The sequence below is a fragment of the Leucogemmata humicola genome (assembly GCF_055379415.1).
On the sequence record NZ_AP040875.1, the window covers coordinates 3622508 to 3735878 of the forward strand.

The 113371-nt window shown below is 62.6% G+C and carries 103 protein-coding genes, 3 tRNA genes, 1 pseudogene and 1 riboswitch (2 of these 108 cut by a window edge); of the genes and pseudogenes, 59 read left to right on the plus strand and 48 right to left on the minus strand.

The window, feature by feature from the left end; translation table 11 throughout:
• Positions 1-40, minus strand: partial view of a threonine--tRNA ligase gene (gene thrS / locus AC6H4Z_RS15330; RefSeq protein ID WP_497542830.1) — the 5' end (the start) only. The gene continues 1934 nt to the left of window position 1, outside the view; only the first 40 of its 1974 coding nucleotides appear in the window; its start codon is at positions 38-40; the stop codon falls past the left edge of the window.
• 108 nt (positions 41-148) lie between these two features.
• Here thrS and AC6H4Z_RS15335 point away from each other — a divergent pair, with 108 nt between their 5' ends.
• From AC6H4Z_RS15335 to AC6H4Z_RS15370, 8 genes are all read left to right on the plus strand, one after another.
• A complete protein-coding gene (locus AC6H4Z_RS15335; protein ID WP_497542831.1) occupies positions 149-955 on the plus strand; it encodes a BON domain-containing protein in 807 nt (268 codons plus the stop codon).
• A 78-nt stretch (positions 956-1033) separates the two neighbouring features.
• The gene (locus AC6H4Z_RS15340) at positions 1034-3820 is read left to right on the plus strand and encodes a valine--tRNA ligase (protein ID WP_497542832.1); all 2787 of its coding nucleotides are present in this window, start codon (positions 1034-1036) and stop codon (positions 3818-3820) included.
• The gene (locus tag AC6H4Z_RS15345; protein WP_497542833.1) at positions 3808-5124 is read left to right on the plus strand and encodes an Ig-like domain-containing domain; all 1317 of its coding nucleotides are present in this window, start codon (positions 3808-3810) and stop codon (positions 5122-5124) included. The genes AC6H4Z_RS15340 and AC6H4Z_RS15345 overlap by 13 nt, the downstream gene beginning before the upstream one ends.
• Before the next feature lie 4 nt (positions 5125-5128).
• A complete protein-coding gene (selA, locus tag AC6H4Z_RS15350) occupies positions 5129-6487 on the plus strand; it encodes an L-seryl-tRNA(Sec) selenium transferase (protein ID WP_497542834.1) in 1359 nt (452 codons plus the stop codon).
• Complete coding sequence (locus AC6H4Z_RS15355) at positions 6484-7056, plus strand: D-glycero-alpha-D-manno-heptose-1,7-bisphosphate 7-phosphatase (RefSeq protein WP_497542835.1); 573 nt, start codon at positions 6484-6486, stop codon at positions 7054-7056. The genes selA and AC6H4Z_RS15355 overlap by 4 nt, the downstream gene beginning before the upstream one ends.
• A 10-nt stretch (positions 7057-7066) precedes the next feature.
• Entirely contained in the window at positions 7067-7771 is a 705-nt protein-coding gene (gene purN / locus AC6H4Z_RS15360) for a phosphoribosylglycinamide formyltransferase (RefSeq protein WP_497542836.1), read from the plus strand.
• A 46-nt stretch (positions 7772-7817) separates the two neighbouring features.
• Positions 7818-9362 carry a bifunctional phosphoribosylaminoimidazolecarboxamide formyltransferase/IMP cyclohydrolase gene (purH, locus tag AC6H4Z_RS15365; RefSeq protein WP_497542837.1) on the plus strand — a complete coding sequence of 515 codons (1545 nt, stop codon included), beginning with the start codon at positions 7818-7820 and terminating at the stop codon, positions 9360-9362.
• A gap of 117 nt (positions 9363-9479) precedes the next feature.
• Entirely contained in the window at positions 9480-11843 is a 2364-nt protein-coding gene (locus AC6H4Z_RS15370; RefSeq protein WP_497542838.1) for a glycosyltransferase family 117 protein, read from the plus strand.
• 97 nt (positions 11844-11940) lie between these two features.
• Here the strand turns inward: AC6H4Z_RS15370 and AC6H4Z_RS15375 are convergent, their stop codons facing one another.
• The 3 genes from AC6H4Z_RS15375 to AC6H4Z_RS15385 form a co-directional block, all read right to left on the minus strand.
• The gene (locus tag AC6H4Z_RS15375) at positions 11941-12606 is read right to left on the minus strand and encodes a hypothetical protein (RefSeq protein WP_497542839.1); all 666 of its coding nucleotides are present in this window, start codon (positions 12604-12606) and stop codon (positions 11941-11943) included.
• Positions 12607-12749: 143 nt separating this feature from the next.
• The gene (locus AC6H4Z_RS15380) at positions 12750-15503 is read right to left on the minus strand and encodes a protein kinase domain-containing protein (protein WP_497542840.1); all 2754 of its coding nucleotides are present in this window, start codon (positions 15501-15503) and stop codon (positions 12750-12752) included.
• Positions 15466-16059 (minus strand): sigma-70 family RNA polymerase sigma factor, encoded by a 594-nt coding sequence (locus AC6H4Z_RS15385; protein WP_497542841.1) that lies wholly within the window; start codon positions 16057-16059, stop codon positions 15466-15468. The genes AC6H4Z_RS15380 and AC6H4Z_RS15385 overlap by 38 nt, the downstream gene beginning before the upstream one ends.
• A 96-nt stretch (positions 16060-16155) precedes the next feature.
• Between AC6H4Z_RS15385 and AC6H4Z_RS15390 the strand changes: the two genes are divergently transcribed.
• Positions 16156-17760, plus strand: a complete 1605-nt coding sequence (locus AC6H4Z_RS15390; protein WP_497542842.1) for a tetratricopeptide repeat protein — start codon at positions 16156-16158, stop codon at positions 17758-17760.
• Between the two features lie 14 nt (positions 17761-17774).
• Here AC6H4Z_RS15390 and AC6H4Z_RS15395 read toward each other — a convergent pair whose 3' ends face one another.
• The 6 genes from AC6H4Z_RS15395 to AC6H4Z_RS15420 form a co-directional block, all read right to left on the minus strand.
• Positions 17775-19214, minus strand: coding sequence for a hypothetical protein (locus AC6H4Z_RS15395; protein ID WP_497542843.1), 1440 nt, complete (start codon positions 19212-19214; stop codon positions 17775-17777).
• Positions 19215-19328: 114 nt separating this feature from the next.
• Positions 19329-19700 (minus strand): hypothetical protein, encoded by a 372-nt coding sequence (locus AC6H4Z_RS15400; protein ID WP_497542844.1) that lies wholly within the window; start codon positions 19698-19700, stop codon positions 19329-19331.
• Entirely contained in the window at positions 19670-20350 is a 681-nt protein-coding gene (locus tag AC6H4Z_RS15405) for an MIP/aquaporin family protein (protein WP_497542845.1), read from the minus strand. Before AC6H4Z_RS15405 ends, AC6H4Z_RS15400 begins: the two co-directional genes overlap by 31 nt.
• The gene (locus AC6H4Z_RS15410; protein WP_497542846.1) at positions 20347-21108 is read right to left on the minus strand and encodes a metallophosphoesterase family protein; all 762 of its coding nucleotides are present in this window, start codon (positions 21106-21108) and stop codon (positions 20347-20349) included. Before AC6H4Z_RS15410 ends, AC6H4Z_RS15405 begins: the two co-directional genes overlap by 4 nt.
• A gap of 2 nt (positions 21109-21110) precedes the next feature.
• Positions 21111-21977, minus strand: coding sequence for an arsenite methyltransferase (locus AC6H4Z_RS15415; RefSeq protein ID WP_497542847.1), 867 nt, complete (start codon positions 21975-21977; stop codon positions 21111-21113).
• A gap of 48 nt (positions 21978-22025) precedes the next feature.
• The gene (locus AC6H4Z_RS15420; RefSeq protein ID WP_497542848.1) at positions 22026-22352 is read right to left on the minus strand and encodes an ArsR/SmtB family transcription factor; all 327 of its coding nucleotides are present in this window, start codon (positions 22350-22352) and stop codon (positions 22026-22028) included.
• A gap of 90 nt (positions 22353-22442) precedes the next feature.
• Between AC6H4Z_RS15420 and AC6H4Z_RS15425 the strand changes: the two genes are divergently transcribed.
• Positions 22443-22901: a hypothetical protein gene (locus AC6H4Z_RS15425; protein WP_497542849.1), complete on the plus strand. Its 459-nt coding sequence runs from the start codon at positions 22443-22445 to the stop codon at positions 22899-22901.
• Positions 22902-23053: 152 nt separating this feature from the next.
• Here AC6H4Z_RS15425 and AC6H4Z_RS15430 read toward each other — a convergent pair whose 3' ends face one another.
• Together AC6H4Z_RS15430 and AC6H4Z_RS15435 are read right to left on the minus strand one after the other, a co-directional pair.
• Positions 23054-24013: a CopD family protein gene (locus AC6H4Z_RS15430; protein ID WP_497542850.1), complete on the minus strand. Its 960-nt coding sequence runs from the start codon at positions 24011-24013 to the stop codon at positions 23054-23056.
• A gap of 6 nt (positions 24014-24019) precedes the next feature.
• Complete coding sequence (locus AC6H4Z_RS15435; protein WP_497542851.1) at positions 24020-24433, minus strand: copper resistance CopC family protein; 414 nt, start codon at positions 24431-24433, stop codon at positions 24020-24022.
• Between the two features lie 20 nt (positions 24434-24453).
• Between AC6H4Z_RS15435 and AC6H4Z_RS15440 the strand changes: the two genes are divergently transcribed.
• Both AC6H4Z_RS15440 and AC6H4Z_RS15445 read left to right on the plus strand, forming a co-directional pair.
• Complete coding sequence (locus AC6H4Z_RS15440; RefSeq protein WP_497542852.1) at positions 24454-24660, plus strand: hypothetical protein; 207 nt, start codon at positions 24454-24456, stop codon at positions 24658-24660.
• 363 nt (positions 24661-25023) lie between these two features.
• Complete coding sequence (locus AC6H4Z_RS15445) at positions 25024-25824, plus strand: SGNH/GDSL hydrolase family protein (protein ID WP_497542853.1); 801 nt, start codon at positions 25024-25026, stop codon at positions 25822-25824.
• Between the two features lie 87 nt (positions 25825-25911).
• On the opposite strand, the gene AC6H4Z_RS15450 is transcribed toward AC6H4Z_RS15445, so the two are convergent.
• Positions 25912-26991 (minus strand): HmuY family protein, encoded by a 1080-nt coding sequence (locus AC6H4Z_RS15450; RefSeq protein WP_497542854.1) that lies wholly within the window; start codon positions 26989-26991, stop codon positions 25912-25914.
• A 161-nt stretch (positions 26992-27152) separates the two neighbouring features.
• Positions 27153-27289, plus strand: a riboswitch (cobalamin riboswitch).
• Positions 27290-27415: 126 nt separating this feature from the next.
• On the opposite strand from AC6H4Z_RS15450, the gene AC6H4Z_RS15455 reads away from it, so the two are divergent.
• The 3 genes from AC6H4Z_RS15455 to AC6H4Z_RS15465 all read left to right on the plus strand — a co-directional run bounded on the left by AC6H4Z_RS15455 (position 27416) and on the right by AC6H4Z_RS15465 (position 31816).
• Positions 27416-30271 (plus strand): ribonucleoside-diphosphate reductase subunit alpha, encoded by a 2856-nt coding sequence (locus AC6H4Z_RS15455; RefSeq protein WP_497542855.1) that lies wholly within the window; start codon positions 27416-27418, stop codon positions 30269-30271.
• Positions 30268-31281, plus strand: coding sequence for a ribonucleotide-diphosphate reductase subunit beta (locus tag AC6H4Z_RS15460; RefSeq protein WP_497542856.1), 1014 nt, complete (start codon positions 30268-30270; stop codon positions 31279-31281). Before AC6H4Z_RS15455 ends, AC6H4Z_RS15460 begins: the two co-directional genes overlap by 4 nt.
• 106 nt (positions 31282-31387) lie before the next feature.
• Positions 31388-31816: a DUF983 domain-containing protein gene (locus tag AC6H4Z_RS15465; protein ID WP_497542857.1), complete on the plus strand. Its 429-nt coding sequence runs from the start codon at positions 31388-31390 to the stop codon at positions 31814-31816.
• Between the two features lie 11 nt (positions 31817-31827).
• Here AC6H4Z_RS15465 and AC6H4Z_RS15470 read toward each other — a convergent pair whose 3' ends face one another.
• The 4 genes from AC6H4Z_RS15470 to AC6H4Z_RS15485 form a co-directional block, all read right to left on the minus strand.
• Positions 31828-32160 (minus strand): metal-sensitive transcriptional regulator, encoded by a 333-nt coding sequence (locus AC6H4Z_RS15470; protein WP_497542858.1) that lies wholly within the window; start codon positions 32158-32160, stop codon positions 31828-31830.
• 54 nt (positions 32161-32214) lie between these two features.
• Positions 32215-34596 carry a heavy metal translocating P-type ATPase gene (locus AC6H4Z_RS15475; RefSeq protein WP_497542859.1) on the minus strand — a complete coding sequence of 794 codons (2382 nt, stop codon included), beginning with the start codon at positions 34594-34596 and terminating at the stop codon, positions 32215-32217.
• Positions 34597-34606: 10 nt separating this feature from the next.
• Complete coding sequence (locus tag AC6H4Z_RS15480) at positions 34607-34993, minus strand: cupredoxin domain-containing protein (protein ID WP_497542860.1); 387 nt, start codon at positions 34991-34993, stop codon at positions 34607-34609.
• 117 nt (positions 34994-35110) lie between these two features.
• Positions 35111-37036, minus strand: coding sequence for a potassium transporter Kup (locus AC6H4Z_RS15485; protein WP_497542861.1), 1926 nt, complete (start codon positions 37034-37036; stop codon positions 35111-35113).
• Positions 37037-37213: 177 nt separating this feature from the next.
• Between AC6H4Z_RS15485 and AC6H4Z_RS15490 the strand changes: the two genes are divergently transcribed.
• The 8 genes from AC6H4Z_RS15490 (at position 37214) to AC6H4Z_RS15525 (ending at position 48780) form a co-directional block, all read left to right on the plus strand.
• Positions 37214-37296 (plus strand) — tRNA-Ser (locus AC6H4Z_RS15490).
• Between the two features lie 50 nt (positions 37297-37346).
• On the plus strand, positions 37347-37832 hold the full coding sequence (locus AC6H4Z_RS15495; RefSeq protein ID WP_497542862.1) for a hypothetical protein: 486 nt from the start codon (positions 37347-37349) through the stop codon (positions 37830-37832).
• Positions 37833-37898: 66 nt separating this feature from the next.
• The gene (locus AC6H4Z_RS15500) at positions 37899-38270 is read left to right on the plus strand and encodes a hypothetical protein (protein ID WP_497542863.1); all 372 of its coding nucleotides are present in this window, start codon (positions 37899-37901) and stop codon (positions 38268-38270) included.
• Positions 38270-39817 (plus strand): phage terminase large subunit, encoded by a 1548-nt coding sequence (locus AC6H4Z_RS15505; protein WP_497542864.1) that lies wholly within the window; start codon positions 38270-38272, stop codon positions 39815-39817. Before AC6H4Z_RS15500 ends, AC6H4Z_RS15505 begins: the two co-directional genes overlap by 1 nt.
• A 10-nt stretch (positions 39818-39827) precedes the next feature.
• Positions 39828-41411 (plus strand): hypothetical protein, encoded by a 1584-nt coding sequence (locus AC6H4Z_RS15510; protein WP_497542865.1) that lies wholly within the window; start codon positions 39828-39830, stop codon positions 41409-41411.
• Positions 41408-41722 (plus strand): hypothetical protein, encoded by a 315-nt coding sequence (locus AC6H4Z_RS15515; protein ID WP_497542866.1) that lies wholly within the window; start codon positions 41408-41410, stop codon positions 41720-41722. Before AC6H4Z_RS15510 ends, AC6H4Z_RS15515 begins: the two co-directional genes overlap by 4 nt.
• A gap of 8 nt (positions 41723-41730) precedes the next feature.
• Positions 41731-42915, plus strand: a complete 1185-nt coding sequence (locus AC6H4Z_RS15520; protein ID WP_497542867.1) for a hypothetical protein — start codon at positions 41731-41733, stop codon at positions 42913-42915.
• Between the two features lie 6 nt (positions 42916-42921).
• Positions 42922-48780, plus strand: coding sequence for a hypothetical protein (locus AC6H4Z_RS15525; RefSeq protein WP_497542868.1), 5859 nt, complete (start codon positions 42922-42924; stop codon positions 48778-48780).
• Between the two features lie 140 nt (positions 48781-48920).
• Here AC6H4Z_RS15525 and AC6H4Z_RS15530 read toward each other — a convergent pair whose 3' ends face one another.
• From AC6H4Z_RS15530 to AC6H4Z_RS15545, 4 genes are all read right to left on the minus strand, one after another.
• Positions 48921-49535, minus strand: a complete 615-nt coding sequence (locus AC6H4Z_RS15530) for an ATP-dependent Clp protease proteolytic subunit (protein WP_497542869.1) — start codon at positions 49533-49535, stop codon at positions 48921-48923.
• 164 nt (positions 49536-49699) lie between these two features.
• The gene (locus AC6H4Z_RS15535; RefSeq protein ID WP_497542870.1) at positions 49700-50167 is read right to left on the minus strand and encodes a protein-export chaperone SecB; all 468 of its coding nucleotides are present in this window, start codon (positions 50165-50167) and stop codon (positions 49700-49702) included.
• Positions 50164-50649 (minus strand): helix-turn-helix domain-containing protein, encoded by a 486-nt coding sequence (locus AC6H4Z_RS15540; RefSeq protein ID WP_497542871.1) that lies wholly within the window; start codon positions 50647-50649, stop codon positions 50164-50166. The genes AC6H4Z_RS15535 and AC6H4Z_RS15540 overlap by 4 nt, the downstream gene beginning before the upstream one ends.
• A complete protein-coding gene (locus AC6H4Z_RS15545; protein WP_497542872.1) occupies positions 50639-50791 on the minus strand; it encodes a hypothetical protein in 153 nt (50 codons plus the stop codon). The genes AC6H4Z_RS15540 and AC6H4Z_RS15545 overlap by 11 nt, the downstream gene beginning before the upstream one ends.
• A 470-nt stretch (positions 50792-51261) precedes the next feature.
• Between AC6H4Z_RS15545 and AC6H4Z_RS15550 the strand changes: the two genes are divergently transcribed.
• Positions 51262-51921, plus strand: coding sequence for a hypothetical protein (locus AC6H4Z_RS15550; protein WP_497542873.1), 660 nt, complete (start codon positions 51262-51264; stop codon positions 51919-51921).
• Here the strand turns inward: AC6H4Z_RS15550 and AC6H4Z_RS15555 are convergent.
• Complete coding sequence (locus AC6H4Z_RS15555; protein ID WP_497542874.1) at positions 51918-52220, minus strand: hypothetical protein; 303 nt, start codon at positions 52218-52220, stop codon at positions 51918-51920. The genes AC6H4Z_RS15550 and AC6H4Z_RS15555 overlap by 4 nt on opposite strands.
• A 268-nt stretch (positions 52221-52488) precedes the next feature.
• Positions 52489-53046, minus strand: a complete 558-nt coding sequence (locus AC6H4Z_RS15560; RefSeq protein WP_497542875.1) for a hypothetical protein — start codon at positions 53044-53046, stop codon at positions 52489-52491.
• A gap of 162 nt (positions 53047-53208) precedes the next feature.
• On the opposite strand from AC6H4Z_RS15560, the gene AC6H4Z_RS15565 reads away from it, so the two are divergent.
• Positions 53209-53853 carry a YciE/YciF ferroxidase family protein gene (locus AC6H4Z_RS15565; RefSeq protein ID WP_497542876.1) on the plus strand — a complete coding sequence of 215 codons (645 nt, stop codon included), beginning with the start codon at positions 53209-53211 and terminating at the stop codon, positions 53851-53853.
• A gap of 78 nt (positions 53854-53931) precedes the next feature.
• Here AC6H4Z_RS15565 and AC6H4Z_RS15570 read toward each other — a convergent pair whose 3' ends face one another.
• Complete coding sequence (locus tag AC6H4Z_RS15570; protein ID WP_497542877.1) at positions 53932-54192, minus strand: hypothetical protein; 261 nt, start codon at positions 54190-54192, stop codon at positions 53932-53934.
• A 216-nt stretch (positions 54193-54408) separates the two neighbouring features.
• On the opposite strand from AC6H4Z_RS15570, the gene AC6H4Z_RS15575 reads away from it, so the two are divergent.
• The 3 genes from AC6H4Z_RS15575 to AC6H4Z_RS15585 all read left to right on the plus strand — a co-directional run bounded on the left by AC6H4Z_RS15575 (position 54409) and on the right by AC6H4Z_RS15585 (position 56816).
• Positions 54409-54657 (plus strand): hypothetical protein, encoded by a 249-nt coding sequence (locus AC6H4Z_RS15575; RefSeq protein ID WP_497542878.1) that lies wholly within the window; start codon positions 54409-54411, stop codon positions 54655-54657.
• A 35-nt stretch (positions 54658-54692) separates the two neighbouring features.
• Positions 54693-55181 (plus strand): DUF6328 family protein, encoded by a 489-nt coding sequence (locus tag AC6H4Z_RS15580; protein ID WP_497542879.1) that lies wholly within the window; start codon positions 54693-54695, stop codon positions 55179-55181.
• A 369-nt stretch (positions 55182-55550) separates the two neighbouring features.
• The gene (locus AC6H4Z_RS15585; protein ID WP_497542880.1) at positions 55551-56816 is read left to right on the plus strand and encodes an IS110 family RNA-guided transposase; all 1266 of its coding nucleotides are present in this window, start codon (positions 55551-55553) and stop codon (positions 56814-56816) included.
• Positions 56817-57328: 512 nt separating this feature from the next.
• Here the strand turns inward: AC6H4Z_RS15585 and AC6H4Z_RS15590 are convergent.
• Positions 57329-57466 carry a hypothetical protein gene (locus tag AC6H4Z_RS15590; protein ID WP_497542881.1) on the minus strand — a complete coding sequence of 46 codons (138 nt, stop codon included), beginning with the start codon at positions 57464-57466 and terminating at the stop codon, positions 57329-57331.
• 177 nt (positions 57467-57643) lie between these two features.
• On the opposite strand from AC6H4Z_RS15590, the gene AC6H4Z_RS15595 reads away from it, so the two are divergent.
• From AC6H4Z_RS15595 to AC6H4Z_RS15605, 3 genes are all read left to right on the plus strand, one after another.
• Positions 57644-58849, plus strand: coding sequence for a sialidase family protein (locus tag AC6H4Z_RS15595; protein ID WP_497542882.1), 1206 nt, complete (start codon positions 57644-57646; stop codon positions 58847-58849).
• Between the two features lie 145 nt (positions 58850-58994).
• The gene (locus AC6H4Z_RS15600; RefSeq protein WP_497542883.1) at positions 58995-60077 is read left to right on the plus strand and encodes an Ig-like domain-containing protein; all 1083 of its coding nucleotides are present in this window, start codon (positions 58995-58997) and stop codon (positions 60075-60077) included.
• A 437-nt stretch (positions 60078-60514) separates the two neighbouring features.
• The gene (locus AC6H4Z_RS15605; protein ID WP_497542884.1) at positions 60515-60736 is read left to right on the plus strand and encodes a hypothetical protein; all 222 of its coding nucleotides are present in this window, start codon (positions 60515-60517) and stop codon (positions 60734-60736) included.
• A 458-nt stretch (positions 60737-61194) separates the two neighbouring features.
• Here AC6H4Z_RS15605 and AC6H4Z_RS15610 read toward each other — a convergent pair whose 3' ends face one another.
• The 4 genes from AC6H4Z_RS15610 to AC6H4Z_RS15625 all read right to left on the minus strand — a co-directional run bounded on the left by AC6H4Z_RS15610 (position 61195) and on the right by AC6H4Z_RS15625 (position 64869).
• On the minus strand, positions 61195-61956 hold the full coding sequence (locus AC6H4Z_RS15610) for a carboxypeptidase-like regulatory domain-containing protein (protein ID WP_497542885.1): 762 nt from the start codon (positions 61954-61956) through the stop codon (positions 61195-61197).
• 704 nt (positions 61957-62660) lie between these two features.
• Positions 62661-63122 carry an endonuclease domain-containing protein gene (locus tag AC6H4Z_RS15615; protein WP_497542886.1) on the minus strand — a complete coding sequence of 154 codons (462 nt, stop codon included), beginning with the start codon at positions 63120-63122 and terminating at the stop codon, positions 62661-62663.
• 190 nt (positions 63123-63312) lie between these two features.
• Complete coding sequence (locus tag AC6H4Z_RS15620; RefSeq protein WP_497542887.1) at positions 63313-63987, minus strand: hypothetical protein; 675 nt, start codon at positions 63985-63987, stop codon at positions 63313-63315.
• A gap of 393 nt (positions 63988-64380) precedes the next feature.
• A complete protein-coding gene (locus AC6H4Z_RS15625) occupies positions 64381-64869 on the minus strand; it encodes a hypothetical protein (protein ID WP_497542888.1) in 489 nt (162 codons plus the stop codon).
• Positions 64870-65166: 297 nt separating this feature from the next.
• Here AC6H4Z_RS15625 and AC6H4Z_RS15630 point away from each other — a divergent pair, with 297 nt between their 5' ends.
• The 5 genes from AC6H4Z_RS15630 (at position 65167) to AC6H4Z_RS15650 (ending at position 69936) form a co-directional block, all read left to right on the plus strand.
• Positions 65167-65391, plus strand: a complete 225-nt coding sequence (locus AC6H4Z_RS15630) for a helix-turn-helix domain-containing protein (RefSeq protein ID WP_497542889.1) — start codon at positions 65167-65169, stop codon at positions 65389-65391.
• A 300-nt stretch (positions 65392-65691) separates the two neighbouring features.
• On the plus strand, positions 65692-67662 hold the full coding sequence (locus AC6H4Z_RS15635) for a hypothetical protein (RefSeq protein ID WP_497542890.1): 1971 nt from the start codon (positions 65692-65694) through the stop codon (positions 67660-67662).
• 29 nt (positions 67663-67691) lie between these two features.
• Complete coding sequence (locus tag AC6H4Z_RS15640; protein WP_497542891.1) at positions 67692-68645, plus strand: AlbA family DNA-binding domain-containing protein; 954 nt, start codon at positions 67692-67694, stop codon at positions 68643-68645.
• Between the two features lie 125 nt (positions 68646-68770).
• Complete coding sequence (locus tag AC6H4Z_RS15645; protein ID WP_497542892.1) at positions 68771-69193, plus strand: hypothetical protein; 423 nt, start codon at positions 68771-68773, stop codon at positions 69191-69193.
• A gap of 53 nt (positions 69194-69246) precedes the next feature.
• Positions 69247-69936, plus strand: a complete 690-nt coding sequence (locus AC6H4Z_RS15650) for a hypothetical protein (protein ID WP_497542893.1) — start codon at positions 69247-69249, stop codon at positions 69934-69936.
• A gap of 127 nt (positions 69937-70063) precedes the next feature.
• Here the strand turns inward: AC6H4Z_RS15650 and AC6H4Z_RS15655 are convergent, their stop codons facing one another.
• Complete coding sequence (locus AC6H4Z_RS15655) at positions 70064-70471, minus strand: hypothetical protein (protein WP_497542894.1); 408 nt, start codon at positions 70469-70471, stop codon at positions 70064-70066.
• Positions 70472-70480: 9 nt separating this feature from the next.
• Here AC6H4Z_RS15655 and AC6H4Z_RS15660 point away from each other — a divergent pair, with 9 nt between their 5' ends.
• From AC6H4Z_RS15660 to AC6H4Z_RS15690, 7 genes are all read left to right on the plus strand, one after another.
• Positions 70481-70714, plus strand: a complete 234-nt coding sequence (locus AC6H4Z_RS15660; RefSeq protein WP_497542895.1) for a cupredoxin domain-containing protein — start codon at positions 70481-70483, stop codon at positions 70712-70714.
• Positions 70715-71392: 678 nt separating this feature from the next.
• Positions 71393-72634, plus strand: coding sequence for a hypothetical protein (locus AC6H4Z_RS15665; RefSeq protein WP_497542896.1), 1242 nt, complete (start codon positions 71393-71395; stop codon positions 72632-72634).
• Positions 72635-72864: 230 nt separating this feature from the next.
• On the plus strand, positions 72865-73101 hold the full coding sequence (locus AC6H4Z_RS15670; RefSeq protein WP_497542897.1) for a hypothetical protein: 237 nt from the start codon (positions 72865-72867) through the stop codon (positions 73099-73101).
• Positions 73102-73584: 483 nt separating this feature from the next.
• Positions 73585-74346: a hypothetical protein gene (locus AC6H4Z_RS15675; protein WP_497542898.1), complete on the plus strand. Its 762-nt coding sequence runs from the start codon at positions 73585-73587 to the stop codon at positions 74344-74346.
• Positions 74343-75386 carry a DnaB-like helicase C-terminal domain-containing protein gene (locus AC6H4Z_RS15680; RefSeq protein ID WP_497542899.1) on the plus strand — a complete coding sequence of 348 codons (1044 nt, stop codon included), beginning with the start codon at positions 74343-74345 and terminating at the stop codon, positions 75384-75386. Before AC6H4Z_RS15675 ends, AC6H4Z_RS15680 begins: the two co-directional genes overlap by 4 nt.
• A gap of 1 nt (position 75387) precedes the next feature.
• Positions 75388-75846 (plus strand): hypothetical protein, encoded by a 459-nt coding sequence (locus AC6H4Z_RS15685; RefSeq protein ID WP_497542900.1) that lies wholly within the window; start codon positions 75388-75390, stop codon positions 75844-75846.
• Positions 75843-77105 (plus strand): tyrosine-type recombinase/integrase, encoded by a 1263-nt coding sequence (locus AC6H4Z_RS15690; protein ID WP_497542901.1) that lies wholly within the window; start codon positions 75843-75845, stop codon positions 77103-77105. The genes AC6H4Z_RS15685 and AC6H4Z_RS15690 overlap by 4 nt, the downstream gene beginning before the upstream one ends.
• Positions 77106-77339: 234 nt before the next feature.
• On the opposite strand, the gene AC6H4Z_RS15695 is transcribed toward AC6H4Z_RS15690, so the two are convergent.
• The 3 genes from AC6H4Z_RS15695 to AC6H4Z_RS15705 all read right to left on the minus strand — a co-directional run bounded on the left by AC6H4Z_RS15695 (position 77340) and on the right by AC6H4Z_RS15705 (position 79158).
• Positions 77340-77726, minus strand: coding sequence for a type IV pilin protein (locus tag AC6H4Z_RS15695; protein WP_497542902.1), 387 nt, complete (start codon positions 77724-77726; stop codon positions 77340-77342).
• A 227-nt stretch (positions 77727-77953) separates the two neighbouring features.
• Positions 77954-78310, minus strand: a complete 357-nt coding sequence (locus AC6H4Z_RS15700; protein ID WP_497542903.1) for a hypothetical protein — start codon at positions 78308-78310, stop codon at positions 77954-77956.
• Positions 78311-78369: 59 nt separating this feature from the next.
• On the minus strand, positions 78370-79158 hold the full coding sequence (locus AC6H4Z_RS15705; protein WP_497542904.1) for an alpha/beta fold hydrolase: 789 nt from the start codon (positions 79156-79158) through the stop codon (positions 78370-78372).
• 131 nt (positions 79159-79289) lie between these two features.
• Between AC6H4Z_RS15705 and AC6H4Z_RS15710 the strand changes: the two genes are divergently transcribed.
• Positions 79290-79847: a hypothetical protein gene (locus tag AC6H4Z_RS15710; RefSeq protein WP_497542905.1), complete on the plus strand. Its 558-nt coding sequence runs from the start codon at positions 79290-79292 to the stop codon at positions 79845-79847.
• Positions 79848-79868: 21 nt separating this feature from the next.
• Here the strand turns inward: AC6H4Z_RS15710 and AC6H4Z_RS15715 are convergent, their stop codons facing one another.
• Together AC6H4Z_RS15715 and AC6H4Z_RS15720 are read right to left on the minus strand one after the other, a co-directional pair.
• On the minus strand, positions 79869-81782 hold the full coding sequence (locus AC6H4Z_RS15715; RefSeq protein WP_497542906.1) for an ABC transporter ATP-binding protein: 1914 nt from the start codon (positions 81780-81782) through the stop codon (positions 79869-79871).
• Positions 81783-81853: 71 nt separating this feature from the next.
• Positions 81854-84880, minus strand: a complete 3027-nt coding sequence (locus AC6H4Z_RS15720) for a fused MFS/spermidine synthase (protein ID WP_497542907.1) — start codon at positions 84878-84880, stop codon at positions 81854-81856.
• Between the two features lie 133 nt (positions 84881-85013).
• Here AC6H4Z_RS15720 and AC6H4Z_RS15725 point away from each other — a divergent pair.
• The 3 genes from AC6H4Z_RS15725 to lexA all read left to right on the plus strand — a co-directional run bounded on the left by AC6H4Z_RS15725 (position 85014) and on the right by lexA (position 87380).
• Positions 85014-85103: transfer RNA gene (locus tag AC6H4Z_RS15725), tRNA-Ser, on the plus strand.
• A 56-nt stretch (positions 85104-85159) separates the two neighbouring features.
• On the plus strand, positions 85160-86605 hold the full coding sequence (gene gltX, locus AC6H4Z_RS15730) for a glutamate--tRNA ligase (protein ID WP_497542908.1): 1446 nt from the start codon (positions 85160-85162) through the stop codon (positions 86603-86605).
• Positions 86606-86717: 112 nt separating this feature from the next.
• The gene (gene lexA / locus AC6H4Z_RS15735) at positions 86718-87380 is read left to right on the plus strand and encodes a transcriptional repressor LexA (RefSeq protein WP_497542909.1); all 663 of its coding nucleotides are present in this window, start codon (positions 86718-86720) and stop codon (positions 87378-87380) included.
• 3 nt (positions 87381-87383) lie between these two features.
• Here the strand turns inward: lexA and AC6H4Z_RS15740 are convergent, their stop codons facing one another.
• The 11 genes from AC6H4Z_RS15740 to trxA form a co-directional block, all read right to left on the minus strand.
• Entirely contained in the window at positions 87384-88238 is an 855-nt protein-coding gene (locus tag AC6H4Z_RS15740) for a hypothetical protein (RefSeq protein WP_497542910.1), read from the minus strand.
• On the minus strand, positions 88238-89419 hold the full coding sequence (locus tag AC6H4Z_RS15745; RefSeq protein ID WP_497542911.1) for an aminotransferase class I/II-fold pyridoxal phosphate-dependent enzyme: 1182 nt from the start codon (positions 89417-89419) through the stop codon (positions 88238-88240). Before AC6H4Z_RS15745 ends, AC6H4Z_RS15740 begins: the two co-directional genes overlap by 1 nt.
• Positions 89419-90033 carry a fumarylacetoacetate hydrolase family protein gene (locus AC6H4Z_RS15750; RefSeq protein WP_497542912.1) on the minus strand — a complete coding sequence of 205 codons (615 nt, stop codon included), beginning with the start codon at positions 90031-90033 and terminating at the stop codon, positions 89419-89421. The genes AC6H4Z_RS15745 and AC6H4Z_RS15750 overlap by 1 nt, the downstream gene beginning before the upstream one ends.
• A gap of 17 nt (positions 90034-90050) precedes the next feature.
• Positions 90051-92567 (minus strand): helicase C-terminal domain-containing protein, encoded by a 2517-nt coding sequence (locus AC6H4Z_RS15755; protein WP_497542913.1) that lies wholly within the window; start codon positions 92565-92567, stop codon positions 90051-90053.
• A gap of 124 nt (positions 92568-92691) precedes the next feature.
• Positions 92692-93969, minus strand: coding sequence for an asparagine synthetase B (locus AC6H4Z_RS15760; protein ID WP_497542914.1), 1278 nt, complete (start codon positions 93967-93969; stop codon positions 92692-92694).
• A gap of 5 nt (positions 93970-93974) precedes the next feature.
• Complete coding sequence (locus AC6H4Z_RS15765) at positions 93975-95699, minus strand: tetratricopeptide repeat protein (RefSeq protein ID WP_497542915.1); 1725 nt, start codon at positions 95697-95699, stop codon at positions 93975-93977.
• A 31-nt stretch (positions 95700-95730) separates the two neighbouring features.
• On the minus strand, positions 95731-99336 hold the full coding sequence (locus AC6H4Z_RS15770) for a hypothetical protein (RefSeq protein WP_497542916.1): 3606 nt from the start codon (positions 99334-99336) through the stop codon (positions 95731-95733).
• The gene (locus tag AC6H4Z_RS15775; protein WP_497542917.1) at positions 99333-100019 is read right to left on the minus strand and encodes a DUF4159 domain-containing protein; all 687 of its coding nucleotides are present in this window, start codon (positions 100017-100019) and stop codon (positions 99333-99335) included. Before AC6H4Z_RS15775 ends, AC6H4Z_RS15770 begins: the two co-directional genes overlap by 4 nt.
• Entirely contained in the window at positions 100016-100891 is an 876-nt protein-coding gene (rsmI, locus tag AC6H4Z_RS15780) for a 16S rRNA (cytidine(1402)-2'-O)-methyltransferase (protein ID WP_497542918.1), read from the minus strand. Before rsmI ends, AC6H4Z_RS15775 begins: the two co-directional genes overlap by 4 nt.
• Positions 100876-101853 (minus strand): hypothetical protein, encoded by a 978-nt coding sequence (locus tag AC6H4Z_RS15785; RefSeq protein WP_497542919.1) that lies wholly within the window; start codon positions 101851-101853, stop codon positions 100876-100878. The genes rsmI and AC6H4Z_RS15785 overlap by 16 nt, the downstream gene beginning before the upstream one ends.
• 80 nt (positions 101854-101933) lie before the next feature.
• Positions 101934-102269 carry a thioredoxin gene (gene trxA / locus AC6H4Z_RS15790; protein WP_497542920.1) on the minus strand — a complete coding sequence of 112 codons (336 nt, stop codon included), beginning with the start codon at positions 102267-102269 and terminating at the stop codon, positions 101934-101936.
• Positions 102270-102320: 51 nt separating this feature from the next.
• Between trxA and mce the strand changes: the two genes are divergently transcribed.
• A complete protein-coding gene (mce, locus tag AC6H4Z_RS15795; RefSeq protein ID WP_497542921.1) occupies positions 102321-102740 on the plus strand; it encodes a methylmalonyl-CoA epimerase in 420 nt (139 codons plus the stop codon).
• 1 nt (position 102741) lies between these two features.
• Here the strand turns inward: mce and AC6H4Z_RS15800 are convergent, their stop codons facing one another.
• Entirely contained in the window at positions 102742-103218 is a 477-nt protein-coding gene (locus AC6H4Z_RS15800; protein WP_497542922.1) for a hypothetical protein, read from the minus strand.
• Positions 103219-103302: 84 nt separating this feature from the next.
• On the opposite strand from AC6H4Z_RS15800, the gene AC6H4Z_RS15805 reads away from it, so the two are divergent.
• From AC6H4Z_RS15805 to AC6H4Z_RS15855, 11 genes and pseudogenes are all read left to right on the plus strand, one after another.
• Positions 103303-104031 (plus strand): pyridoxine 5'-phosphate synthase, encoded by a 729-nt coding sequence (locus AC6H4Z_RS15805; RefSeq protein ID WP_497542923.1) that lies wholly within the window; start codon positions 103303-103305, stop codon positions 104029-104031.
• A 30-nt stretch (positions 104032-104061) separates the two neighbouring features.
• Positions 104062-105738 (plus strand): Hpt domain-containing protein, encoded by a 1677-nt coding sequence (locus AC6H4Z_RS15810; RefSeq protein WP_497542924.1) that lies wholly within the window; start codon positions 104062-104064, stop codon positions 105736-105738.
• A gap of 6 nt (positions 105739-105744) precedes the next feature.
• Positions 105745-106761 (plus strand): lysylphosphatidylglycerol synthase transmembrane domain-containing protein, encoded by a 1017-nt coding sequence (locus tag AC6H4Z_RS15815; RefSeq protein ID WP_497542925.1) that lies wholly within the window; start codon positions 105745-105747, stop codon positions 106759-106761.
• The gene (gene ispE, locus AC6H4Z_RS15820; RefSeq protein ID WP_497542926.1) at positions 106758-107645 is read left to right on the plus strand and encodes a 4-(cytidine 5'-diphospho)-2-C-methyl-D-erythritol kinase; all 888 of its coding nucleotides are present in this window, start codon (positions 106758-106760) and stop codon (positions 107643-107645) included. Before AC6H4Z_RS15815 ends, ispE begins: the two co-directional genes overlap by 4 nt.
• An 85-nt stretch (positions 107646-107730) precedes the next feature.
• A tRNA-Gln gene (locus AC6H4Z_RS15825) sits at positions 107731-107801 on the plus strand.
• A gap of 91 nt (positions 107802-107892) precedes the next feature.
• Entirely contained in the window at positions 107893-108846 is a 954-nt protein-coding gene (locus tag AC6H4Z_RS15830) for a ribose-phosphate diphosphokinase (RefSeq protein ID WP_497542927.1), read from the plus strand.
• Positions 108847-108985: 139 nt separating this feature from the next.
• Entirely contained in the window at positions 108986-109642 is a 657-nt protein-coding gene (locus AC6H4Z_RS15835) for a 50S ribosomal protein L25/general stress protein Ctc (RefSeq protein ID WP_497542928.1), read from the plus strand.
• Positions 109643-109719: 77 nt separating this feature from the next.
• Positions 109720-110301 carry an aminoacyl-tRNA hydrolase gene (gene pth, locus AC6H4Z_RS15840; RefSeq protein ID WP_497542929.1) on the plus strand — a complete coding sequence of 194 codons (582 nt, stop codon included), beginning with the start codon at positions 109720-109722 and terminating at the stop codon, positions 110299-110301.
• 143 nt (positions 110302-110444) lie between these two features.
• Entirely contained in the window at positions 110445-111545 is a 1101-nt protein-coding gene (ychF, locus tag AC6H4Z_RS15845) for a redox-regulated ATPase YchF (RefSeq protein WP_497542930.1), read from the plus strand.
• 336 nt (positions 111546-111881) lie between these two features.
• Positions 111882-112214 (plus strand): annotated as a pseudogene (locus AC6H4Z_RS15850) (carboxypeptidase-like regulatory domain-containing protein); the annotation flags it as partial.
• A gap of 81 nt (positions 112215-112295) precedes the next feature.
• Positions 112296-112739: a TonB-dependent receptor plug domain-containing protein gene (locus AC6H4Z_RS15855; RefSeq protein WP_497547054.1), complete on the plus strand. Its 444-nt coding sequence runs from the start codon at positions 112296-112298 to the stop codon at positions 112737-112739.
• A 102-nt stretch (positions 112740-112841) separates the two neighbouring features.
• On the opposite strand, the gene AC6H4Z_RS15860 is transcribed toward AC6H4Z_RS15855, so the two are convergent.
• Positions 112842-113371 carry the final stretch of a SulP family inorganic anion transporter gene (locus tag AC6H4Z_RS15860; RefSeq protein WP_497542931.1) on the minus strand. The gene runs 1102 nt beyond the window's last position, so 530 of the gene's 1632 nt are visible here — the last part of the coding sequence; its start codon lies beyond the right edge, outside the window; the stop codon is at positions 112842-112844.

The window sequence follows — 113371 nt, forward strand, 5'->3', positions numbered from 1 at the left end:
GCGTCAGCGTGAGCGTCGCTTCAGATGGACGGTCAATCATGTCTTGTAGGTGGCCTTTTTCTTGCACCGCGAGCGAAGGCGACACTCGCGCGCTGGATCAGCGTAACTTATCATTCTGCAACAACCTCCGCCACAGGGCTCACCCGCTATGTCACCGTTCCGTTATCGCGACGAAGAGTCGTCATCCACCGGTACGGTCCTTGGAATTCTCGCTGGAGCCGTGGCCGGCTTCGCGGTTGGAATGTTCGTCGCGCAGCGCGTCGGAGGTCTCGACGGTCTGACGTCGAAGCTTCGCCGCCGCGGCGCGCGACCGGCCGACGACACGCTTCGCGGCGCCCATGCGGCCGACGAGGATGTGGAAGAATTCGAGGACATCGAGGAAGACGAATTCGAAGGTGAAGACTACGACGAGTCGCTCGAGGAGCGTGTGCTCGAAGCGTTCCGCAACGACCCGATTCTCTCCGAACGCGCAGTGGACATTGGGTCAATCGGCGACGGCGTCATCGAGTTGGCCGGTTGGGTCGAGGACGAGGGCGAGTCGAAGCACGCGGTGACCATCGCGCGCGGCGTACCGGGCGTGGATACGGTCGTGAATCGCATTGCGATCGGCGACGAAGAACGTCGCTTCGAGGAAGCTGCGCAGCGCGTCCGCGACGGCGACCCGTCGTTGACCGAGACCGGCTGGCAGGGTGGCACCGTCGGAACGGGTCGCCGGCGTCAGGGTACGTCGGACGAAGCCGATCGTCATGCCGACCCGCGCGTCCCCCTCGAGAATCGGTGGCAGAGCGCCGACGAGGCCATTCGCAACGCAGCCGACGACATCGACGGAACCGCCGAACGTCGGACGCGTAGCAAGAGCGTCTTGCGCGGTGATCGCGCGAGCGGCGGACCCGTCGCACCAACTGGCGTACCAAAAGCAGACCACGTCGCGAACCCGCTCGACGCCGAAATCTGATCGGCGTCACTTCCGCAAAAGACACGGGCCGCGAATACTCGCGGCCCGTTTTTTCTTTTTTTGCTATCTTTCTCGACTATGACAGACCTGCCCGATCGTTTCGACTTCGCTGCGACGGAATCCGAGATCTACCAAGCGTGGATGGATGCTGGGTGCTTCAACGCGCACACCGAAGCCTCCGTCCATGTCGGCGGAGCGCGCGAGCCCTACACGATCGTCATGCCGCCACCAAACGTGACGGCAATCCTGCACGTCGGGCACGGCCTGAACAACTCGATTCAGGACGTGATCATTCGCTGGGCGCGCATGCGTGGCGCGGAAGCACTGTGGGTGCCCGGCACCGACCACGCCGGAATCGCCACGCAGAACGTCGTCGAAAAGATCGTCGCATCTGAAGGCAAGACGCGCTTCGATCTCGGTCGAGAAGCGTTCGTAAAACGCACCGAAGCGTTCGTCGAGGAAACCGGCGGCGTGATTCTCCAGCAGCTGCGCGCCATCGGCGCGTCGGCCGACTGGACACGCACAGCGTACACCCTGTCGCCCGAGTTGTCGGTGGCGGTGCGCGAAGCATTCGTGCGCCTGTACGAGCGCGGACTGGTGTATCGCGGACATCGTGTAATTCACTGGTGTCCCCGCTGTCTCACGTCATTGAGCGATGAGGAAGCGGAGTTCCAGGACGAGACGGGCAAGCTGTACCACATTGCCTATCCGGTGGATGGCAATCCGTCGCGCACGGTCGTGGTGGCAACGACGCGCCCTGAAACGATGCTCGGCGACGTGGCGGTGGCGGTGAATCCGGAAGACGATCGGTATCGCGATCTCGTGGGCAAGTTCGTGCGCCTACCGATCGTGGATCGACCGATTCCGGTAATCGCCGACGCCTACGCCGATCCCGCCTTCGGCACCGGCGTGGTGAAGATCACGCCCGCGCACGACGCGAACGACTTCGAAGTGGGTCGTCGCCACTCGCTGCCTATGCCGGTGGTGATCGACGAGCACGGCATGATGGCCGAGGGAGAAGACGCTAGTGGTCGCGTGCCGTCGTCGATCGCTGGGCTCGACCGATTCCAAGCTCGCGACGCGATCGTCAAGCTGCTCGGCGAATCAGGCGCGCTACAGAAAGTGGAAGTGCATCAACACGCGGTGCGCCATTGCTACCGGTGTGACACGGTGGTCGAGCCGCGTCTTTCTGATCAATGGTTCGTGAAGATGGAGCCGCTCGCCCGCCCTGCCCTTCAGGGCGTGCGCGACGGCACCATTCGCGTGCTGCCCGAACGCTGGGAAGCCGTGTACGTGAATTGGCTCACCAACATTCGCGACTGGAACATCTCGCGCCAGTTGTGGTGGGGACATCGCGTGCCGGTGTGGTACTGCGACGCGTGTGAGTCACCGAACAACATCATCGTGAGCCGCGATGACGTGACCGAGTGTCCGCATTGCGGCGGCGCGGTGCGTCAGGACGAGGACGTGCTCGACACGTGGTTCTCGTCGTGGCTCTGGCCGATTTCCACGCTCGGCTGGCCGAACGAACAGTCGCCCGACCTCGCAGCGTTCTATCCGACTGACACGCTCGTGACCGCCCCGGAGATTCTGTTCTTCTGGGTGGCGCGCATGATCATGGCCGGATACGAGTTCATGGGACGCGCGCCGTACCATACGGTGTATCTGCATGGCACCGCGCGCGACACCCAGCATCGCAAGATGTCGAAGTCCCTCGGCAACGGCATCGATCCGATGGACGTGGTGAAGCTGTATGGTGCCGACGCGCTGCGCTGGACGCTCATTGCGGGCATGGGCATGGGCGCCGACGTGATTCTCGATCCGAGCGATATCGATAAATCGTTCGCGACAGGCCGCAACTTCGGCACGAAGCTGTGGAACATCGGGCGCTTTCTGCTCGACAAGGTGGGCACGGAACCAGTCAAGGCCGTCGACGCCCTCGATCGGTCGTCGCTGACGCTCGCCGATCAGTGGATTCTGTCGCGGCTCGACGCGGCGATCGACGAGTGTGATCGTGCGCTTGGTCCGCTCTGGCCAACGGAGCCGCACGCATCGCCCGATGAGCGCGCGTGGCGCGAGAGCGAGCGATTCGCCGGACTCCGGCTCAACGAATACGCCGAGTCGGCACGACGCTTCGTGTGGAACGAACTGGCGGATTGGTATTTGGAATCTGTGAAGGCGCGTCTCGACGCCCCGGGGGCAGATCGCGAGGTGGCGCGCGCGGTGCTCGTGCACGCGTTCGACAGTGCACTGCGGCTGTTGCATCCGGTGGTGCCATTCGTGACCGAGGCGCTCTGGCAGAAGCTGCCCACGCACCAGGATGGAGAATTTCTGGCGCGGGCATCGTGGCCCACGCGTCGTGACGCCGGACCATCGGCCGCCGCGCAGGACTTCGAACTGGTGCGCGAGGCGATTCTTGCCGTGCGCCAGGCTCGCGCCGACAATGGTGTGGCGCCCGGAAAACCAATCGAAGTGCAGATTCGACCGGCGACTTCGGATCAGAATCGCCTTCGCGGCGTATTCGAGAGTGAGGGTCCGACCGTTGGGCGACTGACGCGGTCGGACGTGCGCGTCGTTGACGAGGCGCCGGCAGGTGCGGCGGCGCATGCGGTCATCAGCGGCGGAACGGAGATCATCATTCCGCTCGCTGGGCTGATCGACATCGACAAGGAGTGCGCACGACTCCGCGGCGAGGTGGCCGAGCTGGAAAAGCAGATCGTGTCGAGAGAAGGACGTCTGAACAATCCGAAATACGTCGAACGCGCCCCGGAACAAGTGGTGGCGAATGACCGAGCGATTTTGAACGAGATGAAGTCCAAGCGGGAACAACTCGTCGAGAAGGTCCGGTCGCTGTGCGGCGCTTAGCCGCCGGCGGCCTCGCGCTGTTCGCAGCGCTCGTCTCGGGCTGCGCGTCAGCGGGAGCACCGCCGGGCGGACCGGAGGACCATTCACCACCGAAGATCGTCGCGATCTCGCCCGATTCGGGCGAGACGAACGTGAAGGTGCGGTCGGTCCAGTTTTCGTTCGACGAAGTTGTGAGCGACCGGCCGGCCAGCGCCGCGGGCGGCCTCGACGGGATTTTTCTCATCTCTCCGCGAAACGGCGCGGCGCAGGTTTCGTGGCGCCGCAGCAAAATCACCGTGCGGCCGCGAAATGGGTTCCGACCCAACACGGCGTACCGCGTCACGATGCTCCCTGGGCTGGTCGATCTTCGCGGCAACATTCGCAAAGAAACAACGACCATTCTTTTCTCCACGGGCGCAGGCTTCCCACCGTTTGCCATTCGCGGAACGCTGTTCGACTGGGCCGCACAACGCGGCGTCAACGGTGCGTACGTCGAAGCCATCTCGCAGAAAGACACGTCGCTCGTGTACATCACGGCAACAGACAGTGTCGGAGTCTTCGACGTCGGTCCGATGGAAGCGGGCACCTACCTCGTGCGCGGGCTGATCGATCAGAACGCCAATCGCGCGGTCGATCGCGGCGAGAAGTGGGACACCCTTCGCGTCGAGATCTCAACGGTGAGCAAGAGCATCGAGCTCGATGCAATCGAACGCGATTCGATGCCGCCGAACATCGACAACGTCATGATGATCGATAGCGTCACGCTGCGCGTGACCTTCGACAAGCCAATCGATCCGGCGATGCCGCTCCAACCAGCGATCGTCACGCTTCAGCGCGCGGATTCGTCGCAGCTCGACGTCACGCGCGTCGAATGGCAGGCGGCCTACGACCGCACGAAAGCTGCCGCCGATTCGCTCCGTCGCGCCGACTCGACTCGAGCTCGCGCGCGAGCCGACTCCATTCGCGCCGACTCGGCGCGGGCGCGCGGAGACACGACTCAGCGCCGGCCAGCAGCCACCGTCCCGCCGCCGCCGACACCGAGCCCGACGCGTGGGGCTCCGCCGCCGCCCAAGCCAAGAAGCCCGCCGCCCGATCGAGGTTTCATCATCACGCTTTCACCCACGACGCCCGTACATCCGAATTCGGCATATCGGATCACGACGCGCGGGGTTCGAAATCTCGTGGGGAACGCACAAACGGTGTCGCGGCAGTTCACGACGCCGAAACCTCCGCCACCGCCTGATTCCACCGCAAAACGCACCCCGGCCGATTCTACACGTCGACCGCCCGGCGCAGCTCCGCCTCCCGCTCGTCCACCGCGATAGTCGAATGACCGATCAACGACGCGCGCTCCCGAGCGTGAGTTCGCTCCTCGAGAGCCGCGCCGTGCAACCGCTGCTTGCGCAAGCGCCGCGCGCGGTAGTCGTAGATGCGATCCGGCGGGCGATCGAACAAGCACGCGCTTCATCGATCGTTCCGCCGCTCGACGAAGCCGCATGGGCCGACGCGGTCGGACGCCTCGTCCAGGCAACAACGCAGTCGTCGCTTCGGCGTGTCATCAACGGTACCGGCGTGGTGCTGCACACCAACCTGGGGCGCGCTCCCCTCGCCCAGGTTGCCGTCGACGCCGTGACCAGAGTTGCGTCGGGATTCACGAATCTCGAATACGACATCGAACAGGGCGAACGCGGTTCGCGGTACGTGCATTGCGCGGCGTTGCTTCGTGAATTGACCGGTGCCGACGATGCGCTCGTCGTGAACAACTGCGCGGCGGCGCTCGTCCTCGTGCTCAACACGTTCTCGAACGGCCGCGAGGCACTCGTGTCGCGCGGCGAACTCATCGAGATCGGTGGAAGCTTTCGGATTCCCGATATCATGGCCAAGAGCGGCGCGCGGCTCGTGGAAGTCGGGACGACGAACCGCACGCACCTCGACGACTACCGCCATGCCTTGAGCGCGGACACCGGCGTCGTGGTCAAGGTGCATCGAAGCAACTTTGCGGTGTCCGGGTTTGTCGCCGAGGCATCGCCGGCTGAAATCGGAGCGCTCGCTACAGAGCGACGAATCCCGTCGCTGCACGATCTCGGCAGCGGGCTAATGGTACCGCTCGACGAGTTTGGCCTGCGCGGCGAACCTACTGCGCCCGATGCGGTTCGCGCGGGGGGAACGCTCGGACTCGTCACCATGAGCGGCGATAAACTGCTTGGCGGTCCGCAAGCTGGCATCATCCTCGGCGCACGCGACGCCATCGACCGAATCAAGAAAAACCCACTCACGCGATCATATCGCGTCGACAAGCTCACGCTCGCCGCACTCGAAGCGACGCTGGCACTGTACCGAGAACCCGCGCGCGCCATTCGAGAAATCCCGGCGCTCGCGCAACTCACTGTTGGCCTCGAGCCACTCCGTTCGAGAGCAGAGCAGATTCGCGCTCGATTGAATTCCGATGCGGTAGAGATCGTCGACAGCGACGCAAGCGTCGGCGGTGGCGCGTTTCCCACTGCGCGCATTCCGTCTGTCGCACTGGCTATCGCAGGAGATGCGACTGGCATCGAGAAGCGCCTTCGCGCTGGCGCCACTCCCGTGATCGGCCGCGTTGCCAACAATCGCGTGATCGTCGATCTGCGAACGATCTTTCCATCCGAGGACGAAGAGTTGATGAACGCACTTCGCGTGGCTATGCAATGAGCGGACGCCCCGCAGCATTTCTCGATCGCGATGGGACGATCATTCGCGATGCGGCCTACGTGCGCGATCCGCGCGACGTCGAGCTGTTGCCTGGCGCGGCGGACGCCGTTCGCCGGCTCAATGCGCGCGACATTCCGGTCATCGTCGTGACCAACCAGTCGGGGATCGCGCGGGGCTACCTCGGTCCCGACGACTACGAGCTCGTTCGCCAGCGTCTCGACGAACTGCTCCACGCGAGCGGCGCGCGAATCGACGCCACGTACATGTGCCCGCACTACCCCGACATTACCGGCCCGTGCGACTGCCGAAAGCCGGGGCTCGAGCTGTATCGTCGCGCCATCGCCGACCACGATCTCGACCCAGCGCGATCGCTGTTCACAGGCGATCGCTGGCGCGATGTCGTGCCCGGAACCGCCCTTGGCGGAATGGCGATCTTACTCGACGTCGACTCTACCCCGGACGAGGACAAGCGCCGAGCGCAAGACGCCTCCGCCATGACGGCAGCGTCGGTCGGAGAAGCGGTCGATCGATTTCTCGCAACGCTTCCCGCGTCGGACCAGCGGCAATAGACTCCGCGCAATGAGATCTCGTATCGCGGTGCTCGCGTCCGGCGGTGGCTCCAACCTTCAGGCGATCCTCGACTATTTCGACCAGTGTGGCGAGCGCCGAGGCGGTGACGTCGTCGTGGTGGCGAGCGATCGCGCGGACGCGGGCGCGCTCGAGCGGGCAATGCGCCGCGACATCGCGCTCAGCGCCCTCGCGACCAAGGCGAATCCGGACGGCGCATCAATGGAAGCGCTTCTCGACGAGCACCGCGTCGATCTCATCGTGCTCGCGGGCTACCTGCGGCTCATTCCTGAGATCATCGTACAGCGGTTCGAAGGACGGATCATCAACGTGCACCCCGCGCTGCTTCCGTCGTTCGGCGGACCAGGCATGTACGGACAGCGCGTGCATCGCGCGGTCATCGAATCCGGCGTGCGTGTCACGGGCGTCACCGTCCATTTCGTGGATCGTGAGTATGATCGCGGACGAATCATTGCGCAGTGGCCGGTACCTGTATTCCCGAGCGACGACGCCGGCACACTCGCATCGCGCGTCCTTCGCGTCGAACATCTGCTCTTTCCGCGCGTGGTCGATGCCGTTGCCGCGGGGCGAATCACGCTGGCCAACTGCATGGAATCGACGACGGACGCGATTGTCGATGCGCGTCCGTCGTTCACGCTGTTACCGCATGAGGAATCTCGTCTCGCCGAGAATATCGACCTCACCTTGGGTTTCTGAGCTCCAACCGCCACGCCCGTAACGCACCCCGCTCCCTCTCGCTGCTATGCCTCGCGCACTACTCTCTGTTTCCGATAAATCAGGACTGATCGACTTCGCTCGTGGACTCACCGAGCTTGGGTGGGACTTGGTGTCGACTGGCGGCACTGCGCGTTCGCTTCGCGCCGCTGGATTGACTGTCGCCGACGTCAGCGATGTCACCGGCTTTCCCGAAATGATGGACGGCCGTGTGAAGACGCTGCACCCAGCGGTTCACGGCGGGTTGCTGGCGCGCCGCGACGTGCCCGAGCACATGGCCGCGATCGCGGAGCATCATATCGAACCGATCGATCTCGTCGCCGTGAATCTCTATCCCTTCCGTGAGACCGTCGCGCGAAAGGGCGTGACACCCGAGCAGGCCATCGAGAATATCGACATTGGCGGTCCGAGCATGCTGCGCTCGGCGGCCAAGAACTTCGAGTCGGTCTGGGTTGTCGTCGATCCGACCGATTATTCGCGAGTTCTCGCCGCTCTCAGTGCGAAGGACGACGATCTAGATCTACGCCGGTTGTTGGCCGGAAAGGTGTACGCGCACACGGGCGCGTACGACGGTGCGATCGCGTCGTGGTTCGCCATCCAGCGCGAAGAGAAATTTCCCGAGACGATCGTCGTCTCGTTTGGCCGGGCGCAGTCGCTGCGTTACGGCGAAAATCCGGATCAGGCCGCGGCGTTCTACACGGAGCGCCCAGGCGTTGGACTCGCGGCGCTGCAACAGCGCGGCGGTAAGGAACTGTCGTTCAACAATCTCCTCGATCTCGAAGGCGCGTTGCTCGCCATCGATCCGTTCGACGGAAGCACTGCGTGCGCGATCGTGAAGCACACCACGCCGTGCGGTCTCGCGGTTGGGACCTCCGCGATCGACGCGTATCGAAAGGCGCTCGCCTGCGATCCCGTGTCTGCGTTCGGTTCGGTCGTCGCCTTCACGGTTCCGGTGGATGATGCGACGGCGGACGCTGTATCGAGCCTGTTCGTGGAGTGCATCGTCGCCCCGAAATTCAGCGACGGCGCAGTCGAGATTCTCGGTCGAAAGAAGAACCTCCGAGTGCTCGAAGGTCGCGCGACGTGGGGCAGCGACGGCGGCACCTCGAATCTCGACTACAAGCGTGTTCGCGGCGGCGTGCTCGTCCAGGAGCGCGCCCCGGTCGTGATCGACGACACGGAGTGGAACGTGGTGACCCAGCGCGCCCCAACGGACGCCGAGTACGCTGATCTGTTGTTTGCCTGGAGGGCGGTCGCGTCGGTTAAATCGAATGCGATCGTGCTGGTCCGCGACGGCGCAACGATCGGCATCGGCGCCGGCCAGATGTCGCGCGTCGACGCGGCGTTTCTCTCGGTCCACAAGGCTGAAACCGCAGGGCACCTGACCGAAGGAGCAGTTCTCGGGTCGGACGCCTTTTTCCCGTTCCGCGACGGCGTGGATCAGGCCGCGAATGCCGGAGTCAAGGCGATAGTGCAGCCGGGCGGCTCGGTACGCGACGCCGAAGTGATTGCGGCGGCGAACGAAAGAGGCATTGCGATGGTATTCACCAAGAAGCGGCAATTTCGTCACTAGAAGTACGCCCCAATGGGCGACTTGCCAGTGGCGTAACCTCTTCCGCTCCATCATTTTTCAGGATTCCCGCCCCGCACCTTTTGCGGGGCGCTTGCTGTCGCACACATACCGATCGACATGGCGACCTCAACGACCCTCGAGCTGGACTACCGACCGTCGTACCGCGCGGCATTCATCGTGTCGCTCGCGACGCTGGTGCTCTACCTCGTCACGCTCGCGCCCTCCACAGCAATGTGGGACACGAGCGAATACATCGCCGCCGCTTACACGCTCGGACTTCCCCACCCTCCGGGCAATCCGCTCTTCGTCATCATCGGCCGCGTGTTTTCGATTCTGCCGATTGCCACGACGGTCGCGGTGCGAATCAACATCCTCGCCGCGATCTGTAGCGCGATATCGGCGGGAATGTGGTTCTTGATCACGGAGCGCGTGCTCGTGAGTTGGTTCCCGCAACGCTGGCAGCGCATCCTCGGCGGCGTGGTCGCGGCGCTGATCGGAGCGACCGCGTTCACCGTGTGGAACCAGTCGGTCGTGAATGAAAAGGTCTACACGGTGTCACTCGTTGGCATCGCGATCATTTCGTGGTTGATGATCCGTTGGTCCGACGATCCCGATGGTCGCAGAGCCGATCGGATTCTCGTGCTGGTCGCGTATCTGCTCGGACTTGGATACGCGAACCACATGGCCGGCATGCTCGCCGCACCAGCGGTTGGTCTCGCGGTGCTGATCGTCCGTCCGCGCACGATCTTCCGCTGGAAGCTGTTGCTTGCCTGCGTCGGCATGCTGCTGTTCGGTCTCACGCCCTTCGCCACGCAGCCGATTCGCGCAGCGTACTTCCCGGCGATCAACGAAGGCGAACCCACAGCCTGTCGCACCAAGCTCGAGTTCTCGTGCACCTTCTCCAAGGGCACGATGGACGCGTTCAGCTACAACTTCAATCGTGGCCAGTACGGTAAGCCGGAACTCTCCGAGCGTCAGGCAACGTTCGGCGAACAGCTCGGCATGTACTGGATGTACTTCAAGTGGCAGTGGATCCGCGACGCGCATGGCGAGAACCCGTTCGTTCAAGCGCTGTTCGCCGCAGCCTTCCTCGTGCTAGGCTTGTTCGGCGGTTGGGTACACTTCCAAAGGGACAGGCGAAGTTTCTGGTATTTCGGCTCGCTCATGTTCACCATGACGCTGGTGCTGATCTACTACCTGAACTTCAAGCTTGGCGCGTCGCAGGATCAGGCGTCGCAAGCGCCGCACGAGGTGCGTGACCGAGACTACTTCTTCCTGTGGAGCTTCTCGGCGTGGGGTGTTTGGGCTGCGCTCGGACTTCTGTACGTGTGGGAGTCGATCGCGTCGCTCGTCAAGACGGAAACGGTGAAGGTCGGACGCGAGAGCCAATCAGTGCCGACGCTGCGTGCGTGGCGGATGACGTCTCCGATCCTGCTGCTCGCCGCCGTACCGCTATTCGCAAACTGGCATTGGGCGTCGCGGGCTGGTCATCGTGACACAGCCGACTTTGCCGCCGACTTGCTGAATTCCGTCGAGCCATACGGCGTGCTCGTCACTGTCGGCGACAACGATACCTTCCCCCTGTGGTACGCTCAGGAAGTCGAAGGCATTCGCCGAGACGTGATCGTGGCGAATACGTCTCTGCTCAACACCGACTGGTATGTTCGCCAGATCATTCGTCGTCCGGCGTACGATTACGATGCGGCGAAGGGCCCGGCCATCTATCGCAACCAGCAGTGGGTCAAGCCGACCACGCCGCCGATTCACATGACGATGGCGGACGCTGATTCAGTGCCGGCGTACTATCAGCTGAACGCGCCGATGCAGTTCAGCTCCGGTCCAATTCACGCGACGATCAATCCGCAGAATCTCGATCATGGTGTGCTCCAGCGCGCCGACCTGTTCGTGCTGCGCATGATTCAGGACGGTTGGCCGCAGCGCCCGATCTACTTCGCGCGCACCTCCGGCGGCTATGCGCGTTCCCTTGGTCTCGGCGACAACGTGCTCACGCAAGGCTTGGCCTCCAAGCTCTTTGTGTCGCCCACGCCGGCCACGGCCAAGGACACCGTGTACGTGCAGGGTGACGGATGGCTGGATCTGCCGCGCAGCGTCGACCTGTGGAAGAACGTGTTCAAGGGTCCGCAGTCGGTGCTCAACACCGGCGACTGGATCGATCGTCCGTCGGTGGGCATTCCTTATCTGTACGTCGCGACGGGAATGGAACTGGCCGAAGCGCTCAAGATGCGCGGCAGACTTCCGGAAGCGCAGGCCGTCTTCAATCAGTCGAAGCAGGTCGCAAAGACCGTTCGCCTGGACGACCTGGTTCGCGGGGCCGAGTCCGAGTTCTCACAGCCGATCGGAGATACGGCTGCGGCGCAGTTGCTGCCCAAGCCGCCCGCCGCGGCGCAAACCACGCCGACGGCGCCAGGCGGAAAGGCTCCCGCCGCTCCAGCAGCTCCGCCGAAGACAAAGAAACCTTAGTAAACTCGTAACTGAATCGAGGCCGAAAATGCAAATGCGAACGGCCGCCTTTCCCCCCCGGGAACGACCATTCGCACGTGCATCCTGCGATTCGAGTTTACTGACGATGGTACGCGATACCGCGTCCCTGCGCCTTCTCGATCGCGACGACCATCCCCGGAACGAGCGTGACGCCCGGAAGAATGTTCGCCTTCAAATCGGCATACACCGCATCGGCAGGTAAGTTGCGCGCCTGAGCGAGCATGCCTGAAAAGATGGTGAGCGCGTTGTTGCAGAGGATGAAGGTTGCGCCACGTTTCTGCATCGATTCGATGCTCGCCTGCGGCAGGGTCAGCCCCAGCGCAACCGGCGCAACACGCCACGGATTCGACGTCGCCGGCTTTCCGGTCGTCGCATCGTTGCTCTCGAGGAATTCGCCGAGACGGTACTTCGCCCACACGGCGTCATTGAGACCGTAGAACGTCGTGCCGCCGTAGAACGTGAGAATGCCGTTGATGTCGTGGTCCTTGGTGGCGTACGCCTTGTTGTACGTGTCGTAGTAATTCATCAAATGCACGAGCGGAACGCCGCCGACAGGAGCCGGCGTGTCGAACAGCTCGCGATGCTTACCGTTGAGCTTGTCGAGCCATGCGTCGTTCAGTGATGTCGGCGAGGACACGGCGGCATGAGCGGGCGCCGCGGCGGTCGCGGCGGCGATTGCCAGGGCAACCACGGCGGCAACAGTAAGGCCGGCAAAGAGCCGCCGGGCATACGTGGGTCGCATGAGAGTTTTCTCCTGAGGATGTGCGCGATGCGTTCTGAGCCACCAATGCCGCGCGCAGTCGGCGGGTGGTTGTCAGATACTGCGCGCATTCATCGCACAACCCGACACGCGACTTTCACACGCGTGGTGTGTGTCGCGCACAATCATTTGCTCGCGCGTTTCTCCACGGGCAAGATCCCCAACCGACGGAAGCGTTCGTCGTTGGCAACCGATGCAAGCTCGCGCCGCGCCGTCGCGTGCATCCAAACGCCGCCCTCGAAGCCGCGCCCAATGGCTTCACTCCACAGCGCGATTGCACGCTCGTGATCGCCCGCAATACCGGCGTACCGCGCGAGAAATGCGAGGTAGTCACCGCGTCGATACGCGGGTGCTTCACCGAGGTGCTGACGCGCGAGTGCGGTGTCGCCACTGAATGCCGCTGAAACTCCCCAGAGCCCGCGGAACCGAATGTCGTTTGGAAAATCGTGGACGAGAGACTCGAAATACGGCGCGGCGTCGTCTGGCGCGCCACGATCGAGGTGAACTCGACCCATCCAATAGCGATGTGCGCGATTCGTCGGATCGCGCGCCAGCTGATTCGCCAACCAGGTGATTGCTCGGTCGTAGTACCGCGGCCCACCGGGATAGCCGTGAGCTTCGAGCTCCTCGCCAATGACGGCGAGCATCGCACCCTGACTCCAATACGTGTCCGGCGGCAGCGCGCTCGCACTCTCGACGACCGAATCCGCGGCTTTCGAATTTCCCATCGCCGCGAGCGCCCGCACATGATGCACCCATGCGGCGCGAGCATCTGGATACCGTCGGCGCATCTCTTCGGTGGTCTTTAATTCGACAGCGAAGTCTCCCTTGAGATGCTGCGCGTGCGTGAGCACGTACCAGTACGGCGCCCATCCCTTCATCACGCCCTTGTCGGGATCGATGCCGCGCAGCGTCGTGAGCGCGTCGTCGACCTGACCGAGGTTGAGCGCCATCGTCGCAAGCGTGTATTGCGCACGTCCGCCCGGCGCGACGGCCGCTGCCTGCCGCGCCATCGCGAGCGCACGCGCCCCGTCGCCGGCGAGCATGGCTTCGGTGTACCGCAGCGTGAGCTCGTGATACGGATTGAGTCGGGCCGAGCGCGTTCGCAGCGCCTTCACCAGCGAATCGGCGCGTTCGTAGTCGCTTCGATTCATGTACGCCGTCGTCGCATAGACGAGCGGAACCGTGAACGTGGTGTCGCTCCGCCACGCGTCGATGAACGCATCCGTCGCCGATACGTAGTCCAGTGCGTTGAAGCGGTCGATGCCGCGCTCGAAGAGCCGATACGCTTCGTAGGTCGGCGGTTCGTCGATGAGACCAGGAACGCTCGACAATCGCTGATCCGTGCGAATCGCGAATACGGCCATCACACGATCGCGCAGCTGTTGGATGCCGGCACGGATCGAATCGCGATTGACTTCGATCGGCGGCAGCGCCGCGAACACTGTTCCACTGCGAGCGTCAGTGATCTGCACCTGGAATCGGACCGTCTTTCCGTTCAGGTAGTACGCGCCGGTTACGAGCGTTTGTGCATCTGCCTCGCCGGCGAGCGCGCGAACCGGATCGGTTCCACCGTGAGCAGCCGCCGCAACGGATGCTTGTAACGCCACCGGCCACGGTACAACTGCAACGCGGCCCGTCTGATGAAGTCCCTGCGTTAGCCAGTCGCCCGCCATCCTTCCCCACACCGCAAGCGATGTGTCGCCCGTTTCGTTGGTGAGAGGCGCAACCATCACCGGGCCACTCGCAAGCGAAGGCGAGTGCGGTCCAATCGCCTTGAACAGGACCAGGCTCACGAGAGCGAGCGCTGCAGCGATCGCTGGCCAAATCCATCGCGCCCGTCGGCCAACGCGGATGCGTATGGCACGTTCGTCGATCGTGTCGATACTCGTAAGCAGTTCGGCGCCGTCAACCGGCCGCTTGGCTGGATCCGTTTCGAGACAGCGTTCGATCAGCTCACGAAGGGCGCGCGGAAGAGACTTGGACAAATCGCCAGCGCGCTTGCCCCGGCCAGCGAGAGTCTCAGTCGCGACGATTGCCCACGAATAAAGATCGGCGCGTACGTCCACGCCCATACCCGCGGCCTGCTCCGGCGCCATATACGCCGGGGTGCCGACGACGAAGCCTTCCGCGGTCTCACCAGTGCTGCGGAGTTCGAGACTCAGCTTCGCGATTCCAAAGTCCATCAGAAACGCGTGGCCGGCGACGAGGAGAATGTTGTCGGGCTTGAGATCACGATGCACGAGTCGCTGCTCATGCGCATGCGCTAGCGCCGCGGCAATGTCACGCAGCAAGGGAAGCGCTTCGTCCGGTGAGATCGGCCCGCGTGCAAGGCGCTCGCGCAGCGTCTCTCCACCGACATACGGCATTACATAGTAGAGAAGCCCGTCCGCGTTACCAGAGTCGATCAGCGCGAGAATGTGCGGATGCGACAGCCGTGCGAGAATTTGAATCTCGGAGAGAAAGCGATCTGCGCCGATCCACCGTGCGACATCGGGCCGCAGCACTTTGAGCACAACGAGCCGGTCGTGCTTGCGTTCGTGCGCGAGGAATACGGTCGCCGCCCCGCCCTGGCCAAGCACCGCATCGATGCGGTAGCGGCCGTCGAGCGCGGCGGCGAGACGAAACCTGATCTCGTCAGGAGTCTCGGGCGCGAGGAGATGCGTCGGAAGCGCTTCATCGAGTACGCCGCGCCGATCGGCAGACGCCAGCAGACCGATGACCTCGAGGGCGATCGCTTCGCTCGGCGCATTCGCGCGCACCCAATCCGCCCTCGCCGCCGGCGCTTGATCCAGCGCACCGTCGAGCAGGGCGTCGACGGCCTCCCATTCGCGCGCCCCTTCAGGACCCTCCGACGTTCGGCCCCCCTTTGTCTCCATAGACCTCTCGGTAGAGCCAGGCACGCGCCCTGACCCAATCCCGCTGCACAGTGCGAGTCGTGACCCCCAACGTCTCGGCGATCTCGTCTTCGTTGAGCCCTCCGAAAAACCGGAGCTCGACTACACTGCGTAATCTCGGGCTCTGAGCCGACAACCGATCGAGCGCATCATCGAGCGCGACGAGTTCGTCGACCGCCATGCCGTCGGCCGCCACTGGAAAATCGAGCGGAAGCGGCGTTTCCCCTTGGCCACGCTTTCTCGCCCCCCTCCGGCGAGCGTGGTCGACCAAGATCTGTCGCATCGCCCTCGCGGCGATGGACATGAAATGCCCGCGATCACGCGCCGGAATGCCACCGCTTCCGACCAGCTTCAGATACGCCTCGTGCACCAGAGCCGTAGGCTGCAGCGTGTGGCCGGGGCGCTCGAAACGCAGCACACCTTCCGCGGCGTGTCGGAGCTGCTGGTAAACGAGCGGAAAGAGCCGGTCGACGGCGTCGTCGTCCCCAGCGCTCAGGCGCGCCAACAGGTTCGTGACCGGACCTGGCGTATCCGTCATCGGATGTCCTGTCGGGTTCCGCCAGCTGTTTGCGCAGCTAGAGAAGGCCCGTCGCGTGGAGCGGCGTTCATGAAACCATACGCCTGAGAGGGACTCATGCGGACCATCTATTTGCCTTTGCTCCTGGCAATCCAGGGCGGGGCGCACGTGTCGCAAGTGTCGCGTCAGGCGCAAGCTCCGGCGATCCAAGAAAACCTCGGCACCCATCACTACGCCGTCAATGCCTCGCCCGAGGCGCAGCGGTATTTCGACCAGGGCCTCCGGCTTCTATGGGGTTTCAACCATGCCGAGGCAATCCGCTCCTTTCGAGAGGGCGAACAGCTCGATTCCACGTGCGCGATGTGCGCATTCGGCATCGCGCTCGCGCTCGGACCGAACATCAATGCGGCCATGCGGCCCGCAGACGCGGAGAGTGCGCTGGCGGCTGCCCAGCGCGCCCAATCTCGAGCGCGCGACTCGTCGGAAGTCGCACTGATCGACGCGTTGGTCGAACGATACACGTCAACCGATCCAGCTCTTCGCCCTCGGCTCGACACGGCGTATGCGAGAGCTATGCGCAAAGTCGTTCTTGCTGCGCCACGAAATCTCGAGGCGCGCGCGTGGTACGTCGACGCATTGATGAATCTGAGTCCCTGGAATTACTGGAACGCTGATGGTTCAGCTCGGCCCGGCACGCGTGCGATTCTCGCGCAGCTCGACACGATTCTGAAAGCCAACCCGGATCATCCCGGCGGCTGTCACCTCTTTATCCATGCAGTCGAAGCCAGGTTCCCAACTCGTGCCGTTCGTTGTGCAGAAAGATTGGCGAAGCTGATGCCCGGTGCTGGCCACCTCGTCCATATGCCGGCACACATCTACATCCGTGTCGGACGATATGCGGATGCCGTCGACGCGAATCGTCACGCGGTGCACGCCGACCAGACGTCGCTCGACACTCCTGGCGCCCGGAAGCGCGGCACCTACGCGTCGAGCTACTATCCGCACAATCATCATTTTCTAAGTTTCGCCGCGTCAATGATGGGCGCGAGTCAACTTGCGATCGATCACGCATTCCAAGCGGCCGCGAATGTCGACCCCGGCGTCGCCGCCGAGCTGCCGTGGGTCGAGGCAATCACGCCAGCGGGCTATTGGACACTCGTGACCTTCGGTCAGTGGGACCGCATTCTCACCGAGAACGCGCCGCCGCCCGAACATCGTTTCGCCACCGGCATGGCCTTCTATGCACGTGGCGTCGCATTCGCCGCCAAGCATCGATGGGCTGAAGCCAACGCCGCGTTGGATTCCGTCGGTCGAATTGCGTTCACGTTTCCGACGAGCGACAACGGCACCTCACTATTGATCGCCGAGCGCGCGCTGGCTGGCGAAATCGATTTGCGCCGCGGCGCATTGAGTGCGGCGGTCCGTTCATTTCAGTCCGCGGTGCTGCTCGAGGACGCGATGCTCTACAGCGAACCACCAGTATGGTACTACCCAATGCGTCACTCGCTCGGCAAGGCGCTCATCCTCGCCGAGCGATATCGCGAGGCCGAAGCGGTGTATCGCCGCGACCTCACTCGTTTTCCTGAGAATGGATGGTCGCTCTTCGGCCTCGCCCAAGCTCTGAATGGGCAACACCGGCCGACCGAAGCGCAGGCGGTGCTCAAGCGCTTCGATCGCGCATGGGCAAAGGCCGATGTCAAGCTCACCGCGTCGCGCTTCTGACTTTTCTATATCGGCTACATCCGATGGTTCATGTGGTCCATCGAGGGTTGGTCACCCATTGCGCGCATGCCGATTCCCGCCGGTCGCAACCGAAGGAACACCAGACCACCAACCGGCGTGCGAGAACCGTAAACACTACTCAGGGAAGACGGGACGATATTGAGAGTTCCCATACCGCCAACGCCAACCGTCGCTCCTCGAAGCCCAAATATCTCGCGAATATATCCGAGCGACACCTGGCCGACGTCGAATTGCCTCCCCGAAGCAAAGTTGAATGGAGGCACGTCGACGACGAGGTCCTCTGAACTCTTTCGCGCATATTCGGCGCGACCGAATACGGTATTCGAACGATCGAGAATCGCTTCTGACTCCAGTAACACGCTGCTAGACGACGCGTTGATCGACCAATCCGAGTTTGTGCCGTACAGCAAAGTCGTCGCCCACTGGCCGTCGGCACCGACTGGTCGTCCATAGATCGCCGACACCGTGGTGCGATGGATCGTCTCATCAGGCATCGCGGCTTCTGGACTCTTTATCGAACCGTACCCCGCCGCGAAGCTCCAGCGAGCACTCGGATTCACGGTGATCCGCCCGGAGTACGAATCGAGTCTCATCGGCTCGAAGTTCCAGCGACTGTCATCTGGCTCGCGCCCGTTGAACGCCGATCCTTCGACCTTCCACGTGTGCGTGAAGATGCCCGCGGTCACGACGCCGAACGAAATGTGCGTGGCATCTTGCCAGTGATGGCCAATCGGCGCCAGTGGGTTGTCCATCGCCGATGGCCGGTGCATGAACGCCACTGGCCCGAGCGCCGGTTCACCCGCTGGCGCCGCGTATAGTTCGATGCCTGCGTCTTTCGAGATTGCCCGCTCATACATCGCCCCGAGTTCCATCCAGAAATCATGCGGGTGCTGTCGATCATGCAGCGGCGACCCTCGATAGCTCTCGCCAGTCTGAAGCAGTAGCGGATAGCCGCGCGCCGTCACGGTCGCGGGATCCAGACTGAGCATGGTGCGCGCCTGAAAGCGGCCGCCAGCCAACTCGTGGCTCGCCATGAACATCCCCCAATTCAGCGACCCAAACTGTGAATCGCCGCGTGGACCACCCTGCTTGTCGTACTCACCGAAAGCGAACCCGTGGAGCATCATGTCCCAGTTGCCCGCCGTAAAGTGACGCGATGGAAGCGGGACGGCATCTGGGATCCAAGTGGTCCCCGAACCCATCCGATCCATCGAAACGCCTAACGGCTCTGGCACTGCAGCGGGCTTCATGGACGAATCCGACATTCCCGGCATGCCAGCCATGTCGTGCTGTGCGCTATCGACGCGCGCGACGCTATCGCGCGGTGGTTTTGTTGGACGTTGTGCCCCGAGCGCGACTGCGCTCGCGGCGAAAAGGAAACTGCCGAGGCCTATACATAGAATAGGTCGCCGGCCGCCAATCAGTTTGAACATTGATTCCCGAGATGAATTGCCCTGGCGCGCCGTCAGCAACGACACAACGCGTCTTCTCCGCGCGCGCGTGCAACGGCACGGGCGCGGCTCACGAACACCGAATTGTGAGAAGGGCTATGCCTTGGGAGGCGGCGTCTCGGGCGCGATGAAGCGCGTCAGCAACCTCTCGGCCGGGCGATCAATGAGAGAACCCTGAATGATGCGCGCGTGTGTCTGGTACGCCGTCGACCCGACACCGATCGTCGAGCACGTGGCCATCGCTTCGCAGCAGTGCGGCTGCGTCGGCGTTTGGCAGGGTTCGCCGACTTGTTCAACCGCTTCTCCGCTCGCGGCCGCCATGTGATGTCCCATAGTCGACTCGTGATGCGACACGCCGGCTGTCATCATCGTGCCGCCGTGCGCGGAACACGCGGTATCAGCGGCAAGAGCGTTCAGATTCAAACTGAACGCTGCGGTCAGCAGGCCAACGAGCCGTCGTAGGAACATGCGTCAAAGATAGTCTCATACATCCACATCGCGACAACCATTCCAAGGATCGGCGCCGCCCAGTAGAGCCAGTGCGCCGTCCACGTGCCCGACGCGACCGCAGGTCCCAGCGAGCGCGCCGGGTTGAAACTGCCCCCCGTGAACGGTCCGGTGACGAGCGCGCCAACGAATACAGTCGCTCCAATCGCGATCGGAGCGATCGCCTCAGGTACTCGTACGTCCGTCGATACCCAAACAACGACGAGGGCGAGGAGCGCCGAGTAGCCAGCCTCGATTGCGAACACTTGCGGCACAGGCAACATCGGCAACGTTGCGCCCAGATTCGCGATCGGTCCCAGCAGCCAACCGAGCAGATACGACGCGGTTACCGCCCCGACCGACTGCGCGCAGACGTAGGGCACGACATCTCGCGATGAAGCACGCCCTATCGACCAGAAACCAATTGTCACCGCAGGGTTGATATGAACTCCGCCCAAGCGGCGACTCATCGCAACGATCGTCGCGACGGCGAGACCAAAGGCAAGTGAAATCCCGATCTGGCCAAACGCGTGCGTCCGCGCCGCAATCATCACAGCGCCGGGCCCGATCATCACAAGGCCGAACGTCCCGAGTGCTTCAGCGGCGCAACGGCGCATCAGTGACGCTTTCATGCGCTGCGCGTCGCGACGCCACCCGACCGCAGAAACTCGGCGAAGTCATTTGGCAGCGTACTCGCGATGATTCCACCCGCCGCCTTTTCGAGGTCGTAGTCGACACGGCGAAAGTCGACATCGACGCGCGATCCATCGACATCGATCACGACGTAACCGGCTCGCCAATCACCGTCTTTGGGTCGCCCGACAGTGCCCGTGTTGACGAATCGGACGTCGTCAACGATGCGCTGCCACGCCTTGTGCGTGTGGCCGAACGCAACGATGTCTCCGGCCCGTGCGCCAACCCCGCGGGCGAGTGACGACAGGAAATCGTCTGAACGATCCTCAGTCACATACACCGTGTTCAAGGCATGATTGCCGTGAACGAGCATCAGCGTCGGACCTGCGCAATGCCCACCCAGTGGCCGAAGATCGATTCGAAACGGCAATGCGCCGAGCCACTCCTTGTTCGCCATCGAGACCTGTGCTCGCGTCCACTCGTACGACAGATGCGACAGTGCTTCCTGGCGCTCGTCTTCGTATCGACAGCCGCAATGCTTGTAGTTCGTTGCGACAGTCGAATCGTAGTTGCCGGCCACACCGGCAATTCCGGCCTTGGCGATTCGATCGATGACTTCGTTTGGCCACGGCGCGTACCCGACCAAATCACCGAGGTGATAAGTCACGTCGGTGTCCCCGCGACGCTGAATGTCCGCGAGCACGGCATCCAGCGCGGGAAGGTTCGCGTGGATGTCCGAGATGAGCGCGTACCGCATCGCTATTCGACTCGCCCAAGCAACGTTGTCGCGGGATCACCGTCGGGCTTCGTCGCGCGAACGAATGCGCTGATGAACTTTCCATCGATCTGCTTTGCGAATGTCTCGGGATCGAGTCCAGAGCCGATCAGGAACGCCGCCGCATCTTCGGCTTTGTACACGCGAGTCGGTTCGATCTCAACACGACGGAAACCGGCGTCGGCAAGAAGGTTCCGATACTCGAGCTCTTCGAGCGCGCCCGCTACGCATCCGATCCACAGTTCCATGCTGCGTCGCACTTCGGCGGGTGCCTCGCCGCGAACGACGACGTCAGATACCGCGAATCTTCCGCCTGGCCTGAGAACACGAAATGCTTCGCGGAGGACACGTCCCTTGTCCGCCGACAAATTGATCACACAATTCGAGATGATGACGTCGACCGACGCATCAGGAAGCGGAATGCTTTCGATCTCGCCTTTCAGGAACTCGACGTTCGTCGCACCGGCCTTTCGCTTGTTCTCATTCGCCAGCGCCAGCATCTCGTCAGTCATATCGAGGCCGTAAACCCTGCCAGTCGGACCAACGCGCTTTGCCGAAAGCAGTACATCGATCCCGCCGCCTGAACCGAGGTCGAGTACGACCTCGCCTTCGTTGAGCTGAGCGAGCGCGGTCGGATTGCCGCAGCCGAGAGATGCGAGGAGTGCTTCCGCGGGAATCCCCGCCTTTTGCCCGTCGTCGTAGAGATTGGACGTGATTGGGTCCCAGGCGTCGGTCGTCGCCCCGCAGCAGGCGCTCGATCCGCAACACTCGGCATCCGTTGCGCCTTGTGTGACACGAAGCGCCGCCTGTCCGTATTTCTCGCGGACGGAATCTTTCAAGTCGTCTGACATCGGCACCTCCATCGATTTTTCTTGATGGATTAAGGAAATGAAAAACACTCAATCACAGCACACCGTTCGCGTCGCCAATCGACGCGTGCTCGGCTTCATCGCATCCAGTATCCCGCGCGCGTCGGCAATCGCTTCGGCGTTCAACGAGTAGTAGATCCAGCGACCTTCGCGTCGGCCCGAGATGATTCCGGCGTCACTCAACGTTTTGAGGTGCCACGAGAGCTTCGACTGCGCCATCTCGAGCTCATCCATCAGCTCGCACACGCAACGCTCCCCATTGAGCAGGAGCCCGATCACCTCGAGCCGGATTTCATCCGACAGCGCGTGAAAGAGCGCGGCGGCGCGTGCAGTATCGATCGTGGCGGTAGCGACCATGCCGTTAACGTAACGAGTTTTCTTGATTGGTCAAGCCAACGTATCTTCCGACATGATCCTCGCTATGCGCCACACTTCGTTGAGCGTCCAATGCTGAGACGCGACCGCGTCTCCGCGATCGCCGCACTGCTCATCACCTTCGCGTGCGGCCGGACGCACGCGACAGCGGTGTCGCCGAGTTCGGCTCAACCGCCTGCGTTCATGATGGGAGAGTTCGAGGATGATTACGGCGAACGTCATTCGATCGCGGCCGCGACATGGTTCCAGCGTCCGCGCAATCACTACGACATCGTTCGTTGGGCCACGACACAGCGCTTTCTCATCGCACGAAATGATTCGACGAATCCCGGCCCGCGCGGACGCTGGTCACGCATCGATTGGGTGAAGCTCGACGGGATGTCGCCGTACCAATGGGCGTTTTGCTTTAGCGCGTTTGACGCCCGTTCGGCCGCCGCGGCGGAATCGGTGACGGTCGCGCATCCCGAGACACCGAGAACTGGGTGTAACGGTCACCCCTACACTCGCATGCGATTGATCTCGCCGCACTGAGTAGTGCGGCGCGGCATCGTACGATCGCTCGCACGCGTGCTGAAGTTCTATCCCGGATGCGTCGATCGTGTTGCGGCGTACCGCAACCGATTGGCCGACTCGCCAAGTTCTCTCGTTGCGCCGCCGCTCGCGAAAACGTTCCCGATGGTCGATCAGTGGTGCATCGGCGCCGGCGTGATCACGAGCGCAGCGGTGACACCAATCACGACCAGTGCAAGCACGAGTTCTCCGGCGATTGAACGCTCGAGCATCGCCGGTCCGGCATCCCGAACTCTCGGCGTAACGAACTTCCAGTTGCGCCATCCAAACCCAGCGACGGCGAGCACGAGCAGCACTTTGATGATGAGGAGCCGGCCGTAGGTCGTTCCGCTGAGTTCATCGATCGACTGCAGGTGCGTCAACGACGACACGACGCCACTGGCGACAACCGTTGCGGTGCTGATCAAGGCAATGGGTGAAAAACGGGCGAGCAGCGCCACGACGGCCGTGCCATCGAGTAATTCGCCGTCGTTGCTTGAACGCCCGATGGGCCCGAGCGCGCGACGCTCCGCAACGATCGCAACGAACAGCACCGCGAGCGTGCCCAACCACGCGCTCGCACCGACGACATGCAGCACATCAGCGGGCAACGTGACGAACCGACTCGAATGCCCGGACATTGCGTGGCTCGCCAGCGATGGCGTCACCGCCAAACACGCTGCGAGCGGAAGGGCGACACGCCACCAGGCGGCCGAGTCGGCGCGGGATGCACGCCGAAGCGAAACGGCGAGACAGAGCGCAACCACGACTTGCCCGGTCCAAACCACTCCCCACGACGAGCGCACAATCAGCTTCGCCGCGACTCCTCCCCATGCTTCGTCGGGAAAGCGCATCGTGGCGGTCTGGAAATAGAGACGTGCGATCGCTCCCAATACGACTGCGCCCGCGGCAAGAGCGCCGAACCTCGCCGCGTGGCGCCATAAGCGTTCTCTGATCGAACGCGAAAGTCCCGATCGCTCCACCACGAATCCGCGAAACACAACGGAACCAACGGCGCCCAGAACTCCGGCGAACGTCAACCAGCGACCTACAAAGCCGACAGCGGTGACGAGTCCAAACGATGACTCATCCACGACAGATTACCGGACGGTGAACATGAATTTTCCGGTCGCAGGATGTCCGTCGTCAGCCATCGCGCGCCACATGACGGTGTACGTTCCCGCCGCGAGCGTCTCCGAAACGCTGACAACCGCCGGCGACAATGGGGCCGATTCAACCGACACGACGCCGATCTTAGCCGCTTCGCCGTGCGGGTCCACGAGTCGGACAGACGTGGTCGCGGCCGAGACGGACTCGGTGAACCACAACTTGAGGCTCTTCGGACTTGCCGCGACAGTGTCGCTCACGCCGGGCTCGGCGCGCTTCAGCGCGAGATGGAACGACCGAGGCGTCGCAACGCGCGCCGCGTCGGACGATGACGCCGCCGAAAACACCGCCGCGAGGACGAGCGCGACGACCGGGAGAACGAGACGAACTGATCGTGATGCAGACATTCAAATCTCCTAACGGATGAATGCGAGCGACAAAGAATCGCGGCATCGCGCGAACACCGCACGGCACCGCAGGCCAGATTGGAAGTAGCGAGAAGAGAATCGCGCCGCGCTATGCGCGCGGCGGCCCGGTCGTATATGGTCGCGCGTATTCCGGAGACGGACGCGAACGCGCAGGCGCGGTGGCCGAGAACCTCGCGGTCTCGAAAGCCACGACGGTGGCGACATGAACTCCCGGAAGAGAGATCGTCGCCATGCTCGCGGAGCAGCCGCCGATGCACGAGCAGCAGTGCTCAGTGTCCCCCGGTGGCATGCCGTGCTGCGCCGCGTCGGATGACGCCGCGGCACTCGTGCCGCCATGTGCGGGGTGCGACGCGGAACCGTGTGCCGTCACTGCCAGGCCATGGGCCGTGCACAGCCTCAGCGCCGCTGGCTCCCCCAACGTGAGTGGAAGCCAGACGCCAAGCACGGTCGCCAATAGACGGAACAGCCCGGAACGTCGCAGCACGCTGTAAGATGAAACAGTCCCGTAGGTCCCGCTATCCCTCGAGGTGAGCCTCGGGTCAAACAGGCGGACGAATTAGCTTTCCCGAGTGCCGCAAGAAACGTCGTCCACTCGTCCGCGCGTGTTTACGCGTTACGTGGCGATCGGTGATAGCTCGACCGAAGGACTCGACGATCCTGATGGACGCGGCGGGTACCGTGGCTGGGCAAACCGACTCGCTGCGCGCGTCGCCTCGGCGCAATCATCTCCCCTGCTCTACGCGAATCTCGCGATTCGCGGCCGTAACACGCGGCAAATCTGCGACGAGCAACTCGAGCCCGCGCTCGCGATGCGCCCGGATCTCGTGACGCTCTTCACCGGCGTGAATGATGTGACATCGCGCCGCTTCGACGCCGATGCAGTGGGTCGCGATGCCGAGCACATGCAGCGCACACTCACTGAGCACGGCGCAACGGTCATCGGGTTCACGCTACCCGATCTCTCGCTCGTCATGCCGATCACTCGGCTGTTCTCCGGACGCGTGCGCGCGCTGAATGATGCGCTCCGTCGTGCAGCGGCATCGAGCGGAGCGATTCTCGTCGACGTCGCAAAGCATTCCATCGGATCAGATCCGCGGCTCTGGAGCGTCGATCGTCTCCACGCCAACTCGCTCGGACATGAGCGAATTGCGGCTGCGCTTGCGTGGGGGCTTGGTCTCCCTGGTACGGATGATTCCTGGTCGCACCCGCTGCCGACGCCATGGTCGCGATCGTGGGTCGCGAGCATAGTCGCCGAGTTCCGGTGGCAGCGCGACTACTTCCTGCCGTGGCTTTGGCGACACGCGCGCGGGCGCTCGTCAGGCGACAATCGCGGACCCAAGCTGCCCGGCCTCACGAAAGTCGAGGTCTGAGGTCTGCGTCGGTCAGAGCCGGCACCTTCGGGCGGGTCACCGCGAGGTCATTTCGACTTCGCGGTGGTCTGAGAATGGCCGGCGGGATCAGCCAGCAATCTTCGCGTAGCGCAGCGTGATGGTTCCGAACGCACCGGCGCTGTTGTAATAGCCCGTGACTTGGACCTTGTACACCGCCGAGCCGCGCTTGACCAAGTAAACGTCATAGGTGGGATACACTTGGTGCGACGTGGCGTCATAGCGGTAGGGCGCGGATGCGAGGAATGCCCCGCCCGCTCCATCGCTCGTGAATGCCGTCGACGGAATTCCGGTCGCACCGACGGGAATCGCAGTGATTGCGGCGTACGACGTGTAGAATGTCGACGGCACGAGCAACACCGCACCAACGTTCCCCGTTCCGCTCGCTCCACCGTTGACCGTGATCGTGTAACCCTGCAACGCAACGTCCCACGCCGCCGATGACGACGTGGACGTCGCTCCGGTTGTGAGGTTCACGTAGACTTTGCCGCCGCTGGTGAGATCGACCGTCGCCTGTTGATTTGCGGCCAACGCGCCGGTTGCCGACGGCTGAACCGCCCATTCGATCGTCACGGGACCCGCGTTCGACTGGCCGGGTGCCGACAGCGTCTTCACGTGGAATTTTGCGTACGCGCCACTCGTCGACGCGAGTCGAACGCCCCACACATTCGCACTCGGCGTCACGGCGTGCGTGGTTGCGTTGTAGTCGTACCAATTGCTGATCGCCTGGGAAGATGCGTCGAGCTGAAACGACGACTCGCCGGGAATAGTTGCAGCGGTTACTGCTCCGAACGCATCGGTACCCGATGTCGACGTGAGCGCTTCGACTTGTGCGAGCGTCAGCTTCGAGTTGGTGCAGAGACAGTATGCGGTAACTCCGCCCGGACCGCTCGCACCGCCGTTCACCGCAACTCCGGGCTCCGGCGTGAATGCGAGATCCCATGCCGTCGACGACGTCGGATCACCCACCGTGACGACCGATGCGGTCGCGCCAAGCGTGAAGTAGGCGGTGGCCGAAGAGGTGTTCAGCTGAATCGACGTATACGCGGCGCCTGGATCCGTCGGGCTGTCGGTGCTGCTCGAGCACGCAGCGGCGATGGACAGCAGAACGGGTGAAGCGAAGGCGAGGACGGTTTTGCGCTTGTTCATTTTAGCGTTATCGAATTGAAGGAACGGCTGGGCTTGGACGGCAACGTAGCCGTAATGCCGAGTATTTCAATCGGGATTATTCACGCGCTGGGCGAGGATCCGCCCGGCCCGCGCGCGACCTTGCTCGCTTGCTCGGACTCACGTATGATTGCCTCGCACTACTCGATGAGATGTTCGCGGGGCCGGCTGTCGTAGCCGGCTTCAAACACGGGGAAAGTCCGGTGAAAATCCGGCGCTGTCGCGCAACGGTAAGGCACTTCTGCCAAGCCCGAATGCCCACCCGCGAGCCAATTGTCGTGACGACGTCCTTCGCGTGAAGGGGCGTGGTCGCCGCGCGTGGCCTCCGGTTCCCTAGAACCGTCTCGAGGCCTTCGGTGCCCAGCGTTCCTTCGGCGGATCATAGGGTCACGACGCCGGAGGACATATGGAAACTGTGATATCGGCGGACGACCCGACCCGCGCACCCAACGCTCCTTCCTCAGCCCTTGCTCGCGTTGTCAAACGCGACGGCCGGACCGTCTCGTACGACCGATCGCGCATTGCCCACGCCATCGAGATGGCGTTCCGCGCGGAAGCGAAAGTTCCCTACCCCGATGCGTTCGACACGCGCTACTTCGACGACATCGAGCGTGTGACTGACGCCGTCGAGCTCGTCCTCGCGACGCATCCACACGAAACCGCGCTCGCGATCGAGACCATCCAAGATGAAGTCGAGCGCGCACTGATGGACGGCGGCCACTACGCCGTCGCGCGCCGCTACATCCTCTATCGCGAAGCGCGCGCTGAGCGACGTCGTGGTCCCCGACTTCGCATTCGCGAGTTGGACGGACGCGAGTCGTTCCTCGAAGGCTCAGTCCTGCGAGGACTCATCGCCGAGGCGGCGTATGGTCTCACGCCAGCAGTCGATCCTGTCGTCGTCGCAGACGAAGCGCTCGCCTCTTCGTACCACGGCGTTACACGCACCGAAGTCGGCACATCAGCCATTCTGGCCGCACGTGCGCGTATCGAACAGGCGCCCGAATACGCGACACTCGCCGCGCGGCTGCTTCTGGGAAATCTCTACGGCGAAGTAATGGGCCGCTCGGTGACCTATGGCGAAATGCGCACGCTGTATCGAACGCAATTCGCAGTGTACCTCACGCACGGCATCACCGTCGGCCGCCTCGACGAACGGCTCGCATCGTACGACCTGGCACGGATCGCGTCGACGATCGACGCCACTCGCGACTTTGCCTTTGAATTCATCGGCGCGCAAACGCTGTACGACCGCTATCTCCTCCAGCACGACGGTCGCCACTACGAGCTGCCTCAGTGGTTCTGGATGCGCGTCGCCATGGGGCTCGCACTCGGCGAACAGGAATCGGAGCGCACCGACCGCGCAATCGAGTTCTATCGTGTACTATCGAGTTTCGCGTTCTGCAGTTCAACGCCGACATTGTTCAATGCCGGTACGCGTCATCCACAGCTGTCGTCCTGCTTCCTCACATCGGTGCAGGACGACCTCGGCGACATCTTCAAGGCGATCCGCGACAACGCACTGCTATCGAAATGGAGCGGCGGGCTCGGCAACGATTGGACGAACGTCCGCGCGCTCGGAAGTTTGATTCACGGCACCGGCGGCCCGAGTCAGGGCGTGATTCCATTCCTCAAGGTCGCGAACGACACCGCGATTGCGGTCAATCAAGGCGGCAAACGACAGGGCGCGACGTGCGCATACCTCGAGACGTGGCATCTCGATATCGAGGAGTTCGTCGAGCTGCGCAAGAACACGGGCGACGATCGCAGGCGCACGCACGACATGCACCTCGCGCACTGGATCCCCGATCTATTCATGGAGCGCGTGCGAGACAACGCGCACTGGACGCTGTTCAGCCCGAGCGACGCGCCCGATTTGCACGACTCCTACGGTGCAGCCTTCCGCGATAAATACAGAGCATATGAAGCTCAGGCGGAAGCGGGCGAGCTACCGTCGTCGAAGCGTGTCGAAGCTCTGACGCTTTGGCGCAAAATGCTCGCAATGGTCTTCGAGACGGGCCATCCGTGGCTCACGTGGAAGGATCCGTCCAACGTCCGCAGTCCGCAGGACCATGCCGGCGTCGTCCACAGCTCCAACCTGTGCACAGAGATTCTACTGAACACGAGCCGCGACGAAGTTGCCGTCTGCAACCTCGGCTCGATCAACCTTGCCGCGCATGTCTCCGCGGCGGGAATCGATCGCGAGCGACTGGCCGCGACGGTCAAGACCGCAGTGCGAATGCTCGACAATGTCATCGACATCAATCTCTATCCGGTCGATGAAGCACGGAACGCGAACCTTCGGCATCGTCCGGTTGGACTCGGTGTCATGGGCTTTCAGGACGCGTTGTACACGTTGGATGTAGGCTATGCGTCGGATGCCGCCGCCGATTTTGCGGACGAGAGCATGGAGTTGATCTCGTATCATGCCATTCTCGGGTCCTCGGAGCTTGCGCGAGAGCGCGGACAATATCCGAGCTACGCCGGTTCAAAGTGGAGCCGTGGGATGATGCCGCTCGACACGCTAGCGCTGCTGGAGCACGAGCGTGGGCGCGCGATTCCGATATCGCGCCAGTCCGTTCTCGATTGGACCCCGGTGCGCGAGTCCGTGCGTGCCCACGGCATGCGCAACAGCAACGTGATGGCCATCGCACCAACCGCGACCATCGCCAACATTTGCGGCGTTTCCGCCTCGATCGATCCGACGTACAAGAATCTCTACGTGAAGTCGAACCTGTCCGGCGAATTCACGATGGTGAACAGCGCGCTGGTCGCCGACCTACGACGACTCGGGCTCTGGGATCGCGAGATGGTCGAGGATCTCAAGTATCACGACGGCGCACTCGAAGACATCGCGCGCATTCCGGCGTCGCTCAAGGAGAAGTACCTCACCGCATTCGAGATCGAGGCCGAATGGTTGATCGAGTGCGCCGCGCGCCGTCAGAAGTGGATCGACATGGGACAGTCGCTGAATCTCTACATGGATACCGCGAGCGGCCGTCGCTTGAGCGACATGTACATGCTGGCGTGGGAAAAGGGTCTGAAGACGACCTACTACCTGCGTACGCTCGGCGCCGGCGGTGTCGAGCAATCCACTGTCGACATCAACCGTCACGGCATTCAACCGCGCTGGATGCGCTCGCGTAGCGCGTCGTCCAACATTCGTCTCGATCGCGCGAACGACTCTGTGGCGACCCAACCCGAATCGGCACCGCTCCCGCGCGCTGCCTGCGACCTCGACGGAAACTGTGAGGCCTGCCAATGAACGCGCCCATCGTAGAAAAACGACTCATCAACGCCCGAGCCGTCGACGTCAACCAACTCATGCCCCTCAAGTACGATTGGGCGTGGGAGCACTACCTCAACGGCTGTCGCAACCATTGGCAGCCGCAAGAGGTCCCGATGGCACGCGACATCGCGCTCTGGAAAGGTGACGCACTCTCGGCTGACGAACGCCGTGTCATCCTCCGCAACCTTGGATTCTTCTCGACCGCGGAAAGTCTCGTCGCGAACAATCTCATTCTCGCGATCTTCAAGCACATCACCAATCCTGAATGCCGGCAGTATCTCCTTCGCCAGGCATTCGAGGAGGCGATTCACACGCACGCGTTCCACTACATCGTGGAGAGCCTTGGGCTCGACGGCGCAGATGTCTTTCGCATGCACAAGAACGTGAACAGCATCGCGGAGAAGGATGCGCTGGAAATGGAGCTCACCGAGGCCGTGCTGCAGCCCGACTTCAGTACGGCCACAACGAAAGGCGCGACGCAGTTCTTGGAGAACCTCATCGGCTACTACGTCGTGATGGAGGGAATTTTCTTCTATTCCGGGTTCGCCATGATGCTGTCATTCCAGCGGCAGAATCGCATGACCGGCGTTGGTCAGCAGTTTCAGTACATCCTGCGGGACGAGTCCACGCATCTCAACTTCGGCATCGATCTGATCAACGGGCTGGTCGCCGAGAACCCCGAGTTGTGGACGCCGGCGGTGAAGGAAAAAACGTCGGAGCGCATCGCGCGAGCCGTCAAGCTGGAGATCGCCTACGCCGAGGACTGTTTGCCGCGCGGTGTGCTCGGTCTCAACGCCGGACTGTTTCGCGATTACGTGCAACACATCGCGGATCGGCGCTTGGAGCGGATTGGTCTCCCGACGCGATACGGCTCGCCGAATCCATTCCCGTGGATGAGTGAAGCGATCGATCTCAGGAAGGAGAAGAACTTTTTCGAGACGCGCGTGACCGAATACCAGTCATCCGCCGCGCTGACCTGGGACTAGGGATCGGCGACTCGGCGGCACGAGCCGCGACGCAGCGCTAGGTTTCATTGCAGTCCGCTGCGCCGCGGCCGTCCGCGCGGCCCGTCTCTCGCGCTGAATTGCCGTCATGCCGTCCCTACGCAAACGAACCAGCGACAGTCCGCTGCATCTCCCGACGTCCGCAGAGGCGCTCCGCCTCGCCGGACGGGTTGTCCGACTGCGCTGCCCGCACTGCGGTAAAGCCCCCGTGATGAAGTGGACGGGCGCGGTGCATCGCCGGTGCCTCGAATGCAATTTCCGATTCGAGCGGACCGACGAGAACTACTTCTCAGGCGCGATGTTCTTCGGTCTACTGATGGGCGAGTTCTTGTTCGCGATCGTTCTGCTGATCACGATCGTCTCGATGTGGCCGAACGTGCCCTGGGACACCATGACGTGGGCGATTCCAGTCGGCGTCCTGCTGGTGATGGTGTTCTTGATCCCGATCTCGCGTACCGTATGGCTTGCCGTGGATATCTTCGTTCGGCCAGTGCAGCCGAACGAACTGATTGGCTAGCGATCGCGCGGCTAGCGGCTGTACTTGTGCATCAGCTCAACAAGTTCGTCGTACATCGCCTCCGCCTTGGCAGGACTCGAGTGAATCGCCGCCGTTGCACAGTGCTTGAGGTGATTCCGCATCAGCTCGCGGCCCACTGCGCGCAGTGCCTCGTGCACTGAAGCGATCTGCGTCAGGATGTCGGCACAGTAGCGGTCCTCTTCGACCATCTTGTGAAGTCCGCGTACCTGCCCTTCGATGCGACGCAGGCGTTTGAGATTTCTCTCGCGCGCATCCGCATCGACCCCGTGCGCCTTGCGTTCGTTGCCAGCGTCGTGCATCGCGTTCTTGGCCGTTCGCGCCATCGGTCCGTCTCCCGTTGCGATTGTGCTACTGAATGTGAGTCGCGTCCGCGCCCGTCATGAGGGCGTGAATCGACGCAGTCTCAAGCTGTTTGCGACGACGCTGACTGAGCTGAACGCCATCGCGGCGCTCGCGAGAATGGGACTCAAGAGGAGTCCGAACGCCGGATAGAGAATGCCGGCGGCGATCGGAATACCGATCACGTTGTAGATGAACGCCCAAAACAGATTCTGCTTCATTGTTCGCATCGTCCGTCTCGACAGTGCGATGGCCTGCGTGACACCAGCGAGGTCACCACGCATCAGCGCGACATCCGCTGCCTCCACGGCGACGTCCGTTCCAGTGGCGATGGCGAATCCCACGTCACTTCTAGCGATCGCCGCACCGTCGTTGATCCCGTCGCCCACCATCGCCACAACACGCCCCTGCTCCTGCAGCCGCGCGATCTCGGCCACCTTACCATCCGGCAATACACCGGCGACCACACGATCGACGCCCGCGTGGCGAGCGACGGCATCCGCGGTGCGCTGGTTGTCGCCGGTGAGCATCACGACGTCGAGCCCCATCGCGCGTAGCCGCTCGATGGCCTTCCGAGAACTCGTCTTGATCGGATCAGTGACCGCAATGACAGCAGCGAGTTCTCCATCGATCGCCACGTACATCGGCGTCTTGCCGTCCGTCGCCAACCTTTCGGCGACTGGCGACAGCACCTCGACGGCTACGCCTTGCTCCGTCATCAATACGCCGTTGCCCACAGCTACGACATGCCCATCCACGACGCCGACGGCGCCGCGCCCAGTCAACGACTCGAAGCTTTCAGATTGCGACAGAGCCAACCCGCCGTCGACAGCATGGCGAACGATCGCGCTGGCGAGCGGATGCTCGCTCGACCGCTCGAGCGACGCAGCCAACGTGAGCGTTTCTGCATTCGACCGGCTGACGTTCGGCGCAAGCACGACGTCCGTCACAGCGGGCTTTCCCTCGGTGATCGTTCCCGTCTTGTCGAGAACGACGGTGTTCACGTCGGCGGCGCGCTGCAGCGCCTCACCGCCCTTGATCAAGATGCCGAACTCCGCACCCTTGCCGGTCGACACCATCACAGCAGTTGGGACAGCAAGCCCCATCGCACACGGACACGCGATGATCAGCACAGCAACGGCGGCGGCGAACGCCCGAACGGCGGCAGCGCCGGGCACGGCGCCGTTCGCGTGCACCAGCACGAACCAAGTTACGAACGTGGCGATCGCAATGGAGATCACCACCGGCACGAACACGGCGCTCACGCGGTCGGCCAGTTTCTGAATGGGCGCGCGCGACCCCTGCGCGTCGCGCATCAGCGTCACGATCTGTCCGAGGACGCTGTCGGCGCCGAGTGTCGTCGCGCGAAAGCGAAGCGCGCCCGTACCGTTGATCGTCGCGCCAATCACGCGACTACCAACCTGCTTCTCGACCGGCAACGACTCTCCGGTGAGCATCGATTCGTCGACGGCGCTTTTGCCCGATATGATCTCGCCATCGACCGGCACGCGCTCGCCCGGGCGCACGATGACGATGTCGCCGGTGCGAACCTCCTCGATCGGTATGTCGAGCTCCCGATCGTCACGGACCACCCGTGCCGTTTTCGGTTGTAACTGCGCCAACGCCCGCAACGCCGTGGACGTCTGTCGTTTCGCTCGCGCCTCAAACGTGTTCCCCGTGAGGATGAGCGCGATAATGATCACGACGGCTTCGTAGTACACGTCAGGTTGGACGCCGTGTTGCAGGAAGAAGCCCGGCATCACCGTGGCAATCACCGAGTACACGAACGCCGCGCCCGTCCCAACCGCGATGAGCGTATTCATATCGGCGGAGTGGTGTCGGAACGATATCCACGCGCGGGTATAGAACGACCGGCCCGCCCACGCCACCACGCCCAGGGTGAGCACGAGCAAACCGAAGGTGAGGGCGGAGCGCGGAAGCGCGTAGAGTTCCGGGAGCATCGTACGCAGCGCAGGCGACAGCGATCCCATCGCCCAACGCATGAACGGATCGGCCACGGCGCCATGCTCCATTTGCTGCGCACCGCTGCTGGTTCCCATCAGCGGCATCGACACTACCATCGCGATGAGGCCGACGATACCGCTGACGACGGCTTTCCGGCGCAGCTCGACAAATTCATCGTGCTGGGCACTGTCACGTGCCTCCTGTTCTTCGAACGCCGTCCGGTCCGCACTCGGCAACTCCGCCCCGTATCCTGTGGAACGGATCGTCTCGACGAGCGCCTTTGGCGACGTCGTCGCTGGGTCGTAGCCGACGGTCGCGCTGCCCATCATGAGATTCACCGACGCGTCGACGACGCCCGGCGTCTTGGAGAGCGTTCGCTGGATGCGCGCCTGGCACGCGGCGCACGTCATCCCAGTAACTGGAATGACAATCTTGTCATTGGGTCGAGGTGTCACGTCTGTTCACTCATTCGGCGATGAGCCAGCCGTGGAGCATTCCCATGCCGCAGGTGAACTCGTACGTGCCCGACTTCGGCGGCGTGAGCTCGATGGTCGTTTGCTGGTGCGCGGGAAGAAACTTCCTCAAACCGAAGTCGGGGAAGACAACTTCCTCGGAGCAGCCCGACGTCTCCTGCCGATCGAAGCGAAGGCGAACCGACGTGCCCGCCTTCACGCGAATCGTTGCGGGTTCATAACCGCCGCGGACGACGACAGTCACTTCCTGTTGCCCTGAATTTCCGACGGTCGCCTGAGCGGCTGGGCGTCGAGCGAAAAAGAAGTACCAATTGACCCAGACAGTGGCGCCGAGTCCGGCGGCGATCGCCCAAGCATCGGTGCTGTCGAGACTGATCATGCGAGGCTCCGCGTATACCCGTACCCGGTATAAGCTAGTGATACCCCCACACGGTATACAAGAGACTAGCCGCGTCCCCAGTTCAGCAGCGCTCGAGCGACAGCCTGGCTCGGCCGGTCATATCTCCACCTGCGCCCCGAGCTCCACAATTCGATTGGGAGGCAAGCGGAAGAACGCCGTGGCCGGACGCGCGTTGCGCATCATGATGCCGAACAGATGCTCGCGCCACTTCGCCATTCCTGGCTTTGGCGACGAAATGATCGTTTCTCGTCCGAGAAAGTAGGTCGTTTCCGCTTCGCGAAACTCCAGCCCTTGGCCAGCAGCCGATTCCAAGACCGCGGGAACGTCCGGGTGCTGCATGAAGCCGTAGCGCGCGACAACACGCCAGAAGCCTTCCGCGAGTTGAGTGACCGTCACGCGCTCGTCGGCGGAGACGAACGGCATGTCCTCCGTCGATACATTGAGGAAAATCACACGTTCGTGGATCACACGGTTGTGTTTGAGATTGTGCAGTAGCGCCGGCGGCACTCCCTCCATCACCGAATGCATATAGACGGCTGTGCCAGGCACGCGGACGGCGGTCCCGTCGCGCACCGACGCAAGCAACGGAGCGATAGCCGAGTCGGAACCGGAGCGCGACTCGGCATTGAGACGCAACAGTGTGCGCCCGCGTTCCCATGTGTCGAGAACGATGAATACGAGCAAGCCAATCACGAGCGGAATCCATCCCCCAGCGCGAATCTTCAACAGGTTAGCGCCAAGGAATGACAAGTCGATGACGAGGAAGCCACCGGCGACGAGAATGACCCGCGCAACGCTCCACTTCCACCGCGTTCGCGCGACAGCGACGAACAAGAGCGTCGTGATCGCCATAGTCCCGGACACCGCGAGGCCGTAGGCGGCGGCGAGGCGCGTCGACGAACGAAAGCCGAGGACAAGCGCGATGCACGCCGACATCAACACCCAGTTGAGCGCAGGCAGATAGATCTGGCCGATCTCGCGCGACGACGTATGCACGACTCGCAGGCGCGGACTCAGCCCGAGGTGCACTGCTTGGCTCGTGAGAGTGAACACCGCAGTGATCAGCCCCTGCGACGCGATCACCGTCGCCACCGTCGCCAGGCCAACCAGCGGATACAGCGACCAGCTCGGCGCCGACAGAAAGAATGGATTTTCGGCCGCTCCGGGGCTGATGAGCAGCACGGCGCCCTGCCCGAGGTAGCTGAGCACCAAGCATGGAAACGCGAGGGCAAACCACGCGACGCGAATAGGCCGCCGTCCGAAGTGACCCATGTCCGCATAGAGCGCTTCACCGCCAGTCACACACAGCACGACGGCGCCAAGCACGGGAAATCCACGCCATCCGTGGCGCACAAAATATTCGATGGCGTGGCGTGGATCGAACGCCATCAGCACGCGTGGCGCGCGAATGATTCCCCAAACACCAATCGTCGCAATGACGACGAACCACACGGCGAGCACGGGGCCAAAGACTCGCCCAATTCGCCCCGATCCAAACGGCTGGACGCAGAACAGCAGAATGAGAACAACGACGGTGAGCGGTACGACGTACGGCTGCAGCTCGGACGCCGCAACTGCGAGGCCCTCGACCGCACTCAGCACCGAGATCGCCGGCGTAATGACACCGTCTCCGTAGAGGAGCGCGGCGCCTGCGATACCGAGAGCGAGAACGAGCGTCACAATCCGCGGTCGTCGCATCCCGCCGCGCTCGTCGCGCGTGGCGACGACGGACGTCGCGCCGGTGAGTGCGAGCAGAGCGAAGATGCCGCCCTCGCCGCGGTTGTCCGCGCGCATCACGAGCACCAGGTATTTGCCGCTCACGACGATGATGAGCGACCAGACGAACAGCGAGAGGATACCGAGGATATTGTCGTGCGTCGGCGCGACGGGGTGCGAGCCCACGAACGTATCGTGGAGCGCGTAGAGGGGACTCGTCCCCAGGTCGCCGAACACAACGCCCAATGCCGCAAGCGACGCCGCGCCGAGGCCGTCGAAGTTCGCCTCTCGGCTCGAAGAGATCACGTGACGTAAACTCCGCGTCTGCCGTTCGCCGAGGTGGCGCCGAGATCGCTGGCCATGGGACGGCCGATCGCAATTCCGTCACCACCCCTTGGCTTGGGCTGTTGTGAGGGCTCGCCAGCCAGCGACGGCGTGCAACCGGTGCGCGGAGAATGGATTAGTTTATGTCCCTGGAATTCGGGAGGGCTGGCAGAATGGCTATTGCACCAGTCTTGAAAACTGGCGTCCGCAAGGACTTGGGGGTTCGAATCCCTCGCCCTCCGTTGAAGTTACGAGACCGGTCGAGCAGCACGCTCCCGGCTTGGACCACTCCGTGGACCACGAGCCGCCCGGAAATTTGGGCGCTGTCCTCCTCCCGCATAGCACCGGCATAACGTCCCCGAAGACACGTCGCGGCGCGAGCCGGCGACGGTCGACCGCGGTCGCTCTCGATGCGACCGTCGGTCACGGATGTCTCGCCCTGTCCGAGCTGGTCACGACGGGCGATTCGCCCGAGGTGGCAGAGAGCGACGATGAACAAAGCGCGGCGCGTCGGGAAGATGCGTGGCGTGTGCTCGTCGCGATCTGTGCGCTGCCGATCGTGAGCACGCAGCAATGGCGAATCGTCGCCATCAAGCTCGAACTGCTCGGCGAAGGAAACGAGCCGACCCACCATGCCACGGCGAGGCGGATGGGCCTCAGCGAGCGGACTGGTCCCTCGCTTGTGTCGACGCAGTGGGTCCGCCTGATCCGGAAGCTGCGGAGATTCCGCACGCTTGGCGGCCTTCCCGAACTCGACGCCTTCATCGCGTCGGCCTGATGCGTGTTTACCCCCGCGCCATTGGTAGGAGGCTCATCGTGAGGCTCAGCGCAGCGAGGGTTACGCGTGGCGGTCAAGGCACCCAAGAAGTCGACAAAGAAGTCCCCACGACGTCGCGCGGTGCCTCAGCCGCACGGTGGCGCGCTCGTTCCCGGCGCTGGTCGCGGTCCCGCGCGTGGCGCTGAGAATGCCGGGCGTCCGAAAGAGCGACTGCGCGCCGCGATGCGCACGGCCCTGTCGACTCGACTCTCGATCGCTGAGGAGATCGCCGACGACGCAACGGCGACTGCTGCCGACCGCATTCGCGCGCTCGAATTCATGGCGAAATACGGGCTCGGTGCACGCAACACCACGCAGAGGCTCGAGCATTCCGGCAAAGATGGCGCACCGCTTGGTGCGCAGGTGTGGATCGTCGGCGGCAGGGAGATCCACTTCTAGTGCCGACACCGACGGGACCAACGCTGCGATTCACCAGCGTGCAAGACGAACTCGCCCGAGTCGTGTTCGATGGACGGTATCGGTTCATCGGGTTCGGCGGCGCGATTCGTGGAACGAAGACGTGGGGCGGCCTCGGCTTGCTCGTCACGCTCTGCCGAATCTTCCCGCGCTCTCGCTGGGGCGTCGTGCGAAAAGATCTGCCGACGTTGCGACGAAACACGGTGCCGAGCTTTAACAAGCTCCGACAGACGTGCGACGGCTTCGTTGGCGAGATCAACATGAGCACATGGACCGCCACGTGTGCCAACGGATCCGAAATCATCTTCTTCCCGGAGTCAGCGCAGGAAGACCCGGAGTTACTGCGGTGGCGCGGTCTCGAGGTGAATGGCTTTCTGCTCGAGGAAGCGGACGAGCTCCAGGAGGCCAGCTATGTCAAAGCGATCGAACGCGCCGGCGCGTGGATCGTGCCGAATGGCGAACAGCCGCCGCCGTACATCATCTGCACGTTCAATCCGACCCCGGGCTGGCCCAAGCGCGTCTTCTACGAGCCGTGGAAGAACGGCACGATCGCGGCGCCCTATGCGTTCATCCCGGCGACGATGGCGGACAATCCGTTCGTCTCGGACGAGTATCGCCAGTCGTTGAAGTCGATGCCGGAGCAAGAATACAAACGCTTCGTTGAAGGCGATTGGGATGTTCTCACGGGCCGCTACTACGGCGAACTCGATGCGCGCGTGCACATCAAGTCCCGCACGACGCTGCCTGATCCGATTCCGCCTTGGTGGGAAACGTGGGGTTCGTACGACTGGGGCTACGCACACTGGATGACGTTCGGTCTGTGGGTGAAGGACGCGAACGGGACGCCGCACCTCATCGATACGCTCTGGCTACGTCGGCACCAAGACCCGGCCCAGGCGAAGGAGATAATTCGCTTCGCCAGCGATCGCCATCTACCGCAAGCCCTCAACGCGGTGTACGCAGGCCGCGACGCGTTCAACAAAGTGACCGCGCACGGTGCGTCGGGCCTGTCCACCGCGGATGTGTTTCTTCTCCACGGCATTCGCCTCGAGCGCGCTGATGATGACAAGGTGAACGGTGGTCGCGCGGTGCGTCGCGCATTGCATATCACCGAGGTTCCGACGGACGAACTCGACGAGTCGGACAACCCAGTCATCCGACGAGAGGCGGGCGTTTATCTCATTCAGACGGAAGGCAATCTGCGCGTCTTCGATCAGCTCGCGGAGATCATGCCAGATGAGAATGATGTTAACAAACCGGCGAAGGTCGACTGCGACGCCGAAGGTCGCGGTGGTGACGATGGCGCGGACGTGTTCCGCAACGGGTTGAGTACGCAGATCCCCGAGGCCGCTGAACCACTGCCCGTCTATCAGCCGACCAATGTCACGGATGGCAAAGGACCGCCAGCGCCGTGGGAGCTCGCGGACCTTCGAGTTCGGATGCCGGACGACGACGGAGTCATCGATCGACGCGAGTACACGTATCGCCCCGGCTTCGATTCATCGCACCAACAATTTGGCGAATGGTGATGAGGACCCTATGAACTTCTCGCAAGCGCTGCAACAGCGCCTCCAAAATCAGGCGTCGCGATCACAGGCGCTCATCTCGCATATCAAACAGCAGTCAGGCGGCAACCCCGCGGCGATCCCCGGTGTGCTGTCCCGAATCGCACCCGCACTCAACGCGCATGCGGCCGCTGGGAACTCCCTCGGGCAGATCATGTCGCAGGCGGGCCCGTCGCTCGCGAATCATGGCATGGAGTCGCAGACGTTCGGCAACGTCCTGTCGTCGCTCGGCGTTTCCCCCTCCGCCGTGCAGAAGAACGCTCAAGGGAACGGCGGCGCACGCTCGAGCATGTTTGGCGCGCTGTCGCCGGTGCCGAGTTGGATGAACGCCGATCCGAGTGCGATGGCATCATCGGGCGGGACGAGCGGAGCGCTCGCGAAACTTCTCGCCGCGCACGACGGCAACGCGGGAACCGCTACCGACGCACTCGGGGCCCACCGGATCGATGTCGCCAATGCGTCGCCTGTGGCAGCCAGCGCCGGTGGCGATGTCGATCACGGGCACCCGGTGTTGAACGCGCTCCAGTCGTCGGGGAACCAGGGACAGTTTCTCGCCGGGCTCCTCGGACAGGTTGGCGCGGGTGGCGCATTGCCGCCGGGGGCAGTGTCGTCACTCGCGAGCGCAATGAACGATCACGGCGACGCGTCGAACGCGTTCACGAAACTGCTCCAGTCACATGCGGCGGGCGCATCGCCGAGTAACGGGCTCACGATGAGTCCGGCGTCCTCGGCAGCGACGACGCAGTTCGCGAATCAGCTGATTAACGGTCCCGCGAGTCCCGCGGGCCTACCGAACGCGCCGCTGACGATGGCGCCAGCGGCGACCGATGCCAACGCGTCGTTCCGCGATCAGCTGATCGGACAACTCACGAACGCGAATCCGAGCGCGAGTGCATCCCCGGCGCCGGCGCCCACGAATACGAGTTTCATCAACTCGATGATGAATGGATCGCCCGCACCTCAGGTTCCGACGGCCATCATGCAGCCCGGTGGCGGTATCGCGAATGACGAACAGCGTGATGCCATCAAGCAACTGCAGGCCGCGTCGACGCGGCCGCCCACAGGGCTCGTGAGTCCCGGTGGTGGGGTGTCGAACAGCGCGCAGATCCAGCAGTTCATCGCGCAGCAGCGGGGCGCCGCACAGCCGCCGCAGACGCGGACCATGCAGGCCGGTGGCGGGTTCGCCCCGACGCAGCCCGTTGCGGCGCCTGCGCCCGCGCCATCCAGTTACGGCTCGTATGTCAGCCAACTCGCGACCGCCCCATCCGCACAGGGCGGCGCACCGTCCTCTCAGCCGCAGGCGATGCCCGCCCCGACGTCGAGCGGTTACGGATCCTTCGCGAGTCAGATGCAAACGCCGAAGGCACCCGATTCATCGCCACCGGCAAGCAACTACGCGTCAACGCCAGCACCCCGTGCCGCGGCATCCTCACCCTCGCCGTCGCAGTACTCGTCCGCGCCACGCCCTGCCGCGCAGAGCCAGTACGCATCAGGCGGAGGAGCGCCGACACCCGGCAACGAAGATGAGGAGAGCATCCGGAAGCGGTACGCGCAATGAGTACGCAGATCCGAATCTCGTTGCCACGGTGGACGCAGGAACACCTCGCCGCCATTCACCAGCGGCGCATCGAACTGCGCGACGAGATGAACGCGCTCTTCGACCGTGAGATGAGCATTGTCCAGACGACGATCGCCACGCGCGTTGATCCACGCGACGTCGACACGTGGGGGTACGAGCGTACTGCGACCGAGATCGTCCTGACCGAGCCGACGGCGGAGCTTCCACCGCCCTTGAAGGTCGCGACGGCGGCGGTCGAAGCGATCCCGATGCCTGCATCGGGCCTCCGATTCATTCAAGGCGACAACTAGAGACTTCGATGAGCACACCATTCGACGCGTTACTGGCAGGCCTCGCTCGCGGCGCAACATCGCTGGGGAATGACATCGGTCAACGAGACGTGTTGGCCGAACAGCGCGCGCGGCAGGACGCCGAGATCAAACGCCAGGACGCACAACGCCAGTTGGAGAATTTCCTCCAAGTCCACCGCATGGGCGGTACGATCCTCCCAGCTGGAGCCGATCCGACGCAGGCGCTCCAATCGGTTACGCTCGCGAACAATCTCCGCTCAGGACTGACTAGCGAGGGGACCGGTCCATCAGCGATTCCCAATAGCGCGCTCGGCATTCCGGACGAGACTACGCCCGACGCGTTCGGCACGCCATCCGTGTCACAGGTGGGCGGCCAAAACATTCTGTTCGATCCGAGCAAGGCGCCGGAGGCTCTCCAGGAACGCCGGCAGACGTTGAGTGAGATCGCGCGAGATCGTCGCGCCCGAGAAAGCCAAACTGCCGTCGCAGACCGGTTGCAGACGCGGCTGAACTATCGCACACAGCAAGCCGCGACACAGGCCCAGCAGAATTACAACACGCTCAAGTCGATCGCACCGGATGATCCGCTGGTCCAAGACGATTTCGATCCAGACGATCCGGACATGCCGGACTATGCGAAGGCGATCGCGTTCCGAACCCGACAGATGCTTCAGCGTCCACGCGTCGGGAGCGGCGGCGTCGATCCAACGCTCAACCACAGTATCAACAACGTGCGCGCGCAGATCGCGCAGACACAGACGCAGCTCACGGCGGCGCGAAAGCAGGCTGCGTCTGCCGACGATCGACTCGCCGGGCCGCTGGCGCGCTTGGCCGGGCAACGCGCAGCCGGCGACGTCACGCGATTGCAGCAACGGCTCGACTCCCTGACCACCGTGCAGGACCGCCTCAACGCACAGCAGCAAGGCCGCGGAGCGAGCCCCGCGCCGGCATCGCTGACGGAGCTCGAGCAGTCGCGGAAGCGCGGCGGTGCCCCGCCCTATACGCTCTCACCGAGTACGGCAAAGCAGATGCAGGACGAGTTCGATGCCGCGTCAAACGATCTGCAGGCGGTGCTGTCGTCGCAGGCACCGGAGCCAGTGAAGCAGCAAGCACGGGCGCTCTACCAGCAGCATCAGCGCGAAATTGCCACCCGGTACGGCGCCGTGACGCCGGGCTCGGACGACGATGAGTAAATGGTGATGGGTCCGAGCGTCTTCCCGTTGCCCGATCTCAGCGACGACACCGCGGCTGATGTCGAGCCGCAACCGAGCGATCCGGGCGCGGAGCTGCGGCGGCTCGCGCAGCAGTACGGTAAACCGGCCTCCGCGACGTCGGCGGCGGGCGACGCATTGCGCGCCCTTGCCCAGCAATATGGGACGCCGGTGGGACAGCCGACCGGCGACATTGACTTGCGAGGCGCGACATCCTCGCCGATGCGGTCACTGGCGAACGCGTTGCCATCGCTAACGGCAATCGACAAGCCTGACGTATCACCTCCGGTTGAAGGAGGAGCACTCCCGCGCTCGGCCGTGCCGAGTGTACGACCGGATGTCACGCACGTCGGGCCGGATGAGAACCCGCGACACTACCAACCCGGCACACTCGAGCGCATCGCGACCTTCCCGCTCGCCATGGCGATCGGCGCGGCGCAGCATCCCGTCGATTTCGCAGCGGCACCGTTCAAGGCCGCAATCACGGCGAATCGAGCGAGTGCGGAGCAAGATGCGGCGAATGCCGTCGGTTCGAGCGGTGGCGATGAAGCCAACGTTGAGCGGACGGTCACACCGAAGGACGCTGCGATCGCATCAGCGCAGGTCGCGGCGACGTTGCTCGCGCCTGCTGGTGGCGCGCTTGGCGAAGCGGGTGGCACCGCGCTCGCCCGGACCATCGGCGTCGGCGCAAATGCCGCTCCCGCCCTCGGGCGAGTCGTCGGCCAGCTCGGCGCCGCGGGCGCGACGGGCGCAGCATTCGACCCGAGTGACCCAGTCGTTGGTTTCTTTGGGACGATGCTGCTTGGTATTCCGCACACCGAGTTGCCAGACGTGGCGCGGCGGGCCGCAGATGCCGGTCAGACGAAGATTGCGGGATTGGTCGATGCGGCACGTCAGGCTGATGAGGCGGCGCGCGCACAGGGGCGCACCGAGGCCCGCGATCAATTCAACGCGATGGTCGCACGCGTCGTGCCGACGCTGAAGCCGAATGAAGTGGCGTACCTCCAGAGCGATCCAGTGCTCGGTGCGCTCTCGCGCGATGCGCTGCAGCAAATCGGAGTGACACGCGAGACGCCTGCACTCGACGCCACCGCGCAGGCAGAGCTCCTCCGGCGCATGCCGCCGCAGACGGAGCCCGATCAATCGTTCCCCGAGCCGCGTCGTTCGCAACCAAGCGCGCCGGCACCCAGCGTTCAGCTATCAACGGAACCCACGCCCGTCAACGCGACGGCCGTCCCGGCGACAGAATCGACACCGAACGCGAACCGCGCGGGCGATGCATTGCGTGAAATGGCGCGACAGTACGGAGAGCGACGCGAGCGAGTATCGCCATCGGAGCCGTCGACCGCGCTGCCGATGACCGAGCCGACGCCCGAAGCCGCACCGACCACTGCAGTTGGTGCGTCGTCCGCTGGCGATCGGTTGCGACAACTCGCCGAGCAGTTTGCCGAACGTCCAGACGTCGCTCACGCACCGGGGCGCGAAACGCGGGTGCTCCTCCGCGATGGCCAGACGTTGCCGGCTCAGTATCGCGTAGTATCCGCGAACGATCTTCAGAGTTCGCACGACCCATTCACATTCCAGCCGAACGAGCGATACCCCGAAGGGGTGCAGGGTCGCGACTACCACCGCAATAGGGCCACACAGCAAGCGGTCGCGCGCCGCGCGCTCGAGTACGATCCGAATATCGCGCTGAATCCCTCGGAGTCGATTGGTGAAGGCGCGCCGACGGTGCTACCGGATGGGACAGTCATTGCTGGCAATGAACGATCGATGCTCGCGCGTCGCGCCGCGATGCAGGCGCCGGATCGGTACCTCGCCTATGTCGACCAGTTGAAAGCACGCGCGCCCGAGTTCGGGCTGAACCCGACGGAGATGGAGCGCGTCGAGTCGCCTGTGCTCGTGCGTGTGTTGCGCGATGAACGCGATGTGCGCGGCGGCCCGACGCGATGGGCCGAGATCAATCGGCTGTCTGATGAGGTCGCGACCAAGGCGAAGAGCGCGACTGAGGAAGGCGCGGCGCGCGCAACAAAGCTCGCACAGGCCACGGATTCGCTGGACCACCTCTCGGCGACGCTTAGACCCGACCAAACGGTCGCCGACTATCTTGGCACGCAGGACGGCCGCGCGTTCGTGCGCGGCTTGCAGGCTGAGGGCGTAATCACGCCCGACGAGTTCTCACGCCTCACTGATGCGAGTGGCGGCCTGACGGAAGATGGGCGACTCGCCGTGCGTCGGATGCTGCTCTCGACCGCGGTGACCGAACCGAGCGCGATTCTCGACGCACCCGCCGTTGCGGTGCAGAAGATTGAACAGGCGGTCCCTTCGATTGTATCGATCAAGGGGACGAAGTTCGACATCCGCCGCGCGACGACCGCCGCGCTCCACATGCTCGCTGAGGCACGTGATCACGGCGTCACGATTCGAGACCTCGCGGACCAAGGGTCGTTACTTGGTGAAACGAAACGGTCCCCGATCGCGACGAAGTTGGCGGGGTTCCTCGAGTCGGCGAAGCCAACTGTGGCGCGAGAGGCCTTCCGACGCTACGCGACGCTCGCGCGCGAAGCGCTCGGCAACGCTGAGTCATCAGACTTGTTCGGCGGGACGGGCTACGACAAACCACTCGACGCCTTCAACGCAGCGTTCAGCACAGGCGATCGCGAAACGGCATTGGTCGGCGCGGCGGAGCACGAATCTGGTGCGAACGACCGACTCTATGCGGAAATCCCCCGGGCGGCGCAGGAACACGCGCGCGCGAACGCACAGAGCGGCGCTCCGACACGCGCCGGGCAGTTGCTCGCGGAAGCGCGAAGTCCCCGCGAAACAGGCGCGGGCCCAGCGATCGGCGGCGAGCACGAGACACCGACGCCGGATGTCGCCGTCAGAAACGTCAATCGCTTCGCAGACTCGTTCCGGAAGATCTTCGCGCCAGCGTCACGCGGAGAAGAGGCGTTCAACGCTGGACTCACGGTGCGGGAGCATGACGCCGCATTGGTCCATCGCTACGAGCAAGCGAAAACCGCGCTAATGGACTTCGCGCGCTCCGTAGACAAGCTGTCGGTCGCGGACCAGCTCGACTTCATCGATCGACTCGAGACGGGTCGCGCGCAGCCGACGCTCGCGTTGACAGAGTTTGCGCGGACCATTCGTGGCCTGCTCGACTCCGCGCGCGATGACATTCGAGGCGTCGGCGAGGGTCAACTCGAGCACTGGATCGAGAACTACTTCCCGCACATTTGGGCCGATCCCGCACGCGCGAAGAGCGTGATTGCATCGATCATGGGGAAACGGTCGCTCACGGGACCAGGGTCGTTCCTCAAGCGCCGCAGCATCCCGACGGTGCGCGAAGGCGTCGAGGCGGGCCTCACGCCAGTCACGTACAACCCCATCGACCTGACGTTGCTCAAGCTACGCGAGATGCATCGCTATCTCGCAGGGCAGCGCGTGCTCTCGGAACTCAAGACGGATGGACAGCTGAAGTTCGTCAACTCGTTCTCGAAGAAGCCAGAGGGCTACGAGTTGATCAACGACAAGGTGAGCACGGTCTATGGCCCTCCGCGCGTCACGGTCGTCGAAGCGTTCGACCACATGGTGCGGTCAGGGCTTGAGAACGTGATGCGCGAGCTCGGCGTGCGGCACGAGCGGCGGCCGAACATCGGTGGCGGTAGCCATGGCGGCGTGCGACTTGGATACGCTCAGGGTCCGTCAAGGATCGTGTCGCGATCAGCGACGCCGGAATCGGTCATCGAACACGAACTCGGTCACGCGCTCGATGCGCGGCTCGGACTGTGGCAACGACTGCACGACTACGCTGGTGATCCCAAGTCGAAAGAGGCGGTTGCGTATCGCAAGGCAGTCACGATCGAGTTGCGAAACCTCGCCGACCTTCGGCATGAAGGCATCGCGCCAGACCAGATCCCTGCTGCGGCGCATCAGTACGTGCGATCGCGCCCCGAGAAGGTGGCGAACGCTGTGATGGGTCTCGTGTACGCGCCTGAGCGCATGCGCGACGTCGCGCCGACGGTCTACGGTCGGTTGCGCGAAATCCTGAGTGAGGACCCGACGACGGCAAAGATCCTCAAGATCAAACCGTCGTTCCGTCACGGCGCGGATACGTTCGACGTGAAAACGCCGGGTCAGGTCGTGCTCGGGCACTGGTACGCGCCAGAGCCAGTTGCACGCGTGTTGAACAACTATCTGTCCCCTGGCCTCTCGGAATCGGCGATTGGCCCGTACTTCGACGTGTATCGCGGTGCCGGCAACTTGCTTAACATGGCGCAACTCGGTCTCTCCGCCTATCACCTCGGGTTCACCTCGCTCGACGCGATCGTGTCGCGCAATGCACTTGGCTGGCTGCAGCTCGGCGAGGGAAAGCTCGGCGACGCGGCGACGAGTTTCGCAACCGCCCCGCTCGCGCCGGTGACAAACGCCATGAAGGGTTTCCGCGTCCGACAAGCCTACCTCCGCGGAACAACTGATCCGGTGTTGGGCCAGATCGTCGACGCGCTTGAAGCGGGCGGCGGCCGTGTGAAGATGGACGAGTTCTACGGCGGCGGCGCGTGGCGTAACGCGAAGCTCGCGCTGCACGAAGGTCGATACGGTGCCGCACTCGGGAAGGCCGTGCCGGCGGCGATCGAGCAATCGACTGCGTGGCTCATGCAGCACGTCGTCCCATGGCAGAAGCTCGGCGTGTTCTATGATCTCGCACACCACGAGCTCGCGAAACTCCCGCCTGGCGCGGACCGCGGACAGGTACGCGAAGTGATGTCGCGTGCGTGGGACTCGACGGAGAATCGCATGGGGCAGCTGACGTACAACAACCTGTTCTGGAATCGCGCGACCAAAGACGCGCTGATGGCGTCGGTGCGTTCGGTGGGGTGGAACCTCGGCACGTGGCGCGAAATCCCCGGTGGCGTGAAGGACATCGCGACCAGCTTGACGGATCTCACGGAACGGAAACGCTTCGCCCTCACGCCTCGCGCGTCGTATGTCGTCGCGCTTCCGATCACGGCGGCGCTGCTCGGTGGGACGCTGCACTACCTCTATACGGGCCAGGCGCCCGACCAGTTCAGAGATTGGTTCTATCCGCGGACTGGGCGGAAGAATACCGACGGGTCGGACGAGCGCGTGCAGTTGCCATCGTACATGCGCGACGTGATCGACTACGCACACGCGCCACTGCACACGTTAGGCAACAAGCTGCATCCGATCGGCTCCGCCGTCGCCGACATGTTCGAGAATCGTGACTACTACGGCAACGAGATTCGAAATCCCGATGATCCGCTCGTTCGGCAACTTGCGCAGGAAGCGCAGTACGTCGCGAATCAGTTTGTGCCGTACGGCGTGCAGAACACGCGAAAGCAACTGCACGACGGCCAGTCGATCGGCACCGCTGCACAGAATTTCATCGGCGTGACACCGGCGCCGCGGTTCGTCGTGCGATCGGCCGCGCAGAACAAAATAGCGGAGTTCCTCGCGCGTCGCGGTGGCGGTACATCGACGCCGGAGGAAATCGAGCAGCACAGTCAAATGCGCGACGTGAAAGCAGGATTGCGGCGCGGCCTGGCTGGCGACACGACGGCAGCCGGCGATGCGTTGCGGCAACTCGCTGACCAGTTCGCGGCGGGGAATGTCTCGCGCCGGCAAGCGAAGCAAGCGATTGCGTCGGCCCGTGTCTCGCCGGAGATCGAACAATTCAAGCGTCTCACCGCCGAAGAAGCGTCAGCGGTCTATCAGCTCGCGACCGCGGAAGAACGCGAGCGATGGGGACCGTACCTGATCAAGAAGCTTCGCGCCGCACGCGACGCGGGTCGCCCAATCACCATCCCCGGCGGCCTCCTTCGATGAGCATTCCCGGATCGCTCCCCATGAATAGCAAAAGACAAAACGGGCCATCGGGTTCGATCCCCGATGGCCCATCTGGACGTAGCGGCGGTGTGTTCACGGCGTCCACGCCATCCCTTATCTGCGGCGGAATTCTGAGTGCTTCAGGTCGCGGGGGAATGCACGAGCGCGTCACCGCTTGGGATCGTCGGATCGCCGATTTCGTGAATGATGCCGAGCGCCTTGGCCTCGATAGCGTTCTTGGTTTGCGCCTCCAAGAACAACTTGTCGGCCTCGTCCTTCGGAATCATGGTCTGACCCGCAACGACATCGGCGATTCGCCGCGTTGAGACCTCGATGATGTCGAGCACTTCCTTGGCGCTCTTCAAATCGAGGGAAATGGGACCAGGACCGCCCCACGAAACGCCATGGAACATGAAGGTGGCCTGAGGGCTGGCGACGCGGTACTTCCCAGCCAAGAAGATCGCATTCCCGACTGAATCGACGTTCCCGATGTTGTACATGACGATCGTCGTCGGCATGGCGCGGAGCGCGTTGAACAAGAGCATGCCCTCGTTCACGTCCCCGCCAGACGTCGACATCAGGATTCCCAGCGCAGCCGGTTCCTGCTGTTGAATCACGGCGGTAACCGTGGCAATCAACGCGCGCACCGATCCTGGACTGACTGCGTGCAGGAATGAAACAAAATGCGTTGGCGAAGCGACGACAGAAGGCGCGGACGGGGCCGCAAATGGTGTCGCGGTGGATGGGGCTGTCATTGATTGCCTTTCGATTTTTAGGGGGCTCACCGCAGTTCATCGCCTGCTTCACCGCGTCCTTCCCAAACTGCCGTCCATCTTGACGGTTTCAGCCTTGGGTCCGGCCTGCCAGGGAAATGTCTTTCAAAGCTCTCGCGTCTACTAGTTTCGCCACGACCGCGCCCCTACGTCTGACGACGTTGGGACTTTTTTTTCTTCACCGAAGGCGCCACAGCTTCTTGCTCCTCGCTCAGGAAGAGGGCGACTAAATCCAAGGGTCCAAGCCACACGGGACCGAACCGTCCCCGTCCAGTGATGTTCGCAACCGCCTCGCGCACAAACGGGTAAACCATCGTCGCTACCACACGCGCGAGATCTCGATCAGGAAACTTTTCGCGATCAATTTTCTTGACGATTCCCGCGACCTCGACATCGAAATCATAGAGCGCCCTTTCGTCGGCGTTGCCCGGTACGCTGGCAATATGAACGGTGACCTGACTCGCCTCGCCATCATTGACGTGCAGCATTCCGACGTTCACGCTGATCTTCTGCGGCGGGATCGGCGTGTTGTGCGGCAGAGCAATCGGAGTGACGCGATGGGAGAATCGCGCATTCACGAGAAAGATCTGGGCAAGCTCGAAGCTCTGGCTCATTGCACCGTTTCGAATCCACTGGTGTTCGCGACCGCACTGCCGAAGTTCACGGTCATCGTGATATGAACCGGAGTCACGGGATCAAACCCCGGAGTTTCGGCTTTCGTCGTGACACTTAGAACGGGGATTGGCTTTGACCTTGTCATTGCAGTCCCGACCTGCTCAATGCGCAACTCAGCCACTTGCTGACCGCTCGCCCAGAGTAGCGCGCCGAGCGTCTTGAGGGTCATGTTCGTTGACCCGTTCAAGACCTGACTGACATGAGACTTGGTGGTTCCGAGTTCCCTAGCCACGTCGGCGCGAGTCATTCCAGAATCCTCAATCGCCTCTTGTGCGGTCCGGGTGAGCACCGAGATAGCGCGATCCTCAGCGTATCGCCGTAAGGATGTGCCGCGTGGAAGTTGTCGAGCCATCCAGTGATTCGCGGGCAGGTCGTCCACATACCGGACAGCGCGTCGACGGGAGGGGTGTTTAGTCATCATCAATTCCAGTTAGATAATCCGAGAGCAACCCAAGCGCTCTCTTGTAGTCTGCTTCTTGCTCCTTCGCCTTCTTCTTCGTGTCGGCGTCGAGCACGACGAATGTTCTGCCGTCCTTGTAGCCCCAGGAACGCGTAAAGGACATCTTGAATTGAAACAGGTCGCTATAGCGCCCTTTTAAGGGATGACCCTGGGAGTACAATGCGATTCGGCCGGTGTGTGCCATCTCCTGTGCCCGCCAAATGAATTCGGCGAAGTCGTCTGGGTACTGGTCAAGAAACACGCGAGCCGGGAACGAGCCCCTGTATCGCATCCATCGGATGCGAAGAGCGTTTCCCTCCAGGATATGGGCCGATTCGCCAATCTGGGCTGTTTCTCTGGTCACGGTGTAGTTATAGCTACACTATCGGCATCCAAGGCGCTAGTCTTAAGCGGAGTCAACCGGACCAGCTGGGTCCGAGCGGTTGCATTGGGCGAGCGGGTAGGAATTGGAGGGCCGGCAACAGGTCAGCTGACGAGCGATTCCTCTCCCACCGTCGATCGATTCGGGATATGTTCGGTATTGTCGCCGTCGGCATGACTCGTCTTTGACGCTTCTGGCGTACCGTCCAGCCCATGCGCTTCTCCGTCGAAGTCCCCGATTCCATCGCCGCCGAAGTCGACTTGCCCGGCCTCCAATCGCGCGCGCGTGCGAAAGGCATCGCTGAAGTCCAGTTCGGATACTCACGCGGCAAGAACGAGCGACGATCGATCTGGACCGTTATCTGCGCACGCCCCGTGCTCGAATTGCTCGCCGATGAATTAGAAGAACTCTCTAGAACGGCTGACACGGCGCCGATGCGTGTCGCGTGTCGCCTGACATCAGAGATCTATCGCGACGCCATGGCGCGGCCGCTCGAGCCCTCAGAGATGGGCATTCGCAGCGTGTACACCGTGACGCAGCCGCGCGCGCGGGGGACCGCGAGTGCGACCGCGGCAGCCGACTACGGCAAGGCGTGGACGCCACCACCAGACGCGCGACCGGCCGACGATCCATTCCGCTTCACCATCAACCGGCGAGTTGAGGTCGACGGGATGACGTTCCGCGTCGCTCGCCTCACGATTCCAACAGATCCGCTGAAGCCGAACCGACATTTGCGATGGGCGATCATCGATCAGAATGGCCGAAAGTATATCGGGCCACTCGCTCCGACGCCGCTCGATCTTCCCGACCTCGCGAAGGTCATCGCAGCGTGGTGGACGGTGCGGAAGTCGTTCGGTGACGTCGGTGGCTAAACGAGTTGCAATCGCGGCCGAGCGTCGTGTGCGACCCGTTCGCGGAAGTACACGTACGCGATCATCGGCGAGATGGTCTTGATGCTCTCGATCTCGACATCGAACGTCGCGCGCGTGACCGAGCCAGCGGAGGAGACCGGCCCTTCATAGGTCAAGGGATCACCGCGAATTGACATTTCTTTGATGCGTCCTGCGTCGTACGCGGTCAGTAGCATGCTGCCGAAGCGCGCACGTCGATTGCGCGCGACGCGCCGCTGGATCGCCTGCCCTCTACCCTGTAGGCCGTTGATGGACGCCATGTGCCTCCTCCACTCTCCGTCGAGAAGAAGATTGTTTGCGTGGCCTGCGTGTTTGCAAACGAATAGGCGATCGCCGGTCGTGCTCAGCGCGGTAGTGGTTCCGGCGCGTGCAGGGATGGACTTCTGACTACACGCACCGGGACCAACACCGCGGACGGCGCACCCAACGCACCGCCGCGGAAACGCCTTTTGCGGCGCGGTCGACGCAAGTTTGCTGCCGACGGTCGATAAGATGGGGCATCCCAATGTGCTCTGCCCCGGCGCGTATCTACTCCGGGAAAGCCTCGACCACACGGTATGGCAAGAATCTCGAGTGCGTACCGTCCATCCGAAACGACATCGGGCCGGGAACGATTGCTCGAATGCATTGCATCGACGACGCATTCGTGGTCCACGCATCTGGGCCAATCAACGTCACGCTCAGATCGTAGAAACCGCGTTTGGGAACGCGCGGGTCATACGGTGGACTCGCCGGCATCTTAGTCAAGAAGCCGACGCGACCATGCGTGCCATCATCGGGATCATCCCACAACGTCACCACATGCGGCGCCTTCACGAGCCGGTCAGTGTTCGTTTCGACGTCGATGCCGCGACGGTCCCACATTCCGCAGTCGACCGAGAACGCGTCGCACATTCGGTCCGTGGTTGGTCTTCCGAGGGCCACGTCCCACGTGATGGAGCCGACACAATAGTCGCTGAAGTTGAGATGCGCCCGGCGGCTCGCGAGCTCGTTGAGGCGCACAGTCGGCGCCTGGCTCGTCAACACGTCGTTCAAGTCCGACGCTGCGGTCGCGCCGAAGAGTTCGTAGATGCTGGGCTTTGGCACTCGGCGAAGAAAGAGGTGGCCGCGCGGCGATGAATGTGGATGCGGCGAGTGCCCGCCGCTACGATCGTGATGTGAGATCGCGTGTACCGTACTGGGCACGGGTTGTGCCCCCGATCGGACTTCATTGAAGTCCGGTATTGACGTCACAGTCTGGAGCCCACCATGGAAATGGAAAGCCTGCGCGATCTGTACATCGAAGAATTGAAGGATCTGTACAGCGCCGAGAAGCAACTCGTGAAGGCCTTGCCGAAAATGGCGACGGCGGCGACGAACCCGCAGCTCAAGCAAGCGTTCCTCGACCATCTCGCCGAGACCCAGGTTCACGTCGACCGTCTCGAGCAAATCTTTCAATCGCTGGAGACCAGCCCGGCCGGGAAACACTGCAAAGGCATGGAAGGTCTGATCGAGGAAGGAAAGGAGATGATCGAGGAGGACGCACAAGAGGACGTGCTAGATGCTGGCCTCATTTCCAAAGCGCAGCATGTGGAGCACTACGAAATGGCTGGGTACGGCACCGTCCGAACCTACGCCGCAATCCTCGGAGAAACTGAGCACGTCGAATTGCTCCAGGAGACGCTCGACGAGGAGGCCGCGGCTGACGAACTCCTGACCGCTCTTGCCGAAGGTTCGGTCAACATCGACGCGGCGATTGGAGACGAGCCGAGCGATGAACATCGCGCCTCGCGGAACGCGAGATCTGATCGGGAGGTGACCCGAACCGCAGGATCGGATCGCACACCGCCGACGACGGAGGGGCGCGATCGCTCGACATCGAGTGAGTCGTCGCGTGAGACGCCGCGCCGCTGAGCCCACCATTCGAACAATTGGAGCACATCGGGTGCGCGCGCGACGTCGCGGTCGTGCGCGTGCCTGGTGCCCGCGCATCTATCCGCGAATGTTGCGCAGCGCTCGTTTGAGCGCCCACCAATCTTCCACCACAAGCTGAAGCCCATCCGCCGACAGGTCAACGATCACGCGGGGCCCGACGTGAGTGACACTGTTCGCGTCGGTGAACATCCAGCGAGTCTCGGAACGCTCTTCGCCGTGGAGACGATACCGAAAGGTTGCCCGGCCGCAGCGGAAGACGTTGCCGTCGTTGGTAATTACTAAAAGCGGTTCGCCAGACCCAGACGGCGTGTCGGCCATACCAACACTCCTGCGTCGGAGGTTGACTTCCCCTGATCGACGGCGGGTCATACAGCTAGGACACGAGCAGGCGGCGATCGGATTCGCTGAGAAGGCGAATCCTGTGCCCGCTAAATGGCTGCGCCGATGACCGGCGAGTCGCACCAATTTTCTTAGTGCATTCATCACCGCTCGCAGGGCTTGCGATGGTTGGCACTTCGCCTCGTAAATTGGTGAATGCCCCGCCGCGCCATCCGTGTCGACAGAACCGAGTGGAACGTGTACGACGTTCGTCCGCCGCTGCGCGCCGATAGGATCGCGAACGTCGAGGGACGCCTCGCGACGGGCTGGCTGTGTTTTGAGTCCGAGGACGGTATGCGGCGCAGACTCGCGCCGATTCCAGAGGCGTGGGAAGCCCTCCCAGATAAAGAGCTCGAACGACTGCTGCTCACGGCGGTTGCCGCGAAACTCTACCCGCCGGAATAGTCGATCGACGGCCACGCAGACCGGCTGCGCCCGGCATGACGAATGCACGTAGTCTCATCGTGCACCGACAACACGGAGAGCAGCTCTCACTCGATCAGGCGGCGACACATCTACTCGAAGAGTGCCGCATGGTGCTGCCTGGCATTCAAGCGCTGTTCGGCTTTCAACTCATCGCGGTATTCAACTCGGGATTCTTCGAGCACCTGTCGTCGGCGGAGCGGAGAGTTCACCTCGTATCGATCCTTTGCGTCGTGACCGCAGTGTCATTGGTGATGGCGCCGGCCGCGCTTCACCGTCGAACGCAGCCGGAAGGGGTGTCTGAGCGGTTTGTTCGCGTGTCTTCGCGCTTGCTGATGTGGAGTATGATCCCGCTTGCAGTGGGGACCGCGCTCGACGTCTACTTGATCGCTCGCATCATCCTGGATGCTACGATCTCAGCGGGCGCCGTCGCGCTCGGCACCCTGATCCTGTTCGCCATCGTGTGGTTCCTTTTTCCGCTGCAATTCGGAAGAGCGCGCGATTAAAGCGCCGACCAAACTACACATTTGCGTCTCGATGTCGAATCGGTCATATCCCCGGTGACGTCGGGCAACCTCGTCACGCTCCGCGCCGAGGCGCGGAGTTCTGAGCCCTTGCTGACATTCCGATAGTCAGCCAACATCGAGCGCCGTTTCCGGTTCAGGGCCGATGTCAATCTCGCACTATGAGTGCCTCCAACAGTCACACCCTCCGGCGGCAAACGCACAGACAGTCTGCGTGGCTCGATAAGGATGTTGGCGTTCGACGCCCTCCGACAGATTTAGCCCGCAGGCTCGTCTGGCGCTGCTGTCCTTCAGGAGATCAGCATGCGCCGACTGCAACGACAATCCGCCGCCTCCCTCCCCCGCGCCGCCATGACGACAGATCAGCGGGCCGCATTCGCGAGAGAATACTTGGTGCACGTCGGCATCGACGCCGGCAAGACGTTTCACAAAATGGTGATACGCTCTGGCAAGGGGGCCAGAACGCGCGCCGTTCGCGTCGAGGTGAATCGCGCGGGATTCGAGGCCGCCGATCGCTACATCAAGCGCGCCAACATCAGCGTCGCACGCCGCCGCACGTTGATCGGAATCGAGTTCGGCGCGCACCACGGCCTCACCTTTGCCGCATTTCTGCAAAGCCGCGGATACTGCGTTGTCTCAGTTCCCAGCCGTGCGACCAGTCGGTCAAAGGACCTCGAGGACAACAGTCCGCGAAAGGACGATGATAAGGACGCGGCGCAGGTCTGTGCACTGCTCGGTTCTGGCATCTTCGGACGACTCCCGCTCTTTGACGAGCGTACGACGAGCCTGCGGTGCCTCGTGGGGGAGCGTGAACGACTGACGGTCGAGGCGACGCGCCTCACGAACCGACTTCGCGGAGTGCTGGACTCGGCGTGGCCAGAATTCGATGTGCATCTCGGAGATCTGCGCTGGGGAACACCGCGCGTTGTGCTTGGTGCGTGGCCGCTCCCGAGCGACATGGCGGAGACAGACATTCGCACGGTGCGGCGCGTGATCAGAGATTGCTCGCATGGCCACGTGTCGGTCGAACAAGCGGATGCGATTCGCTCCGGCGCCAAGGAGTCCATCGGGCTGCGCACTGCCCTCGGTGCGCGACGCTCTCAAATTCGCCGCTTGCTGGCGCGATGGGATCTCGTTCGCGAGCAACAGGCCGCCATCGACGACGAATTAGCCGCGCTGTTGCGGGATCACACAAGCGCGTCCGCTCTGTTGACTATTCCGACGGTGAATATCCTCTGCGCGGCCACGCTGATCGCGGAGCTCGGCGATCCGTCGACGTTCGTATCGCCGCGGCAGGTCCTCAAACTCGCGGGGCTCAACTTGAGCCGAAAACAGTCTGGAACGAGCACGCTTGGCCCCGTCCGGATTACGAAGCGGGGGCGGGCAGGCCTGCGATCGCAGCTCTTTCTACTGGCGATGCGCTGGTGTCAAAAGGGCCGACCATTTCGCGACGAGTATCTCGCGATGCTGGCAAGAAATGGCGGACTGCGGAAGAAGGCCGTGTGCTCGATGGCGAGAAAGCTCGTGCCGCTGCTGCTGCACATTCTTCAAACTGGCGAGCGATTCGATGAAGCGAAGTGGCACACTGGCCGACGCGCCGCGCGCTCCAGAGAGTGACGATTCGTGTGACATCGGATTCGCGGCAACGCTCCTCAGCAAATCGTAACCACGCTCGGGCGAATGACGTTCGTACGCGGCGGGCATTGACGTCGCGACTGACCACGTCACAACACGTTGACGTGATGCCGTGCGTTCTTCAGATAGCGTCCTCAACCACATGGTGAGCATGCAGTGTTCGTCCGTGAGGAAAAATTAGAACTCCAATCTCCGACGGTCGCACCGATTGTCACGATCCGATGAACACAGCGAAGCGATTAACCTGCCGCGCGGAGGTCTCAGTTGCGGCGATCGCCAACCCAGCATGTGACGCTGCTCACCACCGAACGCCCTTCACGTTATTACAACAGCGCTGTCACGGTGCGAGAGTTGCGATCGCTTGCATTGTCTTTTCTCTCGTGTCCCTGCAATGCGCGATTATGAGACGTTTCTAATCTGCCCATCACCACGATGTCGCGTGAATCGTGAACAGTCGACGCTTGCAATCCCACGTGCGTCTACTTACTGTGCGATCACGATACGAATGAGTTCTCGTACGTCTGCTTCGACGAAGTCGTCGAACAACGAATGACCGGAATCTGAATCGCGACGCGTGTCGCGATAGCGCCGACGGGCTTTGCTCGACGCTGGTCGTTCATCGAACCTGGCATGAGTGCCTCGCAGTTGGGGCACCGCCGGACACGCAAGTTCACTCCTAGAATTCTGATCCGTGTGCGCCTCAGTTGGGCGATGCGCGTCGGAGTGAGGCAACGACACTGCACACGAGAGCAATACTCGGGTTGTTGAGCTTGGCGAGCATCGTCTGCGGATCGACTCTTCGCGAACCGGTGCGCGCTGAACGGTATAAGCCGGTGGCACAGGCGGTCGATTCAGCCAACCGGTCGTCACATCTAGATACCATTCTCAGCATTCCGAGCGGCCGAGGGTTGCGTTGGCCGTCGCTGGCCGCCGTCGGCGATACGGTCTATCTGGCGGCGAACCTCTTCCCGACTGACGGCTCTCAGCCGATCGGTCCGCGGCCGCTAATCGTTGTGCGTATCCCGGGCCGTCCGCTCGCGCTTCCTCCTGGAAATTTTTCGTTCGCATATCCGAAAATTTTCACCGCTCGCCCCGGGCGCATCGACCTGTTCTGGTCGGAATTCGCAACCCAAGCGCTGCAGGCTGCAGACTGGGGCAGCAGCATCACGTCGATCTGGCACTCCGAATTTCGGGGCGGTGAGTGGTCGAGGCCTGAACAGATCATTCGCGGCGCATTGCTCTTCTGGGGCGCGGAGGGCGGTCAGGTCGTCCGGGGAGCCGATAGCAAGTTCCATGTCATCGTGCCCGCCTCCCTCGTGGCAGGCTCGCCGATGCTGATTCACATCTCCGGATCGTCCGGTCATTGGCAATCGCGGGTGCTTGAGTTCCAGGCGAACTACTCGAGTGTCGCATCTACCCCAGATGGGGCACTTGTCGCGACATACGCGGCACCAAACATCGCTGTTCCCAATGATCACGGAAGCGTCTACGTGATTCGATCCACCGACTTCGGCGCGCGATGGAGCCGGCCTTCGCTCGTTTCGTCGTCTGGCGAGTTGACGGCGTTCAGCCCGCGTTTAGTTCGAGCGGGTCCCGTCCTCGATCTCTTGTGGAACACCGGCCCCGTCAACATGCGAGGCTACGCGTTCCTGTCCCGCCGCCGCAGTACGGACTTCGGAAAGACCTGGCAACCCGCGATCGCCGAACCGCTGCGCCCCGGCGCGCAAGGTTTTCAGGCGGCCGGTACGCGGTGTGGCGACGTCGTCAGCATCGTCCAGCGCCTCCACGCCGACCGTTTGGGATTGGATCAGATCACGTGGTCCGCTCACGGAGCCGCGCTCGATACAACCCGCTTCGCCGGCTTGTACATGGCCTCTTCGCCCGCCGCTATCGAAACACCGGCCGGCGTTGTCGTGACCTTCGACGCACTCTCGGCCCCAGACCGAAGTGCCGTCACGGTCATACTGCGCGGCGGAGGCTGTGCATCGCCAGACAGGCGGCGCCCCGCACCCTGAAAAACCGTTTGTTAAAGAACACTAAAACGCGCATCATTGCCATCAACTCGGGCGAGATGCCGATCGATTGTCCTGCCCACCCCTCTAACCTTTGCACGGAGAAGGAATGCGTTTATCGAGGAACTCGTATTGGCCCGCACTTGTCATGATCGTCGCTGGTTGCGCTGGCGAACCGACCACGCAACCGTCAGTGGTCAACAGTGTCGCGTCGCGAGTCGAACAGCCGGCAAACAATGATCTGCGGACATTCCTCGTTGGGCAGATCGCCGCGATTGATGACTGGACAGCACATCGCAACGTCGGGACGGACTCGATCTCCCTGGCGAGGGGTCGGAGCATCGCGCGCGCACGAGCACGTCTCGTCGCAAAACTGTCACGACTCGATGCTGCCCCGCTCTCGCCTATGCTCATGGGAGCAGGCGACCCTGTGTTAGTCGAAGAGGCCGGCACCATCGACGAATGGTGGACCGACATCTACCTCTTTCAAGCATCTGCATCGTCGACTTCTTATACCTCGGTCGACAAGCCGGCCATATTGTCGATCGTTGTGACAGGCAATACGACCTCAGGCGGCATCTCTTCGCCATTTGGAGACACCTTTACCTCTCAAGGAAATTACTTAGATCAGCTTTTCGCTCCGATCAACAGCATTCCGCTTACCAACTGCCACGCGAGTGCGGCGACTGTCAGCGCGACTGCTGCCCATACCGCCACATGGAATGTGATCGGACATGGCATCGAGTCCACTCACCAACAGTCGGGAAATTTCAAGACATGTACGCCTCAGATGGCAGTTGTTTCGCCGTCATCACTTACTGTCGGCGTCGCAGGAACGGCTGCCTTATCTGTTTCGATTCGTCAGAGAGACGATAGCGCTGTAGTGGCGGCCTCGCCGAACTGCACTTGGTCCAGCGATCGACCGAACATTGCCACCGTCAGCGCCACCGGAACGGTGTCCGGCGTTAACGCTGGAACTGCACAGATTACAGCTCAGTGCAATGACTTCCAGCTCTCGGGGCAGGCATCAGTCACGGTCGTCCTCGCCGACACCTACAATCCTGCTGGCGGTGACGGAAACCTCGAAGGATGCCCAGTCGAAGATCAGTATTACTGGCTCCATTGGGATGGCGTGCAGTACGTGAACAAAGGCATCGTTTGCCTCACGCCGATGGGCGGAAACTCGGTGTCGCGCGGCCAGAACCCCACTTCTCGGGGCCGGCCCAACTAGGCGCTAACCAGCTCGTTAGCCTCGCGTAGGTCGCCGAGTCGGAGAGATGTCTGATCGGCGGGTACTCTGGTGTCGAGCGCCGGGTTGGATGCGAGTATGTATATAGTCTGACCCGGCCGATGTTGGGCTTAGGACTGTTCCGCGGCTCCCCGGGTGCGCACGCATCCTCGGGGAGCCGCACTGGTTTAGGGGTAGAGTTGGATTCGTGCGGGGCCGCCGGTGAGGGTCGCCTCGATTCATCCATTTGCGAACTCTCGTGGACCGGCGCCGCGGTTCGGATGCCGAGTGGCAGTTCGTTCGATCGGCGCGAAGATGTCCCGCATATGGCGGAGCGTGCAATCGATGTTCGACCGTCCTCAACGGGCAAACGCTAGCGTGAACCAGCCAGTTTATCGCGGGACCGGAGCAAGGCTCAGGACGGTTAGTCCGACACCGCAATGATATTCGCCCTTGCCGATGCCTTCATGCGTGCCTGCTGGCAGATCGTCGGCGCTACGCTCGAATCTGACCGGGCCAAATTCGAGAAAATCTCCTCGCCTTTCACTCGTCGTGACTTCGACCAGGTGCAGCCGTTCATGCGCGCGCGACCTGCGACGGACGTAATCCGCAAGCTCATCGTACACCTGTATGGACGTAAGCCGATCCCGCCCTCCAAATGAGGACACACTTACCCAATGGAAGTTAAGTCGGTCGACGACTCGTCCAATCGTGCGTGGGTCGCCGGATTCGACGATCCGGAACCAGTCGCTGATCGCCCGAGCCACATTGCTCTCCGCGCATGTAGGGCCAGTTGTGTCCTTAACCCCATTATGCTCGACGTTGGCCGAGGGTTTCGCGCACTGGATAGAAAAGAGCGATGAGACCAGAAGGTGACGCAGGTGTATCGAAAGTTTTCTCATTCGTTTCGGTGGTGCGTCGCGCGTGACTACTAAGGTTTGCGATGGTTGGGTCAGCGCCTTTGATACACGATTTCGGGTGTCTGCGCGCCAAACGGACTGCACCGCGTTTCACGGGCATCGAGCAGATGCCAGCGAGGGCCGGTGCGATCACTACCCGAGTCGGAGCGATGCGCTTCCGGGTGACGGGTTTCGTGAGCATGAAGCACGGAGAACCCGATTCAGTGCCTCTCTCTTGTCCACATGAGAATGACGCCGCAGGCCGTTCCCGTCATGTTGTACTGCGGTGGGATTGTCGCCGGGCCAGAGTAGATCTCGATGCCGGCGTAGTCTGTGACCTCCATCTTGTCCAGATCACGCGACTCATCGCTAAGACGAACACCGTCGAGATACATCAAGTACGCACAGCCGTAGCGCATGGACACGGGAATGCACTCGGTCGGCTGTCGCTTGCACCGAACGTAGACGCCCGCGCTCGCCATCACATTTGTCATCTTGCGGCCATCGCTCTTGCGCAGTTCCGCTTCAGTGATGAATCGGCCACCAAATCCGGATGTCCGACGCTCCTCGAAAGCGCGAAGGCCAGGGGAGATGTGGCGTACGCTTGAATCTCTAGTCACCACCGCTGGCAGAGCGTGCACGGCTGGACTCATTACTACGGTGATTGGCACCGTGTCCGAAGGAGAGATCGCGATAACCATCGTGACCGGTTGATAACCAACCTTCTGCAGTCGGACGAGGTTTTCTGTTTCAGGGAGAAACGAGAGAGTCAACGTACCAGTCGCGCTTGTGACTCTCGAGGAGCGGGTTGCAACACCAATGACTTCGACGCCTTCGATCGGCTGACCGGTGTCGACGTTGAAAACGCCCAATAGCCTTTCGCGGTATCTAGGAAGCGTCGGTGTTGCTTCTGGCAATTGAGCCACCGCATGCGTGGACGTCAGAAGCCCTCCCACCACAGCGACCAGCAAATGCGCCCGCATCGTTTCGCTCCGATTCGATCAACCCAGAGTTTTCCAATACCACGCTCGACGAACAATGACGCGGCACATCTCCGACGACACCGGCGCACCTAGACAGAACATTTGGGCGCGAGGCGACCGAATGATCCTCCGACAGCTACCCGATAAGCTCCTCGCAGGGCATCGCAAACAACGAACGACCCGGCGTTGATCGCACACTTCGTAATCCGATCCCGGCTTTTTCTGCGGCGGAGAAGGGTCGCAGCTCACGGGAGCGCGAGAGAAGGCTCCGTTAGTCGGTTTCCCGGGCGGCAATCAATGACAAGCCAATCGTAACCGTGTCGACGGCCATTCGACGGCGCCGCATTGGCGAGTGGTGACCATGAGCAGACTACATGATCACACCACAACGAAACAAGTAGAATATGAGCCGATGAGTTCGCGTCACGCGCCCGCCTAGACACTGAGCGTCAACGATACGCGCTTTCGCGCTTCCGTCAACGCACGTTGACTGTAAACGTCTACTACCCGCGACAATTGTTCAGCAAGGTGTGATAGTCCAGTGAGGTCGGGTCTAGGCGCGCGCGGTGATCGCCACGGCTGCCGCGAGGCCGAAGATCGCCGGCGCATCCGCCCGTTGCGTATCGCTTCAGTGTCATCCCGTGACCGCCAAAGCTGAGTCCGCACGCGCCGGAGCCCGCGTGGGTTCCACGAGTTCTCATGGATCAAGCCGATCGTGAGGCGCGATCGCATGCGCTCACGGTGGCGAATACCTCCCGCCACACCGCGGTCGGATTCCCGATCGCCTCGCTGGCGGTAAACCGAACAACGATGAACCCAGCGCGAATGATGCGCCGCGCGCGAACGTAGTCGGCCGCAACCTGTGCCCGAGTCGCCTGGTGCCATGCGCCATCTATTTCGACCGCGAGTTTCAGGCGACCGGTTTGCGCCACGATGTCGATCCAGTATGTGAGACACCGGACCTGCAGTCGGACGCGCACGGCACCGCAGTAGGCGACATCACCGCCGTCGTAGACCGTCGATCGAGATTGAAAGAGTCGACGAACTAGGTGTGCCTCTGGCGGACTGCCGCATCGACGCAGCATCTCGAGCGCACGGGTCGGATACTCGAACCGTTCCGCCTGCGCCCAGCCCTCGAAGTCGAACGTTTGGCGTCGTGACGCCATTCAAGAACGCAAACGACGCAGCAACCGACCCGGGCCCCCTGCCCCGCTGATCGGTTGCTGTCGATCACTTCGTGCGCGCCTAACGCGAGTGGCGGCGGACCTCCCGTTCCTTCTCCGGCACTGGGCGCCGAGGACGGAACCGCCGCGGACGGCGTCGATCGGGTCGGGGCGAACGCAGGCGGATCATGTCTCAGTCCGCAGCTTCAGCGCCATCGACATGTGCAGAGAGGCCGATGCGGCGCCCGTATTCACTTCGATCCTGTTTGTACTGCGCCTCAATTCGAAGGAGCCGGCCGTGCTCCCCGCCTTCAATGGCCTCGGTCTCCGCGTAGTTGATGAGCCTTGGGCCAATTCCGCCGGAATCCGCCTCGGCGGCGGCCTCGAGGTTCTCGGCTACGTCATCGATGAGCTCCGGCGTGATCGTCGGCGCCTCAATGATGTCCCACAGCGTTCCATTCGGTGCGATGCTCACCAGTGCCACGCCACCCACAAGTATGCGGGGCTTCCACGGCGCGACGTGAAGGCCAGGCTTCCACCAGTCTTTGATGAATCCGCCGAGTTCCGCCATCTCCGAAAAGAGCGAGACGTCATCGACATCAATATTCTCGCGTTGTGCGCCGACAGGACCGCGTCCAGTGAGGATGTCGATCTCCATGGAGCCGTGACCGGCAAGCACGTTAAACATGCCGGCCAGATGGCCGTTGGGATCAATGGCCAAGAGGACAAAGCCGCCACGATAGCCGTGCAGAAACGGCGCGAGATGCAGCCCTGGAGCGAGCGGTGGGTGTTCCGTAACTCTGTCATGGGCGAGGCGTGGTTGGCGGACAACATGCTTGGTGCGCGTGGTTGCTCGTGTGCGTGCCATGGTCTTCACCGTTGAGATGGCCCATCCGCGCGCCTCGCCGGTGTGCGAGCACGCGCTGGTGAGCGAATGATTCGAATGAGCGTGCAACGTCGCGGGAGCGGATTCAATCGTGCGGGATGACACGTGGAAACCGACGGCCGGCGTCGACGAGATCTGCATGCATTAACATTTGCTCAATGGCCGCGTCTTCGTGCGTAACCATCGGCTCCCGCTCCTGTCGAACGCACGCGTCGCAGTTCGCCCCAACATGCATGTGTTCTGAGCACGCAAATTCGCCGCATCCAGTGCACCGGCGGACATGCTCGGCGCAGTACCGCGATGCCGAGTGACAGAGCGCGCAGCGTGTGGGCTCGAAGGCCACGATGCCGCATTCGTCGCAGTCGTCGTGGATGCTCACGATGCCGCACGCTGACCGAGGAACGCACTCGCGCGGGCGGCGTGTCGTTCGGCCTTGGCGTCGAGCGTTCGCTGATACGCGCGACGATCGCCATCGGACGCGAAATACCGGCCGTCGGTCGCGTAGAACGAGATCGCGGTGCCGGTTGGCGACACGCGCTCCGCGGTGTCCGTGGCAATCGAACGCACGGGTGCGCCGTTGCGTCGGTTCCACTCAAGGACGACGGCGATCATGAGCGCGTCGCGCTCGCTCTTTGTTAGGGACTGACGGAACCGGGCAACGAGACTCTGCTCAATCGCCCGGATCGCCAACTCTTGGTTCGTGATCGCGGCGAGATCCAAATCGCCAACGGCGCCATCGAGCGCCGCGCGCACGTAGGCCTTGAGATCGAACGACGTCGAGTTCGCGACGCGTGCCGCTGCTTCCACTCGCTGGATTACCGCTGACTCACCCGCGTGGTCAAGCTCCCGCTGCCGGCGGACCATAGCGCACCTCTCTCGGTTGATCCCGAGCGGCCGCGCAGGCTAGATTGCCGGTGCGTTCCCTCGGGGACGTGGAGCGGGTCGTTCGGTCAACCTTCCTAGGGGACTGCCGAGCGGCCCGTTTTCTTGTTCCGTTAGTGTAATACTAGTGTTACACCAAGTCAAGGACGACAATGGGCGCCGCTACCGTCTTTCTGTAGCGTTAGTTACTCTTCTGCCATTGCGACTTTCGCCATTCGCAAAAGACCCCGCCCTCACCAGCGTGCGTTTACCTGCTTCCCTTGCTTGGGCGCGCATTTCATGTCTCCGATCACGCTTCGAGTCGCTGAGCTCCGAACAGCGAAAGGCTGGACGCAGGGGCAGTTGGCCAAGTCGGCTGGAGTGAGTCGAGCAACCGTCAATCGGATCGAAAGCGCCACAAATCGGCGTGTCGACTACGACGTCCTAGAGAAGCTGGCGGAAGCGTTAGGCGTGTCGCCTGCGGTTCTTATTCACCACGAGCCAGCGCCTAAGCGGAAGCGCTAGTCTCTTGATGGGTTGGCGCTGAAGTCGCGTTTGCCGTCGTCAGCGGCGATGATCTACGGCGCGCCTTGCCGAAGCCCCCTGCGCGCGCCATCGTTGCGCGTTCTCTAACGACAGAAGTTCTCGCCTCCTCGAGTCTTCCATTCGCAAAAACGCATGAGACAATACTTCCTAGCCGGCGCGATGCTGGTCAGCGTTGCGTGCGCTCACGTTCCAGATGTCGTTTCTGCACCATCGCCGGCACGCCGACTGTCCGGAAGACCAGTAGTCGTCCTCATTCACGGAAGAGCACAGGAGTACCGGGTGGCCAGCCAGCTCCGCGCCGAATGGATCGGGGCGTTCCGAGACGGATTGGCTAAGGTGGGGATGAGCGGTGCCGTCGCGGATAGCGATGTCACATTCATCGCCTATCAGGATGCGTTCGAGCCCGACATCCAGACGCCCGATGGATGCGATCGCTCGGAATTGACTCCTGATCGCTATCTCCGGTTTGACGGCCCTGGGCTTACGCGCTTTTTCAACCCCGCATACCGAACGGCCGTTCTTCCGCTGCGAGATGCGATGGCGAGGACGCTGCCCTCACCGTCGCTCGTGGCGGGAACTCTTCACGACGTCGCAACGTATTTTGAACCCAACGGCGGAGTAGCCTGCATGGTCAACCGCCGTGTCACCGAGACCCTTCGCCGACTGGACAGCTTGCATCGACCAGTGATCCTTGCAGCGCACAGTCTCGGGAGTCTCGTCTCGTATCGCGTGCTTACCTCGGCTGCTGCGATCGGCGACACGTTGCGGATACCTCGCCTAGTGACATTCGGCAGTCAACTTCCGTATCGGAAATTGATGAAGTACTACATGGGCGATTCCGCTAGCCCCGCACTTCCACCAGGCGTGACAAGATGGGTCAATGTCGTCGGCCTCGGAGACTACGCCGCCTTCTCGGCGCGGGAAGAACAGGTGCTGCGTGACGCACCGGGATTGACCGAGGTACACGTGGCAACGGACCCATCGGATGCACATTCTGCGGTGGCCTATTTGAAGAACCCCATCACCGCTCTCGCAATCGCCCGCGGCTGGTGCGATGCGTTCAGCCAGACCGCAACGCAACCACCCGAATGCGCCCACTTGCGATTCGTTCTGTCGACCGATGTACACGACGCGCTTACGCCGGAGCGATTCACTAGTGACCCATTGGTCGATTGGAGTGCCGGCGCGGAGAACGTCTCTCACCGTGACGGAGTGTGGAAAATGACACGACTTGACGTGCCGGGACTGCGAACGGTGCCCCTCGCCCCCGAAGCCTTTTCACTTTCCACCGGACGATCTTCGTGGATTCTCTCTGGTCACTACACGCGAGACCTCCCGTTTTTGGAAGCAGGTCCGGTCCTGGGAATCGGAAAGCGTTGGTTCGGCGATCGCCGGACGTGGACGGTCGCGGCGGGCTTGAGTACGCGCTTTTCGATTTATGGGCCGCTCTTCGCTCAGAGCATAGGTGCGCTTCCGCGGGGTTTCGATCCGGTTTCAGTCGTAGGGTCAATTCGATTCGAGAAGCCGCTATGGCTCGACGGGGCTAAGTCACGCGCTGTGGCGACCGTCGGCGTCGTGGCAAACCTGACGAATCTGTGGGGCTTGCGCCCGCGAGGGACTTCCAGGTCTGCTAGAGCGTTGGCTGCTGAGATCCGGTATGAAATGCCGCGGCTTAGCGGTATGGTAGCTTTCCGCTTTATGGCCGATACACAGGCTAACGAACTTGGCGATTGGGTTGGTGGTGTCCGATTGACGCACGAGTCGAGAAGGCGCGTACAAACCGATGCACATCGGAACGCGGCTATCGAACTGTCGACCCTCTACCCGGGAACTTTCAAAAGTCTCATCGAGGCAGGAGATGCGTTTAGCTTTACCGATGCTGACGATGCTCTGGCGCGGTTGTCCGCTCTGCGGCCGGATGTGCTGGTCTTACCTGTCAAGACAGCAAGAGAGTTCGCGAATCACATGCTGCAAATGCTTGGCAGCGACACTGCGTTTCGGCACTTGGCGACCGTCGTACTAGTCCCCTTGAACGATTCGCTCGCCGTAGCAGAGTGTCAGTCGTTGCATCCAACGGTTTGTTGGACAATCCGCGACTTGGCGCCGATAGGTTCACCGCGTTACCCCTTGCCGCTTGCTGTATTTGGATCGACCGAAAAGGATGATGCCATGGCGCGTCGTTTGGCTGGGTCGCTCTTGATTCAGGAACTTCGAATAGGTCACTCCACCGCTGGAGTACCTCCGCGATAACGTGCGTTGATCTGACATCCTGGGACCGCATGGGCACGAGCCTATTCGACACGATTGACTCGCTCGACGCTTTGGACGCCCTTGTGGCGAGCGGAATGCGCGAATCGGAGACGCTCGAATACAAGCGTGCCGACGTGCGCCTTCAGAGCAAGGACCATATCGAACTCGCGAAGGACGTCTCTGCATTCGCGAACTCGGGCGGCGGGGTCATCATCTACGGTGTCTCCGCGGATCGAGAAGATCCCGGCAAGCCGGCGACACGTCTTGCGATCGATCCGAAAAACATCGCAACGATTGAGCAGATCATCGGCAGTCATATTCGGCATGCAATCCCGAATATCCGAGCGAAAACGCTCCCGTCTGTCGGTCGGGCCCAAGCTTTTCTGATCGATATTCCGGCGAGTCCGATCGCACCGCATCAAGTGGCTGTCGATGACTACAGGTATTGGCGTCGTCAGGGGCCGCACAGCGTGCCCATGAGCCATGATCTCGTCGAACTCTATTTTGGCCGTCGACACGGACCGATTCTCGAGCCGCGGGTGCAGGCCGGCAAAGCGGGAGTCAATCCGGGGCCAATGCACGCGGGGCCGTTCGCCTTCGTTGTCAACATCGCCAACATCGGACAGCAAGTCGCTCGCGACGTCCTTATCCGCGTCGTGTTTCCTAGCGATGGGCATACGCACGCGTATGAGTTTCACCCCGCTGCTGAAGACTTACTCTTGCCAAAGGCACGCGTCCTCTCGACGTCCTGCGGAACCACACCATTCTATCCCGGACTGCCAACCGGTGTATTGAGGATGAATTGCTCCGCGCGCCTAGAAGCAGTGGCCCCTGGAGCGCGATTCTGCTTCATCGATCTCTATGCCGAGGGCATGCGTGCGAGGCGGTATGAGCTGCAGGTCACCGAATTGGTCAATCAATCAGTGTCAGCCATCGTCAGGCACTCCGGTCCGCCGCCTGATCCGATGATGGAATATCTCTAGAGGATGGCGACGCTGGCGCGTAGCCGGCCAGACTGACGTCTTGCCGAAACATCTGGCGTTCTCCATCCTTGAGCGTCCTCTAAATCCGGAGTTCTCGAGGACGCTCACCATCGGAGATTCGTTCAATGGCAAGGCTCAGGATCATTCTCTGTTTCGCACTGCTCGCCGGCGCCCCGACGTTGCTTTCCGCGCAGCGCGTGACCGCGTTCAAGACCGGAGAAGAAACGACGGGCATGACTAAGCAGTGCCGCTACGCGTTCGGAACGACCGCGTACACGAAGACGGTCAACGCCGTTGATCTCTGTCCGCTGAGCGTCGACGTCGCGCTCTCACCGACCGCTGATACGACCCGCACGTCGGGTCGCTTCCCAGCGAAGGCGGCGCCCACCTCGAAACTGCCGAATGCGACAATCACTGCGTTCAAGACCGGCGAACAGACCACCGGAATGACGAAGCAGTGTTCGTATTCATTCGGCACGAGCAGCTACACGAAGACCATTGGGTCAGTCGATCTCTGTCCGCTGAGCATACAGGTCACTCAGAAGTAGAAACCCTCAGCCGGCGACGTGCGCGGTGACCACAACGCTCGAGGCGGTGTCCCATGACCATCTCCTGGTTCAACGAACTCTCGATGGACTCTCCAATGCCCGAACCTGTGGGTCACGGCGCTTACCTCGAATACCTCGACAAGGAAATGACCATCATGGGCATCTTGTCGGTGTTCACCGCTGCCACCGCAGCCGCGGCGCTCAGTCAGACATTGGGCGCCGGTGACAAGACCCACGCGCTCACGCTCTGGCTGAATCAGGGTCTTGCGCTTGGCGTGGGCGCGCTCGCGCAGTTGGTGGCAACCCTGTTCTTCTATCGACAACGTTCGGCGCTCGCCTACTACTACGGCCAGATCGCACTAAGCGGCACGCCAAGCGCCTACGGCGCTGGCAATCTGTCGACGACGGATCTCGTTCACGAGGCAGACCTGTGGACGACGTGGCGCAACTACGACATCGCGTTCACGTGCTCCACCTTTGGTTTCGTTTGCTTCTTCCTCGCGATTGGCAGGGATTTGTTGCCGGGAATGGCGGCGTGGCCGCTCGTGTCGACGATTGGGTGGATCGCGCTCACATGGGCGGTTGTCGGCATCGTTCGAATGGGCGTGTTCTGGTACTACGCGGATGAGTACGAGCCCTGGCTCTGTCTTGGGCAAGCAATCGCGGCTTGGTTGCGCAAACCCGATGACGGTGGACCGCCGGCCACCGGTGCGTCAGAACCCTCTCGCCGCGCGCCAGTTTGAGATTTTGACCGCAATTCGCGAGGCGGTAGTCGCCGGGGTTCGCGCTGCCCCCTCCGACGGTTCCGATCCTGAGAGCGTTGTAAGTGGATCGACCGGTGGCCGTCTCATTGGCGAGTCCAGCTGACAGCTACGAGAACTCAGGATACGCCTTTTGAATTCTGGCGCCCTCGGTCGCCGCGCGCCCCCTGTCTTCAGTCAGCAGGAGCACCATCGAGAGGGCGACAACATTGCATTCTGGTTCTGGCCGCCCGAGGCGACGAAAGTTTCCGCGCACGTACTCGAGGAGATCCTCCCAGAGCCGATCTAGCTCCGCCTTGTCTGCCTCACCCTTCTGGCGTTCCGCGTACTGACTCGACAGCCGGCGCAAAGTTTTATCGAAATCAAAGTTGCCGGGGCGCTTCTTCTCCAGGCGCTGCTCCATCTCTGCGATCGACTTCTCCAGCTCTTCGATCGTCGGTCGATATGGGGGTTTCGAGGGTGCCTCGCGCTCGATCTGCTGCACCTTTCGCTGGTAAGCGGCGAGGGCGTCGGCCATGAGTTTCTCGTGTCGCGTAGCGAACGCCGCGCGAATGGTCCGATCGAATTCGGTCCGAACTCCGCGGGCATCGGCATCCCGGACCCATTTGTTACGGGCCGAGATCATCGCGTCGTAAAGGAGGTCAGGGATACCGTTGGCGTGTTTCCGAAACCACTGGTATTCCAACTTCGCGAGCTCGAGGTGATTGTCGGGATCCGGTTCCTCTTCGACCTTCGCGAGTCGCTTGCGGAAGGCGTCTAGGTACCCCGCGCACAGTTCCTCAGCACGGGTAATGGCGTACGCTTTCGCGGCCGCGAATTCAGGGCGCATAATCATGAGGCCAGATCCGGTCGGCCACCGAGGGAGACGACCGCGAGGCCGAGAAGAATGAATGCGACAACACGCATGATGAATTCCTCGTTGCGAACGCGCAATTTTAGCCTCATTCCCTAACTCGGCGCTAGCACGCGCAAGGGATGTGGACGGCCGCGGTTCTTGCCACGGAAGTCTCGGCGAAAGTCACGGGCGCCGTAGTCAGCGTCATACCGAGAAGTTGGCGGCGGTCCCAAACGAGAGTTCGAGGAAACAGCAGGCGGTCGACGCATGTCGCGTCTATGTTGATAAAAGCAATCGCAACGCAGGGTGAGAGTATGGACACCACGCCGATTCGAACATTCGATCCGAACCGACTTCGCCGGGCGGCAACGCGCGCAGTGCGGCGGCTGGGCGAGCGTCGGTATTTGGTTCAGGGTCGACTTGCCGAGTCGTATGCTGTCGATCTCGACCAAGACCCGCCGTGCACGTGTGCGGACACGCGGTTTCATCCTACCGGGCATCAGTGTTTGCACGCGCTCGCCGCGCGCCTGACCGATGGTGACACTGCACTCGTTTTGGAGCTCGGTCACATACTCGCTCGCGCGGAGCAATCGATACGCGAAAATGCGCGCCCTCGCAGGAGGACTTCATAAGGCGATGGACATTCGCACACGAGTCGTTACTAACGTCGCTCAGAGCAACGGTCGCGAGATTATCGGAATTGACACTGGGTCGCTGCTTGTAGACCTGCTTCTCTTCGAGGGCGTCGTAATTCAATCCGCTCGTTTGATGGACCTCGGTCATCTCGTCCGCGAGATCGGATTGGACGAGACTCTCGACGTCATTCGCGCAGACGGTGTCAGTGTCAGCTGCGATTCGACGCAGATCTGTCGGCGCAATGAGCCGGTAGTTCGGCGCTCCCTGAGGGGGACATTGCAACTCGAGCGCCTCGAACACACGATCATTTCCATCTCTCCTGCCGAATCGTTTGTCGATCGTGGATTCAGCATGGCGCGCGAGATAGCCCAGCTGACTCCGGGTCGAGCTAGGAAGTTTGAGAACGTGATTCGCGGGCGCTTGCTGAGGGCCGATCCACGAACCCGCGAGGCCGCGTTCGCCGAAATGAAGCACGACATGCTGGGCGTCGGGGCGCCGACTCGAGAAGCGATCGATTTGGCGCTGAGGAGCCGGCTTGGTATCGGGTTGCCGCCAATCGGTACCTACAGCCTCGAAATTCGATCGAAGGACGATAAATGGCTTACAGTCGAGACGGATCTTCACCGACGTCTTGGATTTAGCGAAACGGACGTCGCTGGCGCGATAACACAGGGGCTTCTTGGTGTGTCCGGCGTTTACTGCGCGATCGACGATATGCGCGTTCACACCGCACTCGTCGGAACTCGCGCGCACGAACAGTCGGTGCTGGGAGCCAAGTTCGATTTCTTAGCGCGTCAGATGGATCCGGCGGAACAAACTCGCCGCCTATCGCGCGTACTTAATCTCGTACATCTGCCAGATCTCGCATTGGGCGACACACACCGAAGAGCCAACATCCAACGCCTACTTGAAGTACGTGCCAGTACTGAGTGTCGAGAATTTCGCAGTTGGCTTTGGACTGCTGAGAATGTGTCCGATCCGGAGATCGAGCAGAGATTCACTGGATTGCGCACCAAGCTCGGTGACCTTGTGAGGAGCGGCCTGGGAAGGGCAACTCGGTGGGCGGTCGGAACTGGAATCGGCATCGTCTCGCCGCCAATCGGGCTTGGTGTGAGTGCCTTTGACTCGTTCCTAACGGAGCGGGTGCTCCCAGGTCGCGGCGCCCTTTCCTTTCTCGGAGACCAGTATCGATCGATCTTTGGAGTTTGACACTGTCGTAAGCGCGCTTGACAGACGTCTAATCGATTCGCTATATCTGTGCTGTGAGGGTACGCCCCTCAAACAATTGATGTTGCTTTAGCCCGGAACGTACTCCGGGAAACGCCCGGACCCTGTAACCAGCCAGAGCCCCAGCGATGAGACGGACGGATTGGCGAAATGCCAGTCCTCCGATTCGTCGCCGGGGCTTTTTGAGTTTCCCCGAACTACGGAGCACAATCATGCGTGTCGCTGATCGACCAAAGAGAGATGTGGTCCTCCTAGGCGAATTTGCTCAAACGGCCAGCGTCTCCCGCGCCACGGCCTACATCTGGGCGCGCGCCGGTGACATCCCGGCGCAATGGCACGCCGGGCGATACGAGATCGCCCGCGCCGACGTGGCCGAAGCCCTTGTGATCGCCAGACGCATGAACGCCGGGCGTCGGCCGCGCGGTCCGGCGGTGCCATCGGCCGCCTAGTAACGACAAACGCCCCGAGGGGGCAATCCTCGAGGCGCTCTGCTGTCGTCGTCCAACCCCCACTACGAGGAGAACGAACGCTCATGAAAATGCTTGCCCCACGCGCGCCGCGCAACAGCGAACGCCATCACGCTGTCGAGGATGTCTCGCCCAAGTACCCCGGTGAGTTCGACGAGCTGTGTCGAACCACCTCCCCGTATTGCTCGCCAGAGCTACGCGCCTGGGCGCGACAGCGGCAAGAGCAACTCGCGGATTACTACGTTCGGCGCAACACTGAGTTGCCGAATGGGGTGATGCCATTCCCGGTCCCGAACGAAACAATCCCGAGCGAGCTGCCGGCGCGAAATCGCCCGCGTCCATTCGCGCGGACCGCAGCGTAGCGGCGACGACGATGCGCCGATTCACCTCGCTCTCACGAAGCGCGCCCTTGCTGTCAGAGCCGGAAGTCCCCGTATCGCGGTTCGATCGTCGGGGAGTCGCATTGTGAGCCGCGCGCCCGGCTGGATCCGCCTGTATCGATCGATGGGCGACTCGTTCGACAAGATCTGGAATTCGTCCGAACCATTCGATGAGCGGTCAGCTCGCATCGATCTGCTTTTGCGCGCAGCCTTCGTCGACGGCCCATACACGACAGATCGCGCGACGGATTCCTTGAAACGAGGCGAGGTCGTTGGCTCCGTGCGCTTCTTCGCCGCTCGGTGGAAGTGGAGCAAGAGTCGTGTCTCGCGCTTCCTGAATCGCTGCAACGAGAGCGGTTTCATTTCGGGACAGCGCACGGGACACCACGGCGACGTTTATCTCATTGCGAACTATGAGACTTATCAAGGCGCGTTCGACGGAGGCGGGACACCTGGCGGGACGATCGTGGGACAGCAGCGGGACAAAGTAAAAGAAGGTAAGAAGGAAATAACAAAACCTTCTCGCGAAAAGACGGACATTGTGCACGGCGCCGTGGCGAGTTGGCTCAGCGAATACCTTGCCGCGTGGACCGCGCAGTACGGAACGAACCCGTCGCCCGGGCCAATCGCAAAGACGATAAAGCCTCTCGAGGCCGCGCTCGGCCGTGACGAGTGTCTCGCGCGCTGGCGTCGCTACCTGATCTCTACGGCGCTCAAGTACGTCAGCGTTCGACGGTTTGCCGACACGCACACCGCGTATGCCGGGCCGACCATGCCGACTGACGTTGTCGTCGACGGGTGGCTCTCGGCCGATGCAGATCGCCTCACACGACCGGCGGGCGCATGACGTACTTCGACGAAGCCGCCTACACCGATCTGCCGGAGATCCACCCCGAGGTCGAAGCCAGCAACCAGGTGATCGCCGCGTTGAGCTCACTCGACGTGCATCCCGACCGTGCAATACGCTGGCCCTTCCCCGAGCTCGATGAGCTCACGGGCCCTCTCGGCGTTGGCGGTGACCTGTGGTTCGTCGCGGCGTATAGCGGCGGCGGAAAGACAACGTTCATGACGTCGGCAATCACCCGTTGGCAGGAAGCTGGGAAGCGCGTGTACGTTATGCCGCTTGAGACGCAACCGAACCGGTTCCGGATCTACCTCGCGTGTATGGCCGCGAGCGTTCACCCGGGTGACGCGTTGACGCTGAAGCTGCGATCACTGCCGGGTGGCGAGTCGCAGCGTGCAGCGCTGAAGGTTGAGCTTGAGAAACAGTATAAGAAGCCGTTCGTCGATCGGGTGATGATCGATTCCGCGACAGCGCTCGATCTCAAGAAGCTCGAGCAATCGCTCATGCGCGCGAAAGCGTTCGGCGCTGACGTCGTGATCATCGACCACATCGACCACATCGCCGGCGGTGACGGATCGAATCCATCCACAGAGTCTAAACGCGTCTGTCATGCCGCATTGCGGATGGCCCAGGACAACGAACTCCTCATCGTCGCGACCTCGCAGTTAAACAACGAGGTTTTCAAGGGCGCCGATCGCATGGCGAAGTACCAGCCACCGCAGGTCAATCACCTTTGGTTGCCTGGAGTGAAAACGCAGGTCGCGAGCGGTATCGTCGGGCTCTTTCGAAAGGTGCGTGAGCGCAATGTCGACGAGTCGCCGGACGACTTCTTGAAAGCGATCAAGGCGGCCCGCGCCGGCGAAACTGAACCGCAGACAGTTCTCGATCCTCATGTGATGGGCGTCTCCGCGATGAAGCTCCGGAACTACGGCGCCAACGAGGGGAAGCGGTGCTTTCTCGGATTCGAGCGCGGCCGTGTGATTCCGTTGCCAGAAAAGGATCGCTGGACGACAGCCGGTGGTCGGCCGGTGAGGATCGCGTAGCATGATCACTCCCGCCGAGCTGGTGACGAAATGGACGACGCGCCTCGAAGAGTGGCGCTCGCTCGGCGTCGTTGTGTCCGGCGAGAAGGTCGTCGCGGAATTCCTGAACGACATCACGTCGCTCGACACGCGACGCTCTGATGACCTGCCAAATCCGACTGGCACTGATGCGCCGAATACGACGTGGCAGGAGCGGCTTTGGACCGCGGCGGGCGACACGCGGATGAGCGTGTCCAACGTGGCTGAGGCGCTCAGTCGCCCGAAGAGTTGGGTCTATCGGCACACGTCACCCGCGACCGGACTGCCACGGATCCCGCACCGCAAGCTCGACAACGAGCTCGTGTTCCTCGCCGGCGAAGTACGCGACTGGGTCCGGGAGCGCGAAGACGTCGTCGTGCCACACAAGAGTGTCGTGCCCATCCATCGAGCCCGTCGCGTGCCGCTGGAGCGCACGTCGTGACGAGGGGATCGCTTGACGAATCGTCGGCGACGTCGCCACTTCCGTCCGCACTCACCACCAGCGAGGCGGAGATGGCCAAGCGCAAGAAGCGAGGCGGACTCGATCGCCGCGGCGATACGCTTCGTGTGCGTATTCAGGTCGGCGGAGAACGCCACACGTTCACGATCCCGACGACCGACCGCGCACTCGCCGCTGATTTCGCCAAGCGAAAGCGAAAGGAGCTGGAACGATTGCATGCACGCCGCGTCGCGGGGTTTCAGACTGGCGTGCGATGCTCCGAGTTGTTCCAGCAGTTCGAGGATGAGGATATTCCGACGAAGGCGCCCGGCACTCAGGAAGCGTACCTCGACAGCCTCGTCTCACTCCGCGATTACTTCGTCGATCACGTCGGCGATCCACTCGTCGATGCGGTGCAAGCGAAGGATGTCATTGGGTTCATGACGTGGCGACGGGTCAATCGGCGAAACGGGACGAAGGCGCTGAGCAATCGGACGGTCGCGCGCGATCGCGCCGTTCTTCATCGGATTTTCGATCGCGCCGTGCGTCTCGAGTTGCGCGACGGCAATCCCGTGTCACGTACCGAAGCGCCAGAGTCGGACGAGTTCAACCCGGTGATCATTGGCGACACCGAATTCGACAAGCTGGTCGCCGCCTGTGCGCGGCGGCCGATGCTCGAACTGTACGTGCTTACCCTCGGCGAAGCCGGACTCCGCGCCAACACTGAGGCGCTGCAACTGCGTTGGGAGGACATCGACCTCGAGGCGGGGTTCCTGAAAGTGGTGAGCGGACGCGACGGCCACCGCACGAAAAGCGGTAAGGCTCGCTGGGTGCCGATGACCCCGCGGCTTCGAAAGGCCATGCGCGAGCACTTCGCGCGGTACCGCTTGGTGACATATCACGGGAAGCGCACGCCCTGGGTCTTCCATCACGATCACGATCACCACAATCGTGTCGCTGGCGAGCGTATCAAGAACCTGCTGCACGGTTACAAAAACGCGGCGAAACGCGCGAACCTCGTGACCGCGCTTCGCCAGCACGACCTCCGTCACCGGCGCGTCACGACCTGGCTTGCCGAGGGGAAGAGTCCCGCCCTCGTCCGCGAGGCGATGGGCCACTCTGATCTGCGCACGACGATGGGCTATTCACACCTATCGCGAGAACATCTTCGCGCCCTGGTCGAGCAGCCAACGAGCTCGAACAATCCTGGGACCACTTCTGGACCACTCGACGCGCAAACGCGCGCAACTGGCGAGAGTTAAATCGAAATGCAAACCCGCTCCGACGCCTCGCGCAGAGGGAAATGCAACGCAACGCAAATGGCTGCAAACCGCCTTCTGGAACTTGAAAACTGGCGTCCGCAAGGACTTGGGGGTTCGAATCCCTCGCCCTCCGTTGGATCAGTGACACAACGTGAAAGGCCGCACACGCGCTTGCGTGTGCGGCCTTTCAATTCCTCGAACACTGACCTCTAAGCGCCCCCTCAGGCGCTTCCCTTACTTACAAGCCGGCTCGCCTTCAGCCGCGGTCGTGATCGTCGGGTTGGTGGTGTTGATGCTGATACCGCAGGGCTGCGTCGCCGGGAGCTGCGAGTGCGTCACCGTCGCCGTCCAGTAGCCCGAACCGGCCACAATCGTCGGCGCGCTGACACCCGTCGAGCTCTGGAACTTCAGAAGGTTGACGGTCTGCGTGTACTTGGAGCTGTCGGAGAAGAACGCCTCTTCCGCGGTGACGAGGTTGCGGAGGTCAGACTTCATCGCCGTGACGTACGCCTTCGACTTCGTGTTCGCGAACTTCGGAATCGCGATCGCGGCCAAGATGCCGATGATGACGACGACGATCAGCAGCTCGATGAGGGTAAAGCCCTTACGGTTGCGCAGCATGTTTCCTCGAGAGTGGTGGGTGGGTTTGCTCGAGCCGCTACAGTGAGTCTTGAACCGTTCGGCAGGCTCGACCGCATCTAAAGCAAACAGAAGACCACTCTCATCCTGTCTTGCATCACGTTTACCTACAACAACTTACCATACCATTCGGAGCCAAATGTTTTCGCGCGGCACCGTCATTTGCACGATTTCGTGCAGACTGCGGCGACCAATAGCGCTAACGGCGCTCACATGAGGCGAGTGAGCCGGAAGAACGTTAGAAAGAGCGCGGCGCCGATCAACGCGAGCCCATCGATCACAAAGAACACCCGATTCGGTAGCGTCGTGCCAATTCGGCCAGCCAGCGAAAGCGCCGCGAATACGGCAACCACCATGGCGTAGAGCGGCACCAACTGGTCGGACCCGTACCAGGTGACACCCCTCGCCACGTAGCCGTACCATCTCTGAGCCCAGTACGCGAGCACGCACAGAGCGACGCCCAGATTGAGCAGCGGTATGAGCGCGCCACTCGCTGGACGCCGCCAGGCGATCAATCCGATCGTGACGTGAGCGAGAACACCGAGCCAAGCGATCGCAGCAGCCATCCAGAACCGTAGCCCGTTCGACCGTAATAGCGAGGGCTCGGCCGGTGTTCACTCCCCGCTCAGTGCTTGGCCTTCGCCGCCGCAGCCATGATCACGGCCGCCACTTCATCCGGCTTCGACAGCATCGAAACGTGGCTCGCGTTCAATTCGGTAGTCGTCGCCTTCATACGCTTGGCAAAGAATCGCTCTTCGTCCGGAGCAATCGCTCCGTCGAGTTTTGAGACGATGTACCACGACGGTTTTGTCTTCCACGCGGCGGCAGTCACTTTGGTCCCGAACGCCGTCGCGATGATAGGACCCTGCATCGCGGACAGCGCGCGCGACTCCACGGGCGGAAGGTCCGACGCGAAATGCTTCATATAGTCGTCGGTCGACAGCGAAAGAAAACCCTGCTTGTCGAGGATGGGAGACGCCAACGCCGGCATTGGTGTCGGCGGATACGCCTTGCCAATGTCACCAACCACTTCGCCGACGTCCGGCCCGAAGGCCGCTACATACACGAGACCAACCACTTTGGGATCCATCCCGGCTTGTGTGATGACGACGCCGCCCCAGGAGTGGCCGACAAGAATGACGGGGCCGGTTTGTAGTGCGAGCGCGCGATTCGTCGCGGCCACGTCATCGGCAAACGAGGTCAGCGGATTTTGTACCGCGGTGACGTTGAAGCCCTTTGCCTGCAGAATCGGAACGACCTTCGCCCAGCTCGATCCGTCGGCGAAGGCACCGTGGACGAGGACGATGTTTTTCACCGGCGCGGCGTTCTGGCCTCGCACTGCTTGCATGGGCGTCGAGAGCACGATCGCGGATACACTCATGAGCGACGCAAGCATCTTCCGAAAAACCGTCATATGATTCTCGTGTTGGCGACCGCCGCGGGTCCCGCAATTCCGTCGCCAGTCACCCTCGCCAGGCGAGCACGAGCGGCATAGTATTGCCGGCGGCACCATCGCCTGCCGCGCCACCGTACCCGGAGCCCCACATGATTCGCCAACTCGCGCTCGTCACGAGCCTCGTCATCCTTCCGTCCGTCGCCATCGCTCAGCGCGGCGGCCGCTCGGAAGCAACCAAGAAATCAGAGCTGTTCGACAAAACGGAAATGCCGAAGGGGCCTGCGCTTCGCGTGCGCGACCTCGAGGATATGAATCCTCTCAAGCTCATCATCGATAAGCGCAAGGACCTCGAGCTCACCGATGCTCAGCAGGCGTCGCTCAAGACCGCCGAGAATACGCTGAAGGAGAAGAACGCGCCTCTCTTCAAGGCCGTGGACTCCCTCGTCGGCGAAATGCGCCCCGGTACGTCTGATCAGGACCGCGCCCGAGCGAATAACGCGATGCCGACGATGGCGAAGACGCTCGACGGCATTTACACCAACTACGACGATGCCGCAAAGGACGCCGTAGCCACTCTGGACGCTGAACAACAAACCAAGGCGAACGAGATGATCGCCAAGCAGCGCGAAGAAGGGCAAAAGACCGTGAGCCAGAAACTCCGAGGCTCGAGCGGCGATCGGCGTGGCGGCGAGCGGCCGCACGACTGACCGCGCGCATGCAGGCCGCCTCTATCGATATCCGGCGGCCTGCATGCTGAATAGTTCGGCGTAGAGACCGCCGGCCTTCGCGAGATCGTCGTGAGTGCCCTGCTCCACGATCTCGCCGTCTTTCAGGACGATGATGCGGTCCGCCATGCGGACAGTTGAGAAACGGTGCGAGATCACGAGCGCCATTCTCCCCGCCATCAGTGCGTTGAAGCGCACGAACACGTCATACTCGGCGCGCGCATCGAGCGCCGCCGTGGGCTCGTCGAGAATCAGGAGTTGCGCATCGCGCATGTACGCGCGTGCGAGGGCGACCTTCTGCCATTCCCCACCCGACAGATCGACGCCGTCGTCGAAGCGACGCCCAAGCATCTGTCGATACGATCCGGGCAGGCGCGGAAGGAGCGACGCAGCAAGCGACTTCTCCGCTGCGCTCGCGATGACTTCCGGCGGGAGTTGCGCCGGCGCATCTCCGCTGGTCGCGGGCGGCGTATCGAGGTACTCGCGCACCTCGTCGACTTCGCCAACGCCAACATTCTCGTCGAAGCGCATGTCGTAGCGTACGAAGTCCTGAAAGATCACGCCGATCGCGCGGCGCACCTGCTCGAGATCGTACTCGCGGAGATCAATGCCGTCGAGCAGGATCCGACCTTCGCTGGGATCGTACAGTCGCGCGATGAGTTTGGTCAGGGTCGTCTTGCCCGCACCGTTCTCGCCAACGAGCGCAACGCGCTCTCCGGGATGTAGCACAAAGCTCAGGTGGCGCACTGCCCACCGCTCGCTCCCTGGATACTTGAAGCCGACGTCCTCGAACACGAACCCGTCGCGAATGGGCGAAGGTACTGCACGCGCATTCGGTGCGCTGTGGATCGTCGGCTGCATGTCGAAGAACGCAAACAGATCCTTGATGTACAGGCTCTGCTCGTAGATCCCGCTCGCCGACATGAGCAAACCTTGAATGAGGTCGCGACTCTGCCGGAACGACGCCGCGAGAAACGTCAACGTGCCAAGCGAAATGGCGCCGCTGATCGTCCGTACGAGCACCACGACGTACGCGCCGTAGTAGCCGAGCGTGCCGATGAGCGACAGCCCCGAGCTGACGAACGCCTTCTTCACGGAAAGCGATCGGTTCTCGGCGTAGAATCGATCGGACAGCGTCTTGTACCGCGAGATCAGCCAGGGGGCGAGCCCGAAGAGCTGTACCTCCTTGGCCGTTCGATCGCTGGCGCCAACGTAGCGCACGTAGTCGAGCTGTCGCCGCTGCGGCGTCCAGCGGAAGAGCAGCGAGTACGAGAGACCGGCAAAGTGCGTCTCGCCAATGAAGCTCGGGAGTACGGCGACGACGAGCAGCACCAAGAGCCAGGGTGCCTGCGCGGCGAGCGCGACGCTCAACGACGCGAGTGTCAGCGCGCTCTGGCCCATGCCGAGCAATTGCGTGAGAAGAGCGACTCGGCCGCTCGTACCCTGCCTTGCTCGCTCGAGATGGTCGTAGAACTTCGGATCCTCGAACTGATGGAGGTCGAGCGTGGCAGCGTGCTCCATGATTCGGATGCTGATCCGATTCGTGAACAGGTCGCCGAGCAGACCCTCGACCAGCCCGGATGCGCGGGCGAGGAGTTCTCCGCCCACCACGGTTCCCATCTCGAATGCGACGAGCAGCCAGAGATGCTCCGAGGAGCCTCCGCCGCGCGCGAGACGCAGGATCTCGTCGATAATCAGTTTGGCGACCCACAGGTTCGCCACTGGCACGACCGAGCGCACGAATCGCAGCGCAATCATCGTCGCCGCGTACGACGGCTTCGTCTCCCAGACGAGGCGAATCAGGCGCGGTACGACTCGCATCGCGACGAGGCGTTCGCGGAGCGGCGGACGCTTGGCGTTCGGATCACGCATGCCAGGTCGCATACCGCCGCGCGCATGGACCATCGGGTGTGCCATACCTAAATAAAGCGAGGCTCAGCCCTGGGTGCCGACGGCCCTCGAAGCGCTCAGTGCTGTCGTGGTCGCCGCTATCTAGCGGCGACTACGCGCGCGTCGGTCGTATCAGCGATATAGGCGTACAAAAGGCGCGTCCGAAGGTCCGTGTTGGTTCGCGTCGATTGCGGAATCAACAGCTTGAACGCATCGCGAGCCGCGCGACGATCGCCCGTCGCAAGCTTGGCCATCACTGCACCGTCGCGCAACATGTCGGCATCGAGCCACGTGTCGCCGGAAGCCGCCGCGGCGAGCAACGGATCTGCGGCGCGTGACGCTTCCGCAAAATCCCACGAACCCAGGCCGTGCAGGAAGTCGATTGCCGCGCGCGCTTCGACCGGCGGCTTGGTCTTGGCGAGATAGGCGCGAAGCGACGCGTAGAACGCCGAGTCGACGACGCCCGCCATGCCCCCGTGCAAGCCGTCTTCGATGTACGCGGCAGACTGCACCCAGACGTGCCAATCCATTGGTGCACGGCCCGACGCCATCTCGGCGTCCAACATCTGACGTCGCGCCGAGATCAGGCCAACCGTCGAACCCGCGCGCGTGTCACCATTCCTCAGCGCAGCGGCCACGGCCATCGATTGCAAACGCGCCACACCGTTCACGATCGCATACGAATCACCAAGGCCATTGCGACGTCCGTCCACCATGGCGGCGAAGTTGACGCGTCCGGCTGCGAGCCCAGAGAAACCGACCGCTTCGCTCTTCATGTATCGGGTTCGCTCGGCATTCAAGTCGAGCGTCGGATAGAAATCAGAGTTGGGCACACCGGATAGGCGCACGAGCGGCGACAGTGAGCGCTGATCCGCAACGCGCAGCGTCTCCATCGTCTTTGCTGTCACCGGCCAGACGTGTTTGAGATCGCCGGCGAGCGACGGATAGTCGAACACCGACCAATCCGGCTCGGGCAGCGTGGGCTGCGCCGTGGCGACGATCAGAATGTCTTTCGTCGATATCTGAAAGATCGAATAGGTCGGAAAGTGCTGCGACAGCGCGGCAACGACGCCGAGCACGAGGCCGTCGTCGATCTCGTAGAGGTGAAGCCACTGCGCAAATACGCCGTTCGGCGTGAGGTACGTCTTGATGCGACCGTAGAACTCCGTCGTGAACAGTCCAGACACGCCCGAGACCCACGGATTGGATGGCTCGGACACGATGAGATCGAACTTCTTGGCGCGCGTCGCGAAGTAAGCGCGAGCGTCGTCGATCGCAAATTCGGACCGCCTGTCGTCGAACGCGCGCGCATTGGCAGGATAGAATGCACGCGACGCCTCAATCATCTGCGGCTCGATCTCGATCGTCACGACATGCTTCAACGCCGAACTCGCGAGCAGCGCGTGCGACGTCATGCCAGATCCGTGACCGATCACCGCCGCTTCGCGCGCCTGTGGGATGTGCGCGAGCGCAACGAGCGGAACGAACAGCTGCGTTGGTGCATCGTGCGTGAACGGCCCGCGCGGCGCGTCCGAACTGGCGTTGAGCCACTCGGGTCCAAGCGATGCGTCAGGTTTTCCGTTGGTGCCGAGCGTCAAACCGCCGGTACCGGGAATACGACGCACGCTCACGGTGGCAGTACGGCCGTCCTTGTAGAACAGCACTCGTCGTGAGCCTGGCGACTGTGCGGTGCCGTATCGATACACGCCGCTCGTCATGAGCGTTTGATCAAACTGCGATCGGATGGCAGTAACCACGACCAACCCAGCGAGTGCGACAACGGCGGCGATCTGTGGAATACGCCACACCTGGCGCGATGACGCAATCGACTTCCATTCCGACACGAGCAGTGCGATGCCGAGGGCGATGTCCACCGATGCGCCTGCGATCAACAATCCCTTGAGGCCGAGCAACGGCAGCAACACGAGGCCAGCCAATCCAGCGCCGACGATCGACCCGAACGTGTTCACTCCGTACACTTGACCGATCGCGCGCTCGCCGACACCGCCGCCCACCAAAACACGGGTGATGAGCGGCAGCGTCATGCCGGCGCAAAACGTAGCCGGGAGCATGACAGCGAGACAGAGTGCATAGCGGCCAATGCTGAACAACACGTAGCCCTGCGACGTTTTCGCGAAGGCCGCCATGAGATCAGCCATCCAATTGAACGACGCGAGATACACTGGCAGCGTCGCGATCGCCAACGAACCCATGGCGAGCTGCACATAGCCGAGAAAGCGAAGCGAGTCTGCACTCGTATCGGCGCGGCGGCGGACCCACAGCGCACCGAGCGATAGGCCGAGAATGAACGCCGACAGCATGAGCTCGAACGAATGCGTGGCGCTGCCAAGCACGAGCGCGAGCATACGAATCCAGCCGATTTCATAAATGAAACTCGACAGCGCGGTGCCAAAGCTTACCGCGAGCAACAACCGCCACAGCTTCGGTCGCGACAGCCCAGAGATTTGACGATCTGTCGCCACGACGGCGACTGCTTCTGGCTCAGCCTCATTGCGCGACTTGATCGCGACAACGACGATCGCAGCGACGACGACATTGATCATTGCCGCGACGAGAAGCGTTCCTGGCAAACCAGCCATCGAAACAAGCCAGAACCCGGCAACGAGCACGCCGCCCGCCGCGCCCACGCTGTTGGCGAAATACAGCATCGCGAGTGCATTGCCGGCGCGCTCGGGAATCCGGCGCACGACGCCCGCGCTCATGAGCGGGAACGTCATGCCGAGCAGAATGGACTGAGGCAGAATCAACAGGCTGGCGATCACCCACTTGGCGATCGTCTGAGCCACGCCAAGCCCTATCGTCGGAAAGACGCTGGCGTACGCAACGTTGGTCACGGCGACGAAGACGTCGTGAAACACGAGACCAATCACGCCAGTCGCCAGCTCGACGACCGCGTACCAGAACAGCGGTCGTTTCAGGCGTTCGGTGAGCCGGCCCACGACCAGCGCACCGAGGGACATGCCTCCGAGAAAGATCACGAGGACGATGACCTGGGCGTACGCGCTATGGCCGACGAAAAGTCCCAGGTACCGCGTCCAGATGGACTCGTAAATCAGTCCGGCGGCGCCAGAAAGGACGAAGACCGCGTATAGGATGGCAAGCATGCCTTCTCGACTCGTACCGAGAAGGGGGCGTAACACATGTTGCCCCAGCGGGATTCACCGAGTCCGGCGGGCGTCCTAGTGACTTTCCGGGTGATTTCGCTATCTTAGGATACGTACGTCGTCGTCGTTCCTAGGGGGGGTGGCCGAGAGGCTGAAGGCGGCGGTTTGCTAAACCGTTATACGGTCAAAAGCCGTATCGAGGGTTCGAATCCCTCCTCTCCCGTTCACAGAGCCCGCCACCCGGCGGGCTCTTGTGCTTTGGGCTGATAAATTCTCTTTATGCATCGTCTCCGATTCGCCCCCTCCCCTACGGGCTACCTCCACGTCGGCGGCGCTAGAACGGCGCTGCTCAATTGGCTCTTCGTCAAGAAATACGGCGGCCAATTCCTCCTTCGCGTCGAGGACACCGACAAGGCGCGCAGCACCGACGAGAGCACGCACGCCATCTTCGAAGGCATGGAGTGGCTCGGACTCCTGTGGGACGAGGAGGTCGTCTTTCAAGGAGCGAACCTCGCACGGCATCAAGACGATGCGCGCCGGCTGCTCGACGCCGGCCGCGCGTATCGATGCTTCTGCACCGCGGCGGAGCTCGATCAGCAACGCAAGGATGCAGAGGCGCGCGGAGAGGCGTTCAAGTACGATCGACGATGCGCGCGTCTTCCAAAGGAGGAGATCGAGCGCCGCGTGAGCGCGGGCATGCCGTTCGTCATTCGGTTCAGCATGCCCGAGGGCGAGACGTCGTGGACGGATCTCGTGCACGGCACGATCACGTTTCCGAACAAGGACATCGGCGAGGGTGATTTCATCATTCTTCGTTCCGATGCGACGCCGATCTACAATCTCGCTGTCGTGTCGGACGACATCGCCATGCGCATCACACTCGTGATGCGTGGCGACGATCACATTTCGAATACGCCGAAACAGATTCTCCTGTATCAAGCGTTGGGGGCGACGCTACCGCAGTTCGCGCATCTCCCGATGATTCACGGCATGGATGGAAAGAAGTTGAGCAAGCGACACGGCGCGACGGCGGTTGGCGACTATCAGCATATGGGAATTCTGTCGCGCGCGATGCTCAACTTTCTCGCGCTGCTCGGTTGGTCGCCGGGCAACGACATCGAAGTAATGACGGTGCCGCAGATGATCGAGCTGTTCTCGAGTGATGCGCTCTCGAAGAACGCCGCGATCTTCGATACGAAGAAGCTCGAGTGGATGAACGGGCAGCATCTCGCGGCAATGAGTGCGGCAGAGCTCGCTCCACTCGTGACGCGCGAGATCGTCACGGCAGGGCTCGCTACTGAGGCAGAGCTCGCTGAACGAGAGGCGTGGTATTTCTCGCTACTCGATCTCCTCAAGGTGCGCGCGCGCACCACCGACGAAATCGTGCGACAGGCAACACCGTATCTGCGCGCCGACATGGAGTACGATCCGCAGGCAGTCGCGAAGCAGTGGAAGGACCGCGACCGCAGCCGCGACGCGCTCTCGGCCACGCACGACGCGCTTGCCGCACTCGACACGTGGGAGCCGGACGTGATGGAGACGTCGTTGCGCGCGCTCGCAGAGGCGAAGGGTTTCTCGACGGGTGCGATCTTCCAACCGCTGCGCGTTGCACTTACCGGATCGGCGGCGAGTCCCGGCATTTTCGATGTTCTGAAACTGCTAGGACGCGAGCGGTCTCTGGAACGAATCAACCGCGCCGTGCGTTATCTCACCAGCGAGATTTAGTCTCGGCGTTGACCGTTCGCATTAGAGCACAATACATTAGGCGCGACTGAGGACACGCAGGGTTTTCAGCAAATTGAAAACACCTGATTACCTCGCACGGTGAAGGGGGCCCATGTCGGAGCCACTCACGCAGCTCGAACGACGAGTCTATCACTACATGATAGACTTTCTCGCTGAGAATACATATCAGCCGAGCATCCGCGAGATTGCGCGGAAGTTCCGAATCAAGTCGACAAAGACTGTGTCCGACTTGCTTCATGCGCTGGAGAACAAAGGATTCATCGAACGCGATGAATCACGTTCTCGCGGCGTACGTCTGTTGGGATTCGCCGCGGCTGGCGCGACGCAACCCATCCCATACTACGGACGAATCCACGCCGGAGAGCCGGCACTGTTGGCGGAACATCGTCATGGCTTCGTCACCGTCGATCGTCGCTTTCTTCCCGGCGACGACGTGTTCATGCTGAAGGTGAAGGGCGAAAGCATGACGGGTCGCGGCATCTTCGACGGCGACTATGTGATGATCACGCCATCAGCGCGCGCGAAGGACGGCGACATCGTCGCGGCTCGACTTGGCGATGAAGCGACTGTCAAAACGCTTACACATCGCGGCTCGACGATCGTGCTCGAAGCAGCGAGCGACGCAGAGCGTGCCATTGAAGTTGGCCCGCGCGACGACTTCGCGATTCTCGGAGTAGTGTGCGGAGTGTTCCGTCCGTACTGGGAGCAGGAGCCAGCTCCGACGCTCCCGCTCGAGGATCTGCCGCTCAGCTGATCGTCAGGGAACGATCGGCGTTGGCTTCGTTCCCTTCTCCTCGGCCTGCTTTCGTTCGCGATCCTTTCGTTCGCGAATGCGCTTCACCGCAGCGCGGAAGTCATCCTCGCTCAACCCTTGGGCGTGTGAGTAGATGTCGTTCTGAATCCAGGTCGCATTGCGTCCCTGAATGATTCGATTTCCGTCAACGCCGGCGTAATTGAACGGAAGTGCAGCGAGGATCGCCGACGGCAGCTTGAACTTGCCGAGGTAGATGTACTGCGAATCGAGACCGTACTTGCCGCCGTTGCGCTCGATCGTCCAGTCGCGCGGACTCTTTCCACGGTTCGCCTCAGCGGCCAACTCGGCGTCGCGATACGTCTGGAAGATCGCCTTCACCGCGCTGTCGTTGCGCTCCGCGGTGGAGATCGGAACGCGCAGCGTATTCGGATGCAGTTCGATGCGCGGATCTGGCAGCGCCGGTTCGACGCCAGTCGCAACGCCTGTGGGAGAACCGCCGGAACCGGTTCCCGTTCCATTCGTCGTACCCGGATTCGTTGCGGGCGGCGGCACCGGCGGCAACGTCGTTGGAATTACCGTCGGCGGAAGCAGCGCTGCGGGTTCGAGTGGCTTCTCCGCCTTCTTGGGCTTCTTCTTCTCGGGCGTTCCATCGCCGAGCTTCGCGCGCGGCTGAGGCATGGTCTGTACGTACTGCACACGCTCGGTGGGCGTGCGATCCTTGTCGCGTCCGAAGAACGCCGACATCGGATAGCGGAAGGTGATCGACGCAATGAGCGCGATGGCCACCGCATGGAGCGCGACCGAAATCGCAATCGATTTGCGTTCTGCTGGTCGCTTCTCGTACAGCGTTGCCTTCATCAGACCTCCACTGCCATCGACGCCAGCACCCGCCCCGCCCGTGTAGCCGCTTCGGCAATTCGCTCCGGCGACGTAATGAACGAGATACGGAAAAAGCCTTCGCCGCCAGCCCCAAATCCAGATCCTGGCATCACGACCACTCCCTCGTCCTCGAGCAGTCGCTCGGCGAACAGGGCGCTCGGAACACCCTCGGGGAGGGCGATCCACAGGTACATCGTTGCGCGCGGCACGTCGCAGGAGAAGCCGGCGGCGCGAAACGCCGTAACAGCCGCGTCCCGACGCGCCTTGAACGTTGCGAGATTGCCCGGCAGAAACTCGTCGTAGCTCTCGAGCGCGGCAACTCCGGCGGCCTGTACGGCCATGAACTGACCCGTGTCGGTGAACGACTTCACGCGCGTGAGAACGGACGCGATTTCCGGCGACGCAACGGCCCAGCCGCAGCGCCATCCCGTCATGTTGTACGTCTTTGACAGCGAGTGGAATTCGATCGCAACGTCACGCGCTCCGTCGATCTCGAAGATGCTCGGCGGCACATAGCCGTCGAACGCCAACTCGGAGTACGCATTGTCGTACACGAGCAGAATGTCCAGCTCACGGCAACGAGCCACGATGCGCTCGAGATAGTCCTTGGGCGCAATGGCCGCCGTCGGATTATTCGGATAGTTCAGATACAGAATGCTTGTGCGCTCGAGCGTCTCGCGCGGAATCTCGTCGAGATCCACGAGGAAGTCCGTCCGCGGACGAAGCGCGTAGCGATACGGCTCCCCGCTGGCGAGCAGACTGCCGCCTTGATACGCGTTGTACCCCGGCTCGGGAATGATCGCGACCCGTCCGGGCTCCATGTACGCGAGCGCGAGGTGCGAAATCCCTTCCTTCGAGCCGATGAGCGGAACGATCTCGGTGATCGGATTGACGGTGAAGCCGAAGCGCTTGTGCATCCACGCCGACACGGCCTCTCGAAACGGCACCAGCCCGAGCCCGAAACCGTACCGGCTCATCGACGGCGTTTGCACCGCTTTCGTTAGCGCCTCGACGGCCTTGGGCGGCGGCGCGAGGTCAGCGTCACCCGCGCCGAGGTCGATCACGTCGACGCCCCGGGCCGCCAGATCCCGTTTCTTTTGCGGGATAGCGGCGAGCGGATATTCCGGAAGCGTCTGGAACCGACCGGCCAGCTTTGGCACTAGGCGTTCAGGGTGACAGGGTTACGCACCCGGCTTAGCCCGAGCACTTCTACTTCTACCTCGTCCCCAGCAGAGAGTTTCCCCACACCGGCAGGACTTCCAGTGAGCACGAGATCGCCTGGTTCGAGCGTCATGACGTTCGAGATGTAGGCGAGGACGTCCGGAATCGAGAAAACCATATCACTCCCCTTCCCGCGCTGACGCTCAACACCGTTGACTCTGGTTACTACCGTCAGCGAGTCCAGATCGGCCGGTGGCGCAGCCGGTTCGCCAAGCGGACAGAACGTGTCAAACCCTTTGGCACGAGTCCATTGCGAGTCAGAACGTTGCAAATCGCGGGCGGTCACGTCGTTCGCCGCCACGATACTTTGGATCCCAGCGCGAGCCTCTTCACTGGTTACGCGCCGCAGCGTCCGACCGATGACGACACCGATTTCCCCTTCATGCTCTACCTGGGACGACTGAGGGGGCAAAATGACGGCCTCGCCGTTCGCGACCACACTGGAGGGCGGCTTAAGAAAGATTAGCGGCTCAGCAGGAACGTCATTCCCCATTTCCTTCGCGTGATCTCGGTAGTTACGACCGACGCAAACAATCTTTCCAGGCTTTGACATATCCCAGGGTTCAGGGTCTAGGGTTGTAGGTCGAGAGGCGGACTGTAGAACGCCCGGATCTGCGGAATCAGCGTGTCCCAGCGTCCAACGATCCTACGCGCAGGTGGCAACCCAGCGATGAGCTGGCGGCCGTAATTCTTGGTAACCACCCGCGGATCGGCGATCACCACTATACCACGATCGGCGCTCGTGCGAATCAGGCGGCCGAAGCCCTGTTTGAGCCGGAGCGCGGCGTGTGGAAGCATGTACTCGCGGAACGAGTCGCCGCCCCGGGCTGCGATCGCCTCGCAGTGCGCGGCGGTGATGGGCTCGGTGGGAACGCGGAACGGGAGCTTGGCAATAAGCAGCGCCCTCAGCGCATCGCCCGGCACGTCCACGCCCTCCCAGAACGATGCCGTTCCCAGCAGCACCGCGCGCCCCGCTTCGCGAAAGCGCGTGAGCAGCACATCGCGACTCTCGTCGCCATGGACGAGCACCGGCCAGCGCCTATCCGACCCACGTGCCCGGAGTTCTTCGGCCATCGCTCGAACATCGCGGTGGCTCGTGAACAGCACGAACATTCCGCCGTCGGCGGCATCGGCAATCTCGACGGTCATCTTCGCAACCGCGCGAAAGTGATTCGGACCGTCGACGTTGGGCGCTGGAATGTCGCTTGGCACCGCGAGAATGGCCTGCTCGCGATACTTGAACGGCGACGGGAAGATTCCCGTTCGCGGCGCGATCTCGGGATCGTCGAGGCCGAGGCGCGACGCGAGAAACTCGAAGCGGCCGTCCGTCGCCAGCGTGGCGCTCGTGATCACTGTGGTCGCTGCGCGCTTGAACAGGTCCTCGCGAAGGATGGGCGCGAGATCGAGCGGCACCGTCGAGACACTCGCCGCCCGATCACGGCCGCGCGCCTCGATCCAACGCACCGTTCCCTCGGCGCGTCCGGGATCGAGCGCACGTCGCAGTCCGTCGCCGGCAACCTGAAGGCGTCGCGTGACCGAACGCATTTCGTTCATGAGCGGCATGACAGTGTCGTCGGTGCGTTCAGAACTCTCTAAACGCTCGCGAACGAGCTGCAGTCCATCGGCCAGCAGCTCGATCTCCTTGACTGTATCGTCGAGTGCAAGGCGCAGCCCAGCGTTCCAAATCGGATGCTCGGCGAAGTCGTCGGTGAGGCGGACGACGCTATCTCCGCTCTGCTGCAGGAACATCTCGAGCAGATCGAACAGAAACGCGCTCTTTTCGCGCACAGCGCGCACGGCGGGAGCGAGCCGAGTCTGCGCGAGATCGAGGCTCGCGGTGCTGAGCAGATCGTCGGAGATGGAAAGTCGCGCGATGAGTGCCGTGAGCAGGCCGCGTCCGCGCCGATCGAGGCGATTGAACGCGCGCTGCAACGAGCGGCGCGAGACCGTCGTCCCAAGGTGCGTCGCCGCAGCATCCTCGAGATGATGCCCCTCGTCGACGACCAGTCGCGTGTACGCGGGAAGTACCGCGGCCTCACCCCAGTTGCCCGACGCGCGGCGTACCGCGAGATCGGACAGTAGCAAATGGTGATTGACCACGATCACGTCGGCCTGCGCTGCCTCGCGACGCGCTTTGAACAGAAAGCACTTGCTGTACGCCGGACACTGCGCACGCTGACAGAGATCTGGCTCTGCGGCTACCTCGTCCCACACCTCCGCCCGCGGCGCCGTGGTGAGATCGCTCAACGATCCGTCGCGCGTACGCTCGGCCCAGGCGCGGATGGTGTCGAGCTCCTCCTGCACACCGTCCTCGAACAACGCGTTTCCCGATCCGCGCGCCTGCTCGAGCCGCACGAGACAGAGGTAATTGCGCCATCCCTTGAGCAGCGCAAAGCGCACATTCTGACCGCCAAGCGCCTTCGCGAGAAATGGCAGGTCCTTTCCGACGAGCTGCTCTTGGAGGTTGATCGTGTTCGTCGACACGACCGTTCGCTCGTTGTTCGCGCCCGCCCAACGAAGCGCAGGAACGAGATAGCCGAGCGATTTGCCTACGCCCGTTCCCGCCTCGAGTAGCCCAACGCCGCCATTGTTGTACAGGCGCGCGATCTCCACCGCCATTGCGCGCTGGCTCGGACGATCCTCGTAACGTGCGAGCTCGGTCGCCACTCCACCGTCCGGACCGAGATCGCGATCGATCAGCGCTGGATCGATTGCCTTGAACTCGTCGCGTGCCGGAACTTCCACGACGACATAGAGCTCGGTCGCCGCGTTGTTGACGATTGCGAATCCGATTCCGTCGTCATGGATTCGCGCGGCGATCTCCATGTCCGGTCCCGATGGCTCGAGCAGACCGGACGGATGGTTGTGCACGAGTAACTCGCCGCGGCTCGCGAACCCAGGCAGCGCCAGCACGCTTCGCACATCGCCGCGCGATACGACGCGAGCCGTCTGCACGACGCCACTCGCATCGATGGTGCAGACGAAGCACACCTCACGCCCACCAGCGAGGCGAATCGCCGCGCGGATGGCTGTTGCAGCGTTCGGACTGAGGCGCGCGGACGGATCCGCCGCGACGGACGGGGGCATGACCGAAAATCTAGTGACTGACATGGCCCGTAGCGCGCAGCATAACAGTCGCACGGCCATCAAAAAGGGCGCGGCATCGCCGCGCCCCAGTCCGAACCTCTAGCGCGCAGCGCCTAGCGCCTACTCACGTCTTGAGAGGCTTCTTCTTCGCCGCCGGGAACAGCACGTTGTTCAGAATCAACCGATAGCCCGGGGAACTCTTGAACAGGGACAGGTCCGTGGGCGGATTCTCGATCGCGTGCTGCGGGTCCTCAGGGTCGTGGCCGCCGTAATACGTCCACGTGCCCTTGCCATAATCGCCGTGAATGTACTTCACCCACGGTGCACCTTCTTCATTCGCGAGGATCGTGACACCCGGCTTGAGCACTGCCTTCGTGAAGCTCGTCGTCACCCCGAAGAAGTCGTTGATCACCGCGCGGTGATTCTGCACGAGCATCGACGGAACCGGATCGAACTTCGCCGAGAAGTTGAAAAGCGTGAACGTGCCGAGAGGTTGGCGGCGGCCGGGTACGTTGACCTGATGGCCGTCGATGTCGCTCATCGAATTGACGAAGGGCGACTGCTCGAGGTGGGCGTCGTGGAACGCCATGGTCTTTCGCCAGTCCATCTTGCGATCGGCGTCAGGGTCCATTGGCGTACCGTCGATGTAGCTCTGCGCGATGTCGACATTCGCGCCGGCGATTGCCAACTCGAGCGTTTCGGTCGCACCGCACATCGCAAACAGGAATCCTCCGCGATCGACGAACTCGCGAATCTTGTTGGCGACGTCCTTTTTCAGGCCGGGCATGTTGGCGAAGCCGAGACGCTTGGCTGTCGCCGTGTTCTTCTGCAGCAGGTTGATGAACCAGGGCGCGTCGCGGTAGCTGAGATAGAACTTGTTCAGCTGGCCGGTGAAGTCCTCGTGATGCAGATGCAGCCAATCGTACTTCGTGAGATCTCCGCGCTCGACTTCGTCGTCGTAGATCGGCGTGTACTCGATGCCCGCATATTTCAGCGCGATCGTTACAGCGTCGTCCCACGGCAGCGCGTCGGGCGGCGTGTACACGGCGATCCTCGGAGCCTTTTCCAGCGGAACCGCCTCCATGTTGTTCGCCGCGATCTCGGCGCGAATCTGACTCAGCTTTCCGTTGTCGATCGCCTCGTAGCTGATGCCCGCGAGGCCAGCCTGACGGCGAAGCTCCGGCGTGTCGGCGAGGAGGAACGAACCGCCGCGGTAGTTCAGCAGCCATTCTGCCGACGCACCCGCCTTGATGGCTGTGTACGTCAGACCGTACGCCTTGAGATGGTTCTGCTGGGCGTCGTCCATTGGCACGAGCAGTCGCTGCGCGACGACCGATGCGGTCGGCGTAACGACGAGCATCAGGGCGACGACGACGCGCCACGCGAATCGAGAAATCGACACGGCGATCACTGCGTTGGAGGAATGGAGCTCTTGACCAACTCGAGCTCGCGACGCGCCTGCGGCACGAGAGCGCTCTGCGGATATGTGAGAATCATGTGCTCGAGATGCGTCGTGGCGCCTGACGCATCGCCGCGCTTGCGGAGCAGCCGTGACCATTCGAGCTCGGCCTGCGGTGCCTCGGGGGTCTCGCCGTCCTTCGCGAGAATCTGCGTCCAGAGGGCGACCGCGGCTGTTTCGTTCTTTAGATTTGCCTGAATCTGCGCAGCGAGCAGTAGGAGCAGCGATCGAACGACCGGCGTCTGCCCCGCCGCCTGAACGAACTGCGACGTTGCGCCAACGCTGTCACCGCGCGCGAGGGCAAGGAACGCTTTGCCGATCGCCGGTGCACTGTCGACTTTCAGCCGAGCAATCAGGCCGAGTGCAGACGCGAGTTCGGGCGACGCCTCGGTCCCGCCGCGTAGCAGCGTGCGCGCTGTCTTGAGATTCCCATCATAGAGCGCGAGCCAACCAGCGGCGTCACTCGAGTCACCTTCCACACCAGTTGCGGCAAGCGCGGCGCGAGCCCGCGCCATGTCACCGGTGCGAACCCAACCCCAGGCGATCGTACGGGTGAGCGAATTGTGCGCACCCGGCGCGAGAAAACGATCATATGCCGCGACGAGCTTCTCCGCTTCGGCCGGCCGGCCGAGTGACGCGAGTGCGCGTGCATGCAGCGGGAGATACGTTCGAGCAATCGTTGCCGAATCACCGCGGGCATCGGCCAGCGGAGCTAGTCGCAACGCGGCGCCAGCGTCGCCCGAGTTCATTGCGGCAGTCGCAGCACGGATCGACAGCTCTGGCGTTCGCTTCCACCGGAGCGCCGACTCGAGCGCGTTGCGCGCGATGACCCAGCGGTCTTCGCTCTCGGCGCGCTTCGCAAACTCCGACCACGCGTCGGCGCTGAGGCTGTCGACCGGAAGATCCTTCAGGGCGTTCCAACCGTCGCCTGGTGAACCCCAACTGGTTTCCAATTCGGCGAGCGCGCGGCGCGACGGCACCTCGACTGGTGCAGCGAGAAACACTTCCCGGATCTGCGCGCGCGACGACGATGGAGTTGGCGCGAGCGCGTACGCCGCCGCTTGCTCGAGATAATCGGCGCTACGAAGGGCTTCGCGCCAGGCACGAGCCGATTCGATCCACTGGCCCTGTGCGGCGCGCGTCTGCGCGAGCTCGAGTTGCAGATCCTTCGTTGTCCCGAGCGACTGGCGTGCTCGTAAGAGAATGCTATCGGCCGCGGCCGATTGGCTGCGCTGCAAGAGGAGCCGCGCGTATTCACGAAACGGCGACGCGCTTCCCGGCATGTCGCGGATCCACGCCTCGAACGCCTTACGAAGGTCTGCCTGTCGATTGGCCGTTTGCAACGTCCGAAGCTGAACGGTGCGGAAGGTCTCTTCGCGCGGATTCGTCGCGATCAGTGTGTCGAGCGACGTAACGAGCGAATCCGACCAACCGAGCTCCGCGTAAACACGCTCCAGCCCGAGCAGTGCGTTGACGACGGCCGACGTGTGCAGCGCGGTGCGAAACAGCGGTACTGCGTCGCGATATTTTCCCGCCGCCTCGAGATCGAGGGCCTTGTAGAAGGCCATCGTGTCCGCTGGCGCTTGTGCCCGGAGAGACGCTGGAAGCGCGAAACGGGAGGCGAGAACGACGGCGAAGAGCGAACAGAGTCGCACGACACGACGCTTTCCCACGCTTCGCACTCCGCCCTTCCCCCTTTCCGCGTTACGGTGTTCCTGCATTTATTCGCTTGAAGTACTCGAGAATCGCGCGACGCTGATCAGCGCTCAGACCGCGGAGCTCGTCCCAGTTTGGCTCGCGGAATTTTACGGCCGCACGTCCGTTGGCGCTGGTATTGTCTGGCTTGAGCTCATTGCCCGCTCGAGCCGACGTCGCTTCGCGCTTGTTCGAATCGTCCCGCTCTTCCTTCTGCAGCGAGCGACCGGCGTCGAGCAGTTTGCGGAAGAGTTGCTGCTGTCGCGCGACCGTGGTGGCGTCGAGGCGACCGCCTTCGAGCGCGTCGGCCAGCGCTTTCGCTTCCTTGGCGAGCTGCGCGGCACGATCGCCACCGACAGCGTCGCCAACTTCATCAAGCTGCTGCGCAACCTGACGCTGCTCGCGCGCCAGTGCGCGTGCCGTGCCCTGATTCTGCGACGACTGCGGCTGCCCCATTCCCGGCAACAGTCCCTGCGCCTGCGCGTTGATCGAGCCCTGCTTCTTGGCCATCTCCTGGAGTTGCTGCATCATCTCGGAGAAGCCCGTGGCGGAACTCGACGTATTTGATTTTTCGCGATCGCGCGCGAGCGACGACGCCGCGCGATTGAGCGCGTCCGCTGCTTCGCCGAGCGAATTGGCTGCCTGCTGCGCGCCGCGCGAATCGGCGGTTTGCTGCGTGGCCTCGCTCACCTTCTGTTGCGCTTCGGCCACGGAACGCTGCGAGCGTCCGGAGAGGAGCGACGTCTTTTGTCCTTCCTGCTGGAGCTTCTGCGCCGCGTTGTCGAGTCCCTGCTTCACAGCGCTCTGCTCGCCGCGCATCTCCTCAGGCTTCGATTGTCCCGACCGCGCCTTCTGCTCGAGCTGTTGCTCCTGCCGAGCCATTTGTAGCATTTCCTGAATCGCCTGGTCGAGCGCGTTGTTCAACTCCGACTTCCATTCGTTGACCTGCGACTCGCGCGCTTGTTTCATCGATTCCGATGCGCGCTCCATCTGGCCCGCGGCATCGCGCGCGCCCTGCTCCATGTTCTCGCCCTTCTGTCCCTGCTGATTCTGCCCGCTCTTCTGGCCGTCCTGCTGTCCGCCCTTTTGGCCATCCTGTTTGTTGCCCTGCGAGCCGCTCTGACCGTTCTGGTTCTGCTGTCCGGACTGATTCTGCTGGGCATTTTGTTTCTGGCCGTTCTGGTCGTTCTTCTGACCGCTGGCCGCCTGATTCTTCGCTGCCGAGTCGCGCTTGGCACTCGCGTCGGCCTTGTCGCTCTGCTGCGATTTATCGCTCTGCTGAGACTTGTCGCCCTGCTGCCCCTTGTCCGCCTGTTGCGACTTGTCTCCTTGCTGCTTGTCGCCCGACTTCTGCTGGCCAGCCGCCTGACGCAGCGCTTCTTCGGCTGCGTTCGCGTGCTTACGTGCATCTTCGGTCTTCGATGCACCGGCATCGGCTTTGTCTTTCTCCAGCCGATCCTGCAGCTTCTTCAGCTCGTCTTCGAAACGCTGCGATCGGTCAGCGAGTTGTTTCGCCTCGTCTTTCTGCGCTTCACTCGACTTGCCGGCAATCGAGTCGGCTAGCGCGCGATCGCGTTCGGCGATCTCCTTCGCTTCATCCTTGAGCGTCTGCATCGCGCCTTCGAGCGCGGCACGCTTCAACATCTCGGCGCTCTTCTCCAACTGCTCGCGCAGCTTTTCCTGCATCGCCTGCAGATCTTTGAGCGACGACTGCGACTGCTCTCGCGAGAGCTGCTTGGTCGCATCGTCGAGCTTCTGCATCTGCGCAAGAAGCTCCGGCGTGAGGGCGTCGCGGAGTAGCTGCTGTGCTTCCTGCAGCTGTCGCGCGAGACTGCTATCGAGTGCATTCGCCTGCTTGAGCTGTTGCTCGAGCGCAGCGGCCGTTTGCTGCAGTTGCTTGACCTGATCGGCCAGCGCGCGCTGATCCTTCGCGACGGACTTTGCCTTCTCCGCCGCATCGTAGCTCATGTTGCCCTGCTTGTTGCCGGCGGCATTCGCACCGCTCGCGGCGTCCTGCGAGCCATCGCGCTGCGACCGATCGCGCGTCGCCTCGCTCGTGCGCTGCTGCAGCGACTTCTCGGCCGCGGCGGCCTGCTTCGCCTGACTGACGGCGGAATCCATAGAGGCGCGCGCAATGGCGCGACGCTCTTCCATGGTAGGAATCTTTAATAGCAGTTCGCGACTTTCTCCGCGCTGGGCCCACGGCGAGTTGTCCGTTGCCACGATCTTGACGTGCAACGCATCGCCCGGCTTGAGACCGCGCGGGGCGAGATCGAGCACGGCGGTTCCGTCCCACACGTTGGAGAGTGCCTCGGCGACACGCTGCGCCACCGGCGGCTGCGCTCCACCCGCGCTCGGCTGGCGCCAGCTGAGCATCTCGACGCGAGCCAGACCGTGATCGTCGCTTGCGGTTGCGCGAAGCGTGATCTTGTCGTCGCCGGCGACGATCGTGTCGATCGCGGGGGACACGAGTTCGACACGCGGCGCGGAATCTGGAACGACTTCGAGCTCGAGCGGCGGCGGCACGTCGGCGATTGGACCCGCCGTGCCCATCGCGAGCCACGAATAGCGACCGGTCTTCTTCGCCTCGAAGCGGCCGTCGAACGCGTGATCGTTGACACGCAGCGACACAGTATCAGGCCCGTTACCCAACCGAACATCGTGGAGTGCGGTCGATGCTCGACCCGCGACTTCGATGACGGTGCCCTGCGGAACACGCGCAGGTTCGCCTACCGCGAGCCCTTCAGCCTGTCGATTGAGATACGCCGGATAGATCGCGCGCATGGACACCGCGCCAACAAACGGACGATCGGTGACACGAACCAGTGCTGTATCGCTCACGGAGCGGCCGTCGGTCGCAACGATCGTCAGATCGCCACGCAGCGGCCCCACTTCAATCGTCGCCACGCCTGTACGTTTGTCGACGGAAACAACCTGCGTCGCCCACGCCTCACCAGGCGCGCGTTGCGACAGCGTGATCGTTCCGCGTTGGGCCGCGGCAATCTGCAAACGTGCAGTTTCGCCGCGCAGCACGGCCGGCGGCAGATTCGTGAAGCTGATTCGCGGCAGCAACGTTCCCTGCCACGCCTGCACAGGACGCATGATGGCCAACAAGCCATCGTTGAAATTCGGAACGGCGAACGCGAGTGCGGCCATGGCAACCGTTGCGACGCCAGCCGCCTGCGCGGCTCCACGACGCACGGTTCGCTGTTCGACGGGAGCGAGTCGTGCGCTCACCGGTTCGAGCTTGCTCGAGACAGCATCAGCGGCGCGACGTCCCAGTGCACCCGTGTTCGCCACCTCCAACACGCCGCGAAGCGCCCCTGCGCGCATTGACTGCTCGCGTTCGATCGTCGCGGCAACACTACCACGCGTGGTGCGACGCTCGAGTCGTCGAGCAGTCCAAACGACCACGGCAACGTCGGCTGCGAGCACCAGCACCCAAATGAGGAACGGAACCGGACGCGGCAGCGCCATCCAACGTGCGCTGCCGAGTGCGCCAGCACCGATCGCAAGCAAAAGGCAGGTCGCGCCAACAGCGAGCGCCAACCCCACGATCATGTGCATTCGCCGCAAACGGGTTCGTTCGCGGTCCACCAACTCGAGTACGGTCATGGCGTCGGGCGACTCGTGACGGCGTACGTGAAGAGGTTCACACCCATTCGGAGTGCCGCTTCGTGCAGCTCCGGCGGATCGTGATACACCTCAGGATCTTCCCAGCCATTCCCGAGATCGCTCGAGAAGCTGTAGTACACTGCGAGACGATCGCCGAGGAAAATGCCGAAGCCGCGAGCGGGAAGTCCGTCGTGCTCGTGGATTTTTGGCAAACCCTTGGGGAAGTCGTAAACGATGTGGTAGATCGGATGCGTCACCGGAACGTCGACCAGCGGACGATCTGGAAAAACCCGCTTCATCTCGCGGCGAAAACTCGAATCGATGCCGTAATTGTCGTCGACATGGAGGAATCCGCCGCGCGTCAGGTACTCGCGCAGCCGCAGCACCTCGGAGTCGCTGAACCGAATGTTGCCGTGGCCAGTGACGTGAATGAACGGATAGTCCCAGAGTTTGTCGTCAGACAGCGTGACGCGCGCTTCGGTCTTGTCGACTTGGAGCGACGTGCGCTGACGGATGGCCGCCAACAGATTCGGCAGACTCGATGGGTTCGCATACCAGTCGCCGCCGCCGTCATACTGCAGGCGCGCGATGGTCAGAATGGGCGGTACGCGAAGCGCGGTGACAACCGGGATGATGGCGAGCGCTACAAGAGCGACGGCGCGTGAGCGCCTGGATCCAATCATTCGTCGCTCTCCTGTGCTTTCATCCCGTGCTCCTGCGCCATTTGGTAGGCCTGCCGTTTGGACACGCCCAACTCGCGCGCCACCTGTGTGGCGGCGTCCCGACTGCTCATCCCTTCAGCCCGAAGGGCCTGTACGCGGTCGCGAACGGCCTGCTCGGTCACCTCGGGCGGAGTGGCTCCGCCGATCAGCAGCACGAGCTCGCCGCGAGGCGGCGTACCTTCATAGTACGCGCGGAGCTCACCGACCGTTCCTCGCCGCACTTCCTCGAACTGTTTGGTCATTTCGCGGGCCACGACCGCCGCTCGATCGCCATTTCCGCGTTGCTCCAGCTCGACGAGCGTCGCGACCAGCCTGTTCGCTGATTCGTACACCACCGCAGTATGGCGCAAGGCTGAAATCTCGTCCAATGCTTCCCGCCGTTCACTCCCGGTCCGTGTAAGGAAACCGAAAAACGTGAACCGCTCGACGCCGAGTCCCGACGCGACGAGCGCCGCGAGCATCGCCGATGCGCCGGGAATCGGCACCACCGCCACACCGGCGGCGATCGCCGCGGCAATGAGTCGCGAGCCGGGATCGGAGAGCAGCGGGGTACCCGCGTCGGAAACCAGCGCCAGCGATTCCCCACTCACCAATCGCTCGACGAGACGCGGCGTCGCCTTGGCCTCGTTGTGCTCGTGATACGCGACCATCGGCACGGCGATCTCATAGCGCGTCAGCAGATTCCGTGTATGTCGTGTGTCTTCGGCGAGAATTGCACTCACCGATTTGAGCACGTCGACTGCGCGAAAAGAAAAATCCCCCATGTTGCCGATGGGGGTGCTGACGACGAAAAGAGTACCGCTAGCGGCCGCGTCGCTCACACGACTTTCCATGGCATTTGATCGTACAGGCCAGCGGACTGGAACATGTGCCGTCGCTCCCACGTGAGCTCGCGCAAGAGCGCTTCCGGCGGGTCCGCGTCGTGGTCGATCGCTGCCCACAGCACGTCGCGAATCCACGCGGCAACGCCATGCGTCAACTCCGCGGTGTCGGCGAGCGGATCTGCAAGCGTCGTATCGGTGACAGAGAAGGCGCCGAGCACCGGATGCGTGACAAGTAGTTGCTGTCGCGCGCGCTCCGCAATCTCCGGAGCGCTATTGCGTCCGCGCTCGACGAGCTGGCGAACGAGCGTCGCGGTGAGATCACGATAGGCTTGCACGAGTCCGTGAGGCGCTTGCGCCGGGAGCGGCGCATAGCCCGACCATCGTGCAACGCGGAGTTCGCCGACTCTTCCGTCACGCGCGAATAGCTTGGCGACGCGATCCACGACCGTACCGTGATTGCCCGTCGCGAGAAATGCCCGCGCCACGGTGCCGTGCTTGAAGACGAGATAGTTGACGCCGTCGTTCGCGATGATCTCAACGACGCCATCGAACGTCTGCGACATCAAGTACGGAAAGAGCGCGGCTGGATCGTGCGGCACGAGCGTGTCCGGCCACGGCTCCGGCGCCGATGACTGCGTTTTGAACATGCACGCGAGTTGCTCGGGATCTGCTTCGTGAAAGCAGATCTCACCGTACTCTGGCTCGCTCGGAATTTTCTCGAGCGCGGTGGTGATGGCGACGGCTTGCGCACTACGCGGATCGCGGACGGTCGCGTTGACGACCTCGCCTTCGACGAGGTAGAACATCACGAGCTCGTCGAGCTGCGTGATCGCTACATACCCCGAGATGCGCGCCGATCGATCACGCTTCGCATCGGTGAGCAGATTGCGAAGGTGGATATAGGCGAGCCGCGTGCGAGGTAGGAGGACGCGGCTGTATGGAAAGCGGAGGGCGGCGAACGGGGCGGGCATGTCGGCCCTAAGATGTCGCGCGGAGGCGCGTACGTCGAGCGGGTCGGCTTCGACCCGCTCGCGCACACCTGCAACGACGACTAGGCAGCGGCAGCGGTGTGCTGCTGAACCTTCGCCTCGATCTGCGTCTTTGGCACGGCGCCGATGATCTGATCCACGACCTTTCCGCCCTTGAAGAACAGCAGGGTCGGAATCGACCGAACGTTGAAGCGCGAACCCGTCTTGATGTTCGCGTCGACGTCCAGCTTGGCGACGCGCAGCTTCCCCGAATACTCCGTTGCAAGCTGATCGAGAATTGGCGCGATCATCCGGCACGGTCCGCACCAGGTCGCCCAGAAATCGACGATGGTCAAGCCATCTTGCTTCTCGACTTCGGTCTCGAAATCAGCGTCTGTGACAGCAATAACGTTCGACATGAAAAAGCTCCTGGTGGCTATCAACTATCCGACAGCCATAACTTAATGGCCATGCAAACACCGTCTCACAAAGGTCGCACCGGTACCACGATCGCCCATATCGGCATCGCTGTTCAAGGTCTCGATGCGAGCGTCTCGTTCTATCGCGACGTGCTCGAACTCGACACCGTTCCCCTGCAGGACATGGATGGAGCGCGGATCGCGGCTCTGGCCGCCGGACCGTCGCTGGTCGAGCTCCTGGAAGCAGAAACGCCCGACTCGCCGATCGCGAAGTTCGTCGCGAAACGCGGGCCGGGCATTCATCACGTCTGTTTTGCGGTCGAGGATCTCGACGCCACGCTGGAGCGCTGTCGCACCCACGGCATTCGACTCATCGACGAGCAACCACGTCTTGGCGCCGAGGGAAAGCGAATCGCCTTTCTGCACCCCTCGGCCACGTCGGGCGTACTCGTCGAGCTATCGGAGTACTGACCTAGCCGTGTCGCATGCAGATGTCCTGCAGCGCCTTGGTATCGACGTCTCTTACATACCAGCGCTCTGCCGGACCACGCACGACTTCGACGTTCGCCGATCGCGTCAGGTCGCCATAGGACACCTGGACGACCATGGCTTTCGCACCACCCAGGCTCGGCGCCTCGCCAACGACGTTGTACGTATCGTGACGCAGGCAGCGCATGATGTACAGCTCGCGCTTCTGGAGCTCGTCGGCCGAGAATCGATCGCGTGCAAGGCCGGTCTGATCACCCCACAAGCTCGACATCGCCTGCAGGTCAGTCTTCTTGGCGGCGGTCATGAAGCCCTGAAGAGCCATCGTGACGTCTGCGGCCCCGATCTGCCCCGGACGGGCCGCAGGGCTCGAAGCGACAGTCGTGCTCGCGCTCGACGCGAACGTTTGCTGCGTGGTCTGGCACCCGCCAACCAGCAGCAGACCCATGATTACTTTCTTCATTCGATCGTCTCCATGACGGGGACCGGGTTCACGAACGCGTTCTAGAACTGCTTTCGGCCGCCACTCTCTCGAGGGACAGTCCGGATGATTCACCAGCGTCTGTACATCAACGTCGACCACATCGCGACGATTCGACAAGCGCGCCGCGGCGACAGTCCCGATCCCGTCGAAGGTGCCGTCGTCTGCGAGGCCGCGGGTGCCGATGGAATTACGGCGCACCTGCGAGAGGATCGGCGACATATGCAGGACGACGACATCGCCCGTCTCGCCACAACTGTGAAGACAGTCTTCAACCTCGAGATGGCCTGCACCCAGGAAATGCTCGATCTCGCCGTCCGGCTGCGTCCGCATCAGGTGACACTCGTGCCCGAGCGCCGCGAGGAAATCACGACAGAGGGCGGCCTCGATGTGACGCACGACCATGGACGAATTCGCGATGGGCTGGCCCGGCTCAACGACGCAGGGATCCGTACGAGTTTGTTCATTGCGCCGGATCTGGCCACCGTCGAACGCTCGCGCGAACTGGGCGCCGCCGCGATCGAGCTGCACACGGGTCAGTACGCACACCACGCAGCCGATCCGGCAACCTTGCGCGCACTGCGTGACGCGTCGGCGCGCGGTGCGTCGGTTGGATTAGCGGTCCATGCGGGCCATGGACTCACGGTGCAGAACGTCGGACCAGTCGCCGCCATTCCGGAAATCGAGGAACTCAACATCGGACATGCGGTCGTGAGTCGCGCAGTGTTTGTTGGACTCGCGAACGCCGTCTATGAGCTCCGCGGAGCCATGGACGTCGCTCGTCGGTCCTCCTAACTTCGTTTCGCGCCAACCAACGGAGCGCGCATGAGTGCGGCAGCGGGTTTTCTTGAATTTTTCATCCTCGAAGCCAGCGATTACGTCGAGAAGCTCGATGGGTTGCTGCTTGGTGGCGGCTCAGTCGGTCCCGATGGCGAAGCAATGCAGCGGGCCGCCCGGGCGCTCCGCGGCACCGCGACCATGGCGAAGATTCCCGCATTCGCCGAACTCGCGGCGTCGGTCGAACGCGTTGGTCGCGCAATGCAGGATGGTTTGCTCCGCTGGGATCCCGCGCTGTCTGGCGCAGTCGTCGCCGCCATCGACGACCTAAAGTCTCTGCTGCATGCAACACGCGCGTGGACGCCTGCCGAGGATCGTCGCGCACGGGAGCGCGCCGGGGAGCTCGCGCGCTTCGCCCCGGCGCGCGCCACTGCGACGCCGACGAGCACCGCAAGCGTATCGTCGACGGGAGGATCCTCTCCGTTTCTCGCGACCGAGGCAGCGAATATCGCCGCCGGGCTGGAATTGCTGTCCGCGCGATCGGGCGATCAGGACACCGCCACGAACGTGCTGCGCCGAATTCGCGCGCTCCGCGGTGTGGCGGGCGTGAAGGAAATCGTTCCGCTCGCCGATACGCTCGAAGCGACGGAAGATGCAGCGCGTGGCCTGGAGCTGTCGCGCGAAGAGCTGACGCCAGACGCTCGCCGGCTGCTCGAGGCAGCAGCGGGCTATCTGCGTACACTTTCGTCGCTGCTCCGCGTGGGCGGTGACGTGCACGCGCCAGACCCAACGCGCGATGCATTCGAATCGGCTCGCGCCGCGGTGGAAGCACGCGAAGGTGATCGCGAACGCGTCGTGCCAATCGCCAAGCTGTTCTACGAGGATGGCGGCGCAAATGTCGTCGAAGCATCGCAGCATCCGCCAACGACGGCCAACGAACGCTTTCGTCTAGAGCTCGTCAGCCTTGGCGAGCATCTGCACCAGGTGATTCATTCGGCGCGCAAGGCGGGCGATGCCGCGGCGTCGCCGCGGATCGAACGCGATGTGCGTCGTGCACTTCAGGCATTGCAGGCCGCGGCGGAGAGTTTTGGCGAGCACGATATCGCCGAGTTCATCCGCGCGCAGAATCGTGCAACGACGAACATCGACTTCCTGAGTCTGAGTGGCCTCGACGATCTCGCTTCCGCGCTAACTGAACCTGGCTCGAACGGCGAACGTCTGCTCGCGCGGCTGCGCGAGATTTCTGGCGGACGCGAGCTCGCGAGCGCCATCGGCGCTGGCTTTGGACGCGCCACGCCACCAGTGGCAGCGGCACCTTCGGCGCCACCAGCGCCAACGATTCGTCCCGCGCCGGTCGTCGCTCGGCCCACTCCCACTCCGCCAGCAGCGCCACCGACTCAAGCGCCACCGACTCCAGCGCCGTCGCGCGAACCAATCGCGCCGCCAATACCAATGCCCGTCGCCGCTCAGGTGCCCCCGTCGCTGCTCGATCGCGGCATCGCCTCGCTCGACTCGTTTTCGGCGCGCCGGCATCTTACGCCCGCGCCAATCGCCGAGGATGACGACAGTCATCTGGTGCCAATCGAGTCACTGCTCTATCGAGGACGCGCCGCTCTCGATCGCGCTGCCGAACTGCGCGACGAGATGAAGCATTCGGGCGCATTCGACGACCGGGAAGCACTCGACGAGCTCTTCGATCTCATCGAGCTTGCACGCGCGGAGTAGCAAACAATGAAGTTCGGGGGCAAGGGCGCGCTCGGCATCGCGATCAGTATCGCCTGCCTGTACTTCGCGTTTCACAAGGTCGATTGGACCAAGGCGATCGAACTGGCGCGCGACGCGAATTACTGGCTGTTGGGGCTGTCGGTCGGCACCGCAACGCTGATGTTCCCGCTGCGTGCCCGCCGTTGGCGGACGATCCTCGATCCGGTCGTTCAAGATCTCCCTTTCGGCGAGTTGTGGCGCGCAACGGCCATCGGCACGATGGTCAACAACGTGATTCCGCTCCGCGCGGGTGAATTCGCGCGCGCCTATGCGCTGTCGCGCGAAGAACCACAGGTCACGTTTCCGACGGCGCTCGCGTCGCTCGTCGTCGATCGCGTGTTCGATGCGATCGTCGTGCTGCTGCTGCTCGCCGTCGCCATGTGGTCGCCCGACTTCCCCGCCGGCGCCACGGTGCTCGGCCACCCGATGTCGCAGTTGGTCAAGGCGTTTGCTGCGGCGCCGATCGCGCTGCTAATCATTCTGTACTCGCTCGTTTTTTTTCCAGATACGCTCATTCGATTTTTCGAAGCGTTCGCTCGAAAGGTCTCGCCGACGGTGGAAAAGCGCGGTAGCGACATGCTGCGCAGCTTCGCTGAAGGACTGAGTGTCTTGCGGTCGCCGGCGCACTTCCTGGGCGTATTCTGGTGGACGTTGCTCCATTGGCTCGTGCAGCCGCTGGCCTTCTGGCTCGGTTTCCAAGCCGTCGGTATCGACGTCCCGTGGTCGGCGACGCTGTTCGTGCAGGGACTCATCGTGGTTGGTGTGTCGCTCCCCGCGGCGCCCGGTTTCTTCGGTGTGTTCGAATTCATGGCGATCACGGCCCTCGGCCTCTACGGCATCGGCCAGTCCGACGCGGCGACCTGGGCGCTGCTGTTCCATGTCGCATCGCTCATCCCGATCACGCTCCTTGGCGCGTACTACTTCGCGCGTATGGGCCTGACGATGACGGCAATCGGGTCCGCGGCGACGAGCGGATCGCAGTGAGCCTCGCTGCCCGCGTTTCGGCGCAGGCGAAGGTCAACCTGCTCCTCCGCGTGCTTGCTCGGGAAACGAGCGGCTATCACTCGATCGAAACGATTTTCGCTCGGATCGACCTTGCCGACGACGTCACCGTGCGCGTGGCATCCGGCCGAGGGCTCGATTGTACCGGAACTGCGGTGCCGGCGGTTGGTCTTGGCCCCGTGGAGCGGAACCTCGCGTATCGCGCCGCGCTGGCATACATGGAAGCGACGGGCTGGCCGAACGGGTTCGCGATCGAGATCGAGAAGAAGATCCCTGTCGGTGGCGGACTCGGCGGCGGGAGCGCGGACGCGGGGGCGGTGCTCCGCGCGCTTGACGCGCTGTCGCCAAAGCCGCTGGGCCGCGGACTCGTCGAGCTGGCAACGGCGCTTGGCGCGGACGTCCCGTTCATGACCATCGAGAGTCCGATGGCGCTGGGTTGGGGACGTGGGGAGCGCCTCTTTCCGGTGCGACCTCTCGATGCACGGCCAATCGTGCTGTGCGTCCCGGAATTCGCGGTTTCTACCGCGGACGCGTACGGCTGGGTGTCGTCGGACCGTGGGGCATATGTGCCCACCGCGTCGGTCCTCGATCCGGAGGCGGTCGCCACGTGGGAATCGCTTGCAGCCATTGCAACGAACGATTTTGAGGGACCCGTAGGCGCTCGGCACCCGGAGATTGCGCAGCTCGTCCGCCAACTGGAATCGGCGGATGCGCTGATCTCTATGATGAGCGGCTCCGGCTCGACGGTGTTTGGCGTCTTTGACCGGGAGCCCCGCCCCACCGTTCTGGCGCAGCCGAGAACCGTGGTTTCGCGGACGAGTGAGCAGGTTCTGCCGGTCGAGATCGTCGGCCGGGCCAGCGCCTAGCTCCCAACCGAGGTTCATGTGGCGCCGGGATTTGACCTGCGCCCGTGACGAGGGTTTATTTCAAGACTGTCTTGGAACCGTCGTTTGCCCCCTCGTCCAATGGCAGGACATCGGTCTTTGGATCCGAGAATGGTGGTTCGAATCCACCGGGGGCAATTCTGGCAGCGGTTCGGCGGAGCGATGGTTGCCCGCCGAGCTCGGCTTGCCCTTTCCCCGCCCGTTTTCCCCGTCATTCTCTGAGCCACCGATGGATGGACTAGCAGTCCCAAGTCACGGCCTCAAGCTGTTGTCTGGTAGCGCCAATCGAGCGCTGGCGGAGGAAATCGCACGGAACCTCGGCGTTGACCTTTGTCGAGTGAACCTCGGACGGTTTGCCGACGGCGAGCTGTCTGTGCGCATCGACGAAAACGTCCGCGGCAACGACGTGTTCATTCTGCAACCGACGAATCCGCCCGCGGAAAACATCATGGAGCTGCTGCTCCTGATCGACGCGGCTCGGCGAGCGTCGGCGGCGCGAATCACGTGCGTGATGCCGTATTACGGCTACGCTAGACAAGATCGAAAGGACCAACCGCGCGTGCCGATCGGCGCCAAGCTCATGGCGAACATGATCGTCGCAGCGGGTGTCGATCGCGTACTCGGCGTCGACTTTCACCAGCATCAGTTGCAGGGATTCTTCGACGTCCCCGTCGATCACCTGTACGCGATGCCCGTGTTCACGGCGCACTACCGGAAAATGCAGTTGATCGATCCGGTCGTCGTGGCGCCGGACGTCGGCTCCGCGAAGATGGCGCGTGGTTTTGCCAAGCGCTTGAACGCAACGCTCGCGATCATCGACAAGCGTCGTCCGCAACCGAACGTGTCGGAAGTCGTGAACGTCGTTGGTGAAGTCGAAGGACGTGATTGTATTCTCGTCGACGACATGATCGATACGGCGGGCACGGTGTCCGAAGCGGCGAATGCGCTTCGCAGCCTGGGCGCCAAGGACATCTATTGCTGCGCGACGCACGCGCTGCTGTCCGGCCCGGCGGTCAAGCGGTTGAACGATGCGCCGATCAAGGAGATCGCGGTCACTGATACGATCGCGACGCCACCAGAACGGCGCCCCAAGGCATTGTTGACGCTATCGGTTGGCGAATTGCTTGCAAAGGCGATTCGGTTCACGCACAGCGAACAGTCGGTGAGCTCGCTCTTCGACTAATCGCTCGTGTAGTGCGGAGCCTCCGGGCTTCGTGCGGTCGCTCGGTCCCAATGGTAGGGAGGACGCAGCCTCCCGAGAGTAACAAAGACCGAAGCGAATTGGCTGCGAAGGTGCAATTTATCAAACTGGAATTACTGAAATGGCAACAGCATCACTGAACGCCACGCTCCGCAGCGATCGCGGAACGGGCATCGCACGCAAGCTTCGTCAGGCCGGCTCGGTGCCGGCGGTCATCTACGGCCATGGCCGTGACCCGCAGTCGCTGACCATCAACACGCGCGAAGTCGAGAAGCTTCTTCAGCAGCACTCGGCCGGCAGCACGGTCATCGAGCTGAGCGTCGAAGGCAAGGTTTCCAAGACGCTCATCCGCGAGATCCAGCGCCACCCCTTCAAGCGCACCATCGTTCACATCGATTTCCAGCAGCTCGTGGCTGGCGAAAAGATCACCGTCAGCATTCCGCTGCGCTTCGTCGGCACGGCCGATGGCGTGCGCAACTCGGGCGGTATCCTCGAAGAAACGATGCACCAGGTCCACCTGCGCGTCGATCCGTCGGCGATTCCTGATCACATCGACGTCGACGTCACCCCGCTGACGGTCGGACACAGCTACCACATCCGCGACCTCAAGCTGCCAGCAGGCGTCGCGATTCTCGACGAGCCGAATGCGACGGTCTGCGTTTGCAACGCGCCGAAGACCGAGACAGCGACGACGACGGAGGGTGAGGCCACGCCGGGTGCTGGCGAGCCGGAACTCATCCGCAAGGCGAAGGCTGACGCCGAGGAAGACGCTAAGTAAGTCGCCTCGTGTTCGGGTTCCTGTTCGGGTGGCGACCGCGCCGGGACAGTTCCGGCGCGGCACGCGACGACGAGCCAATGAAAGTCATCGTCGGATTGGGAAACCCGGGCAAAGAGTACGAGCGCACGCGCCACAACGTCGGCTGGTGGGTCGTCGACCACCTTGCCGACGTTTGGCGTTTTGACGGATGGAAGAAGGACGGCGATGCGCGCGTCATCAACGGAATGGTCGGCGGCACGAAGGTGCGCCTGATCAAACCGCTTACGTACATGAATCTGAGCGGCGCTGTGCTTCGGCCGTATCTTCGACGCCCGTTCTGGTCGGCAGCGACAGACCTGATGATCGTCGTCGACGAAGTCGCGCTGCCGCTCGGCCGCTACCGCTTTCGCGCCAAAGGCAGCGCGGGCGGACACAACGGCCTCAAGAGCATCGAGTCCGTTGTAAAGTCACAGGAATACTCGCGACTTCGCGTCGGAATCGCGCCGGAAGATCCGTCGCGTCGCGGCGAGCTGAAGGACTACGTGCTCGACGATTTCGGAAAGCGCGAGGAAGCGGTGGTGCGCGATCTTTTCCCGACGTTCACCGGCGCGCTCGAGCTTTGGATGAAGGAAGGGATCGTTCCTGTGATGAATAAGTTTACGGGCGACCTGGCAGTCTAGGTCACAGGTCTGAGGTCTGAGGTCTCTGGGTAGTCCCTCGAACCCGAGACCTCAGACCTGAGACCACCAACGTCAGCCCGATCAGATTTCGCTATTAGTGCGCGCATCAATCCGCCCGCGCCGCCCCTCTAGATAGTTCTCTCATGCTTCGTCTCGGTATCGTCGGACTTCCCAACGTCGGCAAATCGACGTTGTTCAATGCGCTCACGTCGGCCGGTGTGCTGGCGGCGAACTATCCGTTCGCGACCAAGGACCCGAACGTCGGGCGAGTGAACGTACCCGATCCGCGACTCGATGAGCTCGCGCGCATCGTCGAACCGCAGCGCACCGTTCCCGCGGCGGTGGAATTCGTCGACATCGCCGGCTTGGTCAAAGGCGCGTCGCAAGGCGAGGGACTTGGCAATCAATTTCTCTCGAACATTCGCGAGACTGATGCAGTCGTCCACGTCGTCCGTGCGTTCGACGACGACGACGTGTTACACGTCATGGGCTCGGTCGATCCGGTTCGCGATCGCGAGGTAATCGAGTTCGAGCTCGCGCTTGCCGATCTCTCCGTGGTCGAGAAGCGACTCGATCGTGTGAAGCGCGCGTCGAAGACGGGCGACAAGGAAGCATTGGCGGAGCTGGGCGCACTCGAGCGGGCGTTCGCGCCGCTCTCCGACGGAAAAGCACTCTGGCATGTGGGCCTCTCGGCAGAGGACAAGGCGGTCCTCGCACCGTTGTCGCTGCTCACGCTCAAGCCCGTTCTGTATGCGGCGAACGTGACCGACGCGGAGTTAGCCGGCGAGGAAGGATCGCACATCGCGAAGCTGCGCGAAGCGGTCAGGGCGAGCGGCGAACACGCCGAAGTTGTCCCCTTCTCCGCCAAGATCGAATCAGAACTCGCCGAACTGCCCGACGAGGATCGTAAGGGTTTTCTCGAGTCGCTTGGATTGGAGTCGGCGGGGCTCGATCGGTTGATTCGGGCTGGGTATCACCTGCTCGGACTGCAGACTTACTTCACGGCCGGCGAGCAGGAAGTGCGCGCGTGGACGATTCATCGCGGCGATACGGCGCCACAGGCAGCGGGCGTGATTCACACGGACTTCGAACGCGGATTCATTCGCGCCGAGACGGTGGGCTACGACGATTTTCTCGCGAACAACGGATGGAAGGTTGCGCGTGAAAAGGGCGTCGTGCGGTCGGAAGGCAAAGAGTACGTCGTGCAGGACGGCGACGTGATGCTGTTCCGCTTCAACGTGTGAGGGTAGCGGACCGGAGCAGATAGCCGATTGCAGCTCTCGACGTTGCTCAAACTGTTCGGATTGTACCCGCCAGTCCTGCTTTAGGACGGCACCGTCATCGAAGCACGCGACGCGGATCCCCAGTGTCGTACCGACTGAATCGGGGTGAACAGTCCCTCATGATAATTCGCGTATAGCCCTTGCGCGTCGGCGCATTCTTGAGCAAGTCACAGAAACGTGGCTACTCGAATTGCCGAGCCAGAACTTTGGCCGTCCTCGAGTGCGATGCAATTCTGCCATAGGCAGTTGTCGAGGCGCGATCGATCATAGAATCGTCGCGATCAAACAGACCAACCGATGACCTCATTAGGCCTGCTGGTCGCTTGTGCTTTGACCCTCGCGAGCAGGACCGGGGATTGGCGCGGCAGACAAGCCCGCCTCTCGCGGGTTGGCGTCGTCAGCGGGAATGTGGTTGCGGATGGACGCCCGCTCGCTGGCGTCTCGATTGAGTTGACGCGGTTAGGACCGCCCCCCGCTGGCCGAAACCTTTCCTCGGAGTCGGATTCACTCGGCGGTTTTCGAATCGAGATGGTTCCCACCGGATTCTACAAGTTGTCCGCACGCAAGGTCGGATATCGAATTCATGCGATGGCGGTTTCCGTCGAAGATGATGGTACGGTTCAGCAGACCATTCAAATGGAACGGCTTGGACTAGTACTGGACACTGTGGTAGTCCGCGACGCGGCCTCAAAGCCGCAAGAGTATGGACCAGTGTCGCGTCTTGATGAGTTCTATCAACGGCGGGCGCGTGGAGTAGGTCATTTCGTCACACGAGAGCAGTTGGATTCGCTCGAATCGACGACGCTCGGCGCGATACTAGGCCGCGTCCCCGGAGTGCACATCTCGGCAGACCTCCACGCGATGCATGTGAGTTTCGCGCAGTGCCAGGGCGCGTTGCTCGGGGCGTCGCAGTCTCGAGCAGCCGGCGATGCAACCTCTGGCTCTGACAATCTCGTGGCCCTTGTGATCGACGGAACGCGAGTGGCGCAGTCGGAGGTCTCGCGCACTCTCGCTAACCTGCGACCATCGGATCTCGAATCACTCGAGATCTATCGCGGACCGACGGAGTTACCGTTGGAAGTGATGGGCAACGCATGTGGAGCGATCTACGCGTACACGCGGTTCGGCGCGTCGAGAAAATCGCCCCGTCCTTGAAAACAGCGTGATCACGGAGCGTTCGACGCGATGTCCAGTCGTCACCGCACGACTCGGCTGAGCGCTAAGGAAGATCCCAAGTATTCTGAGAGTGGGATCCGGTCACACGCTCGCCAGCGCATCCTCGATCTCCGCAAACACATTCGCCGCCCCAATCTCGTCGAGCGCGCCTGACGACTCGAGGGCGGCGCGCGGCTGCGACTGAACATCGACAAGCAGGACGTCTGATCCCGTCCGGCGACTCCGGCGCACGACGTCTCTCAGCGCGTGAATGCCCGTCGAGTCCAACGCCTGCACATCCCGCATTCGGATGATCAGAACTCTTGGATGCTCCGCGAGGTGATCGAGCGTTTCTCGGAACGCTTCGACGGCGCCAAAGAAAAACGGACCATGGATGTCGAACACCACCGCGCCATACGGGAGCGTTCGACGCCACGGCTCGGCCGGGTCGCCTGACAGATCGTCCTCAATGCCGCCCGAAATGATGTCGACGTTCGTGACGGTCGCCATGCGTCGAATGAATAGGAATGCGGCGAGCACCATTCCGACGGAGATCGCGACCGTCAGATCGACGAGGACGGTAAGACTGAAGGTGGTCAACAACACCGCGACGTCACTCTTCGGCGCGTGCA

What these genes read in the sequence shown, in the direction of transcription:
- AC6H4Z_RS15335 (WP_497542831.1), top strand. Translation starts at nt 149, where the DNA reads ATGTCACCGTTCCGTTATCGCGACGAAGAGTCGTCATCCACCGGTACG.
- AC6H4Z_RS15340 (WP_497542832.1), top strand. Translation starts at nt 1,034, where the DNA reads ATGACAGACCTGCCCGATCGTTTCGACTTCGCTGCGACGGAATCCGAG.
- selA (WP_497542834.1), top strand. Translation starts at nt 5,129, where the DNA reads ATGACCGATCAACGACGCGCGCTCCCGAGCGTGAGTTCGCTCCTCGAG.
- AC6H4Z_RS15355 (WP_497542835.1), top strand. Translation starts at nt 6,484, where the DNA reads ATGAGCGGACGCCCCGCAGCATTTCTCGATCGCGATGGGACGATCATT.
- purN (WP_497542836.1), top strand. Translation starts at nt 7,067, where the DNA reads ATGAGATCTCGTATCGCGGTGCTCGCGTCCGGCGGTGGCTCCAACCTT.
- purH (WP_497542837.1), top strand. Translation starts at nt 7,818, where the DNA reads ATGCCTCGCGCACTACTCTCTGTTTCCGATAAATCAGGACTGATCGAC.
- AC6H4Z_RS15370 (WP_497542838.1), top strand. Translation starts at nt 9,480, where the DNA reads ATGGCGACCTCAACGACCCTCGAGCTGGACTACCGACCGTCGTACCGC.
- AC6H4Z_RS15375 (WP_497542839.1), bottom strand. Translation starts at nt 12,606, where the DNA reads ATGCGACCCACGTATGCCCGGCGGCTCTTTGCCGGCCTTACTGTTGCC.
- AC6H4Z_RS15380 (WP_497542840.1), bottom strand. Translation starts at nt 15,503, where the DNA reads ATGGAGACAAAGGGGGGCCGAACGTCGGAGGGTCCTGAAGGGGCGCGC.
- AC6H4Z_RS15385 (WP_497542841.1), bottom strand. Translation starts at nt 16,059, where the DNA reads ATGACGGATACGCCAGGTCCGGTCACGAACCTGTTGGCGCGCCTGAGC.
- AC6H4Z_RS15390 (WP_497542842.1), top strand. Translation starts at nt 16,156, where the DNA reads ATGCGGACCATCTATTTGCCTTTGCTCCTGGCAATCCAGGGCGGGGCG.
- AC6H4Z_RS15395 (WP_497542843.1), bottom strand. Translation starts at nt 19,214, where the DNA reads ATGTTCAAACTGATTGGCGGCCGGCGACCTATTCTATGTATAGGCCTC.
- AC6H4Z_RS15400 (WP_497542844.1), bottom strand. Translation starts at nt 19,700, where the DNA reads ATGTTCCTACGACGGCTCGTTGGCCTGCTGACCGCAGCGTTCAGTTTG.
- AC6H4Z_RS15405 (WP_497542845.1), bottom strand. Translation starts at nt 20,350, where the DNA reads ATGAAAGCGTCACTGATGCGCCGTTGCGCCGCTGAAGCACTCGGGACG.
- AC6H4Z_RS15410 (WP_497542846.1), bottom strand. Translation starts at nt 21,108, where the DNA reads ATGCGGTACGCGCTCATCTCGGACATCCACGCGAACCTTCCCGCGCTG.
- AC6H4Z_RS15415 (WP_497542847.1), bottom strand. Translation starts at nt 21,977, where the DNA reads ATGTCAGACGACTTGAAAGATTCCGTCCGCGAGAAATACGGACAGGCG.
- AC6H4Z_RS15420 (WP_497542848.1), bottom strand. Translation starts at nt 22,352, where the DNA reads ATGGTCGCTACCGCCACGATCGATACTGCACGCGCCGCCGCGCTCTTT.
- AC6H4Z_RS15425 (WP_497542849.1), top strand. Translation starts at nt 22,443, where the DNA reads ATGCTGAGACGCGACCGCGTCTCCGCGATCGCCGCACTGCTCATCACC.
- AC6H4Z_RS15435 (WP_497542851.1), bottom strand. Translation starts at nt 24,433, where the DNA reads ATGTCTGCATCACGATCAGTTCGTCTCGTTCTCCCGGTCGTCGCGCTC.
- AC6H4Z_RS15440 (WP_497542852.1), top strand. Translation starts at nt 24,454, where the DNA reads ATGCGAGCGACAAAGAATCGCGGCATCGCGCGAACACCGCACGGCACC.
- AC6H4Z_RS15450 (WP_497542854.1), bottom strand. Translation starts at nt 26,991, where the DNA reads ATGAACAAGCGCAAAACCGTCCTCGCCTTCGCTTCACCCGTTCTGCTG.
- AC6H4Z_RS15455 (WP_497542855.1), top strand. Translation starts at nt 27,416, where the DNA reads ATGGAAACTGTGATATCGGCGGACGACCCGACCCGCGCACCCAACGCT.
- AC6H4Z_RS15460 (WP_497542856.1), top strand. Translation starts at nt 30,268, where the DNA reads ATGAACGCGCCCATCGTAGAAAAACGACTCATCAACGCCCGAGCCGTC.
- AC6H4Z_RS15465 (WP_497542857.1), top strand. Translation starts at nt 31,388, where the DNA reads ATGCCGTCCCTACGCAAACGAACCAGCGACAGTCCGCTGCATCTCCCG.
- AC6H4Z_RS15470 (WP_497542858.1), bottom strand. Translation starts at nt 32,160, where the DNA reads ATGGCGCGAACGGCCAAGAACGCGATGCACGACGCTGGCAACGAACGC.
- AC6H4Z_RS15480 (WP_497542860.1), bottom strand. Translation starts at nt 34,993, where the DNA reads ATGATCAGTCTCGACAGCACCGATGCTTGGGCGATCGCCGCCGGACTC.
- AC6H4Z_RS15510 (WP_497542865.1), top strand. Translation starts at nt 39,828, where the DNA reads ATGAACTTCTCGCAAGCGCTGCAACAGCGCCTCCAAAATCAGGCGTCG.
- AC6H4Z_RS15515 (WP_497542866.1), top strand. Translation starts at nt 41,408, where the DNA reads ATGAGTACGCAGATCCGAATCTCGTTGCCACGGTGGACGCAGGAACAC.
- AC6H4Z_RS15520 (WP_497542867.1), top strand. Translation starts at nt 41,731, where the DNA reads ATGAGCACACCATTCGACGCGTTACTGGCAGGCCTCGCTCGCGGCGCA.
- AC6H4Z_RS15525 (WP_497542868.1), top strand. Translation starts at nt 42,922, where the DNA reads ATGGGTCCGAGCGTCTTCCCGTTGCCCGATCTCAGCGACGACACCGCG.
- AC6H4Z_RS15530 (WP_497542869.1), bottom strand. Translation starts at nt 49,535, where the DNA reads ATGACAGCCCCATCCACCGCGACACCATTTGCGGCCCCGTCCGCGCCT.
- AC6H4Z_RS15535 (WP_497542870.1), bottom strand. Translation starts at nt 50,167, where the DNA reads ATGAGCCAGAGCTTCGAGCTTGCCCAGATCTTTCTCGTGAATGCGCGA.
- AC6H4Z_RS15540 (WP_497542871.1), bottom strand. Translation starts at nt 50,649, where the DNA reads ATGATGACTAAACACCCCTCCCGTCGACGCGCTGTCCGGTATGTGGAC.
- AC6H4Z_RS15545 (WP_497542872.1), bottom strand. Translation starts at nt 50,791, where the DNA reads ATGTCCTTTACGCGTTCCTGGGGCTACAAGGACGGCAGAACATTCGTC.
- AC6H4Z_RS15550 (WP_497542873.1), top strand. Translation starts at nt 51,262, where the DNA reads ATGCGCTTCTCCGTCGAAGTCCCCGATTCCATCGCCGCCGAAGTCGAC.
- AC6H4Z_RS15555 (WP_497542874.1), bottom strand. Translation starts at nt 52,220, where the DNA reads ATGGCGTCCATCAACGGCCTACAGGGTAGAGGGCAGGCGATCCAGCGG.
- AC6H4Z_RS15565 (WP_497542876.1), top strand. Translation starts at nt 53,209, where the DNA reads ATGGAAATGGAAAGCCTGCGCGATCTGTACATCGAAGAATTGAAGGAT.
- AC6H4Z_RS15570 (WP_497542877.1), bottom strand. Translation starts at nt 54,192, where the DNA reads ATGGCCGACACGCCGTCTGGGTCTGGCGAACCGCTTTTAGTAATTACC.
- AC6H4Z_RS15575 (WP_497542878.1), top strand. Translation starts at nt 54,409, where the DNA reads ATGCCCCGCCGCGCCATCCGTGTCGACAGAACCGAGTGGAACGTGTAC.
- AC6H4Z_RS15580 (WP_497542879.1), top strand. Translation starts at nt 54,693, where the DNA reads ATGACGAATGCACGTAGTCTCATCGTGCACCGACAACACGGAGAGCAG.
- AC6H4Z_RS15585 (WP_497542880.1), top strand. Translation starts at nt 55,551, where the DNA reads ATGACGACAGATCAGCGGGCCGCATTCGCGAGAGAATACTTGGTGCAC.
- AC6H4Z_RS15590 (WP_497542881.1), bottom strand. Translation starts at nt 57,466, where the DNA reads ATGCCAGGTTCGATGAACGACCAGCGTCGAGCAAAGCCCGTCGGCGCT.
- AC6H4Z_RS15600 (WP_497542883.1), top strand. Translation starts at nt 58,995, where the DNA reads ATGATCGTCGCTGGTTGCGCTGGCGAACCGACCACGCAACCGTCAGTG.
- AC6H4Z_RS15605 (WP_497542884.1), top strand. Translation starts at nt 60,515, where the DNA reads ATGATATTCGCCCTTGCCGATGCCTTCATGCGTGCCTGCTGGCAGATC.
- AC6H4Z_RS15610 (WP_497542885.1), bottom strand. Translation starts at nt 61,956, where the DNA reads ATGCGGGCGCATTTGCTGGTCGCTGTGGTGGGAGGGCTTCTGACGTCC.
- AC6H4Z_RS15615 (WP_497542886.1), bottom strand. Translation starts at nt 63,122, where the DNA reads ATGGCGTCACGACGCCAAACGTTCGACTTCGAGGGCTGGGCGCAGGCG.
- AC6H4Z_RS15620 (WP_497542887.1), bottom strand. Translation starts at nt 63,987, where the DNA reads ATGGCACGCACACGAGCAACCACGCGCACCAAGCATGTTGTCCGCCAA.
- AC6H4Z_RS15625 (WP_497542888.1), bottom strand. Translation starts at nt 64,869, where the DNA reads ATGGTCCGCCGGCAGCGGGAGCTTGACCACGCGGGTGAGTCAGCGGTA.
- AC6H4Z_RS15630 (WP_497542889.1), top strand. Translation starts at nt 65,167, where the DNA reads ATGTCTCCGATCACGCTTCGAGTCGCTGAGCTCCGAACAGCGAAAGGC.
- AC6H4Z_RS15640 (WP_497542891.1), top strand. Translation starts at nt 67,692, where the DNA reads ATGGGCACGAGCCTATTCGACACGATTGACTCGCTCGACGCTTTGGAC.
- AC6H4Z_RS15645 (WP_497542892.1), top strand. Translation starts at nt 68,771, where the DNA reads ATGGCAAGGCTCAGGATCATTCTCTGTTTCGCACTGCTCGCCGGCGCC.
- AC6H4Z_RS15650 (WP_497542893.1), top strand. Translation starts at nt 69,247, where the DNA reads ATGACCATCTCCTGGTTCAACGAACTCTCGATGGACTCTCCAATGCCC.
- AC6H4Z_RS15655 (WP_497542894.1), bottom strand. Translation starts at nt 70,471, where the DNA reads ATGGCCGACGCCCTCGCCGCTTACCAGCGAAAGGTGCAGCAGATCGAG.
- AC6H4Z_RS15665 (WP_497542896.1), top strand. Translation starts at nt 71,393, where the DNA reads ATGCGCGCCCTCGCAGGAGGACTTCATAAGGCGATGGACATTCGCACA.
- AC6H4Z_RS15670 (WP_497542897.1), top strand. Translation starts at nt 72,865, where the DNA reads ATGCGTGTCGCTGATCGACCAAAGAGAGATGTGGTCCTCCTAGGCGAA.
- AC6H4Z_RS15680 (WP_497542899.1), top strand. Translation starts at nt 74,343, where the DNA reads ATGACGTACTTCGACGAAGCCGCCTACACCGATCTGCCGGAGATCCAC.
- AC6H4Z_RS15685 (WP_497542900.1), top strand. Translation starts at nt 75,388, where the DNA reads ATGATCACTCCCGCCGAGCTGGTGACGAAATGGACGACGCGCCTCGAA.
- AC6H4Z_RS15695 (WP_497542902.1), bottom strand. Translation starts at nt 77,726, where the DNA reads ATGCTGCGCAACCGTAAGGGCTTTACCCTCATCGAGCTGCTGATCGTC.
- AC6H4Z_RS15700 (WP_497542903.1), bottom strand. Translation starts at nt 78,310, where the DNA reads ATGGCTGCTGCGATCGCTTGGCTCGGTGTTCTCGCTCACGTCACGATC.
- AC6H4Z_RS15705 (WP_497542904.1), bottom strand. Translation starts at nt 79,158, where the DNA reads ATGACGGTTTTTCGGAAGATGCTTGCGTCGCTCATGAGTGTATCCGCG.
- AC6H4Z_RS15710 (WP_497542905.1), top strand. Translation starts at nt 79,290, where the DNA reads ATGATTCGCCAACTCGCGCTCGTCACGAGCCTCGTCATCCTTCCGTCC.
- AC6H4Z_RS15715 (WP_497542906.1), bottom strand. Translation starts at nt 81,782, where the DNA reads ATGGCACACCCGATGGTCCATGCGCGCGGCGGTATGCGACCTGGCATG.
- AC6H4Z_RS15720 (WP_497542907.1), bottom strand. Translation starts at nt 84,880, where the DNA reads ATGCTTGCCATCCTATACGCGGTCTTCGTCCTTTCTGGCGCCGCCGGA.
- gltX (WP_497542908.1), top strand. Translation starts at nt 85,160, where the DNA reads ATGCATCGTCTCCGATTCGCCCCCTCCCCTACGGGCTACCTCCACGTC.
- lexA (WP_497542909.1), top strand. Translation starts at nt 86,718, where the DNA reads ATGTCGGAGCCACTCACGCAGCTCGAACGACGAGTCTATCACTACATG.
- AC6H4Z_RS15740 (WP_497542910.1), bottom strand. Translation starts at nt 88,238, where the DNA reads ATGAAGGCAACGCTGTACGAGAAGCGACCAGCAGAACGCAAATCGATT.
- AC6H4Z_RS15750 (WP_497542912.1), bottom strand. Translation starts at nt 90,033, where the DNA reads ATGTCAAAGCCTGGAAAGATTGTTTGCGTCGGTCGTAACTACCGAGAT.
- AC6H4Z_RS15755 (WP_497542913.1), bottom strand. Translation starts at nt 92,567, where the DNA reads ATGCCCCCGTCCGTCGCGGCGGATCCGTCCGCGCGCCTCAGTCCGAAC.
- AC6H4Z_RS15770 (WP_497542916.1), bottom strand. Translation starts at nt 99,336, where the DNA reads ATGACCGTACTCGAGTTGGTGGACCGCGAACGAACCCGTTTGCGGCGA.
- AC6H4Z_RS15775 (WP_497542917.1), bottom strand. Translation starts at nt 100,019, where the DNA reads ATGATTGGATCCAGGCGCTCACGCGCCGTCGCTCTTGTAGCGCTCGCC.
- rsmI (WP_497542918.1), bottom strand. Translation starts at nt 100,891, where the DNA reads ATGGAAAGTCGTGTGAGCGACGCGGCCGCTAGCGGTACTCTTTTCGTC.
- AC6H4Z_RS15785 (WP_497542919.1), bottom strand. Translation starts at nt 101,853, where the DNA reads ATGCCCGCCCCGTTCGCCGCCCTCCGCTTTCCATACAGCCGCGTCCTC.
- trxA (WP_497542920.1), bottom strand. Translation starts at nt 102,269, where the DNA reads ATGTCGAACGTTATTGCTGTCACAGACGCTGATTTCGAGACCGAAGTC.
- mce (WP_497542921.1), top strand. Translation starts at nt 102,321, where the DNA reads ATGCAAACACCGTCTCACAAAGGTCGCACCGGTACCACGATCGCCCAT.
- AC6H4Z_RS15800 (WP_497542922.1), bottom strand. Translation starts at nt 103,218, where the DNA reads ATGAAGAAAGTAATCATGGGTCTGCTGCTGGTTGGCGGGTGCCAGACC.
- AC6H4Z_RS15805 (WP_497542923.1), top strand. Translation starts at nt 103,303, where the DNA reads ATGATTCACCAGCGTCTGTACATCAACGTCGACCACATCGCGACGATT.
- AC6H4Z_RS15810 (WP_497542924.1), top strand. Translation starts at nt 104,062, where the DNA reads ATGAGTGCGGCAGCGGGTTTTCTTGAATTTTTCATCCTCGAAGCCAGC.
- AC6H4Z_RS15815 (WP_497542925.1), top strand. Translation starts at nt 105,745, where the DNA reads ATGAAGTTCGGGGGCAAGGGCGCGCTCGGCATCGCGATCAGTATCGCC.
- AC6H4Z_RS15830 (WP_497542927.1), top strand. Translation starts at nt 107,893, where the DNA reads ATGGATGGACTAGCAGTCCCAAGTCACGGCCTCAAGCTGTTGTCTGGT.
- AC6H4Z_RS15835 (WP_497542928.1), top strand. Translation starts at nt 108,986, where the DNA reads ATGGCAACAGCATCACTGAACGCCACGCTCCGCAGCGATCGCGGAACG.
- pth (WP_497542929.1), top strand. Translation starts at nt 109,720, where the DNA reads ATGAAAGTCATCGTCGGATTGGGAAACCCGGGCAAAGAGTACGAGCGC.
- ychF (WP_497542930.1), top strand. Translation starts at nt 110,445, where the DNA reads ATGCTTCGTCTCGGTATCGTCGGACTTCCCAACGTCGGCAAATCGACG.